The sequence below is a fragment of the Ensifer sp. YR511 genome (assembly GCF_900103045.1).
In the GTDB taxonomy this organism is placed as follows: Bacteria; Pseudomonadota; Alphaproteobacteria; order Rhizobiales; family Rhizobiaceae; genus Ensifer; species Ensifer adhaerens.
Genome location: NZ_FNGR01000002.1, coordinates 443,720 through 544,378, shown reverse-complemented (window position 1 = coordinate 544,378; position 100,659 = coordinate 443,720). Strand labels below are relative to the sequence as shown.

The window sequence follows — 100,659 nt, the reverse complement described above, 5'->3', positions numbered from 1 at the left end:
TCGGTCGCCAAGCTGCACGACACGCTCTGCGCCGTCGGTGCCAATGCCCGCGGCATTGATGCCGGCGCGACGGAAATCCGCTCGGCCGCCGACGATCTCGCCCGCCGCACAGAACAGCAGGCAGCCTCGGTCGAAGAGACCGCCGCGGCACTCGAGGAGATCACCACGACGGTCAAGGACTCGGCTCGCCGCGCCGAAGAGGTTGGTGCGCTGGTCGCCCGTACTCGTGCCGGCGCTGAGAAGTCCGGCGAAGTCGTTGCCAACGCCGTAGATGCGATGCATGCGATCGAGAAGTCCTCGGGCGAGATCTCCAACATCATCGGCGTCATCGACGACATCGCCTTCCAGACCAACTTGCTCGCGCTGAATGCCGGCGTCGAGGCGGCCCGTGCCGGTGAAGCCGGCAAGGGTTTTGCGGTCGTCGCCCAGGAAGTGCGTGAACTCGCCCAGCGCTCGGCACAGGCCGCCAAGGAGATCAAGGCGCTGATCACGACCTCGGGAAACCAGGTTCGAAACGGTGTCACGCTGGTCGGCGATACCGGCAAGGCACTGGAGACGATCGTTGCCGAAGTTCATGAGATCAACAAGCATGTGAGCGCGATCGTGACCGCGACGCGCGAGCAGTCGACCGGTCTTCAGGAGATCAACACGGCCGTAAACACCATGGACCAGGGCACGCAACAGAACGCGGCCATGGTCGAGGAACAGACGGCGGCAAGCCATGGCCTGGCGTCGGAAGCAGCCTCGCTCAATGCGCTGCTCGCCCAGTTCAACCTCGGAGAAGGGCAGGGCTCTTACGCAGGTGGGGGTGGATACCGCCGCCGCGCGGCGTGACGACGGATCGGCGTCCGCGAGTCATGCTAAGACGAGTGCAAAAACAAGAGGATAGCACGCAAGCGTGAATCAGTCTGGCAGACGCTTCAAGTCGAACGATAACGAAGGCCCGGGAAACCGGGCTTCTCATTTCTCCAGCGTGACCACCGCCTCGACATGGGCCGACCAGAGGAACTGGTCGATCGGCGTCACCGAGGTGATGCGGTACCCGGCGGCAACGAGGATCGAGAGGTCGCGCGCAAGCGTCACTGGATTGCAGGAGACGGCGACGACCTTCTTGACGCCGGAGCGGGCGATCTCGTGACACTGCACGTCCGCGCCGGCGCGTGGCGGATCGAAGACGACCGCGTCGAAGACCTTCAGTTCCTGCGCCATGAGCGGGCGGCGGAAGAGATCACGCTTCTCGATGGTGACGGGCTTGAGCCCCTGCGTGTTGCGAGCCGCCAGATCAAGCGCCTTCAGCGCCTTGTCTTCGCCTTCGACCGCATGCACCCGCGCCTTGCGGGCGATGCGCAGCGCAAACGTGCCGCAGCCGGCAAAGAGGTCGGCGACGCGCTTGGACTTGCCGAGATGGTCGAGCACCAGCTTCGCCATTGCCTCTTCGGCCTGCGCCGTCGCCTGGGTGAAGCTGCCGGGCGGTGGCGAGACGGAAACACCGCCGAAATCGATGACAGGCTTCACCGGCTCGACAATGATCTCGCCATTGAGGCTGACGCGGGCGATGCCGCGCTCACCGAGCACGGCTTCGACCGTGCGGCGGCGCTCGCGGTCGTCGAGCTTCTTGATGCCATCGACCGAGAGGTCGAGGCCGGAGAGCGTTTCGAGCACGGTGATGCGGAACGGCTCGGCATTGACGGCCATGGCCGCGCCGACTTTGGCAATGGTGGCGAGCTTCGAGACGATACCCGGGCTCGCGATCGGACATTCCGAGATCGCGACGATATGGTGGCTTTCCGCCTGGTTGAAGCCGAGAAGCAGATCCTTCTCGGTCTTGCGGGCGGTGAAGACCGCGCGGCGGCGTTGGCCGGGCTCGGCGGTGATGAGCGGCGCCACCTCGGGTGTGAGCCCTTTCGACTTCAGGGCGGCGATCACCAGATCGCGCTTGAAGCCGTGGTAGAGCGTGTCGGAGGCATGTTGCATCGTGCAGCCGCCGCAGGTGCCGTTGATGCCGTCCGGCCCGAAGTGCCGACAGTGCGGTTCGACGCGCTCGGGTGAGGCTTCTCTCACCGACATCAGCGTGCCGTGCGATTTGTTGACGGCGAGCGCGACGCTTTCGCCGGGCAGGGTGAAGGGTGCATAGATCGGCCCGTCAGGACCTTCGGCAATGCCGTCGCCCTGAGCGCCCAGCCGCTTGATGGTGACGGCTTCAGTGGTCATGGCTTCTTGCCTGCCAGCAGGTATTCGACATTGCCGTCGCCGCCGGCAATAGGCGAGGGGATGAGCCCAAGGCTCTGCCAGCCCATGTCCTCGACGAGCCAGCGCTCGAGTTCGGCGGCGACATCAGGCGCACTGTCGGGATCCTTGAGCAGGCCCGCCTTGCTGATCGCGTCGCGACCCGCCTCGAACTGAGGCTTCACCAGCAGGATGCAGTGCGAACCGGGAAGCGCCATGTCGAGTGCCGGCGGCAGCGCGAGCTTGAGCGAGATGAACGAGACGTCCGAGACGACGAAGGTGACTTCGCGGTCGTCGATGTCCTCCTCGGTCATCGCGCGTGCATTGAGGCCCTCAATGCTGGTGACGCGTTCGTCACCTTCGATGCGCGGATGGATCTGGCCATGGCCGACATCGATCGCAACCACGTGCTCGGCGCCGCGCTTCAACAGCACTTCGGTAAAGCCACCGGTCGAGGCGCCGATATCGAGACAGCTTTGGCCTGCGGGGTCGAGCCCGAAATGATCGAGTGCCGCGACCAGCTTCAGCGCGGCGCGCGAGACATAGTCCTGCGCCGGGTCATCGATGGTGATCGTCACGCTCTCGGCAAACATCGACGCTGCCTTGGTGACCGTGCGGCCGTCGACCTTGACGGTCCCGCGCTGGATTGCGTCACGGGCACGCGCGCGGCTTGCGACCAGCCCCGAGTTCAGCAGCAGCTGATCGAGGCGGACCCGGTTCTTGTGTTCTTCGTTCTGGCGATCTTCTGACATGTGTTTCTCATGGCGACTTGCCGCCGCAATGGCAAGCCCCCTGTGCTCGCAGCCATCGAGCCCTTCCTGCAATTCCGTCCGGAAAAGCAAAAACCCCGGGGACGAGCCGGGGTTTTTGCTTGAAGTCGCACGGAAGCCTCAGCCGGCAGCGCCGATGCCGATATCCTGCTTTTGGCCGAGTGCCTTGAAGACGGTCGAGACGATGCCGGCGCGGTCGAGGCCCGCGGCGGCATACATCGCCTCGGGCTTGGCCTGTTCCATCCAGACGTCGGGCATGACCATCGGGCGAACCTTGAGGCCGCCGTCGAGCAGGCCGTCCTCGGCGAGGAACTGCAGCACGTGGCTGGCAAAGCCGCCGATGGCACCTTCCTCGATGGTGATCAGCACCTCGTGGTTGCGGGCAAGCTCGCGGATGAGGTCATGGTCCAGCGGCTTGGCAAAGCGCGCATCCGCGACCGTGGTCGAAAGGCCGGCGGCGTCGAGGTCTTCGGCGGCCAGCAGACAGTCGGCAAGGCGCGTGCCGAAGGAAAGCAGCGCCACCTTGGAGCCCTCCTTCACGATACGGCCCTTGCCGATCTCGAGGATCTGGCCCCGCTCCGGCATCTCGACGCCAACGCCTTCGCCGCGCGGATAACGGAACGAGATCGGGCCGGCGTCATAGGCAGCAGCCGTGCGCACCATGTGCTTCAGTTCCGCCTCGTCGGCAGCCGCCATCACCACGAAGCCGGGAAGGGTGGCGAGATAGGTCGTGTCGAACGAGCCCGCATGCGTCGGACCGTCGGCGCCGACGAAACCGGCACGGTCGATCGGGAAGCGCACCGGTAGACCCTGGATCGCCACGTCGTGGACCACCTGGTCGTAGCCGCGCTGCAGGAAGGTCGAATAGAGCGCTGCGAACGGCTTGTAGCCTTCGGCGGCAAGGCCGGCGGCAAAGGTTACGGCGTGCTGCTCGGCAATGCCGACATCGAAGCAGCGCGACGGATGGACCTTGGCGAACTTGTCGAGCCCGGTGCCGGACGGCATGGCAGCGGTGACGGCGACGATCTTGTCGTCGAAGCCGGCTTCCTGCGTCAGCGCATCGGCGAAAACAGAGGTATAGGCGGGCGCGTTCGGCTTCGCCTTCGCCTGGGCGCCGGTGATGACGTCGAACTTGTTGACGCCGTGGTACTTGTCGGCGGCAGCTTCCGCCGGCGGATAGCCCTTGCCCTTCTGCGTCACCACATGGATCAGCACCGGACCCTTGGCGTTGTCGCGCACGTTGCGCAGCACCGGCAGCAGATGGTCGAAGGAATGCCCGTCGATCGGGCCGATATGGTAGAAGCCCATCTCTTCGAAGAGCGTACCGCCGGTGACGTAGCCGCGGGCATGCTCGACCGCGCGGGTGATCGCGCGATCGACGGTCTTGCCGAGATACGCGGTCAGTTTCTTGCCGACTTCGCGGATGCCCATATAGGTGCGGCCGGAGGCAAGGCGCGCGAGATAGGCGCTCATCGCGCCGGTCGGCGGCGCGATCGACATGTCGTTGTCGTTGAGGATGACGATCAATCGCGCGTCGAGCGCGCCGGCATTGTTCAGCGCCTCATAGGCCATGCCGGCCGAAAGCGCACCGTCGCCGATGACGGCGATGACATTGCGGTTCTTGCCGTCGAGATCGGCTGCGACCGCCATGCCGAGGCCGGCGGAAATCGAGGTCGAGGAGTGCGCGGCGCCGAAGGGGTCGTATTCGCTCTCGGCGCGGCGGGTAAAGCCCGAGAGGCCGCCTTCCTGACGGAGCGTGCGGATACGATCGCGGCGGCCGGTGAGGATCTTGTGCGGATAGCACTGGTGGCCGACGTCGAAGATCAGCCGGTCATGCGGCGTGTTGAACACCTTGTGGATGGCGATCGTCAGCTCGACGACGCCGAGGCCCGCGCCAAGATGCCCGCCGGTGCGCGACACTGCGTCGATCATTTCTGCCCGGACTTCTCCGGCAAGCTGCGGCAGATCCTTGTCGTCGACCTTCTTCAGATCGTCGGGATAGGTCACCTTGTCGAGCAAGGGAGTAGCCGGCATCGGATTGGTTGGCAGTTGTGTCACGCTGCATGCCTCATGCGCGCCCCAAAGGTCGGGCGCGCGATAGTTGGTGGGTACCGTCGAAGCGGCTCTTTAGACGCAATCGTTGCTGAATGCAAAATTAGGCGTTCCTGCGTCGTCAACCAAGAGACTAGCGCATGATTCTGTGAATCGAAATCGATTCAAGCGCCATGAGGCAATGTTGCGCGGTTTTCCGCATCCATCCTGTGCCACTTTAGGTCGCGGTCAGCCCTCGGGCAGCGGAACGAATTCCTCTTCGTCTCCGGGCACGATGTCGAAGCGTCCGCTGCGCCACTCTTCCTTGGCTTTCTCGATGCGCTCCTTCGAAGACGAAACGAAATTCCACCAGATGTGGCGGGACGACCCGAGCGCAGCACCCCCGAAAAGCATCACGTGACAACCCTGCGGTCCGGCCGTGACCGTGATCTCGTCGCCGGCGCGGAAGACGAGCAGTTGGTTGTCTGCAAAATGATCACCGGCAATGATCGCCTCGCCGGAGAGGATATAGAGCGCGCGCTCTTCCCATTGCGCCGCGAAGGGGGCGCTCTTGCCGGGTGCAATGTTGAGATCGACATAGATCGTGTCGGTGAAGACCGAGACCGGCGACTTCGCGCCCTCGAAGTTGCCGATCACCACCCGCGCCTTGATGCCGTCGTCGCTCATATGCGGCAGCATGCGCTCTTCGGTATGGCTGAAGATCGGGTCGATTTCTTCCTTGTGATCGGGCAGCGCCAGCCAGGTCTGCAGGCCCGAGATCGAACGGTCGTGGCCGCGCTGGTTCTCCGGCGAGCGCTCTGAATGCACGATGCCGCGGCCGGCCGTCATCAGGTTCACGTCGCCGGGACGGATGACCATCTCGGTGCCGAGGCTGTCGCGGTGCTTGATCTCGCCGTCGAAGAGATAGGTGACGGTCGAAAGGCCGATATGCGGGTGCGGGCGCACGTCGATCGCCTCGCCGGCGCGAAGCAATGCCGGGCCCATGCGATCGAAGAAGATGAAGGGGCCGACCAGGCGGCGCTTGGCCGTCGGCAAAGCGCGACGAACCTGCAGCCCGCCGATATCGCTGGTGCGCGGAACGATCAGATGTTCGATGGCGTCGCAGGCGGGCTTGTCGCCGGCGAGCGGGTCGGGGCCTGGAAAGAAAGACATGGCGCGTGCTCCCGTTTTTGCTGTCGCTTCAAGTCCTAACGCCTATGACATCAGGCGGGTAGGGGCGAAGCAAGGACGCAGTGTTTCCGCGCGACGATCAATCCGATCTTGGCAATTCCGGGAAAAGCGTGAAGCGGTTTTCCGCCCGGAATTGCGATGAAACGATCAGTCGGCGTCGAGCGGCTCCACGCCCTGCGGTCTGCCGGCGCGGTCGAGGCGGATCTTTTCGATGCGGTCCTCGGCGGCCTTCAACAGCGCCTCGCAATGCTTCTTCAGCGCTTCGCCGCGCTCGTAGATCTCGATCGACTTGTCGAGGGCGACATCGCCGCGCTCCAGCGCCGAAACGATCCGCTCCAGTTCCTCGACGGCCTGCTCGAAGGAGAGGGCGGAAACGTCCGGTTGCGTAGTGGTGTTCATGCTTACCCTCTCATCAGTCTCAAGATGTGCAGGCCGGCCGATTCGGCCAAGCCCTGAAGGTCATAGCCGCCTTCGAGCAGGCTGACCATGCGGTTGCCGGCGCTGCGATCGGCGATCTCGTGCAGACGCCCGGTCGCCCAGTCGAAATCCTCGGCGACGAGATTGATCTGCGCCAGCGGATCGCGGTGATGCGCGTCGAAGCCGGCGGAGATCAGGATGAAGTCCGGCCGGAAATTGGTGAGTGCTGAAAGCACGCGGCTGCGGAACGCCTCGCGGAAATGTTCACTGCCCATGTTCGGCGACAGCGGCGCGTTGACGACATTGCCCTTGATACCCGTCTCGTCCTTGGCGCCGGTGCCGGGATAGAGCGGCATCTGGTGCGTCGAGCAGAAGAGCACCGAGGGGTCGTCCCAGAAGATGTCCTGCGTGCCGTTGCCGTGGTGCACGTCCCAGTCGACGATCGCGACCCGCTCTGCGCCGTGGACCTTCTGGGCATAGCGGGCGGCGATCGCCACCGTGTTGAAAAGACAGAACCCCATCGCCTTGTTCTTTTCGGCGTGGTGTCCTGGTGGCCGCGCCGCGACGAAGGCGTTGTCGGTCTCGCCGGTAAAGACGGCGTCCACCGCTGCGGTCGCTCCGCCGATCCCGGTTAGCGCCGCGTCGAGGCTCAAGGGGCTGGCATAGGTGTCGGCCTCGAAATGGTTGAGGCCTTCCTCCGGAATGGCGCGCCTGACGGCAGCGAGATGCTCTTCCGGATGTGCGAGCAGGACGAGATCCTCACTCGCCTTCTTCGCCTCGATCCGCTTGAGATCGGAGAAGTTCGGATGTTCGAGCGCAAGGTTCAGCGCCTTCAGCCGGTCCGGCCGCTCAGGATGCCCTTCCGGAACCTCGTGTTCCAGAAAGACCGGATTTTCATAGAGGAACGTGGTCATGCCCGGAACCTAGTGCGCCCACCCTGCAAGGTCCATGGCGAGCCGGTCGAAAGGCGCAATTTTCAACAGCGCGGATCGATGAGCAGCTTGCCGTCGCGGCTCGGATCCGCCTGATGCGCGAGCGCCGCGTCGAGCTTGCTCAGCGGATAGATTTCGGCGATGCGGCTGGAAAAGAGACCCGATCGCAAACCTTCGAAACTCTTGGCAAAGGCCGCTTCGATCACGGGTCGCCCGGCCGAATGCACCCAGGTCCGCAGCCACAGGAAGGAGAAGCGGATGTCCGGCCGCGCCTGGATCGCCGCCTGCGGCACCGGAACGCCGCTGAGCGCCCCATACTGGATGAAGGCGCCGCCCGGTTCGAGCGTGCGCAGAATAAGATCGCCGGCAAACGGACCGCCAACGGCGTCGATGATTGCGTCGAGGCGAAGCTGCGGCACGCGGCCCTCGTCGCCAAACACGATGTGGCCGGGGACCTCGGTTGCCAGCCGCTCGGCGCTGCGCGCGCTGCGGACGATCCCGGTGGCATCCGCGCCTTCGCCGGCCAGCAGCTTCATCAGCATGCCGCCGATCGCCGACCCTGCCGCGGTGACGCCGATACGGCGGCCACCGAGCGGGCCGAAATGTTGGCGCAGCGCCTCGACCAGTTGCAGCGCCGTCAGCGGATTGACGTAGCAGGTGGCCGCATCGGTCTCGCCGATGTCGTCGGGCAGGGCGAAACACCATTCGGCCGGCCGGATCAGATATTCCTGCCAGAGACCGCTGGCACCGATGGGCACCACGCGATCACCGGGTTTCAGCGACGTCACGCCAGGGCCGACGCGCGTCACCGTGCCGAAGCCTTCGAAGCCCGGCACGAAGGGCAGCGTGGTGCGGGCGCTATAGGCGCCAGTCACCGGGATGAGATCGGACGGGTTGATGGCGGCAAGCGACAGCGCCACCTCGACTTCGCCCGCCGCAGGCGCCACGCGCCCGGCATCGACCATCGCAATCACTTGCCGGGGATCACCGAACTGGCTAACGAGGGTGGAGCGCATCGTCAGGGAGCCTCGCATGGACGGCAGGGAGCTGGAGAACGTCACGGAAATCCGTATTCCGTTTCGCGATATAGACATGCACGGCCACATGCACAATGCCGCCTATTATGCCCACGCCGAGGCCGCGCTTTCCAGCCTCTGGCGTCACCGTCCGCATGTGGTGAACGAGCCGAGCTATCTCGTGCGCCGCTCGGCCTGCGTCTATCACCGTGGTCTGCGCTACGACGAACCGGCCCGTCTTACCGTCAACGTGGCGAAGGTCGGCGGCAGCTCGATCAGTTTTGTCGTCAAGGTCGAAGCACGCGGCCAACTTGCTGCCGAAGTCGAGGTCGTCTGGGTCGCGGTCGATCCGCAGCGGCACACGCCGCTGCCGCTGCCGACGGCGACGCGCGAATGGCTGGCGGCCTACTCGGTCTAGCCAAAGCAATTCCAGGAAAAGCGCGAAGCCGTCACAATAGACGACGCTCCAGCTTTCATGGTGTTTTTGGCCCGTCCAGGCAAAAGGCGCCACCCCCTCTGCCCGGCAGGGCAGAGGGGGTGTCTATCTTGTTACCAGACCAGTGTCGCGTACTATCCGAAGCGGTTTTCCGTCCGGAATTGCGCCGCCTAAACCGCGCGAAACAGGGTGACAATGCCCATGCCGCCGCCGACGCCCATCATCGCCAGTCCTTCCGTGCCTTTCGGCGATGCCAGCATCTGCGAGAAAAGCCGGACGGTGAGGATCGCCCCCGAGGCGCCATAGGGATGGCCGAGTGCGATGGCGCCGCCGTCGAGATTGACCCTTTCCGCGGCGATATCGAGTTGGTCGAGGCTGCCGAGCACCTGCGAGGCGAAGGCCTCGTTGAATTCGATGAAATCGACCTTTGCCGGATCGAGCGCGGATTGCCGTGCCTTCAGCTTCTGCATTGCCGGGACCGGGCCAAGCCCGAGCAGATTGGGATCGACGCCCGCGGTCGCCGCATCGACGAATTCGAGTGCGAAGGAGACGCCAAGTCGTTGGGCCTCGGCAAAGGTCGTCACCAGCACCACCGCCGCGCCGTCGTTGATCGGGCAGGCATTGCCGGCCGTTACCGTCCCGCCCTCGACGAAGACCGGCTTTAGCCGTTGCAGCGTCTCCAGCGAAGCATTGGCACGAGGGCACTCATCGCGCGACACAGAGCCTGCCGCCGTTTCGACCGGCACGATTTCGCGGGCGAAGCGGCCGGCAACGGCAGCCTCGACCGCGCGACGGTGGCTTTGAAGCGCAAAGGCGTCCTGACGCTCACGGGAGATCTTGCAGGCGGTCGCGACGTTTTCGGCGGCGACGCCCATATCCGGATCACCGGTCTCGTCTGGTGCCATGCGGGCGCGCTTGACCGGCGCGAGTTCGCCGCCGCGCTCCAGCGGCGGTCTCAGGCGGATATGCGCACGGCTGGCGCTCTCGGTGCCGCCGGCCAGATAGAAACGGCCGGCGCCCGCCTGGATCATCCGTGCGGCAAGGGTGATCGCCTCCAGCCCGGAACCGCATTGGCGGTCGACGGTGACACCCGGCGTCGAGACCGGCAGGCCGGCTTCGAGGGCGGCGAGCCGGGCGAGATTGCCGGCGCTGTTGGCGGCGTTGCCGAGAAGAACGTCGTCGATCTCGCTCGCCTTTACACCGGTATCGCGGAGAATACGGGCGATCAGCGGTGCCGCCAGCTGCGACGGTTCGATATCGCGAAGCGTGCCGTTGACGCGGCCGATCGGTGTGCGCAGAGCAGCGATAATGACAGGTATGCGTGCCGGGTCAGTCGATGAGTTCGAGAGCATCGTTTCCATCCGCGATCCATTGTCTGAGCGTGCCCGCCGCCACCTTGCCCGACTGCGTCATCGGCATATTCAGGCAGAGCCAGATGCGGCGCGGATGCTTATAGCGCGGCAGGTGGGCGGCGAGATGACGCTCAAGCGCTTCTCGATCAAACATACCGCCTTCCGGCTCGATGACGGCGACGAGTTCGCTGCCGAGATCCGGGTGGTCGAGCCCGAGGACGAGAGCGGCGTGCACGCCGGGATCTGCGGTCAGCGCGGCTTCCACTTCCTGCGGGTAGATGTTGTTGCCGCCCGAAAGCACCATGCCGCCGGACCGGCCGAGGAGGTGCAGGGTGCCGCACTCATCGAGGAAGCCGAGATCGCCGACCGTCGCCAGCGACCCGAGACGACGGAAGCCGGCACCATCGGTGGTGCCGACATACCCGTCGGATATGAGGGCGCTGTCGACGAAGATCGTGCCCGTCTCACCGGTTGGCATTTCGCCCCCCCTGTCGTCGCGAATGCTGAGCGCAACACCCGGGAAGGCACGGCCGACGGCGGTGGCCGAAGCGGTGTCGCCGTTGGTAGCAACACTGATGAAGCCCAGTTCCGAGGCGCCGTAATATTCGATGATATCGGCTTGAGGAAACGCGAGTGCCGCGCTGTCGCGATCGTTTTCGGTCAGCTTGGCGCCGGCGACGGTGATCTGGGCGACGGATGTTTGCGACCGGCCGGCGGCTGCAGCGCAGAGCCGCCGCAGCATCGTCGGCACCAGCGCCAGTCGCTTGACCTCTTTCGCCTCGACGATGGACATCGCCCGGGAGGCCTCGAAATGCGCGGCCCCGATGAATTCGGCGCCGGCGACAAGGGTTTCGGCAAGCGCATAAAGTGTCAGCCCGTGCGCGAGCGGACCGGGCGCAAAGGTGCGGGTGGCGCGGTCGATGCCGAAGAAGGCTTCGCCCGTGGCCAAGCTCCTGCGCCACGAACCGCGATCGCGGATGATCGCTTTCGGCGTTCCTGTTGTGCCCGAGGTGAAGACGATCAGGAATGGTTCCGTGTCGTCGCCGATTGCGAGCGGCTTTCGCTCGTTGCCGTCGGTCTCGCGAAAGGTTCGCGTTTTGCCGCTTGCGGGCGCATGGAGCGAGAGGTTGGCGCCATCGGCCCTGACAATGAGATCGGGCGACAAGCGATCGTGCATCGTCTGGCGCGTCGCCTCCGGCAGATGCGGATCGATCAGCGCGACGCAGTTGCCGCTGCTGGTGGCGGCAAGGCAGGCAGCGGCGAAGAGCGGATGATTGCCCGTCTCCAGTGCGATCAGGCGAGAGCGGTCGCCGAGCACGCTGCGGCGTTCGGCAACCAAATCTCCGAAACGTTCGGCAAGTGCGCCGGCGACGCGTGCGAGGTCACCAAAAGTGAAAACCCGGCCCTCGATTTGGAAGGCCGGGGCATGCGGATGGTCTTGCGCGTGGCGATGGATCGCGGCGGCAAACGGCATCGGCTCAGGCGCGGGCCGGCAACAGCGGATAGCCGGCGTAGACCGCGCGTGCGGCAAGCGTCGCGATCGCAGCCTTCAGCAGGTCGCCCGGAATGAAGGCGAGCGAGCCGGCTGCAACGGTCATGAGCGGGGTGCCGGTGACGGCGGAAACCCAGGGCATGCCGATCGCATAGAGCACGACGATGCCGCCGAGGACGGAGGCGAGGAAGAAGCCGATGAACTGGCGCGTTTCGGCCTGGCCTTCGCGCACGGTGCGCTCGGCGATCAGGCCGGTGACGAAGGTGGCAACGACCCAGCCGATGATGAAGCCGCCCGACGGGCCGGCAAAGACCGCAAGGCCGCCGCGGCCGCCCGAAAGCACCGGCAGGCCGATGGCGACCAGCAGCAGGAACAGCAGGAAGGCGAGCGCGCCGCGCCTGGCGCCGAGAATGCAGCCGGCGAGCATGACGCCCATGGATTGCGCAGTGATCGGGACCGGAATGAAGCCGAGCGTGATCGGCGGAATGAAGCCGAGCACGACGACGATCGCGGCGAAGAGGGCGATGAGCACGAGATCTCTGGTATTCATGTAGTTCCGCTTCCCTGTTTTTTAGAATTCGCGAATTTATTGACGGCGAAATCCGCGCGCGTCAATCGCGGCAGCAATCGTGTCGGCATCTTTCAGCGTCAGGATGATCAGCGGCCCTATGATCGTCAACGGCCGGACGGGCAGTCCGCGGGCGCGATGGGCTTTGCGGATTGCCTGATAGCGCGCAAAGATATCCGGGACGAAGCGCAGTACGAGCCCGAGCGCCAGGCTGACATCGGCCGCCTTCAGCCAGCCCAGCCGTTCCAGCGGGCTCAAGAGGATGGTGATCTCGTCCATGAAGGCGCTGATCGTCGTCGTCGCCGTGACGGCGGCTGCAAACAGAACCAGCGCCATCAGCCGCAAGGTTAACGTGGCGACCTCGGCAACGGACAGGTAAAAGAGATTGACGGCCGCCAGAAAGAAGATCGTCAGGAAGACGAAGCCGACGCGCTTCAGCGCCTCCTTGGGCGTGAGGCCGGCGGAGAGATAAAGTGCGGCGGCCACGATGAAGGCGATCGCCTGAACCGCGAGCGAAGCGCTCAAAAAAAGTCCGACGCTCGACGCCACGAGTGCCATCAGCTTCACCCTGACCGGAAGCCGATGGAGCAAGCTGTTACCCTCGATGTGCAGGCTCGTCAGCATCCGGCGATCTCGTGATAGCGGCGGATCGCGTCTTGCGGGTTGCCGTCGAAAGCAAGGCAGCCCTCGTGGAAGAGCAATAGCCGTTCGACATTCTCGACGAGCCCGAGATCATGGGTGATCACCACCGTATCCTCCGGCAGGTCGTCGATCGCCGCGGCGACACGGCGGCGGTTCTTGAGGTCAAGCTGGTTCGTCGGCTCGTCGAGGATCAGGATCTTCGGATCGGTAACGACGACGCTCGCCATGGCGACGAGCTGCGTTTCTCCGCCCGAAAGCTCATGCACGCGCCGCCTTGCCAGGTGTTCGATACCGAAGCGCGAAAGTGCTGCCTGCATGCGGCGGTCGACTTCTTCGCGCGAAAGCCCGCGGTTTTTCAGCCCGAAGGCGATGTCCTCGGCGACGATCGGCATGATCAGCTGGTTGTGCGGGTTCTGGAAGATGAAGCCGGCCTCGGAAAGCACGGCGCGGTCGTCTTTGATCGTATCGAGCCCGTTGACCGTAACGCCGCCGGAGGAAGGCTTCACCAGACCGTTGATCAGCCGGGCGAAGGTTGTCTTGCCGGAACCGTTGAGGCCGATGATGCCGATGCGTTTTTCGTTGAGCGTGAGCGTCAAGGGGTGCAAAGCCACCCGCTCGCCGAAGCGGACCGCGCAATCGGTAAAGCGGATGTCCATTCCGTTCCTCGCTGTCTCCGGCCCGCGCCGTTTTCGGGTTGCTCTATAGGCCAAGTGCGACAACAAGGGCAATGCAGTCCGCGGACCGATGCGGCATTTGAATTATGGGAATAAAAGCCTATTGTTATCGTCATGACGATTCGCCTTTCCAACAGCGACGCCCGTCGCATCTTCCTCGCCAAGCAGGGCCTTTCAGGCGCGCCCAACCGCGCGCTCGGCAAGGAAGGCCTCTTGAAGCTCATCCACGACATCGGCTTCGTGCAGGTAGACAGCATCGCCACGGTGGAGCGCGCCCATCACCAGATCCTGTTTTCCCGCAACCAGACCTATCGTCGAGAGCATCTGACGGCGCTGCTGGAGGACGATCGCGACCTCTTCGAGCATTGGACCCACGATGCCTCGATCATTCCAAGCAGCTTCTTCCGCTATTGGAAGCACCGCTTCAAATGGGAAGGTGAGACGATCGTCGAGCGGTGGAAGGCGTGGCGTGGCGAAGGCTTTGAAAAAGGCTGCGACGACACTTATCAGCGTATTGCCGAAGGCGGCCCGGTGCTCGCCCGAGACTTGAAGGAAGCCGAACACCAGTCTGGCGGCTGGTGGAACTGGCATCCGTCGAAGACGGCGCTGGAAGTGCTGTGGCGCACGGGCAAGCTGGCGATCGCGCGGCGCGAGAATTTCCAGAAGGTCTACGATCTCACGGAAAGAGTGATCCCGCCGCACCACAACGAGGATGACGTCAGCCATCCGGAGTTCATCGACTGGGCTTGCCGCAGTGCGCTGGAGCGTCTCGGCTTTGCCACCCATGGCGAGATTGCCGCCTTCTGGGATCTGGTGTCGCCCGAGGAGGCCAAGACCTGGGTGGCGGAACATCGCGACGAACTCGTGGAAGTGCAGATCGAAGCGATCGATGGTGGACGCCCGCGTGTCGCCTACGCCTTCGCTGGATTCCCGGACGCACTTGGCGATATCCCTGAGCCGCCGGGCCGGGTGCGGGTGCTGAGCCCCTTCGATCCGCTGCTGCGCGACCGCAATCGTACCGAGCGCCTGTTCGGGTTCTATTATCGCATCGAGATCTTCGTGCCCGAGGCCAAGCGCGAATATGGCTATTACGTCTTCCCGCTGATCGAGGGCGACCGGTTGATCGGCCGCATCGACATGAAGGCGGACCGCAAGCGCGGCAGCCTCGATGTCCGCAAGCTCTGGCTCGAAAAGGGCGTCCGCGCCTCGGCAGGGCGCCTGGAACGCATCGATGCCGAGCTCGATCGGGTTGCCCGCTTCGCCGGCGTCGAGCGGGTGGAACGGCTCGACGGCTGGAATACGTCGCTGTAGCGACTTGAGCTGCTGCATGCTTGTGTCGATCAGTGCGGATCGCGGAAACATGCGGCCTGTGATATTTTCCTTGGCTTGAACCCGCCGCCTTCCTAAATGGAGGCGATAGAAATTCCTGACGCGGGAGCGTGCCACTATGAACACCGATCTGATGAGCCTCTTCGATGCCGACGAGGCAACGGTCCGCAAGGTTCTCTCGGAAACGCTCGCCGGTGCCGACGACGGCGAACTGTTCCTCGAACATGCGCAGGCCGAGGTGCTTTCCTTCGACAACGGCCGGCTCAAGGGCGGCAGCTTCAATACCGACCAGGGTTTTGGCTTGCGCGCCGTTGCCGGCGAAGCGGTCGGCTACGCGCATTCCGGCGAACTTTCGCTTTCGGCGCTCCGCCGTGCTTCCGATGCGGTGGCGCAGGTGACGCGCGGTTATGCCGGTTCCTATGCCGCAGCCCCTCAGCGCACCAACAAGAAACTCTACGGCGACGAAAACCCGATCGGCGAACCGAGCTTCGAGGCGAAGGTCGCGCTGCTCCAGGAAATCGACGCCTATCTGCGCGCCAAGGATCCGAAGGTCCGTCAGGTGACGGCGACCATCGCCGCTAGCTGGCAGGTCGTCGACATCCTTCGCGCCGATGGCCACCGCGTCCATGACGTCCGGCCGATGACCCGCATCAACATCTCCGTCGTCACCGGCGAAGGCGATCGCCAGGAAAGCGGCTCCTTCGGCACCGGCGGGCGTCGCGGCTTCGGCGATTTCGTCACCGCGGAAAACTGGAAGCAGGGCGCCGACGAGGCGCTGCGCCAGGCACTCGTCAATCTCGAAGCGATCGATGCGCCCGCCGGCACCATGGACGTGGTGCTTGCCTCCGGCTGGCCGGGCGTCATGCTACACGAAGCCGTCGGCCATGGCCTGGAAGGGGACTTCAACCGCAAGAAGACCTCGGCTTTTGCCGGCCTGCTGGGCCAGCAGGTGGCCGCCAAGGGCGTGACGGTCGTCGACGACGGCACCATCGAGGCCCGCCGCGGCTCGATTTCGATCGACGACGAGGGCACGCCGTCCGGCTACAACGTGCTGATCGAGGACGGCAAGCTCGTCGGCTACATGCAGGACCGGCAGAACGCCCGGCTGATGGGAATGCAGCCGACCGGCAACGGCCGTCGCCAGGGCTATGCCCATGTGCCGATGCCGCGCATGACCAATACCTACATGCTCTCCGGCGACAAAACGCCGGAGGAAATCATCGCCTCGGTCAAGAAGGGCATCTATGCCGTCTCCTTCGGCGGCGGCCAGGTGGACATCACCTCCGGCAAGTTCGTCTTCGGCTGCACCGAGGCCTACCTGATCGAAAACGGCAAGATCGGCGCACCGGTGAAGGGTGCGATGTTGATCGGCAACGGTCCGGACGCGATGAAGCGTGTCACCATGGTCGGCAACGACACCAAGCTCGACACCGGCATCGGCAATTGCGGCAAGGCCGGCCAATGGGTACCGGTCGGCGTCGGCCAGCCGCATCTGCGCATGGATCAGATCACCGTCGGCGGCACGCAGGCGTAAGGTCCGATGGCGGTCTTCAAGCTGTCCTTTCTGTCGCCGAAGACCGCCACACCGACGCACGAACTGCGGTTTGATCGCGATGCCACCGAGATCGCGCGGGCGTTGGACCTGCAAAACGGCGTCTTCCCGGATCATGCCTGCTACCGTCTGGATCAAGACGACCTGACGCTGCTGGCGTCGGCCGTCGGGCTTGCCTTGCCAGAAACAGGCGAGGAAGCTGAGCTTCGGCGGCCGCATGCGCTCGATACCGTGCCCTATCTGGTGCACACCGGCTATGAGCTTCCGCTGATGCTGGAAGGGCGCAAGCCCTTCGCCTTCTTCAGCGACGATGCCGCGTCGCCCTGGCTTGCCGAAACCAAAGAGTTGTTCGCGCCACACGTTGCCGACGGAACTTTGCTTGCGGACATGTTCGAGTTCTCGCGGATGTGCCCGACAACGACCGGTGGCGAGAAGGAGCAGAGGGTTCTCTACCTCACCTATGCGTTGCCGGGGGAAGAGTGGCGTTTCGAGCGCTTCAGGCAACGCTGCCACCAGCTCTTTTGCAATTGGCGCCCATGGACGGCAGAAGACGAGCGCGAGGAGGGGCTGCTGCTTGGCTATAGCCAGGAGCAGTGCGACTGCTGGCTCGCCAACCGCTTCCGTAGAGCCGTCGTGCAAGAGTGACGAAGGCTCTGAGACCGGCGGCCAATCAGCCGCGCGACGGCAGCATCATGCAGTCATAGGAGCGCTCTTTGAGGGCATCGCAGGCTGCTGCTGCCGCGTCGCGGCTCGAAAAGCCGACGAAGCGGGCGCGGTAGATCGCTTTGGCACCCTTACCGACGGCTTCCGTGTAGGGCGTGGCGCCCGCGAGCGGCGCACCGGCTTCCGAGCGCGCCTGCGCCAGCAGCATGCGCGCAGCCTCTGCGGATGGCGCCGCCGAAATCTGGATCTGCCAGCCGCCTGACGCAGCCGGAACTGCAGCCGTCGTTTCGATCTCGGCAAGCTCCGTCGGCCGTTCCGCGGGGATGGCGGCCGTCGATGTCGCTGTAATCAGGGCAGCAACCGAATCCCGCTTGGCCCGCTGCGGTGCGGTGTAGGGCATCGGAACCTCGGATGTCGCGACCGCGGCTACTTCGACGGGGGCTTCAATCGTCTTGCCGCCGCGCTTGGATGCCACCAGCTGCCGTCCGCCCTTGGCTGCCTTGCCGACATGGCGATCGAGAAGGGCCGCCATCTTGGCGTCGCGGCTGCGCGCCGTCTTGCCGCCGAGAACGACGCCGACCACCCGGCGATTGCCGTCCTTGACGGCGCTGACGAGGTTGAAGCCGGAGGCATTGGTGTAGCCGGTCTTGATGCCGTCCATGCCGTCGTAGCGGTACATCAGGTTGTTGTGCCCCCGCACCTTGCGGCCGCGGAAATTGAAGCTTTCGGTCGCAAACAGCCGGTACTCCCTGGGGAAGTCGCGCATCAGCGCCACGGCGAGCGTCGACATTTCACGCGCCGTCGTCACCTGCTTGCTGGCAGGCAGGCCGGAGGCATTGATGAAGATGGTCTTGCTCATGCCGAGCTGACGCGCCTTGGCGGTCATCATGCGGGCGAAATTCGCCTCGGAGCCGCCGAGCTTCTCGGCCATCGCTGCCGCGGCATCGTTGCCCGAGCGCACGATCATGCCGAGGACCGCCTCGCGCACCGTGATCGTCATGCCGGATTTGAGGCCGAGCCGCATCGGCGGCTTGGCGGCCGCCGCCTTCGAAACCTTGATCTTGCTGTCCCAGGAAAGCTTGCCGCTCTTCAGCGCCTCGAAGGCCATGTAGACCGTCATCATCTTGGTCAGGGAGGCCGGATGGTTGAGGACGTCGGGGTTTTCCGATGAAAGGACCTTGCCGGTGCGCGCATCGAGCACCAGCGAGGCGCTTCCGGCGACGGCTGTCGCCGTCCCGAGCGCCAGTGCGAAGGTCGCCAGCAGGAGGCAGCGCAAAGTTTTCATATCGATCCCCGTCGAGTGGCGCCCTCGGCAAGGCGCAAAGCTGTTTCGTTTTGTGACAAGATCCGTGTCTTTGCTGCAACTTTAGGGCGGAATGTGGCGAGCCGACCTTGTTTTCGAGGTTGTGGTAAATGGCCGATGAACGCTCTCCCCGTTCAACAAGGTTTAACGCCCTCGCCGTTAACTTTCCAGGCTGTTAGTCCGCGCCGGAACCTCGCGGGCCAGATTTGGGGGCGACCATCAAGGGCATGATCAGGACAATTGTTCGCCGCGCCGCAATTGCCGGTGGGCTGGAAGTCGCGGGGGGGCTGAGCCGCGCCGGGCTGATTGCCGGCGCGCGTGGGCAGGGGGCGATCTTTACCCTGCATCATGTCCGGCCGAAATCTGCCCGTGCCTTCGATCCCAATGCGCACCTGGAAATCACGCCGGAATTCCTCGATGTCGCGTTGAGGACGCTGAAGCGCGACGGCTATCGCTTCACCCCGCTCGAACACTTGCCGGAGGCGCTGGCCGCCAAAGGTGGGCCGGTCGCCTGCTTTACCCTTGATGACGGCTACCGGAACAATCTCGAGCACGCGTTGCCGGTCTTCCAGCGCCATCAGGCGCCATTCACGGTGTTCGTGACCGGCGGGTTCGTCGATCGCACCCATACGCTTTGGTGGGAGACGCTTGCCGATATGCTCGCAACGAGCGAGAAGCTGCGCTTTGACTTCGGCCGTGGCGTAGAAACATTGCAGGCGTCGACCGCGGCCGAAAGGCATGCCGTCTTCAATCGCATTGCGGCGTTCATTCACGGCCATGATGAGGCAAAGGCGATCGCTTCCTTGAACGCTGCAGCCCTCGATGGCGGCATCGATCCGCAGGCGATTACCGAACGCCTCACACTGGACGAGGCCGGTTTGCGGCGCCTGATCGAAAGTCCTATCGCGAGCCTCGGCGCCCACACGATCAGCCACCGCGCGGTCGCGCGCCTGACGGATGCTGAGGCGCGGCGGGAGATTGAGGGATCGCTGCGGCGCGTCGAGGCGATCACCGGTCGGCCGCCCCAGACTTTCGCCTATCCCTATGGCGACGCACCGGCGCTATCCGCACGCGACCACCGCATCGTCGCCGATTTGGGTTTCACCCTGGCCGTCACCACCCAACCCGGCACGCTCATCGCTCGCGCGAAAGCCAGCCTTTATGCGCTACCGCGCATTTCTCTGAACGGCCATTTCCAGCGCGCCCGCTACGTTTCGGCTCTGGCCTCCGGCATACCGTTCCGCCTGGCGGCCGGCTAGAAAAGGCGACTTGGGCAGCCGAGTGCTTCGACGTCAATTGAAGGCAAAAGCCATGAGAATGCTGTCCTGGTAAACACCGTCGTGTTTCCAGTCGCGAACACGACGGCCTTCGATCTGGAAGCCAAATTGCGCGTAGAGTGCCCGGGCAGCGACATTTTCGTGGAGGACGGAGAGCTCGATGCGTTCCAATCCGCATTCACTAGCGCGTTGCATCGCCAGTTGCAGGAGCCGGCTGCCGATTCCCTTGCCGCGATAGGCGGCCAGGAGCCCCATGCCCAACGTCCCGACATGGGCGCGAACAGGTGAGGCATCCAGCCGGATATCGCACCAGCCGACCACTTGATTGTCGACCCCAACGATCTGGGGTGCCTGGGCGCGATGCAGGTCGGCCATGTATGTGGCAAAGCCGTCGAAGGGTGGGGCGCTCAGCCGTGAAAGCCACCGCCCTTCCTTGGAGACGTCATCGAGGCAGCGGTGACAGCCGGCTATATCGTCGAGCGTCGCGTCACGAACATCGATCGTCATCAAAGAGCGCTCAACAGAAACGAGCGGCTCAGGCCGGGCAAAGGGACGAGTGATGCCCGGCAACGTGCGTGGCCGGGCATCGATTTCGCGCCTCTCTTGCGGGAGGCAGGCATCGGTGCCTTAAGGGTACATGCGCACTTTTTCCCAGCCGCCTTCCGGCGCCTCACGACGGAATTCCATCCGGTCGTGCAGCCGGAACGGACGGTCGTGCCAGAATTCGATCGACGTCGGGCAGATGCGGAAGCCCGACCAATAGCTTGGGCGCGGGATTTCGCCGAGCGCGTGGCGGGCCGTGTATTCGGCAACGGCCTTTTCCAGCGCGAAGCGGCCTTCGAGTGGCCGCGACTGCTTCGAGGCCCAGGCGCCGATGCGGCTGCCGCGCGGCCGGCTCTTGAAATACTCGTCGGCCTCCTCGTCGGTGACGATCTCGACCGGGCCGCGCACGCGCACCTGCCGACGCAGCGATTTCCAGTGGAAGCACATCGCCGCCTTGCGGGCGCCGAGGATCTCCTCACCCTTCTGGCTTTCGAAATTCGTGTAGAAAACGAAGCCGCGCTCGTCGAAACCCTTAAGCAGCACCATGCGGACATTCGGCAGTCCGTCGGCATCGACGGTTGCGAGCGCCACCGCATTCGGGTCGTTGATCTCGCTACCTTCCGCGTCCTTCAGCCATGTGCCAAACAGGGAAAAGGGTTCATTTGATTCGGTGAAGTCACCGCTTGTTAACTCATTCGCCGCCATATTGCGTTCCAATGCCGTGATGTCTGGCGCGGAAATACTTCGGGATGAGCCCGACCGGTGTTTCCGCATCGAAAATGTCGGAGCCTGTATGTTGACCTTGTCGAGAAACGTGCGGCTCCAGCGAGTCTGACAGGATTGCCGTGCAAGACATAGCAAAGTGGATCGACGCCAAGAAGGGGTATTCCTTCGCCTTGCTGCGTAGCGCGGCAATTTGCCTGCCGGTCCTGGCGCTGTCCGGCTGCATGGGGGCTGGCCTCGACCTTTTCGGCAGCGGAGTCGACCGCACGGTTTCGACGGGCACAGTTCCCGTTGCCAAGACCTCCGATGGCCTTTCCGATGCGGTGATGGTTCGCAACGCCGTGACATCGGCCGAGCTCAACAGCGGCGCCATCAATCCTATTCCCTGGGCCAATGCGACCTCCGGCAGTGCCGGTGTCATCAGCAGCATCCAGGAAGACCGCGCCAGCGGCATGCTCTGCCGCCGATTCACCACGACGCGTCATTCCTACGAAGGCATCGCCAAGTTCGACGGCAGCACTTGCCAGGGCGGCGACGGCGCCTGGTATCTGACGAGCTTCGGCCCGCGCGCCTGAGCGAGCGTTCGACGCAAGCCGTTGAAATCGGTGATTAACCACGTTTTGGCAAATGCGCGCATGACGGCCGGCGTTGCCGTCTCAACGGCCACATGAGGCCGCGTGGCTAACCACTATTTAGCAACTTCTCCGGATCATCGGTGTTCAGTGGACGGGCGACAATGGCGCCTGCAATCGGGGCAAAGGCGGGCATCAGGGAGAGGCCGCCGATCAGAGAAGATGGTAGAAACCATGCGTGATCCCTATGTGATCCTCGGGGTGCGGCGCAATGCCGGGCAGGATGAAATCAAGGCCGCCTGGCGTTCGCTGGCAAAGGCTGTGCATCCGGACCATAACCAGGACGATCCCAACGCCGCGGAGCGTTTTGCCGAAGCCGGCAAGGCCTATGAGCTGCTGCGCGACCCGAAGCTCAGAAGCCGCTACGACTACGCGCGCCGCGAAGCCGAGCTTCGTCGCATGGAGGCGATGAAGGCAAAGATGCGGCCTCAGGAAGAGGCGCCGGTCGACGCCGAGACCGCCGAGGACGCCATTTCACAGATTTTCGGCGCGGAGACCCGCAGCAAGTCGGCCCGCCCATCGCCGAAGCCGACGCCGAAACCATCGCCCAAGCCGGCTGCGGCAGCAAAGGAGCCGGAGCGCCCGGCCCAGGCTTCCGAAAGCAAGCCGGAACCAGCCCCCGAACCGCAGCAGGAAAACGCTCTCAAGACAGAGACTCCGCTGATGCAGCGTGCAGCAGCACCGGCCGCCGAGCTTGTGGCGGCGATCGTCCGGCGCATCCGGGGTCGCGCGGCAAAGACGGCCGAGAAGGTCCCGGATCTTCCCGTCGATCTCGCCGTCAGTATTGACGATCTGATCAATCGCCAGCGCCTCAGCGTCGAGCTTCCCGACGGCGAAAGCCTGAAGGTGCAGATCCCTCCGGGCGCCGTCGACGGTCAGAGCATTCGTCTGGCGGAGCAGGGCTATCGGGTGACCGGCATGACCCGTGGCGACGTCGTCGTCACGCTCAGGGTCGACCAGGGCGGGACGTTCCGCGCCCGCGGCCTCGATCTCATGACCACCTTGCCGATCGATCTGCAGGGCGCCGTGCTCGGCTGCGAACAGGTGCTCGAAACCCCGGTCGGGCAGGTTACGGTGGTCGTGCCGGCCTGGTCCGGCTCCGACAAGGTCATCCGCCTTGCGGGCAGGGGGATGCCCGGTGCTTATGGTACGCATGGCGATCTGCTGGTCGAATTGCGGCTGGTCCTGCCCGAGGCGCCCGACGACAAGATCACCGATCTGATGAAGTCGCAGCGCGACGGCCTCTATCTGTGACAGGCCATTTGTGACAGTTCGCTGACACACTGAACCAATATTACGGGGACTAACAGTTCCTGATCTCAGCCGTGCTTGAACCACCCTTGCGGCTATGCCATAGGCAATTCTCGACATTTTGCCGCACCCGTTCTCGTGGGGCGTCTGTGACATTTTTGATCTTTGGCACCGGCGACGGCCGATGCTGGAATAGTATTGGGGACTTACCATGGCTCAGGCATCCGGTCTGATGAAGGGCAAGCGCGGCGTCATCATGGGCGTTGCAAACAACCGTTCCATCGCATGGGGCATTGCCAAGGCCATCCACGCGCAGGGTGGTGAAGTTGCGTTGACCTATCAGGGCGACGCTCTGAAAAAGCGCGTCGAGCCGCTGCTCGCGGAAATCGACGGCTTCATGGCCGGCCATTGCGACGTCAGCGACGAAGCCACCATCGACGCGGTCTTCGACGCGCTTGAGAAGAAGTGGGGCAAGATCGATTTCGTGGTGCATGCGATCGGCTTCTCCGACAAGGACGAACTGACCGGCCGCTACGTCGATACCTCGGCCGACAACTTCGCCAAGACGATGCAGATCTCGGTCTACTCCTTCACTTCGGTTGCCCGTCGCGCTGAAAAGCTGATGACGGACGGCGGATCGATGCTGACGCTGACCTATTACGGCGCCGAAAAGGTCATGCCGAACTATAACGTCATGGGTGTCGCCAAGGCTGCCCTGGAAGCAAGCGTCAAGTACCTCGCCGTCGACCTCGGCCCCAAGAACATCCGCGTCAACGCGATTTCTGCAGGCCCGATCAAGACGCTGGCCGCCTCCGGCATCGGTGACTTCCGCTATATCCTCAAGTGGAACGAGTACAACGCGCCGCTGCGCCGCACCGTCACCATCGAGGAAGTCGGCGACGTCGGCCTCTACATGCTTTCGGACCTGTCGCGCTCGGTTACCGGTGAAGTGCACCACGCCGACAGCGGCTACCATGTCGTCGGCATGAAGGCTGTGGATGCGCCCGATATCTCCGTGATCAAGGACTGACCGAACCGCCAAGTCGGATTCGGCAGCCTGCAGCCCGGAGACATGTTGTGCTGATCTATGTGATCCGTCACGGACAGACCGACTGGAACGCCGAAAGCCGGCTCCAGGGGCAAAAGGATATCCCTCTCAATGATTTCGGTCGCCAGCAGGCGACCGGCAACGGCGTGGCGCTTGGAGGCATCCTCGGCGCCGATGCCCGGCATTTCGACTTCGTCGCCAGTCCGCTCGGCCGCACGCGCGAGACCATGGAGCGTGTCCGGCGGGCCATGGGGCTCGATCCGGACGCCTACCGCACCGACGAGCGGCTCAAGGAAGTTTCCTTCGGCGATTGGGAAGGGCACACGCTGCCCGAACTCAAGCGCTCGGCGCCACAGAGGATCGCCGAGCGGCGCGCGGTGAAATGGGACTTCATTCCGCCCGGTGAGGATGCCGAGAGTTACGAAATTCTGTCCTGGCGCATAGCCGCCTGGCTCAGGGACGTGACGAAGCCGACGGTCTGCGTCAGTCACGGCGGCGTCATTCGCGTGCTCTTCAAGCTTTTCGGGGAAATGGAAGCCGAGGAGGCCGCGACCGCGGCGATCCCGCAGGACCGCCTTCTGCGCATCTCCGGCAATGCCATCGGCTGGGTCTGATAGCCTGAAGCGTCGGGCTTAGATTGGCGCAACGACGCGCCAAAGCGCTTCACATGGATGCCCGCGCGAGGGGCATCCGATAAAGGTCATTTTTCAGAAATGTGGAAATCCGGTTCGGGCGAACCGCGCAGCGGCCTGTAAGGCCGCGCTTTCTATTGAACGATTTCGAGATCGTTGATGACCCGCTTGCCGTCCACTTCCGTGTAGAAGACGAGAACCTTCACGCCGGCCTTCAGGCCTTCGAAATTGAATTCCTCAGGCGCCTGATAGTTCTTGCCGTCGTCAAGCGACAGGCTCAGCCTTTCGGTATCAACACCCGTAATGGTAGCTTCAACGTCGGCGCTTTCGGCAAGGGCGGACAAGGGCGAGAGCAGCCCTGCGGTGGCCATGAGTGCGGCAATAACAAAACGCATTCTTCTTGCCCTCTTCAACGTTTCTGCGAACATCCTTGTCACTCCCCTTTGATCCCCGATTGTGGCAAAAATTGCCTTGCGGCGTGGCTTTTGGCCGGACGCCCCCGCTTTTTTGATGGTCTATCCGAACTCTGGAGACTGGACGGCGGTACCGTATTTTTCAAGCGGGCAGGGGCCGAACTCCGGGTATCGGCGGTGTGGTTTCCCCATGAATTATAGGGTTTGCCAGGGAATTGTGACGAAAGCCAATCTTAAGACTCGCTCGCTACCTTTGGTTGGGGATCGAGGGGAAGAGATTGAAGATCATTGACGTTCTGCGCCAGCGCATTCGGGCCGCCGCCAGATTTGCGAAACCGTCGCTCATTCCTGCGGCGATCGCGGGCCTCGTCGTGTTTACGGGCGGGCATGTCTATGAGCGGCAAAACCGTGAAAACTTCCAGAACGACCTCAGGATCGACGTCGAGAACGAACTGAACCTCATTGCCAACCGCCTGCAATCGGAGGTTAACACCAGCATTGCCGCGCTGAACGGTTTTGCCAACAGCATCGGCGTGCATCCGGCCATGACAACAGACGATTTCACCGTCATGGCGACGAAGCTCCTCCTGCAGAATCCGCAGATGGTGCGCGCCTCGGCAGCGCCCGGCGGCGTCGTGCGGATCGCCTTTCCGCGCGAGAGCCAGCAATGGTTCGTCGGCAGCGACTTCAACCGATTCGGCGCGACAAGACATGCCATCGAGCGTGCGTCCTCGACGGTCAGGCCGGTGATGATCGGCCCGATCCGGCTGCCAAGCGGCCGCAATGGTTTCGAGCTGTTCCTGCCAGTCTTTTCCAAGGTCCAGGGACGCATGGAGCGTTGGGGTTACGTCGAGGCCATACTCGACGAGAAGGCGCTGTACCGCGCCGCGCGCCTGCTCGAGTCGGGCGGCGGGGCGCCGGAACTGGCGCGGGACCACCGCCATGTCGACGTTCACCTGGCGATCCGCGATATTTCCGAGCCGGACCGCATACAGGATGCGTTCTATGGCGACGACGCTCTTTTTCGCGCCGCGCCGGTCAACCGCCGGTTGGAGCTCGCAGGCGGCGTGTGGGAGCTAGCGGCCATGCCCGTCGGTGGATGGCAGCAGCTTCCCGAAAACAGCAGCTTCATCCAATTGGCGATCGCCGTCGCCGTCACGGTGGTGGTTATCCCGATCCTCCTGGCTGGCGGCCTGGTCAACGAGCGACAGCGCAACATCGCCAAGCTGAAGGCGCGGGAAGGGGAGGTGATGACGCTGTCTCACCGCCTGAACCTCGCGCTCGACGCGTCGAAGATCGGCATCTGGGAAATCGACGTCGAGAGCCAGCAGCGTTCCTGGGACGACCGGATGTTCCACCTGCATGGACTGGAGGTGCATCTGGACGAGCCCACGTACGACGAGTGGCGCGCGACCGTGCATCCCGACGACATAGGTATTGCCGCCAATGCGCTGTTCCGTAGCCTCGATGACGGCCTCGAGTACCGATCGCAGTATCGTGTCATTCTGCACGACGGTACGGTGCGCCACATCCGCAATGTCGGGTCCAGCCACCGCGGCGCCGATGGCCGCGCCAAGGTCACCGGCATCAGCTGGGATGTCAGCGACGATGTGCTGAAGAACGAGCGGCTGAGTGCGGCCAAGGCACAGGTCGACCAGCAGAACCTTGAGCTCGAGCAGGCGCTGAAGGGTCTCTACGAGCGTGAACAGGATCTAGAGCTCCTGTCACGACGTCTCGACCTCGCTCTTGATTCCTATCGCTGCGGCATGTGGGAGGCCGATCTCGACAACAACGTCGCCTATTGGGACGAGCGCATGCATCAGCTCTACGGGCTGGTCTATACCGACGGCGCCACCAACGAGCAGACATGGCTTCAAGCGCTGCACCCCGATGACCGGCAGCCGGCGCTCAACGCGGTCAATCGCGCCATCGAAGCGGACGAAACCTATGTGCATCAGGTGCGGGTGATATTGTCGGCCGGAACGGTTCGCCACATCCGCTCGGTCGGCAAGCTGCACGTCGCCCCGGACGGTGCACGGAAATTCGTCGGCATGGCGCTCGATGTTACCGACGACGTGCTGATGACGGAACAGTTGCGCGCGGCCAAGGCCATGGCGGACGCAAAGAACGCCGAGCTGGAGCAGGCCCGGGTTCGCATCGAGCACAACGCACTGCATGACCCGCTGACAGGGCTCGGCAACCGCCGCATGCTCGACAAGGCGCTGGAGCGACTGACCCTGGACGCCGGCAGCGACCGTGAGGACATCGCCATCCTTCATATCGATCTCGACCGGTTCAAGCAGATCAACGACACCCTGGGTCACGCAGCCGGCGACGCCATGCTGATCCATGCCTCGGAGATCCTGCGGGCGAACACATCGGCGGGCGACATCATTGCCCGCATCGGTGGCGACGAGTTCGTTGTCGCCGTTACCGGTGAACAGGGCGAGGCGACGCTTGCTGCCCGTTGCGACCGGATCATTGCCGCGATGCGGCAGCCGGTCGACTACAACGGATTTCCCTGCCGCTTTGGTGTCAGCATCGGCGTGGCAGTCGGGCATGGCGCCGACATCGACGCGCGCAAACTGCTCGTCAACGCCGATATCGCGCTCTATCGCGCCAAGGAGGCGGGCCGGAACCGCTACCAGTTCTTCACCGAGGTGCTGCAGGCGGAAGTGGTGACCGCCAAGCGCATTGCCGACGAGATTTTGGAAGGCATCGAGCGCGACGAATTCGAACCCTGGTATCAACCGCAGTTCGATGCGACGACGCTCGCGCTTTGCGGCGTCGAGGCACTGGTGCGCTGGAGGCATCCGCGCGAGGGCATATTGACGCCGGATCGTTTTCTCGGCATCGCCGACGAACTCAACGTGACGGCGATGCTCGACCGTCTCGTTCTGGAGAAATCTCTCACCGATCAGATGCGATGGGCAGCGGCCGGCATTCGGGTTCCCAAGATCTCGGTCAATGTTTCGGCCAAGCGGCTGCAGGACGACGACCTGCTGTCCTCGCTTGAAGGCTTGAGCATCACGCCCGGACAGATCTGTTTCGAACTGGTGGAGTCGATCTTCCTCGACGAAAGCGACGATATCGTCGCCGCCAACATCGAGGGCATCAAGAAGCTCGGGATCGATATCGAACTCGACGATTTCGGCACCGGCCATACCTCGATCGTCAGCCTTTTGAAGATCAAGCCGAAGCGGTTGAAGATCGACCGCCAGCTCGTCGTTCCGGTTTTGAGCGCCCGCAGGGAGCAGGCGTTGGTGCGCTCGATTATCGAGATTGCCCGCTCGCTCAATATCGAGACCGTGGCCGAGGGCGTGGAAACCATGGCGCATGCCGAAATGCTCGGCATTCTGGGCTGTGATGTGCTGCAGGGCTACGCATTTGCCCGGCCGTTGAGCGCGGAGAAGTTTCTCGCCTTTGCAACCGAACGCGGCTTGCGCCTGGCGTCGTGATGAAGGAGGTCGCGTCGGGTCGCAAAAGCCTTTCCCCATCTCCGGCTTTCCACTAAGAGAAGGCATCCGCGTACAAAACGTACGGCCGTTGCTTGCTTAGGGTCGGTTGCCTTCATGTCGCATAACACTTTCGGTCATCTCTTCCGCGTTACCACCTGGGGCGAAAGCCACGGGCCGGCGCTCGGCTGCGTCATCGACGGCTGCCCGCCCGGCATCCGTTTCACGCTCGCCGAACTCCAGGTCTGGCTCGACAAGCGCAAACCCGGCCAGTCGCGCTTCGTGACACAGCGCCGCGAGGACGATCTGGTCAAGGTTCTCTCCGGCGTCATGTTCGACGAGGACGGCGAGACGATGATCTCGACCGGAACGCCGATCTCGATGCTGATCGAAAACACCGACCAGCGCTCGAAGGACTATTCCGAGATCGCCAAGCGCTATCGCCCGGGCCACGCCGATTACACCTACGATCTGAAATACGGCATCCGCGATTATCGCGGTGGCGGCCGTTCCTCGGCGCGCGAGACCGCGGCGCGCGTCGCTGCCGGTGGTGTCGCCCGCAAGGTCGTGCCGGGTCTCGTCGTGCGCGGCGCGCTCGTGCAGATCGGCAAACACAAGATCAACCGCGCCAACTGGGATTGGACCGAGGTCGACAACAACCCCTTCTTCGCACCGGATCCGGAGATCGTGCCGGTCTGGGAAGAATATCTCGATAGCATCCGCAAGTCCGGATCCTCGATCGGCGCCGTCGTCGAAGTGGTTGCCGAGGGCGTGCCCGCCGGCATCGGTGCGCCGATCTATGCCAAGCTTGACCAGGACATCGCCTCGAACCTGATGTCGATCAACGCCGTCAAGGGTGTCGAGATCGGCAACGGTTTCGGTGCGGCCGAAATCACCGGCGAGGAAAACGCCGACGAGATGCGCATTGGCGCCGATGGCAAGCCTGTCTTCCTGTCGAACCATGCTGGCGGTATTCTTGGTGGCATCGCCACCGGCGAGCCGGTGATCGCGCGTTTCGCCATCAAGCCGACCTCGTCGATCCTCACCGAGCGACGCTCGGTCGACAGCGACGGCAACGAGGTCGATGTGCGTACCAAGGGTCGCCACGATCCGTGCGTCGGCATCCGCGCCGTGCCGATCGGCGAGGCGATGCTTGCCTGCACGATCGCCGATCACTACCTGCGTGACCGCGGCCAGACCGGCCGCCTCAAGTAATTCGGCTTCAACCGGCCCAGACAATTCGGGAAGAACACCATGTCCTATGATCAGAAGCGTGTCGTCGATGCCATTCGCGCCTTTGAGGCCGGCGAAATCGTCGTCGTCACCGATGACGACGGCCGCGAGAACGAGGGCGACCTGATCGTCGCGGCGGTGCATTGCACGCCGGAAAAGATGGCCTTCATCGTGCGCCACACCTCGGGCATCGTCTGCACGCCGATGCCGCGCGAGGAGGCCAAGCGCCTGAACCTCAACGCCATGGTGGCGGAAAACGATTCCGCGCACACCACCGCCTTCACAGTCTCGGTCGACTTCAAGCACGGCACGACGACGGGCATTTCCGCCGACGACCGCACGCTGACGGTACGCAACCTCGCCAATCCCAATGTCGGGCCGACGGACTTCGTTCGCCCCGGCCACATTTTCCCGCTGGTCGCGCGCGAAGGCGGCGTTCTCATGCGCTCCGGCCATACGGAAGCTGCCGTCGACCTCTGCAGGCTCGCCAGCCTGCCGCCGATCGGCGTCATCTGCGAACTCGTCAATGACGACGGAACGGTCATGCGTGGGCCGCAGGTGGCGAGCTTCGCCGACACCCATGGCCTGAAGCAGGTTTCGGTCGCCGATCTCATCGCCTATCGCCAGCGCAAGGAAACGCTGATCGAGCATGGCGGCTCCTTCGATATCGAGACGCCCTATGGTGCGGCCAAGGGACATTCCTATTCTCTGCCCTGGGATCCGATGCAGCATCTCGCCGTCGTCTTTGGCGACATCCGTGATGGCATCGATATCCCGGTTCGCCTGCATCTCGAAAATGTCGGCGCCGACGTCTTCGGCAGGGACTGCCAGATCGACCGCACCATGAAGCGCATTGCCGACGAGGGCAGGGGGGTCATCGTCTATCTGCGCGAAGGCTCGGTCGGCGTCGGCGTGTCGCAGACGGCGCGCAAGGGCAAGCACGAGCGCGAAGCGCACGACGAGGCGCAGGCGCGCGAAAACGAGTGGCTGGAAATCGGCCTCGGCGCGCAGATCCTGAAGGATCTCGGCATCAGCTCCATCAGGCTGCTCGCCTCGCGCGAACGCCACTATGTCGGCCTCGAAGGCTTCGGCATCAAGATCGTCGGGACCGACATCATCTAAAGACGCGTCGCTCTCGCATGCTTCAGGCCCGGATCATCGATCCGGGCCTTGTTTTTTATGCTCGGCGGCAGCCAACAAAAAAGCCGCGCTCGAAGCGCGGCTTTTTGTTTGTCTTTGAATTTGTCGCCGTTCAGGGCAGCGCGTCGTAGCCTTCGCCGAAGCCCTTGAGGTCGACAGGGATGCCGATGCCTTCTTCGGGTGACTGGAAGACGATGAAGGTCGCCGTCGCACCGGAACGGAAGGTCTTCAAGAGTTCGTCCTCGAGCACCACTTCTGCGTAGCAGCCGTCGGAGAAGCAACGCACGAAATAGGCGCGGCCGATATCCTTGCCGTCGACATTCAGGCCGAGGCCGTTCGGTAGAAGCACGCCGAGCGGAGCGAGTACGCGCAGGATCTTGGCCTTGCGATCCGCAGTCTTCAAAACGACCACCGACAGGCCAACTTCGGGCCGGTCTTCGGCGATGACGTTTTGCATCAGCGCGCACTGGTCAGCGGAGGCGCCCGGCGGCTGATCGCAGACGATCGACCATGCGCCATGGTTGGACTTGACCGTGCCGGGTGTTCCGGCGGGCTGCTGGGCCAGGCTTTGAGCCGGGAGAGCGAGAACGGCAAGGCCGAAGGCGGCGAAGGCCGACAGTCGGGAAAAGAGGGGCAGGCCCATGTAAACCTCAAAACGTCGAATCATCAGGGCTATTCTTGAAGCGCGCAGGAATAAATGAAAAGCCCTGCGGGGCACATTCCAGCGCCATATGGCGGAAATTGGGCGGGTTGGGCGCCCTATCCGGCGCGCCGCCGTCAAAGCGCTGTGCAATCGGATCGCCAAGCGCGCAGAAGAGCCCCTATAGGTGGTTTCGCCACGGGTTTCGAGGGGTGCCTGTGTGAAAAGCTGCGTTTGTGCAAAAATGCCGCATGGGGTTGATTGGTCAGATGTTGCGGCATCGGACAAACTGTGGTTTGAAGCGCAGCAGTATCGCAGGGATTCTGCGTTCCGGTTTGATCCTGATCAAGCGCATTGGGGAGACACATTGTGAAAAACAAGGCTTATGCAGTTCTGGCAGCGCTTGCCTGTCTGCTTTTTGCTTCGAGCGCCTTTGCTGACAAGCCTGTCGAATGGCAGACGAATTTTCAGACGGCCGCTACGGGCATCATGGAAGAAATCACGTGGTTTGAACATTATACCCTGTGGTTCATCATTCCGATTACTCTCTTCGTTCTCCTCCTTTTGATCATCGTTGTGATCAAGTTCCGCGAAAGCGCGAACCCGGTTCCGTCCAAGACCAGCCACAACACCGCGATCGAAGTCGTCTGGACCGTCGGTCCGGTCGTCATCCTTCTCTTCCTCGCCATTCCGTCCTTCCAGCTCCTGACCGCGCAGCTGACGCCGCCGGCCAATCCGGACCTGACGCTCAAGGCGACCGGCAACCAGTGGTACTGGTCCTACGAGTATGAAGTCGGCGAAAGCCCGCTCACCTTCGACAGCATCATGATGAAGGAAGAAGATCGCGCGACGCTCGGCAAGGAAGACAAGAAAGAATATCCGCGCCTGCTCGCCGTCGACAACGAAGTCGTCGTGCCGGTCGGCAAGACGGTTCGTGTTCTCGTCACCGCTGCTGACGTGATCCACGCTTTTGCAATGCCTGCCTTTGGCGTGAAGATCGACGCCGTTCCCGGTCGCCTGAACGAAACCTGGTTCAAGGCCGAGCGCGAAGGTCTCTACTACGGCCAGTGTTCCGAGCTCTGCGGTAAGGACCACGCTTACATGCCGATCGCCATCCGCGTGGTTTCGCAGGAAAAATACGACACCTGGCTCGCAGCCGCCGCAACGAATGTTGGCGATGCGAACAAGGCGCTCATGGCGTCCATCGACTCGGCCAAGACCGTCGACGTCGCCGCTAACGCCGCACAGTAATCGGAAGGGGAGCTCGACCCATGGCTGGAACAGCCGTTCATCACGACCAACGCCATGATCACTCCGATCATGGCCACGCAGACCATGCGCATAAGCCTTTGAGCTTCTTCCAGCGCTGGTTCCTGTCGACCAACCACAAGGACATCGGCACGCTCTACCTGATCTTCGCGATTTTCGCGGGCATCATCGGCGGCACGCTGTCCATCTTCATGCGCGCCGAGCTCCAGGAGCCAGGCATCCAGATCTTCCACGGCCTGGCGCAGATGGTTTACGGCTTCGAGGGCGATGCTGCCATCGACGGCGGCAAGCACATGTTCAACGTGTTCACGACCGCGCACGCGCTCATCATGATCTTCTTCATGGTCATGCCGGCGCTGATCGGTGGCTTCGCCAACTGGATGGTTCCGATCATGATCGGTGCGCCGGACATGGCGTTCCCGCGCATGAACAACATCTCCTTCTGGCTGATCATTCCTGCCTTCCTGCTCGTGCTGCTTTCGATGTTCGTAGAAGGCCCGGCCGGTGCCTACGGCGCAGGGGGAGGGTGGACGATCTATCCGCCATTCTCGACATCGGGCATGCCAGGACCGGCGATGGACTTCGTCATCCTCGGCCTGCACATTGCCGGCGCGTCCTCGATCCTCGGTGCGATCAACTTCATCACCACGATCCTGAACATGCGCGCTCCGGGCATGACGCTGCACAAGATGCCGCTCTTTGCCTGGTCGGTTCTGATCACCGCCTTCCTGCTTCTGCTCTCGCTGCCGGTTCTGGCAGGCGGCATCACCATGCTGCTCACCGACCGCAACTTCGGCACGGCCTTCTTCGCGCCTGAAGGCGGCGGCGACCCGATCCTGTTCCAGCACCTGTTCTGGTTCTTCGGTCACCCGGAAGTTTACATCCTGATCCTGCCGGGCTTCGGCATCGTCAGCCACATCGTTTCCACTTTCTCGCGCAAGCCGATCTTCGGCTACCTCGGCATGGCCTACGCCATGGTCGCGATCGGCGCCGTCGGCTTCATCGTGTGGGCACACCACATGTACACCGTCGGCATGTCGCTCGACACGCAGCGCTACTTCGTCTTCGCGACGATGGTCATCGCTGTTCCGACGGGCGTTAAGATCTTCTCGTGGATCGCGACGATGTGGGGTGGTTCGATCCGCTTCACGACCCCGATGGTCTGGGCGATCGGCTTCATCTTCCTGTTCACCGTCGGTGGCGTCACGGGCGTTCAGCTCGCCAACGCCGGCCTCGACCGCTCGCTGCACGACACCTACTACGTGGTCGCTCACTTCCACTACGTTCTGTCGCTCGGCGCTGTCTTCGCAATCTTCGCTGCCTGGTACTACTGGTTCCCGAAGATGACCGGCTACATGTACTCCGAGTTCGTCGGCAAGCTGCACTTCTGGGTCATGTTCATCGGCGTGAACCTGATCTTCTTCCCGCAGCACTTCCTCGGCCTCGCAGGCATGCCGCGCCGTTACATCGACTATCCGGATGCCTATGCCGGCTGGAACATGGTTTCGTCCTACGGCTCCTACATCGCAGCCGTCGGCGTCCTGATCTTCCTCTTCGGCGTCTTCGAAGCCTTCGCCAAGAAGCGCGTCGCTGGCGACAACCCGTGGGGCGAGGGCGCGAACACTCTGGAATGGCAGCTGTCTTCGCCGCCGCCGTTCCACCAGTGGGAACAGCTCCCGCGCATCAAGTGACGGGCAACGAACAGAAGCCGCCGGTTCCGGCGGCTTCACCCCGCCGGGCAACCGGCGACACACGGCCCTTGCGGCCGGGACTTTTGCAGGGACAGGACATGACGGTCATCGACAATCACGAAGCAGTCGGCATGGAAGGCGTACCGCGCCTGTCCGAAGCCTCTGCGCGCGATTACTTCGAGCTTTTGAAGCCGCGTGTCATGTCCCTGGTCGTCTTCACGGCATTCGCCGGGCTGGTGCTGGCACCAGGACACATCAATCCTTTCATCGGTTTCATCGCCATCCTCTGCATCGCCGTCGGCGCTGGCGCTTCGGGCGCGCTGAACATGTGGTATGACGCCGACATCGACGCGGTCATGACCCGTACCGCCAAGCGCCCGATCCCGGCAGGCAAGATCCTGCCGCAGGAAGCGCTGGCATTCGGCCTGACGCTGTCTGCTTTTTCCGTGATCATCCTCGGGCTCGCCGTCAATTGGCTCGCAGCCGGGTTGCTCGCCTTCACCATCTTCTTCTACGTGGTCATCTACACGATGTGGCTGAAGCGCTCGACGCCGCAGAACATCGTCATCGGCGGTGCTGCCGGCGCTTTCCCACCGATGATCGGCTGGGCCTGCGTGACCGGCGCCGTGTCGGTGGAGAGCATCGTGCTTTTCCTGATCACCTTCCTGTGGACCCCGGCGCACTTCTGGGCGCTCGCCCTCTTCAAGATGGGCGACTACGGCGCCGTCGGCGTACCGATGATGCCGAATGTCTGCGGCCAGGCGACCACCAAGAAGCAAATCGTCATCTACGCCGTTCTGACAGCACTTATCGGCATCTGTCCCACCTTGCTCGGTTTTGCGAGCATTGGTTACGGCGCAGTCGCAGCGGCCCTCGGCCTTGGCTTCGTGTGGTACTCTATCGGCGTGTTGCGCATGCCGGAATCAGATGAGCGCATGCTGCCGGCCAAGAAGCTCTTTGCCTTCTCGATCATGTATCTGTTCGTGATCTTCTCCGCCCTGATGGCGGATCACCTGATCGTCAATATCTGGCTGAATGCCGGGAGTATTGCCTGATGGAAACCGTCAAGCTCACTGATGCCCAGAAGAAATCGCGCCGCGGCCGCAACATCGCGCTCGGCTTCGTGCTCTTCGGCCTCGTCGTCCTCTTCTACATCGTCACGCTGATCAAGTTCGGCAACGGCATGGTCAACTGAGGCGAAATGGCATGACGAAATCACCGCAGACCACAAGCTCGCAGCGCTCCAACCGCGTCGTCGTCGGCACTTGCCTCGCTTTCGTTGGCGGCATGGTGGGCATGGCCTATGCGGCTGTACCGCTTTACGACATGTTCTGCCGCGTCACCGGCTATAACGGAACGACGCAGCGCGTCGAGCAGGCGTCCGACGTCATCCTCGACGAGAAGGTCAAGGTCACCTTTGACGCGAACACTTCGGGGGGCCTGCCCTGGGAGTTCAAGCCGGTCCAGCGCGACATCGACATCCGCATCGGTGAAACGGTGCAGGTGATGTACAAGGCAAAGAACTTGTCGTCGAAGCCGACGACGGGCCAGGCGACCTTCAACGTCACGCCGATGCAGGCGGGCGCCTATTTCAACAAGGTCCAGTGCTTCTGCTTTACCGAGACGACCCTGCAGCCGGGAGAGGAGATGGAGATGCCGGTGGTATTCTTCGTCGATCCGGACATGGTCAAGGCGGTGGAGACCAAGGACATCAAGACGCTGACCCTTTCCTATACCTTCTATCCGCGCGAACCGTCGAAGCCGGTCGCACAGGTGAAGACGGAACAGAACAAACTTTGACTGGAGGTCCTTTTCGGCTATGCCGGAAGGGCGACAAGAGAGAGACATATCGGGGATTACTGACATGGCCGGTGCGCATCAGAAGAATCACGACTACCACATCATCGACCCGAGCCCCTGGCCGCTGCTTGCTTCCATCGGCGCCTTTGTCATGGCGTTCGGCGGCATCTGCTACATGCGTTACCTGTCGGGTAGCTCGCTGAAGATCTTCGGCCTCGAGCTTGCCAACGTCTGGATCCTGCTCGCAGGCCTCATCATCGTGCTCTACACCATGTACGGCTGGTGGTCGGACACGGTGAAGGAAGCGCACGAGGGCCACCACACCCGCGTCGTTTCGCTGCATCTGCGCTACGGCATGCTCATGTTCATCGCTTCTGAAGTGATGTTCTTCGCGGCCTGGTTCTGGGCCTTCTTCGATGCGAGCCTGTTCCCGGGTGAAGCCATCCAGGCAACCCGCGCTACCTTCACCGGTGGCGTATGGCCGCCGAAGGGCATCGAAGTGCTCGATCCGTGGCACCTGCCGCTCTACAATACCGTCATCCTGCTTTTGTCGGGCACGACGGTGACCTGGGCGCATCACGCGCTGCTGCACAATGACCGCAAGGGCCTGATCAACGGCCTGACGCTGACGGTCGTGCTCGGCGTGCTGTTCTCCTTCGTCCAGGCGTACGAATACGCCCACGCTCCCTTCGCCTTCAAGGACTCGATCTACGGCGCGACCTTCTTCATGGCGACCGGTTTCCACGGCTTCCACGTTCTGGTCGGCACGATCTTCCTGCTCGTCTGCCTGTTCCGCGCACTGCGTGGCGACTTCACACCGAAGCAGCACTTCGGCTTCGAAGCGGCCGCCTGGTACTGGCACTTCGTTGACGTCGTCTGGCTGTTTCTGTTCTTCTCCATCTACATCTGGGGAAGCTGGGGCGCGCCGATCGCGCACGGCTGATAGCGCGAGCATCTAGGTCAAGGAACAAGGCGGTTGCAGTCATGCAGCCGCCTTGTTCTTTTGGTAGTGTGCCCGCAGATCGGCTTGATGGGAGACGGAAATGAGGTTGGCCTTGGTGGCTGCGACGCTAGTGGTATCCGGCGGTTTTCCCGCTGCGGCGGCCGATAGCGCGGACAGGGTTGTCGTGCACAAGGAGCGGCGGCTGTTGCAGCTCTTCCAAGGTGACCAGGTGATCCGTGAATACACGGTTGCGCTCGGCGGCAACCCCATCGGTCACAAGCGTCAGGAGGGAGACCAGAGGACGCCGGAAGGGCTCTATTCTCTCGACTGGCGCAATCCCGGCAGCGGTTACTACAAGTCCATCCACGTCTCTTATCCGGCGCCGGCCGATGTCTCTGCCGCTGCCGCGAACGGTGTCGATCCGGGCGGCATGATCATGATCCATGGCCAGCCCAATTATTTCGGCTGGCTGGCCTTTTTGACGCAGCGCTTCGATTGGACGAATGGCTGCATTGCCGTTACCAATGCCGAAATGGAAGAAATCTGGGCCATGGTTCCCAACAACACGCCAATCGAGATCAAGCCGTGAGTGAAGACAAGGCACATTTCCCGCCGGTTGACCCGGTGATGACCGGGATCAAGGGGCTTTGCCCGCGCTGCGGCCAGGGCAAGCTTTTCGACGGGTTTCTGAAGGTCAAGCCCGCCTGCGCAAGCTGTGATCTCGACTACAAGTTCGCCGATGCCGGCGACGGTCCGGTGGTCTTCGTGATCCTGATCGTCGGCTTCATTGTCGTCGGCGCGGCGCTCTGGGCGGAGGTCAACTTCAACCCGCCGCTCTGGCTGCATTTCATCTTGTGGATCCCGCTTGCGGTGATCTTCAGCCTCGGCCTGACGCGGATGCTGAAGGGTATCCTGATCAACCTGCAATATCGCAACAATGCGCGTCCCGGCGAGATCGACCGTGGCTGAGATCGCGACCAGCAAAAAGCGTGGCCTGATCGGCCGCATCGGCACGTTGCTGCTGCTCGTCGCGACATTTGCCATTCTTGTCTCTCTCGGTACCTGGCAGATGCAGCGGCTACACTGGAAGGAAAGCTTGCTTTCGGCCATGGCCGAGCGCAGGTCTGCGCCGCCGGCGACGCTTGCCGAGATCGAGAAGATCCTCGCTGATGGTGGCGACATCGACTACCGCACGGTTTCGGTGACCGGCGGGTTCGACCACACCAAGGAGCGGCATTTCTTCGCGACGTTCAATGGCCGCACCGGCTATTACGTCTTCACGCCGCTACGGCTGGACGACGACCGTTTTCTTTTCGTCAATCGCGGTTTCGTGCCTTTCGAGCAGAAGGATGCGTCGACCCGGCTTGCCGGCGAGCTTCCCGCCTTCGTCGGCGTTCATGGTCTTGCAAGGCCGAAGCTTGACGGAAAGCCGTCGTCGCTCGTTCCCGACAACGACCTCGCCAAGAACATCTTCTACTGGAAGGATCTCGACACGATGGCGTCTTCCGTCGGCCTTCCCGCCGACAAGGTCGTGCCCCTGTTCGTCGATGCCGATGCGACGCCCAATCCGGGCGGTCTGCCGATTGGCGGTGTCACCCAGTTCGACCTGCCCAACAACCACCTGCAATATGCGCTGACCTGGTATGGGCTGGCAGCGGCTCTGGTGTTGGTCAGCGGCATCTATGCAACGCGCCGCGGGCGATAGTCTCGCGTTTGCCGTCATGCTAACCGTGTGGGACGAACGGCGGTGGGAGCAATTATGACGATCATTGCAAACACATTGATTGCTTTGACCGGCTTGCTGCATATCGGTTTTCTGGTGCTGGAAATGTTCCTGTGGACCGGGCCGAAGGGAAGGGCCGTGTTCCGCATGACGGCCGAGCAGGCCGAGACAACACGGGTGCTCGCGGCCAACCAGGGGCTCTACAACGGCTTTCTTGCCGCCGGTCTGTTCTGGTCGTTGATCCAGGCGGAAGCCGCCTTTGCCTTTCAGCTGAAGGTGTTCTTCCTTGTGTGCGTGGTCGTTGCCGCTATATATGGCGCGTGGTCGGTCAAGCCGCGCATCCTCCTCATCCAGGGCGGCCCGGCGATCGCAGCGCTCGTTTTCCTACTAATGGCATCCTGATCCATGGCATCATCAGCGGCAGAAAAATCCCCGATCACCATCCGCCTTTGCGGCCCGCGCGGCTTTTGCGCCGGCGTCGACCGCGCGATCCAGATCGTCGTCCTGGCGCTGAAGGAATTCGGCGCACCGGTCTATGTCCGCCATGAGATCGTCCACAATCGCTACGTCGTCGAAGGCCTCGAAGCCAAGGGCGCAATCTTCGTTGAAGAGCTCGACGAGATCCCGCCGGAGCACCGCAAGCAACCGGTCGTCTTTTCGGCGCATGGCGTGCCGAAATCGGTGCCCGCCGACGCGGATGCCCGCAACCTTTTCTATCTCGACGCCACCTGTCCGCTGGTCTCGAAAGTCCACAAGCAGGCGATGCGCCACAACCGCCTCGGCCGCCATGTCGTCCTGATCGGCCATGCCGGCCATCCGGAAGTGATCGGCACTATGGGCCAATTGCCTGAAGGCACGGTATCGCTGGTCGAGACCGTCGAGGACGCCGACGTCTATCAGCCGCCGGACCCGGACAATCTTGGTTTCGTCACCCAGACGACACTGTCGGTCGACGACACCGCCGGCGTCATCAAGCGGCTGCACGAGCGCTTCCCGAACCTGACGGCGCCCGCCGCCGATTCGATTTGCTACGCCACCACCAATCGCCAGGAGGCGGTGAAGCAGGCAGCACCCGGCTGCGACCTGTTCCTGGTCGTCGGCGCGCCCAACTCGTCCAATTCCAAGCGGCTTGTCGAGGTGGCCCTTCGGGCCGGCGCGAAAAAATCCGTGCTGGTCCAGCGGGCGTCGGAAATCGACTGGGACGCAATCGGCGATATCTCTACGGTCGGCCTGTCGGCCGGCGCGTCTGCGCCGGAAGTAATCGTCAACGAGATCATCGAGGCGTTTCGCGAACGCTACGACGCTTCGGTGGAACTTGCCGATACGGTCGAGGAAAACGAGAACTTCCTCGTCAACCGCGAGATCCGCCACGTGCCGCTGACGGCTGCCGACATGGCCTTCGTCAACGGCGAATAAGCCGCATTCCCTGCCCGCATTTTCTTGAGAGTGGACACCCTTGGCCGTTTACACCGATATTACGGAAGACGATCTCGCCCGTTTTCTCACCGCTTACGACGTCGGCCAGCTGACCTCCTACAAGGGGATCGCCGAGGGTGTCGAGAACTCCAATTTCCTGCTGCACACGACCAAAGGCTCCTACATCCTCACGCTCTACGAAAAGCGCGTGAATGCCGGCGACCTGCCGTTCTTCCTGGGCCTCATGCATCATCTGGCCGAGCGTGGGCTGTCCTGCCCGCTGCCGCTGCCGCGCGCCGATGGCGAGCTACTCGGTGAGCTCTCCGGCCGCCCTGCCGCCGTCATCTCCTTCCTTGAGGGCATGTGGCTGAGAAAGCCCGAAGCCAAGCACTGCCACGAAGTGGGCAAGGCGCTGGCGGCCATGCACGTCGCCGGCGAAGGCTTTGCGCTGAAGCGCACCAATGCGCTCTCCGTCGGCGGCTGGCGGCCGCTCTGGGTCAATTCCGAAGCGCGCGCCGATGAGGTTCAGGCAGGTCTCAAGGACGAGATATCGGCGGAGCTCGAACATCTGGAGCGCCATTGGCCGAAATCGCTGCCGGAAGGCGTCATCCACGCCGATCTCTTTCCGGACAACGTCTTCTTCCTCGGCGACCAGCTCTCCGGGCTGATCGACTTCTACTTCGCCTGCAACGACTATCTCGCCTATGACGTCGCCGTCTGCCTCAATTCCTGGTGCTTCGAGAAGAACGGCTCCTACAACATCACCAAGGGCATGGCGATGCTTTCGGGCTACGAGAGCGTGCGCAAGCTGACGCCCGCCGAGGTCGACGCCCTGCCGCTGCTTTGCCGCGGCTCGGCGCTGCGCTTCTTCCTGACGCGCCTCTACGACTGGCTGATGACGCCCGCGGGCGCGTTGGTGGTCAAGAAGGATCCGCTCGAATATCTGACGAAGATCCGCTTCCACCGGGCGATTACGTCCAGCGCCGAATATGGCCTGCGCCGGGACGGGGGTCAGGCATGAAACATGTCGATATCTTCACCGACGGTGCTTGCTCGGGCAATCCGGGGCCGGGCGGCTGGGGCGCTGTGCTGCGCTATGGCGAGGTGGAAAAGGAGCTGTCCGGCGGCGAGGCCGAGACCACCAACAACCGCATGGAGCTGCTGGCGGCAATCTCGGCGCTCGACGCCCTGAAAAGCGCCTGCGAGGTCGATCTCTACACCGACAGCAAATATGTGATGGACGGTATCTCCAAGTGGATCCACGGCTGGAAGAAGAACGGCTGGAAGACTGCGGACAAGAAGCCGGTGAAAAACGGCGAGCTCTGGCAGCGGCTGGACGAAGCCAATCGCCGCCACAAGGTGACATGGCACTGGGTCAAGGGCCATGCCGGTCATCCGGAAAACGAACGCGCCGACGAGCTCGCCCGCAAGGGCATGGAACCCTACAAGAAGGGGCGTCGTTCGGACTCACTTCTCGTGAAATGAAAAAAACGGGCCGCTGAGGCCCGTTTTTCATTTGCACTCGCTTCTGCGCTCAGAGCTGCTCGAGCATGGCGGCGGCGCCCGAAACGGTCGCCTGGCCAGGGCTTTCTTCGAGATTGAGCGACTTCACCACGCCGTCCTCGACGAGCATCGAATAGCGCTTGGAGCGCACACCGAGCGTGCCGGCCGACAGGTCGATGTCCATACCGAGCGCCTTGGTGAAGGCGGCGTTCCAGTCCGAGAGGAAGTGAATCTTGCCCATGCCGCCCGACGTGGTCGCCCAGGCACCCATCACATGCAGGTCGTTGACCGAGACCACGGCGATGTCGTTGACACCGCGGGCAAGGATCGCGTCGCGGTTTTCGAGATAGCCGGGCAGGTGGTTGAGCGAGCAGGTGGGCGTGAACGCGCCGGGAACGGCAAAGAGCACGACGCGCTTGCCGGCAAAGAGCTGATCGGTGGTGACCTCGACGGGACCGTCGGCGGTCTTTTCCTTGAAGGTTGCGGCTGGCAGCTTGTCTCCGACGGCAATGGTCACGGCACTCTCCTTGCGTTGCTTGCGTCTCGCTTCTCCGCACTCGTCGGAGAACTCGGCGGACTATAGATGCGCCCTAATCAAAGGCAAGGGTCGTCTCCATGCTGCGGCCCTGGGCGCGCACAGTCAAAACGATCGGCTTGCCTTTGAGTTCCCTGTCCTTGCCCGTGAGCCTCACCGGAACGGCTGCGTTTAACGCCCTGTCGCCTGCAGGCTGGATCTCGGGCTTGCCGAACGAAATGCCTGAAGGTCCGGCGAGAAAGAGTTCCGGATCCTTGTCGTCGGCGGGCAGGCGAACCGACAGATGCATCAGCGCCTTGTCGGCATCGTAGCGGCTCGCCGTCACCGAGAAATCAGCCGACGGCGCCTCCGGCAACGCGGCAACGGCATCGTCGATCCGCGCGCCGTCGAGCGGATTGTCGAAGCCGCCTTGCTTGATGGCGAGCGTTAGCTCGCCCTGAACCGGTATGCAGATGTCCTCGCAGATGCCGAGGAACACGGAGGCGCGAATGGTAACGTCGCCGCTGCCGTGGACGCGCTTCAAGGTCAGCGGAAAGGCGACCGGCCTGTCATAGCCGATGTAGCGCACGACACCGTCGTCGAACGTCTTGGGCACCGGGAAGCCGATCTTTTCCAGCTCCACGTCGCCTGCCGGGTCGAGCGTCACCTGCGGGGGAATGCCGCTTGCACCCGGCTCGCGCCAATAGGTCTTCCAGCCAGGGTTGAGCTTGACCTCCAGCGTCGCCGGGATCGTGCCATCCTCTTTGGGCTGGGCGGCGACCAGACGGATCATGCCGCCGGGGGAGGTGACCCACTCGCTGGTGGCCGCGTTGGCGCCGAAGGGGAGAAAAAAACAGCCGGCAAGGCTTGCCGCGCCGATGAACTGGGCCATTTTCTGGTGGGTGAAGCACTGGATCATATGGCAAGCAATATCGCTTTTGCCAAAACCGCTCCAGACGCTGCGACGGACGCAACGATCATAATTGCTTGATCGGACACGGCGAAGTGAACGCCGTGCGTGCAATAATTATGGGCCGCGACGCTGAGGCGCTTTTCATTTCGCGGCGAATTGATAGGCTGTTCGCATGATGGCTACTCCGATGGCGCAAAAGAGACGCGAGCGAGGCTTTCTTGACGGTCAGTTCCTGATCGCCATGCCCGGGATGTTTGACGCCAATTTCGCTCGCACGGTCATCTTCATCTGCGCCCATTCGGACGATGGCGCCATGGGCTTCATTCTCAACCGGCCGCAGCAACTGACCTTCCCCGACGTGCTGCTTCACCTCGATCTTCTCGATGAGGACGAGGCGATCCGACTCCCGCAGGTAACACGGGATTTCCAGATTCAGGCGGGCGGTCCGGTCGAGACCGGGCGCGGCTTCGTGCTGCATTCCGACGATTATCTGAGCGATTCCAGCATTCCCGTCAGCGACGATATCTGCCTGACGGCGACGCTCGACATCGTCCGCGCCATTTCGCGCGGGGAGGGGCCTGTGCGCGCGACAATGATGCTCGGCTACGCCGGGTGGGGACCGGGCCAGCTCGAATCGGAAATCACCCAGAATGGCTGGCTCACATGCCCGGCGCGCGATGAACTGATCTTCGACAAGGCGCTTGACGACAAATACGATCGGGCGCTGGCGCTGATGGGTGTCTCGGCCGCGATGCTCTCCATGGATGCCGGCCACGCCTGATTGGCGGCTGACCGACCTTTCCCAGATCCTTGATGCAGAAATGAAAAGCCCGTCGGATTGTAACCGACGGGCCTGGAGACGTTGGTCTGCGCGCTGAGCGGCGTCGCCTTGGCGATTACGCCCGCTTCATCAGTGGAAAGCGTTCCTTCAGCAGGCGCTGGATCGATTCCGAACCGATCGGCGGACCGAAGAGGAAGCTCTGCCCATAGTCGCAGCCCATCTGCGACAGCTGGATTGCGTCGTCCTCGGATTCGATGCCCTCGGCCACCACCTGCATGTCGAGCTCGCGCGCCATCGTGATGACGGAGCGCAAGAGGATGCCGCGCTTGTCGCTTGGGTCGCGCACCAGCGCCTTGTCGATCTTGATCGTGTCGAAGGGGAAGCGGGTGAGGTAGGAGAGCGATGAGTGGCCTGTGCCGAAGTCGTCGAGTGCCAGCTTGAGACCGGCTTCCTTCAGCTTTTCGAGAACGAGACGGGCCTGCTCCGGATTTTCCATTACCAGCGATTCCGTCAGCTCCATCTTCACCTTGCCCGGGTCGCAGCGGTTCTTGGTGAGAATGGCACGAACGTCGTCATAGAGCTCGTTGTTGAGAAGCTGCGCGCTCGAAAGGTTGATCGAGACGAAGATCGGCAGGTCGCCGGTCTGCAGCTGCCATTCCGTCAGGTCACTGGTCGCCCGGTCGAAGGCGAACATGCCGAGCTGGTTGATGAGGTCGGAATTCTCGGCGATCGGGATGAACTCGGTCGGCGAGATGTTGCCACGCTTGGGGTGATCCCAGCGCATCAGGGCCTCGAAGCCGGCGATCTCGGCATCGTTCAATCGCACGATCGGCTGGTAGACGAGAGAAAGTTCCTTGCGCTCGATTGCCTTCTTGAGATCGGCTTCAAGCTGCATGCGGTCCGAGCCGGAGGTGCGGAAGGCCGGGCGGAAAGGCTCGACGCGGTTGCCGCCTTCCTTCTTGGCCCGGAACATCGCGAGCTCTGCGTCGTCGAGAAGCCCGGTCGCACTCTGTTCCTGGTCGAGCCAGGAGACGAGCCCGATCGATGCCGTCAGGTTGATTTCGCGGTTGCCGTAGTTGAGGGGCACCATGATCGCCTTGCTCACCGCATCGGCGAAATCGGCGACTTTGGCCGGATCGCGCTCGGACATCAGGATCAGGCCGAACTGGTCGCCACCGAGGCGGGCCAGCGTATCCTGCGGGCGCAGCAACCGGCGCAGGCGCCGCGTCAGCGCGATGAGGATGTTATCGCCGGCGGCAATGCCCAAGAGATCGTTGACCTGCTTGTAGCGGTCGATGTCGATCGCAAGCACCGTCGGGCGGACCGAGTTGCTGCCGTCGGCCATCAAGAGCATGGCCTGCAGCCGGTCGAGGAAGACCTGACGGTTCGGAAGCCCGGTCAGATTGTCGAGCAGGGCGTTGTGCAGCAGCCGTTCGACCGAGTTGCGCTGTTCGGTAATGTCGATGATCGTGCCGACGCAGCGGATGATTTCGCCGTTGGCACCAAGCACCGGCCGGGCACGGATCGAGAGCCAGTGATAGTGGCCGTCCTCGGCGCGTACGCGGAATTCATGGTTCAGCTTGCCGCGGCGGCGTTCCAGCAACACGTCGAGCGTGGCGCGGAAGCGGTCGCGATCGTCAGGGTGAAGCCGCGGAAGCCAGTTGCGCAAGGGGCCGTGCATGCTGCCGAGCGACAGGCCGAGCTGCGTCGAGATATCGGGCATCGTCACCACCCGGTCGCGGGCGACGTCCCAGTCCCAGACGGTGTCGCCGGAGCCGGTGAGCGCCAGCGACTGGCGCTCGAGATCGGAGAACAGGCCCTGCTGGTAGCCGCTGCCGGCGACCGCGTGCTGCATGACGGTAAAGCCGATCAACAGTACGATCAGCACGAGACCACCGCCGAGCGCCGGCTGCACGATGTCGTTGGCGAGCTGGCCGGTGACCGTCAGCCAGGCGCCGAAGAGCCAGACGAGGATCAGCAGCCAGGCGGGAACGAGAAGGATCGCGCGGTCGTAGCGGTTGAAGCCGAGATAGGCGATCAGGACGATGCCGACCGTGCCGGTCAGCGCGAAGGAGAGGCGGGCGATGCCGGATGCGATCGCCGGGTCGTAGACGGCGACGCCGAACAGCAGGCCGAGGCCGAGGATCCAGGCGAGTGTCGCATAGCCGAGATGCTGGTGCCAGCGGTTGAGATTGAGGTAGGTGAACAGGAAGATCACGAGGCCGGCCGCAAGGAAGACCTCTGTGCCCGCGCGCCATATTCGCTCGTCCCCCGCCGTCACGCTGATGAGCTTCGACAGGAAGCCGAAGTCGACGCAGATATAGGCGAGAACGGCCCAGGCAAGGGCGGCCGTTGCCGGCAGCATCGAGGTTCCCTTGACGACGAAGAGGATGGTCAGGAACACCGCAAGCAGGCCGGCAATGCCGAGCACGATGCCGCGATAGAGCGTGAAGGCGTTGACCGTGTCCTTGTAGGAGTCCGGCTCCCAGAGATAGATCTGCGGCAGTTCCGGTGTTGCCAGCTCGGCGACGAAGGTGATGATGACGCCCGGCGCCAGCGTGATGCGGAAAACGTCCGCCTCGTCGCTCGGTTCGCGGCTGAGCGCGGAGCCTTCGCTCGGCGTGATCGAAAGAATGCGCTTGGAGCCGAGGTCCGGCCAGAAGAGCTTGGAATTCACCAGTCGGAAATGCGGTGCGACGATCACGCGGTCGAGCGGTTCGGCCGAAACGTTGGCGAGCGCGAACACAGCCCAGTCGCCCTGATGGTCCGCACTGTTGGAGCGCACTTCGATGCGGCGCACGATGCCGTCGGTTCCGGGTGCTGTCGAAACCTGAAAGGCTTCGTTGCGGCCGCTGTAGATTTCGGTCGTTGCCGTCAGGTCGAGCGCCGTGTCTTCGCGCGAAATCTTGACCGGCTCCAAAGCCTGGGCCGCGCCGCCGAGCGCACAGAAAATCGTCGTGAGCGTTATCAGAAACGCTGCCAGCTTGGAGGCTGACCAGGCGAAGGGCGAGCGGGCTAGAGGCATCAAAGGGGCATATTCCTGTTCGGTAGGGCATCGTCGGACAGGAGAGAAAAGAGCAGATGGTCTCGCCACTGGCCGTTGATTCTCAAGTACTGTCTTAAATAGCCTTCACGCTCAAAACCGGCCTTTTCAAGGAGCCGGATGCTTCTTGAGTTGTCCGGAATACAGGCTGCTTCAATACGGTGCAACTCAAGGGTCGAAAAGATGTAGGGGATCGCGAGCCTGAGGGCCGCAAACATGTGGCCTTTGCCCGCGTGGCGCGCGCCCATCCAGTAGCCGATCATGCAGTTTTGCCCGGCGCCGCGGCGAATGTGGCCGATCGTCAGTCCGCCGAGCAGGACCTCGCCTGGCTTGTGGAAAAGGAAGAGCGGCACCGCCTGGCCGGAGGCATATTCCTGCTCGTTGCGGACGACCCGGCCGCGGAAGGCGCCCTCGGTCATTTCGTCGGTGCGCCAGGTCGGCTCCCACGGCTCCAGGAAGGCGCGGCTGTCGCTTCTGAGCTGATACCACTGGCGATAATCGGAATAGCGGGGGAGGCGGAGCAGGTAATTCTGGTCGGCGATTTCGACCGTCTCCGGCTGCCGCGACAGGAACCGAAAAACCGATCGTGTCATAGCTGCCTCCGAGGCCGTTCCGTTTACGCGCGAGGACCTTGTACCATCCGCCCGACGGCACGTCTTTGCGCCGTCACAAATCGAAACGTTGCACAACTTTGCGCGCAAATCGAATCCGATTTTGCGAAAAGTCGCAAAGACTTCACCATTCGGACATGCGGTCATCATCCGTTGCGCGCCGGCTGGCCGAACGCAGTTTCCAGGCGACGCTTGAAAGCGCCTTCCGTGCGAAATTGCGCAATGTTTGGGAGGCCGGGATCGCTTCATCGTTTTGATGAAATGGAGCCCGGCCGTTCAGCCTTCGTCTTAGCTTGCGACGGCGTGCGGGACGGCGGCCTTGCCGGTCAGCGACGACAGGATGTCGCCCATCGGGGCAAGCTGTTCCAGCGGGCCGATCGCCGAAAGCGTCGGCGTGGTGTCGAAGAACAGCCGACCGGCAAGGTCGGTCAGGCGCTCGATGGTGATGCCGGAGAGGCGCTCCATCAGTTCTTCATTCGGGATCGGGCGACCGTAGAGCATCATCTGACGGGCGATCTGGCCGGCACGGGCCGCCGGGCTTTCCTGACCCATCAAAAGCTGTGCGCGGATCTGGGCACGGGCGCGCTCGATTTCCTGCTGCTCGATGTTCATCGAGGATTTGCGCAGTTCATCGACGATGACGGGCATCAGCTCCGGCAGGTTCTCGCCGCCGGTCGCAGCATGCACGCCGAAGATGCCGGTGTCGGAGAAACCCCAGTGGAAGGCATAGACCGAATAACAGAGGCCACGGTGCTCGCGCACTTCCTGGAAGAGGCGCGAGGACATGCCGCCGCCGAGAATGTTGGCGAGGATCTGCGAGCAATAGAAGTCGCGCGCGTGGTAGGCCTTGCCTTCAAAGCCGAGCAGCACCTGCGCGTCCATCAGGTCGCGGGTTTCGCGGCTCTCGCCGCCGGTGTAGAGGGCAGTTTCGAGCACGGGCGTTGCGATCGGTGTGCGCGGCAATGACGAGAAGCGTTCTTCGACCTGGCGAACAAAGGATTCGTGTTCGACGGCGCCGGCGGCGACCACAAACATGCGGTCGGTCGTGTAGTTGCGGCCGAGATAGTGCCGGATCTGGTCGGCGGAGAACGACATGACCGTGTCCGGCGTGCCGAGGATCGGCCGGCCGACGGTCTGATTGCGATAGGCGGTCTCGGCGAAGCGGTCGAAGACGACATCGTCGGGTGTGTCGTCGGCAGCGCCGATCTCCTGCAGGATCACGTGCTTCTCGCGGCGCAGTTCTTCCTCGTCGAAGCTGGACTCGGTCAGAATGTCGGCGAGAATATCGACAGCAAGCGGCACGTGGTCCTTGAGAACCCTGGCATAATAGGAGGTCGTTTCGGTGGAGGTCGCAGCATTGACCTCGCCACCGACGTTTTCGATCTCTTCGGCAATCTGGCGGGCGGTGCGCCGCGCGGTGCCCTTGAAAGCCATGTGCTCCAGCAGATGGGCAATGCCATGTTCGCCGAGAGTTTCATTGCGCGAACCGGACTTGATCCACACGCCGAGCGCCACACTTTCGAGATGCGGCATGTGCTCGGTTACCACCGTCAACCCGGAAGGGAGCCGGGTGCACTCAACTTTCATCATACGTTTCTTCTCGTTCTTACCCCCGGAGACGGGTACGCTCGCCGATAAAGGTTTCGACGGTTTTCAGGTCCGGATCCAGGATATCGAAACGCTCCTCCCTGTTCATCAGGTCAGCAAGCCACGTCGGAAGCGCCGGGTCAATACCACTTGCCGATTTTACCGCGTCCGGGAATTTCGCCGGATGGGCGGTGGCAAGCGTCACCATGGGAGCGGATGCCTTCTCGTGTTTGGCGGCGACGAAGACACCGACGGCGCTATGCGGATCGAGCAGATAGCCCGTGTCTGCAAGCGTCTTTGCGATCGTCTTGGCGACTTCTTTCTCCGAGGCGCGACCGGCGCGGAACTCCTTGCGGATCGCCTTCAGCGCCTTTTCGCGGATGGTGAAGGAACCGGACTGCTTCAGCCCGTCCATCGCCGAGCGGATTTCGCCCGGGTCGCGATCGTTCGCCTCGAACAGAAGCCGTTCGAAGTTCGACGAGATCTGGATGTCCATCGACGGTGCGGTGGTCGCCTTGACGTCGCGCATCTCGTAGCGGCCGGTCTTCAGCGTGCGGGCGAGAATGTCGTTTTCGTTGGTGGCGATGATCAGCTTGTCGATCGGCAGGCCCATGCGCTTGGCGACGTAGCCGGCGAAGATATCGCCGAAGTTACCGGTGGGGACCGTGAAAGAGATCTTGCGGTCTGGGCCGCCGAGCGCGACCGCCGTCGTGAAGTAATAGACGATCTGGGCCATGATGCGCGCCCAGTTGATCGAGTTGACACCCGAAAGCTTGACACGGTCGCGGAAGGCGGCGTCGTTGAACATCGCTTTGACGAGGTTCTGGCAGTCGTCGAAGTTGCCGTTGACTGCAATCGCATGGACGTTCGATGCGCTCGAGGTCGTCATCTGCCGCTGCTGCACCGGCGAGACTTTGCCGTGCGGGAAAAGAATGAAGATGTCGGTGCGCTCACGACCGGCAAAGGCGTCGATGGCGGCGCCCCCGGTGTCGCCCGAAGTCGCGCCGACGATGGTGGCGCGCTCGCCGCGTTCGGAAAGCACATAGTCCATCAGCCGGGCGAGCAGTTGCATCGCCACGTCCTTGAAGGCGAGCGTCGAGCCATGGAAGAGCTCCATGACGAAGGCGTTCGGTCCGGTCTGCACCAGCGGCGCCACCGCCGGGTGGCGGAAGGTGGCATAGGCCTCGTCGATCATTTCGCGGAACTTGGCCGCCGGGATCTCGCCATTGATGAAGGGTTCGAGCACGGTAAAGGCAATGTCCTGGTAGGATTTGCCGCGCAGGCCGCGAATTTCCTTCTTGGAAAACTTCGGCCATTCCTTGGGGAGATAGAGACCGCCATCGCGCGCAAGACCGGCAAGCAGCGCGTCGCAGAAGCCGAGAGGAGCGGCTTCGCCGCGCGTCGAGATATACTTCACCATCGTTGTCCTTCGTCCCACCTCAAGGATTGCGGCGACCTTGGGAAACGTCGTCGCGACACGCTCGTCTTATTGCGTCAGTCCTTGACAGAGTCTGCATCTATTCTTGTCACCGACCCAATTTCCGGTCGCAAAACTAGCTTCGGAAAATTCGGAAGGGACGGACTGACCCAATCGATTTTTCAGTTTGTCGCTGCTATAGACGATGCCCGAAGGCCATGAAAGGTCTTCCGGCCGAGATTTCGGTCAAGGAGTTTCAACCGGTCCAGCAGAGGTTGTTCAACGTGTTTGGCAAAGTTTCCCGGCCTGTTCTCGCAATATCTTTTCTCGCAGTCCTAGCCGGCTGCAATAAGACGCAATCCGGTGGGGCGATCGACGCAGGCGGCAGTGCCGCTGCTCCGACGCCGGCCGTCGTTCAGGCCGCATGCCCGCAGGTCGTCATTCGTGACGGCACAAATGTGCATGCCAGCTACGTAAAGGGGGCCAAGAACGACCCGACGAAGCTCGTCTATCAGGCCTCCCTGGCAGACACCACGCGGCAATGCGTGCAGAGCGAGAGCGCGTTGACGATAACCGTCGTGGTCCAGGGCCGCGTCGTCAGCGGTCCTGCCGGTGGTCCCGGCAAGGTCACCATGCCGATCCGCGTGGCTGCAACCGACGAAGACAAGACGCTCTATTCGGAACTGACGCAGCATGCGGTGGAAATCCCCGCAACCGGTTCGGCCCAGTTCGTCTTCACCAAGGCCGACGTGACGCTGCCGGCCGGCGCCGGATCCAATGTCACCGTCTATGTGGGCTTCGACGAAGGCCCGCCGGCCAAGGGCAAGAAGAAGTAAGCAGCGGCCTATGCCGCAAAAAAAACGCCGGGGCTTGCCCCGGCGTTTTCATTTCCGTCGTGTGCGGCTTATTCAGCCGGAACGCTCTTGCCGCCTTCCCACTTGTAGAGCGAGAAAGCCTGCGAGGTCAGGTCGCCGGCTTCGCTGTAGGTCAGCTTGCCGAGAACCGTGTCGATGGCTTCGCCAGACTTGATCGCAGTTGCAACCGCGGTCGCGTCTTCGGCGGAGCCTGCCTTCTCGATGCCGGCCTTCAGCACCTGGACGGCAGCATAGGCGTTGAGCGTGAAGGCTTCGGCCGGGATGTTCTTCGCCTTCAGCGCTTCGACAGCCGGAGCCGAGGCGGGGTTGCTGGTCGCGTCGCTGGCATTGGTGTAGACCGTGCCGGTCGCAGCTTCGCCGCCGATTGCCCAGAACTCGGTGTTGGACAGGCCGTCGCCGCCGAAGATCTGCGCCTTCACGCCCTGGTCGTGCATCTGGCGTGCCAGCAGGCCACCTTCCGGATGGTAGCCGCCGAAGTAGACGACATCGACGTTTTCCGACTTCAGGCGGGTAACGATCGCGCTGAAGTCCTTGTCGCCCGGGTTCAGGCCTTCATAAACGACTTCGGTGATGCCGCCGGCATTGATCGCCTTCTTGAAGCCGTCAGCAAGGCCCTTGCCGTAAGGCGCCTTGTCGTGGAGGACGGCAATCTTCTTGTCCTTGAGGTTCTTGACCACATAGGCAGCGGCGACTTCGGCCTGCTGGTCGTCGCGGCCGCAGGTGCGCAGCACGTTCCAGAGACCGCGGGTGGTGAGGTCAGGCGTGGTTGCCGTCGGTGTCACCATCAGGATGCCGTTTTCGGCAAGGATGTCCGAAGCCGCCATCGAGGTGCCCGACAGAACCGGGCCGACGACGTAGCGGATGCCTTCACCAGCAGCCTGGTTGGCAACCGAAACGGCCTGCTTCGGATCGCCGGCGTCGTCGAGCATCTTCAGCACGATCTTCTCGCCATTGATGCCGCCAGCCTTGTTGATCTCGTCTGCAGCCGTTTCCGCGCCGTTCTTAACCTGCTCGCCATAGGCCGCGACCGGGCCGGTGAGCGGCGTGATCACGCCAATGGTGATGTCGGCGAAGGCGAGCGGGCCAAAGGCGACGCTGGCCGCCAGGGTCAGGCCGGTCAACATTGAAAGACGCATTGTGTTTCCTCCTAAAAATACCCCGATGGGGCTTGCTTGGTACGGCCCTCGTGCGCGGCTCCTCGAAAACCGGGAAGATTTTCTAGGGGACGTGACGCCACTGCAATGTGTCATCATGTCCCTCGGCGTCTAATTGGACGTCTGCCGTGTTGGCCGAAGGCTTCTTTCCCGCTCCGGCCGAAAGCCGGAGCGAAAGGGGCATGGCGGTGTGCGACCGCCTGCGGCCAATCAGGCCGTCATCGACTCCGACCATGCGGAAAGGGCCGCGATCACGCCCGGCAACGCCGTCATGCGCGAAATCACCGTTTCCGCACCCGCTTCGGTCAGCTGGTCGGCATGCGAGGGGTGGGTGTGCGAACCGCCGGTGAAGCCGACGACGCGCATGCCAGCGGCACGTGCACCGTGGATGCCGTGCACGGAGTCCTCGATCACCAGCACCCGCGACGGGTCGACGCCCATCTGCTTGGCGCCGTGCAGGAAGATATCCGGCTTCGGCTTGACGCGGTCGGCGCCGAGGTCGCGCGCGGAATAGATGTGTCGGCCGAAATGGTCCTTGATGCCGACCTTGCCGAGCATCATGGCAAGTCGCGCCGAGGTCGAGTTGGAGCAGATGCAGTGCGGCAGCGTCAATTGCGCCAGCATCGGCTTGACGCCGTCGATGATGTTGAGGTCGCGGGCAAGGCGCTCGTCGAGGATGACGTCGACCTTGCTGATGAGCTGGGCCGAAAGCGGGATGCTTGCTTCCTTCTCGATTTGCAGCAGCGTGTTGTGCCAGGTCATGCCGGCAAAACGCTCCGCCATTTCCTCGACGCTGATCGGGTAACCCGCTTCTGTCAGCAGTGCTGCTTCGACTTCCGATGCGATGATTTCGGAATCGACGAGAACGCCGTCGCAATCAAAAATGATGAGATCGATACCGGTCATATGGAACAGTTCCCTGGGAGGAGAGGCGCCGCAGGCGGGGGGAGGAATGTTCGCGCGGCGCGGGGCTTTCGTACGGCAGAGCTTTTATACGATGGTAGGCCAAAGCTCAACCATTGGAAATTATCGAAACCGCCCGTGCGCTTGCTCGACAGTATTGTTTCGCGGCTCTATCAGTAGGCGATGGAAAAGCAGCAGGACGACACGCTCGCAAGTCGCATCAGCAAGGCCCTGGCCGAGCGGATCATCTCCGGTATGCTGATGCCCGGGGAGCGCTTGCGGCAGGATCATATCGCCGAGGAATTCGGCGCGAGCCACGTTCCCGTTCGCGAAGCCTTTCGACGGCTGGAGGCCCAGGGCCTTGCCGTCAGCGAGCCGCGCCGCGGCGTTCGCGTCGCCTCCTTCGACCTGAAGGAGGTGAGGGAGGTCGCCGAAATGCGCGCGGTGCTGGAGGTTCTGGCGCTTCGCCATGCCATCCCGCATCTGACGCCGGCGATCCTCGATCGGGCCGAGATGGCCACGGCCGCCGCCGATACTTCGCGCGACGTGCGCTCCTGGGAGGCGGCAAACCGCGCCTTCCATCGGCTGATCCTCGAACCCTGCAGCATGCCGCGGCTGCTGGCGGCGATCGATGATCTGCATGCAGCGAGCGCCCGCTTCCTGTTTTCCGCCTGGCGCACGAGCTGGGAGGCGCGCACCGATCACGATCACCGCGCGATCCTCGCCGCCTTGCGCGAAGGCCGAGGCGACGAGGCGGCAAAGATCCTCGAACGCCATGTGGGCTGGATCGGCAAGACGCCGGTCAGGACCGCCGCGGGCGAAACCCGCGAGGCCTTTTCCATCGTCGGCTAGAATGGTTTTGCTGGCAGCAGCTACTGCGGAAACAGCTCGGAAAAAGCCTTCTCACCGTTGGCGGTGAAGCGGATGGCGCGGCTGTTCGCCTCGCGCTTGGCCCAGCCCTTGTCGATGAATAGCGTCAGCAACGCTTCGCCAAGCGAACCGGCCAGATGCGAGCGGCGCTCGCTCCAGTCGAGGCAGGTGCGGCAGATCGGGCGGCGGGATTTCTTGAGTGCTGAATAGTCGATGCCGAGCGCCTCGATCCGGTTCTGCCCGTCGGGCGTCAGCGCCAGGTCGTCGCCGGTGACTTCGATCTGCTTTTCGGCAATCAGGCTGTCATACATGCGCACGCCATAGTCGCCGGCCAGGTGATTGTAGCAGACGCGCGCTTTTCTCAGCGCCGGATCCTTCGGCCCGGGGCGGTGCCGGTTCATGCCGCGGCTGGCGGCAAAGCCCATCAGGTTCTCGAGCATCAGCCCGACTTCGTCTTCTGCCAGCTGAAAATATCGGTGACGGCCTTGCTTGCGCTGGCTGAGCAGACCGCCGGCCTCGAGCTTGGCCAGGTGGGAACTGGCGGTCTGCAGCGTGATGCCGGCATGGGTGGCAAGCTCGGTTGCGGTCAGCGCACTACCCCCCATCAGCGCCGTCAGCATGTTGGCGCGGGCGGGATCGCCGATCAGCGATCCGATGAGAGCGATGTCTGGACCTTCCTTCATACTTCGATCGTAGTCGAAGCATCCGCGTCGAACAAGGAGGCATAGTCACTCCATCGAAGGCTTGACGCCTTGCCCGACCACAGGAAGACGACGATGATCACCTGCTTCATCCGCTATGAAATCGATCCCTTCAAAAAGGACGAGTTCGCCACCTATTCGCGCAACTGGGGCGAGGCGATCCCGCGCTAAGGCGCCGATCTCATCGGCTATTTCGGTCCGCATGAGGGATCTGCGACGACGGCTTACGGCGTTTACAACATCGAGAGCCTCGCGGCCTACGAGGCCTATCGCGCCCGGCTCGCCGCCGATCCGCTCGGCCGGGAAAATTATGCCTTCTCCCGCCGCGAGCGGTTTATCCTGAAGGAGGATCGTATTTTCCTGAAGAACGTCTCGATGCCCATCGGAGGAAAGTGAAACATGATTGCCGTCATCTTCGAAGTCCTACCGGCCGAGGGCCGGCGTGACGCCTATCTCGGCATTGCCGCCGACCTGCGTCCGCTGCTCGACGACATCGATGGCTTCATCTCGATCGAGCGGTTCCAGAGTCTGGCCAATCCCGACAAGGTGTTGTCCCTGTCTTTCTGGCGCGACGAGGAGGCGGTGAAGGCCTGGCGGAACGGCGCCGAACATCGTGCCGCCCAGGATGCGGGGCGCCACGGCGTCTTTGCCGATTACCGCCTGCGCATCGCCTCCGTGATCCGCGACTACGGGCTGAACGAGCGCCGTGAGGCCCCCTCAGACAGCCGCGCCTTTCACGACGCCCGGTGAAACGGCGTCCGCGACGCTTGAACGGGGCGGCGGGAGGCGGGTGAAAAGCCCGTTCCCGCCTTTCCTGTCCACTCCAGAAGACCTCTCTAACATAGCGCGACTACGCACTTTTTCGAAACGGCCTTCAGGCTTTGGTAACCATCTTCGGTAACCATACGCTCCATGATCCGTTCCGAGTAAGCGTATTTGCGAGTTGTCCATGTCTTCAGTTGTTTCGCTTGCCGAAGTCTCCCGTTCCACCCGTCCGTTGGGCTGGCTCGACAGCATCATCAAGGGTGACTGCGTTGCCGCGCTCAATGCGCTTCCCGACAATTCGGTCGACGTCGTTTTCGCCGACCCGCCCTACAACCTCCAGCTCGGCGGCATGCTGACCCGTCCTGATCAGTCGGTGGTCGACGCCGTCGACGACGAATGGGACCAGTTCGCATCGTTCGAAGCCTACGACGCCTTCACCCGCGCCTGGTTGCTCGCCTGCCGCCGCGTGCTGAAGCCGACCGGCACCCTCTGGGTGATCGGCTCGTACCACAACATCTTCCGCGTCGGCGCCATCCTGCAGGACCTGCACTTCTGGATCCTCAACGACATCATCTGGCGCAAGACCAACCCGATGCCGAATTTCAAGGGTCGGAGGTTCCAGAACGCTCATGAGACGCTGATCTGGGCGACGCCGAACGCCAATGCCAAGGGCTACACCTTCAACTACGATGCGATGAAGGCGGCCAATGACGACGTGCAGATGCGCTCCGATTGGCTGTTCCCGATCTGCTCCGGTCACGAGCGCCTGAAAGGTGACGACGGCAAGAAGGTGCATCCGACCCAGAAGCCGGAAGCGCTGCTCGCCCGTATCATGATGGCTTCGACCAAGCCGGGCGACGTCATTCTCGATCCCTTCTTCGGTTCCGGCACGACCGGTGCCGTCGCCAAACGCCTCGGCCGCCACTTCGTCGGCATTGAGCGCGAGCAGGATTACATCGACGCGGCATCGGCACGCATCGACGCGGTCGAACCGCTCGGCAAGGCGATGCTCTCGGTCATGACCGGCAAGAAGGCCGAGCCGCGCGTCGCCTTCAACACGCTGATCGAAAGCGGGCTGATCAAGCCCGGCACGGTTCTGACGGACGCCAAGCGCCGCTACAGCGCGATCGTTCGTGCCGACGGCACGGTCGCCTCCGGCGGCGAGGCCGGTTCAATTCATCGCCTGGGCGCCAAGGTCCAGGGGCTTGATGCCTGCAACGGATGGACCTTCTGGCACTTCGAAGAGGGGAACACCCTGAAGCCCATCGACGAACTCAGAAGCGTCATTCGAAATGATCTGGCAAAACTGAACTGATCAACCAGTTCCGCCGGATCCTTCGAAAAGCGCTCTAACCGGTTTTTGTACCTTCAGTCCCGGAAAGAGAGCTTTAAATGCCCGGAATCCTCAATGTGAGGATTCCGGGCATTTGTATGTTTGGGCCATCCGACGGAGCGTTTGAAGCGCCCGGCAGGGCCCTGAGGTCGATTGCCAATCTTCGCATCCGCTCATAGGGTTCGGACAGAGCAACTTCATCCGAACAAGAGTGTTAACCGCATGGCCGTGCCCGATCGTCTCCAGCGCGTGAAGCAATGGGCGCGGCAAATCAAACGCGACGTCGTTGCGCTCTGGTTCGCCGCGCGAGATCGTCGAACGCCGTTTTCGGCGAAATTCGTTGCCGGCACTGTGGCGGCCTACGCACTTTCGCCGGTCGACCTGATCCCCGATTTCATTCCGATACTCGGCTACCTCGATGATCTTATTCTCGTTCCGCTCGGCATCCTCTTGGCCGTACGTCTGGTGCCGCCAGCGCTGATGGAAGAATTCCGAGAGCGGGCGGCGGCATTGGAAGGACGCCCGTCCAGCCGCAGCGGCCTCCTCGCGATCCTGAGCATCTGGTTCGCGGCCGCAGTCGTTGCGGCCTGGCTGGCATGGGGCTTCATCGCGGCCAGGCCCTGACAATGGGCGGCGGCGACCCGTGCCGCCGCCGCGCGCCGAATGGAGGATACGCCGCCTTTAGAGAGCCGGCGTTCCCTGTGGGCGCAAGTGGTAGAGGGTTCGGGCGCCCTTATCCTCGAAGCCGCAACTGGCGAGCACAGGCTCGAGGCGTGCTCTTTCGTCTTCCTGTAACTCGACGGTGGCGACCCTGATATCGGGATAGGCCGCGGGTATGCGCTGAAGCAGGGCGGCAACCAGGGCAATCAGCCCGCAAGACGGGGCATGGTGTTCGGTGATGTGGATCATCATTTCATCGCTCCAGACAAAGGCGTAGGCCTCGGCGACCACGAGGTCGTGATGTTCCAGCCACTGCATCAGCAGCCCGCCCTCATCCCAGTCAGCGATACGTTGGGCGACGGAGTCCGCGTCCCAGGTCGTGGTGCAGGTTTCTCCACTGCAGTCCGATATCCCCGCGCGTGTGAGGAAGTCCACGAACTTTGCGAGGAGATCTTCTGGGAGAGGCGCCTGGACGGCGTAAACGACGGCACCGTCCTTGGGTTTTGCGATTGCGGCCGGCCAGCGCTTGGGTGACGCCTGCCAGGTCCTGAACAGATCCCGAAGCGCGGTCGCGCCGGTCATTTCGACGACCTGCTGGTTGAGGGCGGTTTTTCGGGAGTGCCAGATGATGCCTTCTGAACCGGCCTCTACGGCTGCAAGCCGAAAGAGCCGCGCGAGAATTTCGGCGTCGTGCAGGTCGTGCGACGGCATGGCGTGCCAGCCTCGATCGGCCGCTCTCTTGTCGTCGCCTTCAGTCGGCGGCCGAAGGCTGAGCCAGCCCGCCAGTTTGGCATCGCGTCTGGCGACGACGAAACGGGTATCTGAAAACCGTTCTCCAAACTCTTCCGGAGGCACTTCGTCGCGAAAGCTGGCCTCGGTCGTCGCGTAGAGCTCGTCGATGAAGGCGTCCTTGGCGGCGCCGTCTCGAACTACTGAAAATTCTAAACTATTCATATATTGCCTCTGCGATTACGCAATCGCAGGTAGTAAATATGATTCGTGGCGGAATCGTGCCGCCACGAGCAGGAGCCATCGTCGATCGGCAGTTCAGCCTACGGATGAATGCCGTAGCCGGCGAGATCGGCCTTCAGCTTTTCCGGATCGACGAAATGCACCGCATGCCAGCCGGCAAGCCGCGCGGCTTCGACGTTGGGAATGCTGTCGTCGATGAAGAGGGTGGCCGATGGGTCGAGATCGAAGGTCCGCGTGTGCGTCTCATAGATGGCGATATCGGGCTTGATCAGCTTGACGTCGCCCGAAACGGTGACGCCGCGTGGCAGCGTCAGGAAGGGATAAAGGACCTGCGCCTCGCGGAACGTGTCGGAGGCGAAGTTGGTCAGCATCGTCACGTCGCGTCCTTCGGCGATCAGTCGCTCCAGGAGTGACACCGTCTCCACATAGGCGTGCGGCACCATCTCCTGCCAATATTTGCGGAAGGCGCGGATCTGTTCTTCACGCTCGGGAAAGTCCTTGATCAGCAGCGCTTCCGCCTCTTCCCAGGAACGGCCGCGGTCCTGCTCGATGTTCCAGTCGTGGGTGCAGACATTGGCAAAGAACCACTCGCGCTCGGCCTCGTCGGGGATGATGCGGCTGTAGGGCAGGTTGGGGTCGTAGTGGATAAGCACCTTGCCGATGTCGAAGACGATGTGGCGGATATCGATGCTGCTCATGAACGTATTCCCTGCTTGAACTTTCGGAGTTGGAGCGGGACGGGTGGGCCCGTACCGTGCTAGCGTTCCGCCTTGAAGGCATGCGGGATCGCCTGGGCGATCGCCTTCTTCATCACCGTCGGCAGCGCCTGGGCACTCAGCGAGTGAACCGGCTCCCACCAGCCGTTGCCCTGCGTCCCGGCGCGCGCGACATTGGCGCGGTAGACCGAGAGACGCAACTCGAAATGCGTGAACACGTGGCTGATGGTGCCGCAATCTTCCCAGGCCGCTGCAAAGGGTTGGGAGGCAAGCGAGGTGTCGCCGTCCTGCCGCGATGTCCAGTCGGTGCCGGGCACTTCGGTCATGCCGCCAAGCAGGCCCGTCTCGGCCCGCTTGCGCAGATAGACCGCGTTGTCGGCGTCGATCGCGACGAAGGCGGCGCCGCGCCGAAGCGGCTTGTCCTTCTTCTGCGCCTTGCGCGGAAAGGTTTCCGGATCGGCGACGACAAGCGCGCGACAGTGGGCGCGGAAGGGACAGAGCGAGCAGGCGGGCCGTTTCGGCGTGCAGAGCGTCGCGCCGAGATCCATCATCGCCTGGGCGAAATCACCCGGCCTGCTCTCAGGGGTGAGCGCGGCGACGCGGGCCCGCATCTCGGGCTTTGCCGCCGGCAGCGGCGTTTCGATTGCATAGAGGCGGGAAATCACCCGCTCGACATTGCCGTCGAGCACGGCGCTTCTGCGATTGAAGGCGATCGCCGCGACCGCGGCGGCGGTATAGTCGCCGATGCCGGGAAGGGACTTCAGCCCGTCCTCCGTGTCGGGAAAGCGGCCGCCATGATCGTTCGCGACGGCCTCGGCGCATTTCTTCAGGTTGCGGGCGCGCGCATAATAGCCGAGCCCGGCCCATGCCTTCATCACGTCCTCATTCTCGGCGCGCGCAAGGTCCTCGACGGTCGGCCACAGTGACAGGAACTTTTCGAAATAGGCTTTTACCGCCTGCACCGTCGTCTGCTGCAGCATCACTTCGGAAAGCCAGACATGGTAGGGATCGGCGACGATGCCTCGGCGTGCCATCGGCGGCGAAACCCGCCAGGGCAGGTCGCGATGGTGCCTGTCGTACCATTCCAAAAGCAGGGGTGCGGCGTCCGCCGCCGGTATCGTATCGTGCATGATTTGCCGGGAGTTCCGTTTCCGGCCTATACTTGGCGAAGCGGAGCCGCGGCATCAAGGCTCAATCGACATTGCCTACAGAAAGTCCATACGTGAGCGAGCAGAAGACCCGGAAGGGCGTCGTCCAGATCAGCGAAGTCGCGAACGGCCTGATCGACCCGGTGCTCGCCAAGCGGGCAGGCATCAACACCATGCTGCTCGGCTCCTGGGACGAAATCGCCGGCGAGGACTTTGCCGATTGCACGCGGCCCGAAAAGATCGCCTGGCCGCGACGGGCCTCCGAGATCATGGGCGAGGGCGGCCATCAGCCGGGCGTCCTGACGGTTGCCTGCGAGGGCGCGCGCGCGCTGTTTTTGACCCACGCCCAGGGCGAATTGATCCAGCGCATCAACGGCTTCTTCGGCTTCTATGCGATCGGGCAGCTGCGCATCGTTCAAAAGCCCGTCTCCCAGCAGCCGAAACACCGTGGCAAGCCCAAGCCGCTGACCGGTGAACCTGCACGGCGGCTCGAGACCATGGTCGAAGGCATCGAAAGCGAGGAGCTGAAGGCCGCCTTGCGTCGGCTGGGGACCGCCGTGCTCAATCCCCGGCGCCGCTAAGGCACGGCGCGCAAAACTATGCAGCGGTTTTCGCGACTACGAGACGCGAAAACCAGAGGCTTAAAGCGCAAGCAGCGAATCGGAAAGATCGCGACGCGCTTTTGGGCGGCCATCGCTCGGTCACAATTCTTTGAATTCTGTTGACGCCGCGCCACTTGCCGCCCTGCGCGGGGCAAGATATCGAATCCGCACTGCAATTCCCTCCGAACACGGGTCAAATCATGTCCGCTTCCGCAATGAACCTTACCAAGCGCCTGCTCAGCGGTGCCGCCATCGCAACTGTCGCCCTGGTGCTTGCTGCCTGCAGCGACGAAAAGAAGGAAACGGCCTCCACCACACCGGCCGCGACCACCGAAGCCGCCAAGGCTGAAACCAAGCCGGCAACGGACGCGACCACGACTGCATCGACGACCGCGACCCCGGCCACCGCCGAAGCCAAGCCCTCTGCCGGCACCGAAGTCGCCCAGACGACGGCTGCTCCCGTCAAGGTCGAGCTCCCCTCGTCGGAAGGGTCCGTCGACGTCGCCAAGCTGATGGAACCGGGCGCCCTGCCGGAAATGGCGATCGGCGACGCCAACGCGCCGGTGACGATCGTCGAATACATGTCGATGACCTGCCCGCACTGCGCCGCCTTCCACAACAACACCTTCGAGGCGATCAAGACCAAGTATGTCGACAGCGGCAAGGTCCGCTTCGTGCTGCGCGAATTCCCGTTCGATCCGCGCGCGGCGGCTGCCTTCATGCTGGCGCGCTGCGCTCCGGAAGGCCAGTACTTCCCGATGATCTCGATGCTGTTCAAGCAGCAGCAGCAGTGGGCCGCAGCCCAGAATGGTCGCGACGCTCTGCTGCAGATGTCCAAACTCGCTGGTTTTACACAGGAGAGCTTCGAGGCCTGCTTGACGAACCAAAAACTTCTGGATGATGTGAATACTGTTATGCAACGGGGCGCCAAGGAATTCGGGGTTCAGTCGACGCCGACCTTCTTTGTCAATGGCGAGCACTATTCGGGGGACATGTCGGTTGACGTTATGTCGGCCCTCATCGACAGCAAGCTCTGATCCTTCGCTTTTCCTGAAAACGGGCGACGGCAGCAGCTGTGCGCCCGTTTTTCTTGTCTGGGCTGATGGTAGAGGGGGGGACCTCGTAGCCCCAGCGTCCGCTCCATGAAGTTCAACAAGCTTCGCCTGCTCGGCTTCAAGTCCTTCGTCGAACCGACCGAATTCATCATCGAGCGCGGATTGACCGGTGTCGTCGGACCGAACGGTTGCGGCAAGTCGAACCTCGTCGAAGCCTTGCGCTGGGTGATGGGGGAGAACTCCTACAAGAACATGCGCGCTTCCGGCATGGACGACGTGATCTTTTCCGGATCCGGCAATCGTCCCGCGCGTAACACGGCCGAGGTCGGCCTTTATCTCGACAACAGCGACCGCACGGCACCCGCTGCCTTCAATGACAGCGACGAGATCCAGGTCAGCCGCCGCATCGAGCGCGAGCAGGGCTCGGTCTACCGCATCAACGGCAAGGAAGCGCGCGCCAAGGATGTACAGCTTCTCTTCGCCGACGCGTCGACTGGTGCACGCTCGCCGTCGATGGTCGGGCAGGGGCGCATCGGCGAACTGATCGCCGCCAAGCCGCAGGCCCGTCGCCAGCTCCTGGAAGAGGCGGCCGGCATCTCTGGCCTGCACTCTCGCCGCCACGAAGCGGAGCTGCGTCTGCGTGCCGCCGAGACCAATCTCGAGCGTCTCGACGACGTCACCTCGCAGCTCGAAAGCCAGATCGAGAGCCTCAAGCGCCAAGCGCGCCAGGCCAACCGCTTCAAAATGCTTTCGGCCGATATCCGCAAGCACGAGGCGATCCTGTTCCATATTCGCTGGGTGCAGGCCAAGGAGGCGGAGGGCGAGGCGACGAGCCAGCTCAACCAGGTGACTGCGCTGGTCGCGGAAAAGGCGCAGCAGCAGATGCAGGCGGCCAAGGACCAGGCGATCGCCAGCCTGAAGCTGCCGGAGCTGCGCGAAAACGAAGCGAAGTTCGCCGCCGCCCTCCAGCGTCTGCAGATTGCCCGCTCACAGCTCGAAGAGGATGCCGGCCGCATCCTCAGGCGCCGCGACGAGTTGCAGCGCCGGCTGGCGCAGCTTGCCGAGGATATCGCCCGCGAGGAGCGCCTTGTCGTCGACAATGCCGGCATTCTTTCGCGTCTCGACGAAGAGGAAGCCGAACTCAGCGACATGCTCGCGGAGGCCGACGACCGTGCGACGGAAGCGCGCGAGCGCCTCGAAGACGCAAACGAAAAGCTCGCCGGCAGCGAGGCGCTATTGGCGCGTCTAACGGCGGAACGCGCCGAGGCACAGGCCGGCCGCAACCAGCTGGAGCGCACGCTGCGCGACCTGTCGGAGCGCCAGGCACGTCTTGCCCGCCAACTTGGCGACCAGTCGCGCGATCTCGATGAACTCGACCGCCAGATGGCGGCCCTTCCCGATCCGCACGAAAAGCAGGGTCAGGTCGAGGTCGCAGAAGCTGCGCTGGAAGAAGCCGAAAGCAATGTGCTCGCGATCGAGGAAAGCCTCGCTGAAGCGCGGCGCATGGAGGTCGAGGCGCGTCAGCCCGTCGATCGGACGCGCGCGACGCTGAACGGCATCGAGACCGAGGCACGCACCATCCGGCGCATGCTGGAGGCGGTGGCCGGTGGCGCCTATCCCGCCGTCGTCGAGGAGATGAAGGTCGACCGGGGCTTCGAGACCGCATTGGGCGCGGCCCTTGGCGACGATCTCGACTCGCCGCTCGAAACCGACGCGCCGGCCCATTGGCGCGCGCCGGGGGATCATGTCGGGGACGGCGATTTGCCGGAAGGCGTGAGCCCGCTGATTGCCCATGTGAAGGCGCCCGACGCGCTGACCCGCGCCCTGAAGCAGATCGGCATCGTCGCAAGCGAGGCGGAAGCCGAGCGGCTGCTGCCCCTGCTGAAACCCGGCCAGAGCCTTGTCACCAAGCAGGGCTCCGTCTGGCGCTGGGACGGCCACGTGACTGGCTCCGAGGCGCCAAGTGCTGCCGCATTGCGGCTGGCGCAGAAGAACCGGTTGGCCGAACTCGATACCGAGGCCGACGGCGCCGCTGAGGCGCTGCGCCTCGCGGAGGCCGAACTTGCCTCTGCGGGCAGTCGCATCCGCGCCGAGGACGAGCGGTTGCGGCTTGCCCGCGACGCGCAGCGCATGATCACCCGACAGCTCGGCGAAGCCCGCGACGCGCTCGCTGCCGCTGAACGCGCCTCGGGCGACCTTGCCCGCCGCCGCGCGGTGCTTGCCGAATCGCGCAGCCAGATCGAGGCGCAGGTCGAAGAGGTGGCCGAGCAGATCGAGACGGCCAACGACGCGCTCGCCGATGCGCCCGATCTCTCCGAACTGGAACTGACGCTGCGCACACAGACGGCCGATGTCGCAGCCGATCGTGCCGCCGTCGCCGAGGCCCGTGCCGCCCATGATGGCCTGGCGCGCGAGAACGAGGCGCGTCAGCGGCGCATCGCGGCGATTGCCAGTGAACGACAGACCTGGAAGGCGCGCGCGGCGAGCGCCGATGAGCACATCGCGACCCTGCGCGACCGCGAGGCAGAAGCCCGCGACGAGGTCGAAGAGCTGATCGATGCGCCCGACGAGTTCGAGGACAAGCGCCGGGCGCTGATGAACGAGTTGCAGAAGGCGGAAGCGGCCCGACGCGAAGCGGCCGATCTGCTTGCCGAGGCTGAAAACCGTCAGCGCGAGGCGGACCGGTTGGCGGCAACCGCGCTCTCCGAACTGGCGGAATCGCGCGAAAAGCGCGGCCGCGCCGAAGAGCGGCTGGTCTCCGCCCGCGAACGTCGCGTCGAGATCGAGGCCCGCATTCAGGAAGCGCTCTCCTGCGCGCCGCACGAGGTCATGCGATTGACGGGGCTTGCCGTCGACGAGGCACTGCCGGACATGCGCAACATCGAGCGCGAACTCGAACGGCTGAAGATCGAGCGCGAGCGGCTTGGTGCCGTCAACCTGCGTGCCGAAGAAGAACAGAAGGAGCTTTCGGAAAAGCTCGCCCTGCTGCTCAGAGAGCGCGACGACGTCATCGAGGCGATCCGCAAGCTCAGGAGCGCCATCCAGAACCTGAACCGCGAGGGCCGCGAGCGCCTGATCGCCGCATTTGACGTCGTCAACGTACAGTTCCAGCGGCTGTTCACCCACCTCTTCGGGGGGGGCACGGCCGAGCTGCAACTGATCGAGAGCGACGATCCGCTGGAGGCCGGCCTTGAAATTCTCGCCCGCCCGCCGGGCAAGAAGCCACAGACCATGACGTTGCTTTCCGGCGGCGAGCAGGCGCTGACGGCGATGGCATTGATCTTCGCCGTGTTCCTGACCAATCCCGCGCCAATCTGCGTGCTGGACGAAGTCGATGCACCGCTCGACGACCACAATGTCGAGCGCTACTGCAACCTGATGGACGAAATGGCGGCGTCGACCGAGACACGCTTCATCATCATCACCCACAACCCGATCACCATGGCCCGCATGAACCGCCTGTTCGGCGTGACCATGGCCGAGCAGGGCGTCTCCCAACTCGTTTCCGTCGACCTGCAGACGGCGGAACGCCTGCGCGAAGTCGTCTGATTCACTCAAATTCGGCGATGAAACCGGATACCGGCCGCGATGGGTCGCGCGCTTCCCAGGTGTCGACGTAGGCGGCGAGGGGGACCTTGTTTGCTCGATAGGCTGCGTAAAGCGTTGCCGCCCCAGCCTTTTCCGGCGGCCGCCTGAACCACCTGCCGAAGGTGACGGCAGCGCCCGTCGTCCATCTCCACCCTTCGGCACTGCCGTTCTCGTTGGAGAGCCCGAGCCATGGCCCGACCCGCCGGTGCTCGCCGCCTTCGAACGAACTGCTGAAGAACCGGTCATCCGTATTCGCGAGTGAGGCGACGAACGTATTTTCATCGCTGGAATCGATCGTGGCAAGGTGACCGCCGCAGCGCTCGACGATCGCCTTCGCTTCCTGCCAGCCGACTTGCTGCCCGTCATAGACCGCTGCATAGAGGTGTCTGGCAAAGGTGCCATAGGTCAGTGGTAGAGGCGAAAGACACCGCACCATGGCGATCACCGGTTCGTCCTCCAGTCCCTCGAGATCGGTGGCGTCATAGCGGCGTGCGCTGGTAGCCGAGAGAATGTCCTGATCGATGCGGGCAAAGGTGAGACCCAGGCTCGCTCCGGTCTCCTGATCGAGAAATCCGGATTGCTTTAGCCCGCGGGCCGCCTGAAATGCCGTGACCGCCCTGCGTGTCTGGCCACCGAAGGCGCCGTCCGTCGCGCCCGTGTCAAAACCCTTGCTCTGCAGGGCCTGTTGCGCGGCTGCGCGCTTGTCCTTGCTATCGAGCATCTTCTGTTCCTGTGCCATCGCAGCCAGGGATGATCTGAAGTCGTCGCTTTTGCCGAGCCGCTGAATGGATTGACGCGCCGCGTCGGCGTAGCTGCTCTCGCCATGTTTGGCGATGAAGCGCTTCCAGGTCCTGGCCGTGTCCACGCGCATCGCCTTGTTGAAGTCGAGCGCGGCGATATCGACGTTGTCAACTTTCAAGGGTCGGGGCGCTTCAAGCGTGGCGCTGCCGTCGAGGTAGAATTCCAGATCGAGAGAGGAGAGGATCTGCGGCGACTGTTTGCCGCCCGTTGCCGAGCGCACCTCACGGATCACGCGCTTGAAGGCGGTGCCGATTTCGATCCCTGGGCCGGAGAGGTTGGTTATCAGCGCCCGGGTGAAGGGCGAATGCCCGTCGGTTCCGTCAGCCGCTACCTGTCCGGGCGCCGCAGCAAAGGCAACGAGCGTGCCGGCGCCCTGTGTCTCGATCGGTGCCAGACCTCTGGTGGCGCCGCCGCGGCTTGTGCCCGCCACGTCACGATCGAGTCTGTCTGCGAGCGGATTGTTGCGGCAGGCGTCGAGGAAGATCAGGGAGATTTTCGCGCGTTGTTCCAGCGCGTTCATGATCTCCGACAGCGGCATGGTTTCTGCCGGAACGTCAAACTCGCTTTCGAGCCGCGCATCGGTGCCAACAAGGAAATTCTCGCCCCGCAACTGCATGCCGTGGCCGGCGTAGTAAAACAGGGCGACATCGTCAGGCCCGATCTTGCGCGAGAAGTTTGAAAGTGCGCCGGCAAGACCACGGCGATCGGCGTTGAGGATCAAGTCGGTTTCAAAACCCTGGCCTTTGAGAAAGACATTGAACGCTTCAGCGTCGCGCGAGGCGTTGGGCAGGGTTCCCGCAAGCACATAGTTGCTCATGCCGATGACGAGCGCCAGCCGCTTGCCGTTTCCTTCGGCGGGGGCATTCCCTGTGGTGAAGGGCACGATCAGAGCGCAAAGAACCAGCCATAGCAGCTTCACACGCCAGTTCATGACCTTGCCTCCTGCTTATGATTGACTCAGCCGTGCAGGTGTTGAATTGCCCCAAGCGGTCACTCGAATTCGAGGATCAGACCGCCCGTTCCATCGGTTGGCCCCATATCGTCCCAGCTATCGACGTAGACGGATTTCGTGTCGGCTCTGCCGTTGCGATGGGCGTAGTACATGCCGATATCGTCGCCCTTCTTGCCTTCGTTCGGCATGTCCTGGAACCATTTCGTGTAGGTCAGGGGCGCGCCGGTGTCCCAGCGCCAGCCGCCTCTGGGCTCCTTGCCCTGTGGGTCCTGCGTCAGGCCGATCCAGGGGCCCATCTTGTAGCTGACATTGCCTGAGGGGTCGTAGCCGGTGTTGAAAAAGGTCTGATCGGCGTTGAAAAGCGATGCGACGAAGGCGTTCTCCTCTTGAGACGAAATCGACGCGAGGTGCGCTCCGCAACCGCCGGCGATCCCCCGCGCATAAACGGCCAAAATTATTCCCGTCCGCACTGCGACATAGAGGTGCCCTTCGAACACGCCATATACGGTTTCGAAGTGGCGCAGGCAGGTCAGCGCCCGCAGGACGGTTTGATCGGTCTCTAGCCCCTCGAGGTTGGCAACATCATAGCGTCGGGCCTTGGGCGTGCTGTACAAGCCCTCGGCTCTGTCGTTGACTTTGATGCCGAGGGCCTCTGCCGTGCGCTCGGTGATGAAGCCGCTTGCGGGCTGTTGGTTGGTGCTCTGGAACTTCTTGATCGCTTCCCTGGTCTGTCCACCAAAAACACCATCGGCCGTGCCCGCTGCAAATCCGCGTGAGGCGAGTGCCACCTGGACGTTTCGTCGCTTGTCTTTGTCCGGCAATAGCCGCGCTTCGACGGACTGCGGCAGATGCGACTGGTTACGCACGGCGGCGGGCTCGATCTGGGCCAGTGCCTGTCGTCCGAGGTCGGCATATTCGCCGGTGCGGTGTTTTTCGACGAAGAAGTGCCAGATGCGCGCCGTTCCGATCTTCAGCGCCTTTTTGAAGTCCTTCTCTGCCTCAAGCGCTTCGGGATCCATGGCCGGCACAGTGAGTGCCGGCTGCACCGGCTGAACCGCCGCAGTCTGCGGCATGGCCGTCTGTACCGCCGGGGTTTGCACCGCCGGGGTCGTCTGGGGCGCTGCGGTTTCCGGCCCGAAGTAGAACTCTAGCGACAGGGATGACAGGATCTGCGGCTGCTGCTTGCCCTGCGTCTCCTTGCGCACGTCACGCACGACCCGCTTGAAGGCGGTGCCGACCTCGAGGCCGGCGCCCGAGAGATTGGCGATCAGCGCCCGCGTAAAGGGCGAATGCCCGTCGGTGCCGTCGGCCGCTACCTGCCCGGGCGCGGCGGCAAAGGCCACGAGCGTTCCGCCACCCTGCGTTTCGATCGGCGCCAGCCCGCGGGTCGCCGCACCGCGGGTCGCACCTTCGACTTCGCGTGTCAGCCGCTCGGCGAGCGGATTGTTGCGGCAGGCATCGAGGAAGACCATCGAGATGCGGGCACGTTTTTCCATCGCGCCGATGATCTCGGACAGTGCCACGGTCTCGGCCGGCACGTCGAACTCGCTTTCGAGCTTGGCATCGGTGCCAACAAGGAAATTCTCGCCGTGCAACTGCATGCCGTGGCCGGCGTAGTAAAACAGGGCGGTATCGTCGGGCCCGATCTTGCGCGAGAAGTTTGAAAGTGCGCCGGCAAGACCACGGCGATCGGCGTTGAGCACGAGGTTCGTTTCGAAGCCCTGGTCCTTGAGAAAGGTGTTGAAGGCTTCTGCATCGCGTGAAGCATTGGGCAGCGTTCCAGCGAGCACGTAGTTGCTCATGCCGACGACGAGCGCCAGCCGCTTGCCGTTTCCTTCGGCAAAGGCGTTTCCCATGGTGAAAAGGACCATGAGCGCCGCCGAAAGGAGCCAGGTTGTCAGATTTGCACGCCACCTCATGACCGACCCTCCGAGCCATCGAGACGGAAACGGATTGCCATGACGGGATATTCCTGGATGCACCCCCATCGCACATCTGTATATTAGATAATTGTTATGTTTCGGGCAATGTCGGATCGGGCCGCCTGGCGCAGCCTTTTCAGGAATTTCGGCTGCAATTTAAAGCCACCGACACGATTTGTGGGAGGTCAAGCGCGATGTGTAGCAATGTTACAGAAAATGATGCGCTGCAGCATAAATCTTCGCCGGGTGCATTTTCAGCCTGAAGCATATACTGTAAATCGTCACTAAAGACTGTTTCTGGGTGGAGAGCAGGCATGACGAAATGGGTTTACACCTTCGGTGGGGGCAAGGCCGAGGGACGTGCGGGTGATCGTGAGCGCTTGGGTGGCAAGGGCGCCAACCTTGCCGAGATGTGCAACCTTGGCCTGCCGGTTCCGCCGGGCCTGACGATCATCACCGATGCCTGCAACAGCTTCTTCGACAATGACAGGCAGATGCCGGATGGCCTGCGCGACCAGGTGCGCGAGGGGATCAGCCGGATGGAAGAGGTGACCGGCCGCGTCTTCGGCGACACCTCCCGTCCGCTGCTGCTTTCGGTTCGCTCAGGCGCGCGCGCGTCCATGCCCGGCATGATGGACACGGTTCTCAACCTCGGTCTCAACGATCAGTCGGTACATGCGCTTGGCCATGACGCCGGTGATGCCCGTTTTGCCTGGGACAGCTATCGTCGCTTCATCCAGATGTATGGCGACGTCGTCATGGGCGTCGACCACGACGTCTTCGAGGAAATCCTCGAGGACGAGAAGGCGCGCCTCGGCCATGAGCAGGATACCGAGCTTTCGGCGGTGGAGTGGCAGAGCGTCATTGCCCGTTACAAGGAAGCGATCGAGGAAGCGCTGGGCGAACCCTTTCCGCAGGATCCGGAAGTGCAGCTCTGGGGCGCGATCGGCGCCGTGTTTTCGAGCTGGATGAACCCGCGGGCGATCACCTATCGCCACCTGCACGCCATCCCCGCCGCCTGGGGCACCGCCGTCAACGTCCAGGCAATGGTCTTCGGCAATCTCGGCAATTCGTCGGCGACTGGCGTTGCCTTCACCCGCAACCCCTCGACCGGCGAGAACGAGCTTTACGGCGAGTTTCTGGTCAATGCACAGGGCGAGGACGTCGTTGCCGGCATCCGCACGCCGCAGAACATTACCGAAGCGGCGCGCCTTGGCTCCGGCTCCGACAAGCCCTCGCTCGAAAAGCTGATGCCGGAAGCCTTCGCCGAGTTTCGCTCGATCTGCGATACGCTCGAACGCCACTATCGCGATATGCAGGATCTGGAATTCACCATCGAGCGCGGCACGCTCTGGATGCTGCAGACGCGCTCCGGCAAGCGCACCGCCAAGGCGGCGCTGAAGGTCGCGGTCGATATGGCGGAGGAGGGGCTGATCTCCGAACAGGAGGCCGTTGCCCGCATCGATCCCGCCTCGCTCGACCAGCTGCTGCACCCGACGATCGATCCGCATGCGCGCCGCGACATCATCGGCTCGGGCCTTCCGGCCTCGCCGGGGGCTGCGACGGGCGAGATCGTCTTTACCTCGGAGGAAGCGGTGCAGGCCGACAAGGAAGGCCGCAAGGTCATCCTCGTCCGCGTCGAGACCAGCCCTGAAGATATCCACGGCATGCATGCCGCCGAAGGCATTCTGACGACCCGCGGCGGCATGACCAGCCACGCCGCCGTGGTTGCCCGCGGCATGGGTACCCCTTGCGTTTCCGGCGCCGGCAGCATTCGTGTCGACCTTCGCAACGAAACGCTGACCGCCGGAGGCGTGACGCTCAGGAAGGGTGACGTCATCACCATCGACGGCTCGTCCGGCCAGGTGCTGAAGGGCGCGATCGCCATGCTGCAACCGGAACTTTCCGGGGACTTCGGCAAGATCATGGCCTGGGCGGACGCCACCCGCCGGATGACCGTCAGGACCAATGCCGAAACGCCGGCGGACGCGCGCGCCGCTCGCTCCTTCGGCGCCGAAGGCATCGGACTCTGCCGCACGGAACATATGTTCTTCGAGGACGACCGCATCAATGTCATGCGCGAAATGATCCTCGCCGACGACGAAGAAGGTCGCCGTTCAGCGCTCGCCAAGCTTCTGCCGATGCAGCGCTCGGATTTCGCCGAGCTGTTCTCGATCATGCACGGCCTTCCGGTAACGATCCGCCTGCTCGACCCGCCTCTGCACGAGTTCCTGCCGAAGACCGACGAGGAGATCGCCGACGTTGCCGGCGCGCTCTCGCTCGATCCGTCGGAACTGCGCCAGCGCGTCGATGAACTGCACGAATTCAATCCGATGCTCGGCCACCGTGGTTGCCGGCTGGCCATCTCCTATCCGGAGATCGCCGAGATGCAGGCGCGTGCCATCTTCGAAGCCGCCGTTGAAGCGGCGCACGAGACCGGAGCGGCCGTCGTTCCCGAAATCATGGTGCCGCTTGTCGGCCTCAAGGCAGAGCTCGATTACGTCAAGGCGCGCATCGATGCGGTCGCCAAGGAGGTGATCGGTGAGGCGGGTATCGACATCGACTATCTCGTCGGTACCATGATCGAATTGCCGCGTGCAGCCCTGCGCGCCGGCGTCATCGCCGAAGCGGCCGACTTCTTCTCCTTCGGCACTAACGACCTGACGCAGACGACCTTCGGCATCTCGCGCGACGACGCCTCGCAGTTCCTGGCGACCTACCAGCAGAAGGGCATCATCGAGCAGGACCCCTTTGTCTCGCTCGATTTCGACGGCGTCGGCGAACTGATCCAGATCGCAGCCGAGCGTGGTCGTCGCACCAAGAACGGTCTGAAACTCGGTATCTGCGGCGAACACGGCGGGGATCCGGCCTCGATCCGCTTCTGCGAGGACGCCGGCCTCGACTACGTCTCCTGTTCACCCTTCCGCGTGCCGATCGCCCGGCTCGCCGCGGCCCAGGCCGCGATCAACGGCAAGGGGTAACGTCTATCGCCAGCGCCGCCCAAGCGGCGTTGGCTCGGCATGATCCGCTTTACCTGGCCTGGACGATCACCGGTCGTGAGACGATGACCGGCCGGTCCCAGCCCCACATCATCATGTCGTTCTGGTAGCGGAATGCGCGCGATTCGGCGCGGCGGTCGAGCTCGATCCGCTGCAGGCAGGTGGCAAACGCATCGGTGCCGCGGCGGAAGCCGTAGGACGCGCAGGTGTTGCCGTCGGCGATGCGCCGTTCCTCCGGCGTCATCGTCTGGCATGCCGTCAAGAGAAGCGCGGCTGCGATAAGGATGGACAGTCGTTTCATCATGGTTCTCGCGCCTCCTGGGCGCAACCGGATCGTGTGAGGCCGTACCGGTCTGCGTCTCGCCGTGAGCAATCGAGCGGCACACCACTCAACGCCTCGAATCACAATCAATATAGGGACTTGTATCGAGAATCGAAACGAACGTTGCCAATTCGGTGTCGTGTCGCGGTTGTAGGCGAGGGCACCTCACACCCGTCGTTGACGGGTGTGTGTGTGAGCCTGTTCCGGAGGGGGGCGGGGTGTGATCCCTGCGCGATTGTCCGATTGCGCGTAATCCGCTGCCAAAACGCATTCACCGTCGCTGGCGGCCTCGCCCAGGGGTATGGTTAGAGTTGTCCCTGTGAGAGGCCCGCTACATGCGTTCCAGCACGCCGACAAAGGATTCGGCGAAGCGCTCGAGGTCGCGCGTGGTGTCGCTGGGATGTTCGATACGGACGGCTCGGCCTTGTTCGTCGAGGCAGGCAAACAGGATCGAAGCGTCGCCTCCGGCATCAGGCAGACGGAGCACGGCAATGCTGCGGCAGTCTTCGATCAGATCAGAAGCGGGCAGGGCAAACAGAAACTCACCGCCGACGTTGTCAGCAACCGCGCGGACGAAGCTGGTGAAATCGGCATTGTTGCCGGAGAAACCATCGAGGGAGAGTTCGAGCTCAAGGAGCCCCATGGGGATGCCGCCGTCTCCGGCCGGAAGGGCAGAGGGGGTGGCGATGGCCACGGCTGCTTGCGATGCGCCCATGTCGGTTCTCCGTCGATTGCCGAGCGCCCTCGTTTGATGTTGCGCGCTGGCCGTTGCCTCCGATTGAAACTCCGCGTGCCCTTTAAATCCCGGGCGCGCGGGCACATTCCCATGTGTTGATAGGTGGTTAACGAGAATGGCGATTTTGCGGCGAACTGTAAGGTAGGCCCGGAGCGCGGTGGCGGACTGCCGCATTGCCTGTTCCCTCGGCTCGGGGCATGATCTAAGAATGCGGTCTGTTTCGCGGCAGGGAATTGATTCAACTATATGATGGTCCGGTACGAGCGCCCCTATTCCTTTGCAGCCCACTGGGCGCGCCGCTTCGCCCGTGTCTCGTTCCTGCTCTTTGCGCTCTCGCTGCTGGCGCACCGCTTCGGTCCGCTGACGACACCGCATTTCCTCGCCCTTGTCGGCCTCGCCGGCGTCTTTGCGCTGATGGGCGTGCTGTTTGCCGTCGTCGGGTTGGCGCGCTTGTGGCAGGTTGCGGCGATTGGTGGCCTGGCGTCTGCTGCGGCGCTTGTCTACGCCGCGCCGACGCTCGGCTTTATCGGCTATGGCGTCGTCCAATATCTGACCCGCCCGGAAATCTACGACGTCAGCACGGATACGGTGACGCCGCCGCCGTGGCTCAAGGTGCCGCAGGCGGAAGAGAGCTGGCTGAAGCGCAAGGCGGCGGTAACGCCTCAGGACCGTGAAGCGCAGATCCTCGCCTATCCGGCTCTGACCGGCCGGCGCTACGATGGCGCACTCGACCGCGTCTATCAGGGGGTGCGCAACGTCATCGAACAGAGCCGCGTCGGCATCACCGAAGAACTTGGTGTCGAGAACGCCCGCGCCGATCTGGAGGATCTGGCAGTACGGCCGAATGCGGGCGCGGATACGAACGCCGAACCGGAAAATGTACCCGTTCCGGCGGCGCGCCCGGAGATGGCTCTCGAAGGCGCGATTGCAGGGCGCCGCGCCAGCGATGTCGTGCTGCAGGGCGAGTGGCGCACGCTGATCGCGGGTTTTCGTTTCGATGTATTGATCCGGCTGCGCGAAGAGGCGGAGACCACCTTCGTCGACCTGCGCGTCGCCTCGCGTTACGGGCCTCATGATCTCGGCATGGGCGCCGCCTTCGCCGATCAATTCCTGCGGGCGCTCGATGCCGAGCTGTTGGGCATTGCCGGCGACTGATCGGCGGAGTGCCCGCCAGAAAACGTCATTCGTCTACGAGGGCTTTGCGACCACCCAAGTCGGCTGTCGGCTCGCCCGCTGGCCGTAGCCAGCCGCGATAACGCACGATCAGGCCGGTCAACGGGCTTGCGACCTCCACGTGGAAATGAAACAGGCCGTCACGATCCTCCTCGAACGTCCGGCCACCCGGCGCAAGCAGTAAAGGAAGCGGAAGGCCGAGAAAGGACCAGGCGCGAACCGAGAGATGCAGGCGGTTTTCGGCGGGCTCAAGCGCGCACAGGACACGGAACGGTCCGAAATCTTCCGCGAGCAGTGGTTCGTTCCGCCTCTCGGCCTTCCGTTGCGAGCTGCGCAGGACTTTCCCACCGAAGCGTCGGGTCCAGACTTCCCGACCACTGCTGCATGCGAAGTGGATTTCAACAGGGACGTCAGCGCCTGCACCGGGAAAGCCGAGCATGGAGGCGACGAGCCGAGCCCCTATCGAGCTGCCGCGCTCGATGACCGCACGTCCGCGAAAGGTGGCATGCCCCTCTGACAGGTGGTGCAGGGCGCGGATCGACGCGGGCAGGTGGTTCCATTGCCGGCCGAGGATCTGGCGGTAAAGGCTCTGTTTTTGGACCATGTCTTCCATCGTCATGCGATGAAGCGCCCACGCTCCTCAGGCGTCGGCACCATGCAGCTCTGGCGGCGGCCGGCGATGCGGTAGCGGTTTCTCGCCACGAGATCATAGAGCGGATCGCGAAGGACAGCGGGCAGGATCCGGCAGATGTTGGCGAGCGACCACGGCAGACCCAGCCGCGCAAGCGTGCGGATCGATCCGTCGGATTTGACGCGGGCGATGCCGTCCTCGATCAGCATGTTGCTCTCGAAATGGACGGTATCGAGCCCGTAGTGCCGGTAGAGCGCTTGGCCTAGCGGCGACTGTGCTGTCAAATAGCGATATTGCGCCCGTCGGTCGTGGCGAAGCAGAAAGCGCACCCAGCCGGAACAAAAGATGCATTCGCCGTCGAAGACGATCACCGGCTTGTCGTCGGCAAAGGTGGGCACGGAAGCATCATTGCGATAGCTGTAGGCCTCGCGCCGCATGATCAGCCCGCTCCGCCGGGCGCCAGCCGGTAGGCGCCGAGAAGCGAGGGCGGGCCATCGGTTTCGATCCGTCCCTGTTCGATCAGGTCTTCGAGATGGGCGAGCACCGAAAGTGCCGCCGCCCCATGCAGCCGCACGTCGGTGGACGCATAGATGACCTTGACCATGTCAGGGATATGGCTGTCGCCGGCGCGGATGCGTTCGAGCACGGCACGCTCGCGCATCTTGCGGTGGGCGCGCAGGCCGCGAAGGAAGGAGGCAGGCGCGATCACAGGTCCGCCATGGCCGGGCAGGTAGAGATGCTCGTCGCGGGAAAGCAGCTTTTCGAGCGAGGCCATGTAATCGGCCATGGCGCCATCGGGCGGCGCGACGATCGTCGTCGCCCAGGCCATGACGTGGTCGGCGGAAAAGAGAATGCCGGTGCCATCGAGCGCGAAGGCCATATGGTTGGCCGTATGGCCGGGCGTGGCAAGCCCCGTCAGGCTCCAGCCGTCGCCCTCGATGCGCCCGCCGTCGGCAAGCCCGAGATCGGGGACGAACTCCATGTCGGAACTCTCGGCGAAAGGATTGCTCTCGCCCGCATGCAAGGGACGGGCGGAGCGATGCGGGCCTTCGCCGACGACCACCGCACCTGTGGCAGCCTTCAGCCGGCGCGCCAGCGGCGAGTGGTCGCGATGCGTGTGGCTGACGGCGATATGGGTGACCTCGCGGCCGGCGAGCGCCGCCATCAGCGCCTGGAAATGCGCCTCGTCATCGGGACCGGGATCGATGACGGCAACGGAACGTCTTCCGACGATATAGCAGTTGGTTCCGTGAAAGGTGAAAGGGCCGGGATTGTTGACCGTGATGCGCTGCACATCGTCCGCAACCGTCACGGCCTCGCCATGGGCCGGCTTGAAATCGAGATCGAAGTCCGGGCCCTGCATGCGTCTCTTCCTGGATTTCACTTGTATTCGATCTCGATGAACGACATCGGCTCGTTGCCGGCATTGACGACGTTGTGAGCCATGCCCGCCTCACGGCGGTAGGCGGCACCCTTGGCGATATCGACCCGCCGGCTGCCCGCCTCTTCCTCGAGCAGGAACTGGCAGTCGGTCATCGGCACCACCACATAGCCGAGCCCGTGCACATGGTGACCGGTGTCGGCGCCGGGCTCGAAATCCCAACGGGTGATCCTGACGACCGTGTCGTCGACGAGTACGGTTGGAACGGCAGGGGGGCGGGCGCGAAACTGGCTCATGAAATTCTCCATCTGCCGGGACAATAGGAGGTGCGGTCAGCGAAGGGAAGGGTACATCCGGTACCCACGGCGCGCGCCCTTCGGCGTCGTCGCCAACAAATCCGCCGAAAATTCAACTTAGTGCCAACTTAGTGATTGTGACGGGCGGCGAGCTTTGATAATCAGGCGCTCGATTTGGCGGACGTATTGTCCCGTCAATCCGTTGGGGCGTCGCCAAGCGGTAAGGCACCGGTTTTTGGTACCGGCATTCCCAGGTTCGAATCCTGGCGCCCCAGCCACATTTTTCCAGGCAGTTGATCCATTGGGCGGGCGATCGCGCGCCGGATTTGCATGCACTCTTGTCAAGTCATCTTGCAACTGACACGCTAGTTTCGTTGATTCCAACATGTGTGAGGGAGAAGATGGCTCACAAATTCGAAATCTACAAAGACAAGGCTGGCGAGTTCCGTGTTCGCTTCAAGTACAACAGCGAAGTGATGTTCTCGACCGAGGGCTACAAGACCAAGGCCAGCGCGCAGAACGCCATCGACTCGATCAAGAAGAACGGTCCCGACGCGCCCGTCGAGGACAACAGCGCCGGCTGAGTTCGACGCAATCCCCTAGAAAAAACCCGCCGATTTTCACCGGCGGGTTTTTTGTTTGTTGGTTTAGCCTGCGGTTGCCGCCGGCTTGGTCTGGGCCGGGGCGCCGAGGAACTCTTCGCACCAGCTCGGGCCTTCGGCACGCTTGCGGTCGCCGGCAATGTGGATCGAGCGGATGACGTAGTCGGACGAGACGGTCAGTTGCACCGCGCAACTCAGATACTCGGTGCGCGCCGAGGAAATGCGCTTGCCGCGCTTGCCGTCCTTGGCGGTTTCGTACTGCGCCGGGATCTTGCGGGTCTTGTAGCCGCCCTTCCAGCTATAGACCGTGGAGCTGCCGCTTTCGACGTCGGAGATCGGCGGACCGTACTGGGCGAAGAAGCCGCCGGCCGGCTGGCCGAGCCAACGGGCTTCGACTGCGTTCCTGGAAATCCCCGTCCCGGTCGTCGTGCAGCCGGCGAGCACGAGCGCGAGGCCCGCCACCGTCATCATGCGGAAGTTCATGTTTCTGCCCCTTTGGCTCTCGTTCTGAAATCGGCATGGCACGGAAGCCCGTATCCCCTGGCTTTCCGCGCTTTCCGTTGAGCCTCTAGCGCCAAAAGAGACGAAAGGAAATGCACGCAGCGGTTCCTGTTCCAGGAAATTATGAAGCGTTGCAGAAAGTCCCTATCACGCGCATCTCCGGGGCGCCGTTGGCGCCGACCAGGGCCATTTCGCGCCTACGTTTTCCACCGTCACGATTTTTTTGGAAAAGGCGCAATGTTTTTCGAGATAGGCGCTTGTGAAATCAAAATGCCTGTTCTATAGAGGCGCCGCTGGTCACGGAGTGTAGCGCAGTCTGGTAGCGCACCACGTTCGGGACGTGGGGGTCGCAAGTTCGAATCTTGCCACTCCGACCAGCCAAATCAACCGCTTAGCCGATCTTTCCCGAAATATGCGCCAAAGCGCGGATCGACTGCGGACTGCTTCAATCATCACTTCTATATGCATTTGTATCTTGCGCCGCGTGACGCTGTGGTCTTTTCGGATGAGCGGGCGGATTACGTCTTTTCTCACCGGCAAACGCCGCCTGGCTCAATCGAAACGGCTTTGCACTGTTCGCGTGGTTCAGTCGAAAAGGCTTGAAACGCTTTGCTCTCGCGCGGTTCGGGCAAGGGCTTCTCCGAGCAGCGGCGCGACGGTGACGCGGCGGATGTTGGCGGTCTGGCGTTGCGATTCGGTGTCTTGAATGGAATCGGTCAGCACCAGTTCCCTGAGGTTGCTGGCGCCAATACGCTCGCAAGCCCCCTCGGAAAGCACGCCGTGGGTGATGTATGCCGAGACCTCTCTGGCGCCCGCTTCCAGCAAGGCGTCAGCCGCATTGATCAAGGTCCCGCCGCTATCGATGATGTCGTCGATCAAGAGGCAGGTCTTCCCGAAGACGTCACCAATGATGTTCATGACCTCCGACACGCCGGCGCGGGGGCGCCTCTTGTCGACGATCGCAAGATCGGTGCCAATGCGCTTGGCGATGCCGCGAGCCCGCGCCACGCCGCCGACGTCAGGCGAAACGATCATGAGATTCCCGACGTCGTAGCGCTCTTTGATGTCGCGGGTCGTCACCGGCGCCGAATAAAGGTTGTCGGTCGGGATATCGAAAAAGCCCTGAATCTGGTCCGTATGCAGATCGAGCGTCATAACGCGATTAACACCCGCGCCGGCGATCATGTTGGCGACCAGCTTCGCCGAAATCGGTGTGCGGCCGGTGGCGCGGCGGTCCTGACGGGCATAGCCGAAATAGGGGATGACGGCGGTGATCCGGCGCGCAGACGAACGGCGCAGCGCATCGGTCAGGATCAACAGTTCCATGAGGTTGCCGTCGGCAGGAGCACTGGTCGACTGGAGGATATAGACATCCTCGCCGCGCACGTTCTCGTGAAGTTGAACGTTGACTTCCTGGTCGGCGAAGCGCCCGACCGTACAGTCCGTGAGGGGAAGATTGAGATATCTGGCAATGGCTTCGGCAAGGGCGCGGTTGGAGTTACCGGTCACCAGCTTCATGAGCGCAATCCTGTTACAGGGAGCCTTTGAGGCAGCTTTAGAGCCTCGCCGGTGGATTCACAACCAGTGCTGCACATTTTTGTGACGCAACCGGTTTGGGTTGTTTGAGATGGCTATTCGCGACGCTGCACTCCGGTGCCTTAATGTCTGCGCAAATGTCGTTCGTCGCCGCTTAAAAGCCGTTGGTCGAATAGAGGTGTATTCGCAACGGGGTTGCTCTGTCGGCATGCGGGCGAAGCCTCTAGGTTCCCGCCATTCAATCACGGACGACGGGGAACGCGAATGTCGATCAAGCATCTTTCCATTGCGACGGTTCTGCTGGTGGCCGGCCATTCGGTGGCGGCGGCGCAGAGCTGCGAGAAGAATTTCAAGGCGAGCGGCGTTCCGCTGGTGACGCCTGTTTTCTATAAGACCTGGCAGGAGTTCCCGAAGCTGAAGCCCGAGACCGCTCTGCAGCGGATGGCGCGGGGCGTCGCGGCGGAAGGCTTTTCCGGGATCGAGATCAACAAGGCACTCGGAACCATCGAAGCTTATCAGGATACGGCAGGCTCCGGGCGGCTGCAGACATTGCGAGTCGTCGCCCGCAAGCGCGGTTCAGGCACGCGGGTTGATGCGATGTTTGATATTCAGGTGGGGCAGGTGGCCACCAAGCAGGTGGTGCAGGAAGGCCTTTGCAACATCATCCGGTCCGCGACCGAATAGGTGCCGCGCGCAGGTCTTTTACACGATCTGCGCGAGATTCTGCGGACAAACAACTATTATCTGCTCTGCCCACTTGACGCGGAAGCATGGTGTGCGAAGTCATTCGCCATGAAGAGAAGCACACCAGTGCATCCGCGTGTTTTCGGGTAAGAGATGACCTATTAATTTCATTGATACTTCCGTCGCATATTGCGCGACACCATGAGCGTGGCCCTCGCTTGGCGAGGGTCACGCCATTTCAAATGAAAGCAATCAAAGCGTCTACCGGTATGTCCGGTCGAGCGAGATCTTGCTTTTGGCCTGGACACTGCATGCGGCCCTGTGGCTGCGCGTTGCATTGCTGAAATTGACTTTAAATGATTGTTGCATGCTCGATCGACAGGCGCTTCGCGGAACTCGCGGGTGTCATGCTTTACTCGTTCGAAAAGAACGGTGGCATTCCAGATGCGCAGGTCTTTATCCTAGGTGACGGGCTGCGGGCGTCCGACAAGGAGATGCTGCAAGCCTGTGCCAAACGGAAGCTGTGCTTCATCGATGTCGAAGGCGACATTCTCTCAAAAATCTCAGGCCTGAAGACGACGAGCTACTGGAGCCGCGCTACCTACGCTCGACTGTATCTGCCGGAATTGCTAGCCGACCGGCACGACCGTCTGCTCTACCTGGACGCTGACACGCTGATCAAAAAGAGCCTGGCACCACTGGCCGATCTGTCGTTTGAGGGCAGGGCCGTTGCAGCCGTTCCCTATGATGACCCGACGCGTTTCAATCCGTCGCTCGGCCGAGAGGCGAACACACCCTACTTCAACGCGGGAGTCCTGCTGGTCGATATCGATGCCTGGAACGCGCAGGACTACACGGCTCGCATTGCCAGGCTGCTTCAGGCGCGTTCGTTCGATTTCTTGGATCAGGACGTACTGAACCTTACGACCGAAGGGAATTTCGTTCATCTCCCCGGCCACTGGAATGCGCAGAAGGGGTGGGAAGACTATTCTCAAGCTTCCATCGTGCACTTCACTCACGCCAAGCCGAACACGAAAGAATGCGAGCACCCGGAGAAGGCGACGTTTCTGGAGTACCGGAAACAAACGCCCTGGCGTTCGGCGCGACTAATCACAAATCGCGACCGGCGCATTCGCACGCTGCTGCTATCGATCAGAAAGAAGTGGCAGTGGCTCTCGGCGTTTGCTCGGTAGCTGCGCTTGACTTGTGTAGGGGCGGTGCGGTGCGGGCCGCATAGCACCGCCGCCCGCCATGCGCTCGGTCAGCCCCGCTTTTCCAGGCCGTTCAGCACGGATTGCGCGGCGGCCTGTGCCTCCAGCATCGACGTGAAGTTGCCTTGGGCGGGGTAGGTGACGCCGCGGAACTTGATGACGAAGCACCATTTGCCGTTGATGCGTTTCTCGACCTTTACGGTGGTTTCCGGTTGCTTGTCGGTGCTCACCCTGTCGTCTCCCTGATTCGGCATTCTTGCGCCAAGGCCGCCCAGATACGCCGAGGAGAGCGGTTCTGTCCACCGCAGGGTGCGCGACCGTCGATGCAAATGTTCCGGGCGAGGGGGTGAAGGCGAACGTCGCGTCCGGTTTCATTAGTCCATAGTCAGGCGGACTGTCCCACGGCGTTCGGAAACGGTGAAACAGCCCTATCGATCCTCATGATCGACGCGCCAAGTTACGAATGCGGCGTTGGATTGATAGTCGTGATCGCGCGAGGCTTGCGTCATGGTGAAGCGATTACCAGCGTTGTTTCATTTTGAAACAGCGCCTCTCCGGCTTGATAACGCCGCAACGGAACCTTGACCTCGGCGATCGCGGCGCCGACGCAGGCCGTTTATTGTTCACATGGAAACGACGTGTTCGCAGATTGGTGTCTTATCAGCGTGAACAATCGGGGCGATATTTCCATCAACACTTGTTTTTGCCCGAGAGGCTCAGATGTTGAAGGAACCAATTTTTAACTTTCGCGAGATCGCCATTTGGTCCGCTATTCTTGGCAGCGTCGTCGGCTACCAGCTTTGGCAGCACGCCGATCCTGCGCCGCTGACGATCACTCTTCCTGCGATCGAGCAGCAGCTTTGATGGATGCCTGCGGAGTTGCGCCTCCGGCAAGCTGTCGAAATGCGTCCACGGCGATCACCACTGGTTCTCAGCCGTCCATGCAAAATAAAAAGGGGCCGCTCCGGCCCCTTTTTGCTGCGTGCGATGTCGCTCACCCGTCGATGTCGTCGATGATCTCCACGGCCCTGCCGGCGGAGACGCGGCGGACTTCGGCTTCCTCGCGGCGACCGGCGAAAAGTTCGGTCGCCATCAGCTGGTCGGCAAGGTCGGCCGGCAGCGAGAGGATGACGCGGGCGTCTTCCGTGTGGATGCCGCCGAGCGCCGAGCGCTTGGCGGTGATCATGCCGCCCGCCACCGTGTTGTTGGTGTCCGGATCGATCAGGATGAACGCGCCGGTGGTGCGGTTCTGCTCGTAGGTGTCGAAGATCGCCTGCTCGTCGAAGGCAAGATGCACCTTGCCGATGGCGTTCATCGGCAGCTGATCGGCCTGGTTCCACTTACCGGTCTGGAGGTCAAGCTGGCTTGCCGGCTGCACCTGGACGCGCTGGCGTCGGCTGCCACTCTTCAGCCAGTAGCGCTTGCCGGGCTGGATGCCTTCGGCTTGCAGCGCGACGAGCTGGGCGTCGAAGGAAAGACCGGTCAGCGGCTGGCTGTCGATCGCGACGATCATGTCGCCGCGCGAGACGTCCACCTGGCGGTCGAGCACGAGCGTGATCGCGTCGCCGGCGACCGCTGCGTTGCGCACGAGATCGAAGGTGACGATCTTGGTGACGTTGGCAACCATGCCCGAGGGCAGGATGACAACACTGTCGCCGGGTTTCACCGAGCCGCCGGCAACCGTGCCCTGATAGCCGCGGAAGCTTTCGCCGGGCCGCGAGACGCGCTGCACCGGCAGGCGGAAACCAACGGTCTGGGCCGAACGGGTGGTTGCCAGCTCCAGTACCTCGATCAGCGTCGGGCCGTCATACCAGGGCATCGAGGCGCGGCCGTCGTAGACGACGTTCTCGCCCTTTAGCGCCGAGACCGGGATGGCGATGACCTGGCGCACGCCAAGCGACAGCGCCAGCTCGCGGAACTCGTGGCTGATCTCTTCGAAACGGGCGCGGTTGTAGTCGGTGAGGTCGATCTTGTTGACCGCCAGCACGAACTGCTTGATGCCCATCAGCGTCGCGATCGTCGCATGCCGGCGGGTCTGTTCGAGCAGTCCGACGCGGGCGTCGACGAGCAGCACGGCGAGATCGGCGGTCGAGGCGCCGGTCGCCATGTTGCGGGTATATTGCTCATGACCGGGCGTGTCGGCGACGATGAACGAGCGCTTGTCGGTCGAGAAGTAGCGATAAGCGACATCAATGGTGATGCCCTGTTCGCGCTCGGCCTGCAGCCCGTCGAGCAGCAGCGCGAAATCGGGAAGGCCAAGATCGTTCTGCTTGCCTTTGGAATCGCGCTGAAGCGTCGCTGCCTGGTCTTCCTTGACCGCCTTGGTGTCCCAGAGCAGGCGGCCGATCAGTGTCGACTTGCCGTCGTCGACCGAGCCGCAGGTGATGAGCCGAAGGGGACGGCTGTCACGGGTGGCGCGCGCCGGCTCCTGCGCCGGGAAAGCGAGAACTTCGCCAGCTGCAACGTGCTCGACGGCATTCGCGGTTGCGGGTGCGGTCATCAGAAATATCCTTCGCGCTTCTTCTTTTCCATCGAGCCGGATTGGTCACGGTCGATGGCGCGGCCCTGGCGTTCGGAAACGGTCGCGGTTTCGAGTTCGGAGATGATGTCGTCGAGCGTCGTCGCGGTCGAACGGATGGCGCCGGTCAGCGGGAAGCAGCCGAGCGTGCGGAAGCGGATGACTTCTTCGCGCTTGGTCTCGCCAGGCAAAAGTTCGAGGCGCGGGTCTTCGGCGAGGATCATCATGCCGTCGCGTTCGACGATCGGGCGCTTTTCAGCAAAGTAGAGCGGTACGATCGGAATGTCTTCGGCCTGGATGTAGCGCCAGATATCGACCTCGGTCCAGTTGGACAGCGGGAAGGCGCGCACGCTCTCGCCCTTGCGGATCATGCCGTTGTAGACGTTCCAGAGTTCCGGACGCTGGTTGCGCGGGTCCCAGCGGTGGTCGGGCGTGCGGAAGGAGTAGATGCGCTCCTTGGCGCGGCTCGCCTCTTCGTCGCGACGCGCGCCGCCGAAGGCAGCATCGAACTGGCCGGCGTCGAGCGCCTGGCGCAGTGCCTCGGTCTTCATGATGTCCGTATAGAGCGCCGAACCGTGGGTGAACGGCGTGACGTTCTCGGCGGCACCGCGCGGATTGACGTGCTCGATCAGGTCAAGGTCGTAGCGCTCGACGATCTCGTTGCGGAACGCGATCATCTCGGCGAATTTCCAGCCGGTGTTGACGTGCAGCAGCGGGAAGGGAACGCGGCCGGGATAGAAGGCCTTGCGTGCCAGATGCAAGAGAACCGAGGAATCCTTGCCGATCGAATAAAGCATGACCGGGCGCTCGAACTCGGCGGCCACTTCGCGGAAGATGTGGATCGCTTCGTTTTCCAGCGCCTTCAGATGCGGATCGAGCGGCGGCTTGGCACTCTGCGGATTATGCAGTTCCGTTTCCGGATGGATGTGGGGCATTTCAGTCTCCGGGAGGATTTGTCTTCGGATGAGCGCGCCAGCCTCAGGCGGCGCTGCTCGAATTGGGGATGATGGAGCTTGCGGCGGCCTCGGGAACATGCAGACCACATTCGCGCTTCTCGTCGTTCTCCCACCACCAGCGGCCGGCGCGTTCGGGCTCGCCGGGCTTGATGGCGCGGGTGCAGGGCTCGCAGCCGATCGAGGGATAGCCGCGGGCGTGCAGCGGGTTGACCGGAACGGCGTGCGTGGCGACGTAGCTGTTGATGGTCTCGATGTCCCAGTCGGCCAGCGGATTGATCTTGATCAGGCCGCGTTCGGCATCTGCCTCGGCAAAGGGCGTGGAGGCACGGTTGCCCGACTGGCCGCGGCGCAGCCCGGTAACCCAGAAGCTTGCTCCTTCGAGTGCGCGCGCAAGCGGCTTCAGCTTGCGCACGTCGCAACAGGCATGTCGCGCTTCGACGCTTTCATAGAAACCGTTGAGACCGTAGCGCGCCGCATAGGCGTCGATGTCGGCCTTTTCCGGATGGTAGCGCTTGATCAGGATGTCGTAGGCTTCTTCCGTCTTGTCGATCAGCGCCGCGGTCTCATCGAAGAGACGACCGGTCTGAAGCGTGACGACATCGACGGCAAGCTTGTTCTTGCCGATCGCGGCGGTAATCACCTGATCCTCGATGCCGAGCGAGGTCGTGAAGACTGCCCGCCCTTCAAGGCTTGCAACGAGCGCCAGCCGCCCGGCGAGATCCAGGCTTTCGAGCCTCTCGTTCAGTGCCTTGGCGGTGGTTTCGAGGGATGACGTGGTCATGGCTGCGTCCTGTTCCAACTTGGGCGGAATATCGCAGCCGAACAGGACAATGGACAGAAATAGCGGTTTCTAATGCTGTTTGTTTGGAGCAAATCTGCCTCTCAGATCGAAAAGCAGCGAAAAACCGAATATAGGCTAGTAATTTACTAGATTAATACTGTATGTGGCAAAAGCTAGAGACGCGAACCCTGCGGCTCGCGTCTCCTTGTTTTGCGGCCGAAGCCTGATCGTCAGAACTCCGCCCAGCCGTCCTCCTGTGGTCGCGCGCCGCCGCGATAGGCGCCGGCGAGCTTGCGGGTCAACGCACGTGCGGGCGAGGGGGCTGCACTTTCCGTGGCACCACTTGCCACGAGGCGTGGTCCTGCCGAAGAGCCGATGCCGGTCCTGAAGCGCATCAGGAGGTCGTTGAGCGCGCCGGCCTCGCGGGCAAGGCTGTGGCTGGCGGCGGTCGATTGCTCCACCATCGCCGCATTCTGCTGCGTGCCCTGGTCGATGGCATTCACCGCCGTATTGATCTGCTGGATGCCGGCTGCCTGTTCGCGGGCGCTTTCGACGATCGCCGTCACGTGGTTGCTGATCTCCTTGACCTCGACGATGATGCTTTCGAGTGCCGCGCCGGTCTCTCGCACCAGGGTGACGCCGGATTTGACCTGCTGGCCGGATGTGGCGATCAGCACCTTGATCTCCTTGGCAGCCTGAGCCGAGCGCTGGGCAAGCTCGCGCACTTCCTGGGCGACGACGGCAAAACCCTTGCCCGCCTCACCGGCGCGAGCCGCCTCGACGCCGGCGTTGAGCGCCAGGAGGTTCGTCTGGAAGGCGATGTCGTCGATCACGCCGATGATGCTGGAGATCTCCCGCGACGAGGCTTCGATGCCGCTCATGGCGGTGACGGCATTGCCGACGATTTCGCCGGATTTCTCCGCAGCACCACGGGTGCGGATGACAAGCGTGCCCGCCTCTTCCGCGCGCCGGCTGGCATCGGCGACGGTGGTGGCGATCTGGTCGAGCGCGGCTGCGGTTTCCTCGACCGAGGCGGCCTGTTGTTCCGTGCGCTTGGAGAGGTCGCCGGCGGCGGAGCGGATTTCGCTGGCGCCGGCATTGATGCTGCGGGCATTCTCCCCGACCGAGCGCAGTGCCTCTTCGAGGTTGGTGACCGAGCTATTGAAGTTGGTTCGCAGCGCGTCGAGCCGTTCTGCAAGCGGCGTGTCGATGCGGAAGGTCAGATCACCTTCGGCAAGGCGATCGAGACCAAAGCCGAGCGCGCTGACTGCCGCCCGGACCTCGGCCGCCTCTTTCGCCTTCTGTGCCTCGCGCTGTTCACGCTCGCGTTCCGACAGCGAACGACCGGCTTCGGCCTCTTGCTCCAGCCGCTCGCGTTCCAGCGCATTGTCTCGGAAGACGGCGACAGCGCCGGCCATCTGGCCGATTTCGTCGCGGCGACCTTCGCCGAAGATCAGTGCCTTGAGATTGCCGGCGGCAAGCTGGCGCATGGCTTCGCGCAGGCTCGTCAGCGGGCGCAGCAGGCCGGCAATGACGAACCAGACGGTCGCGCCAAGCATGAGCAGGGCGAAGCCTGCAATCACGCTTTGCCAGAGTGTCAGGTTGTCCTTCTCGGCATTCGCCGCTTCGAGCTCGCCGTTAGCCTCGGAAAGCTGCAGCTTGATCAAGTCGCTGATTGGCGCGGCGAGGGGATCGACTGATGAGTAGAGCTTGGTATCGACAAAGCGTTCGAGTTCGGCCTTGTCCTGACGTTGCATGATCTGCACGAGATCGCGGATCGACGCATCACTTGCGATGCGCGCCCTGTCGAAAATCTCGGTCAGCGTCTTTTCCTCCGGCGTGAGCCGTGTGGCTTCGTAGGTGCGCCAGCGCGTATCGATGGTCGCAAGCGCCGTGTCGATCGCTTTTGCGCCGGCCGCCCAGTCCAGGGCGCCGCTGCGGACCTTATGGGTCGTGTCGACGATTTCGACCGCATACATGTCGGACACCGTCTTCAAGTGGTCGACCGGCAGCAACCGGTCGGCGATAATCGATTCGGTGCGTTTGGAGATGGAAGTCAGCGCACTGAAGGCCGTAACGATCATGACCAGCATGGCGACGGCGAGCAGGGACAGACAGACGAGCAGGCGTGCTTTGATTGTCATGAATAACGCTCCGCGGTTGCCCGCAAGGCAAATCATCCTCGGCCGATGGCCGCGGGCACGGCCGCAAAGGCATCGGTAAGTGAGCTCGCCTTGGCAGGGGAGTGATGTCGATGATGGGATGGAGCACGCGATATTACGCGGCGAAACTGCCGTCATGGCATGTTCGCCCAGCGTTCACTCCGTCTCATATAGACATAACAACCGGAGATTAAGAATGGCTAAATTTTAAGCTGTTGATTAAAGTTCGCGCAACCCAAGATTATCGCAACCATAGGCGGTGGCTGTCTGCGATGCTCAAGAAGTGTTGAAGACCGCGTCCTTTCGCAAACCGCTCTTCGGGTTCAAGCTGCCACCTCTCCGAAACAGGCGAAGGAGCAGGGACATGTTGAATGCCATTTCACGCCGTGGCGTTGTCGCAATCATCCTGACGGGGCTTCTGGTTACCGGCGCCTATGCCCATCACGGATGGTCCTGGGCCGAGGCCGACCAGATCGAGCTCAAGGGCACCATCCGCGAGATCTCGATGGCGCCGCCGCATCCGACCTTACAGGTGGAGTCGTCCACGGATGGCATGTGGCACGTCGAACTCGGCAATCCCCGCCAGACGGAGCGCTCAGGCTTTGTCGAGGGATCGGCCAAGGCCGGTGACGAGATCATCGTTCTCGGCAACCGTTCGCTCGACCCGAACGAAAAGCGCATGAAGGCGGTGCGCATCACGGTCGCCGGCAAGACCTATGACATCTATCCGGAACGCATCCGGGCCGGTGGATGAGCGGCGCGGAACTCGTCGAGTGGATCGCCGGCTGGCCGGTGGGCGCGGCGCTCAGACGCTCGGCGATCCTCTATCTTGTGGTCAACGCGGCTCATATTCTCGCGATCGGCCTGCTCATCGGCGCGATCGTACCGCTTGATCTGAGGCTGCTCGGGCTTGTCGGTGATGCGCCCGTCGCGGTGCTTGGACCCTTTCTGGCGCAAGCGGCTGCGATCGGCCTGGCGATCGCGATCGTCACCGGCTTTTGCCTCTTCAGCGTCAGGCCTTCGGCCTATCTCGCCAATCCGGCGTTTCTGACCAAGCTCGCGCTGCTGGCAATCGGAACGCTCAATGCACTGTCGGTCCGCGCGGGTACGGCCTGGTCGGTCGCGCGCGCAGGGGGAGCGGTTGCGTTGCGCCTGCGTGCGCAGGCGCTTGCCTCCTTGGTCACATGGCTGGGTGCTCTGCTCGCCGGCCGCTGGATCGGCTTTCTCTGACGCTGATCCTATCGCTCGCCTGCCGTTCTCCACGCAGGAAGGGCAGGCTCCTGTTCGACCGTTCTTCCTCGCACGAACTGCAGCGTTGTCTCGGCCACGCGTTGGCCGAGATGACTTGCCGTCTCAAGATCGGATGGTGGCGGCGCCAGATCGGCGCCCTGGTCGACATAGGACTGGGCGCCGGCGCCCAGCCAGAAGCCAAGCCGGTTGAGATCGTCAGGTGATCCTTTGGTCGAGTGGTTGGCCGGTGGTAGGTCGAGGTTGATCCAGTGCATGCCATGCTGGGCAGCAAAGAGAGCAAGTTGCATCAGCGTCGCGAGTTTATCGCCCGAGGCGGTTCCCGAGTTGGTGAAACCGGCAGCAAACTTGTTTTTCCAAAGGTAGCCCTTGGCCATCACGGCACTGGAACTCGCTTCCTGAAATGACTTGAACGCGGCTGACTGGCCTCCGACATAGGTCGGCGTGCCGAAAATGATCGCCTCGGCCGAGCGGAGATCGTTCCAGCGTGCCGGTGCATCCTCAACCGCTAGGAGCAGACCTTGTGCGCCGTCGACGCGCTCGATACCGGCTTTAACAGCCCTGGCCTGGCGTGCCGTGTGCCCGTATCCGCTGTGGTAGATGACGGCAATGCATATGTTGCTCATGGTTTGGTCTCCTATGGTTGGGTGTTGGGCCTGCCGGGCGAGTAGAGGCACGCGCCTTCGGCGCGTGGCAGGTTAAGTTTGGTTGGAGCAGGGGCGATCAACAGAGCTGTCGGCTCTGGTGCCTGTGCGCGGGAGCGCGATCGTTAGGGCGCGGTCACCCGTCGCTCAATGAACGGCCGGAGCATCGAGATATGTCAGCGCTTCTGGGAGGTGTTTTAGCTTGTCCGGATTGCGCGTGACATAGATGACGGTGATTCTATCCCGCTCGATCTCGATCGCGGTGGTCTGCAGGACCCCGCCTTCGATGGTGATAAAACCGGGCAGCCCATTGATGAATTCGTAACGCACGAGCCGCGACATCGCCCGGGCAAAGATCAGCCTCAGCGAGGCGTGCAGCATTATCACCTCGTCTATTCCGACGATCGGCCGTCTTGGCGCCACTGTCTTGCCGCCGCCGTCGGCATAGACGATCGCGCCGGTCGCAAGCAGCGAACGGAGCTTGTGCAAATCGCCGCCACGGGAAGCGGCAAAGAAGGCGGCGGCGATTTCCATGCCCTGTTCCCGTGGCATCGCAAATCGGCGGCGGGTCTCGCGGACATTGACACGGGCACGACTGGCCAGTTGACGGCAGGTTGCTGCCTTGCGGCCGAGCGTCTCGCCGATTTCATCGAAGCTGACACCGAAGACGTCGTGCAGCAGGAAGGCCGCTCGTTCCAGCGGCGACAGGCGTTCCAGTGCCATCATCAGAGGCAGGGTAATGTCGTCGAGTTCGTCGCACTGCTCGACGACCGGTTCCGGCAGCCATGGCCCGAGGTAGGTTTCGCGTCGCCGCCGCGCCGACTTCAACTGGTTGAGGCAAAGGCGTGTCACGATCCGGCCCAGAAACGCCGATGGTTCTTTGACGGCCGCACGGTCGGCGTTCAGCCAGCGCAGGAATGCTTCCTGTACGACATCTTCGGCTTCGCTGACGGAGCCCAGCATGCGATAGGCGATGCGGATCAGTCGCGGGCGTACCGCGCCGAAGGTCGTTCTGACGTCTTCGTCGGTCATCCCGGCCATCACGCGCCCCGCTGCGATATGGCGCGGCCGGCCACGAAATGGCTAGCGCGCACAAGGGGCCATGATGGCATCACCGCTGCGGCAGTCCCATGCGGATCGGGCTTCGCTGTCATCTTCGTCTCCTTCATCTCAAGCACTCGAGAAGACAAGACAAGATAACACCGGCGAATGTGACATGCGGCTGTCGGTCGCCGGCAAAAAAGTTCGCCTTGCGGCAAACTATCTGTCGCTGACCTGCCAGCGCGGATTGATCCACGGTTCCTGGTTCGATCTGGCGAGGGGCTGCTTGCCGAGAATGTGGTCGGCCGCCTTCTCGCCGGTCATGATCGACGGGCTGTTCAAGTTGCCGTAGGTCACGTGTGGGAAGATCGAGCTGTCGGCGACACGAAGGCCTTCGACACCAATGACGCGGGTCTCCGGATCGACCACCGCCATCGGGTCGTCCTTGGCACCCATCCGGCAGGTGCCGCAGGGGTGGTAGGCGCTTTCCAGATGCTCGCGCAGGAACGCGTCGATCTGTTCGTCCGACTGGACTTTCTCGCCCGGCTGGATCTCCGGACCGCGATAGTGGTCGAAGGCTTTCTGGCCGAAGATCTCGCGGGTGAGGCGCACGCAGTGGCGGAACTTCTCCCAGTCCTCCGGGTGGCTCATATAGTTGAAGCGGATGACGGGGTCAGCCATCGGATCGGAGGAGCGCAGCGTGACGTTGCCGCGCGACTTCGAGAGGTTGTAGCCGACATGCACCTGGAAGCCGTGGGTGTTGGCGGCCGCCTTGCCGTCGTAGCTGATCGCCACCGGCAGGAAGTGGTACTGGATATCTGGCTGCTTGACGCCGGGGGCCGAGCGCAGGAAGGCGCAGGCCTCGAACTGGTTGGAGATGCCGAGGCCCTTCTTGAAGAACAGCCACTGCGCGCCGGCAACGCCCTGCCAGAACCAGGGCAGCCAGGAATAGAGCGACACGGGCTTGGTCGAAATCTGCTGGAAATAGAACTCCATATGGTCCTGCAGGTTTGCGCCGACGCCTGGTCGGTCAACCTTCACCTCGATGCCCATGTCCTTCAGGTGCTCGGCTGGGCCGATGCCCGAGAGCATCAAGAGCTTCGGCGAATTGAACGAGGAGGCCGAGACGACGACCTCACGGTTGGCCTTGACGACCTCGATCTTGCCGCCGCGCTCGATCTCGACCCCGGTCGCTCGGCCGTTCTCGATGATGATCCGACGGGCGAAGCAACGCACGAGCGACACGTTCTGCCGCTTCATCGCCGGCTTCAGATAGGCGTTTGCCGCCGACCAGCGCCGGCCCTGCCAGACGGTCTGCTCCATCAGCCCGAAGCCTTCCTGCTTCGAGCCGTTATAGTCATCGGTGAGTTCGAAGCCGGCTTGCTGGCCGGCCTCGATAAAGGCATGGAACAGCGGATTGTGGACCGGGCCGCGTTTAACGTGCAGCGGTCCGTCGGTTCCGCGCCAGCCGGCTTCGCCGCCGTGGCTGTTTTCCATGCGCTTGAAATAGGGCAGCACATCCGCATAGGCCCAGCCGCGCGCGCCGAGTTCTTCCCAACGGTTGAAGTCTTCCGCATGGCCGCGCACATAGACGAGGCCGTTGATCGAGGAGGAGCCGCCGATCACCTTGCCGCGTGGCGCGGTGATGCGGCGGTTGTTGAGGTTCGGCTCAGGCTCAGACAGATAGCCCCAGTTGTAGCGCTTCATGCTCATCGGCCAGGCAAGCGCTGCCGGCATCTGGATGAACGGCCCCGCATCCGTTCCGCCATATTCCAGTACCAGGACGGTATTCTTGCCGTCTTCTGAGAGGCGATAGGCGAGCGCCGAGCCGGCGGAGCCGGAGCCGATGATGATGTAATCTGCCTGCATAAGCGTGGTCTTTCTCTAGCGTCTCTAGAACCGGCTGGTCTTGCGCTGCTCTCTCGGCCCCTCATTCCCGTGCCTGTCACAGGAAGCCAGCCAAGCGACGTCTGTCGCTTGAAGACTCTTGTGCGTCACCGATGTGGCGCTGCTGGATCCCCGGAGCTCGCTACGCTCGCCCGAGGATGAGGGAGGTAAAACAGCCGCCTCTCAAGGGGGGGTGGCCGCAGCCCCAATACTCAATACGGCGCCTGCACCGGCCCCATGCCGACATAGACGGTCTTCAGCTCGCTATAATGGTTGAGCGCCGCGACCGAATTCTCGCGGCCGAAGCCGGATTGCTTGGAGCCGCCGAAGGGGATTTCCACCGGGCAGAGATTGTAGGTGTTGATCCACAGCGTACCGGCCTCCAGCTGGTCGACGACGCGGTGGGCGCGCGTAATGTCGGCGGTGAAGACGCCGGCCGAAAGGCCGAATTCGGTGGCATTGGCGCGGGCGATCACCTCGGCCTCGTCGTCGAAGTCGAGCACGCACATGACAGGCCCGAAGATCTCCTCGCGGGCGATCGTCATCCCGTCGGTGACGTCGGCAAAGACCGTCGGCTGGATATAGGTGCCTTCACTGTTCACGGCGTTCGGGATGCCGCCACCGGTCACCAGTCGCGCACCTTCGGCCTTGCCCTTCTCGATATAGGAAAAGACCTTGTCGCGCTGTGGCGCCGAGACCATCGGCCCGAGCTGCGTTGCCTCGTCCATCGGGTCGCCGATGACGATCGCCTCGGTGCGGGCTTTGAGCCGCGTCAGGAACTGTTCCTTGATGCCCTTGTGCACGAAGACGCGGGTGCCGTTCGAGCAGACCTGCCCGGTCGAATAGAAATTGCCGAGCATGGCGCCGCCGATGGCGCTTTCGAGGTCGGCATCGTCAAAGACGATCAGCGGCGACTTCCCGCCGAGTTCCATCGTGACGTGCTTGAGTTCGGCGGCGGCCGCCCCTGCCACCTTCTTGCCCGTCGGAACGGAGCCTGTCAGCGATACCTTGGCGACGTCGGGATGGTTGACGAGCAGGGGCCCGGTGGTGCGATCGCCCTGGATGACATTGTAGAGGCCCTTCGGCAGGCCGGCTTCGACGAGAATTTCGGCGATCTTCAGGGCGCCGAGCGGCGTGTTTTCCGAGGGCTTGAAGACCATGGCGTTGCCGGCGGCGAGCGCCGGCGCGCCCTTCCAGCAGGCGATTTGCTGCGGATAGTTCCAGGCGCCGATCCCGACGCATACGCCAAGCGGCACGCGCTTGGTATAGGCAAAGTCGCCGCCAAGCGGGATGTAGTCGCCATTGAGCGCCGTGGCGATGACACCGCCGAAGAACTCGAAACTGTCGGCGCCGGAGGTCGGATCGGCGACGATCGTCTCCTGGATCGGCTTGCCGGTGTCGAGCGTTTCGAGCTCGGAGAGCTCGCGGTTGCGCTCGCGCATGATCTCGGCGGCGCGCTTAAGGACCCGGCCGCGCGCCGTCGGGCTCATAGCCGCCCATTCCGGCTGGGCGCGCTTGGCAGCGGCAATCGCCCTTTCGACGATCGCCGGCGTTGCCGCATGCAGCCGGGCGATCACTTCGCCGGTCGCCGGGTAGATGCTCTCGATGACAGTGCCTTCGATGTCCTCGACATATTCGCCGTCGATGAAGTGCGAGGCTTGCGGTTGGGCTTTCATGTCATTCTCCCCGCGGATAGCGTTTGGATTCCTCGAGATTGTCGAGGTTCATATGGTTGCGCATGTAGCGCTCGGATGCCTTCTGCAGCGGCTGGTGATCCCAGGGGTAATAGGCGCCGTTCCTGAGCGCCTCGTAGACCACCCAGCGCCGGGCCTGGCTTTCGCGCACGGCCGCATCGAAACCTTCCATGTCCCAATGGGCGGCGCACATGTCCTGGAACGCCTGCAGGGTTGCCGCCTGTACCGGCGTTTCGGGATTGGCAGCGAGGTTTGTCAGTTCCAGCGGATCCGCTTCGAGATCGTAGAGCTGGTCGGGATCGAGCGCACAGTGGATGTATTTCCATTTGCCTTCGCGGATGGCGACCAGCGGCGCGTAGGAGGCTTCCGCCGCATATTCCATCAGCACCGGCTCTGAGCGCTCCTCGCCGTTGATCATGGGCACCAGGCTGATGCCATCGGTCCAGGGCTTGACCTCGTCCATGGTAATGCCGGCGAGGTCGGCAAGCGTCGGCGTCACGTCGAGATTGGAGGTCGGCGCCAGATGCAGGCCGGCTGCGACGCCGGGGCCGGCGACCATCAGCGGCACGCGGGCAGAACCCTCAAAGAAGTTCATCTTGAACCACAGTCCGCGCTCGCCGAGCATGTCGCCATGATCCGAGCAGAAGAGGATCAGCGTGTCGTCGAGCATGCGGGTGCGCGTCAACGTATCCAGAAGTTCGCCGACTTTTTCGTCAAGATAGGAAATGTTGGCGAAATAGGCGCGGCGCGAGCGGCGGATGTTGTCTTCCGTCAGGTCAAAATTGACGTAGTCGCAGGAGTGCATGATGCGCTTGGAATGCGGATCCTGCCGGTCGTCCGGCAGCATGCCGACCTCGGGCAACAGATGCTCGCAATCCTCGTAGAGGTCCCAGAACATCTTTCGCGCCACGTAAGGGTCGTGCGGGTGGGTGAACGAGACCGTCAGGCACCAGGGGCGGCGCTCCGCGTCATCGTTTTCGCGCGACAGCTGGTAGAGCTTCTGGTTGGCAAGGAAGGCGACCTCGTCGTCATATTCCATCTGGTTGGTGATCTCGGCGACGCCGGCGCCGGTGACCGAGCCCAGATTGTGGTACCACCAGTCGATGCGCTCGCCGGGTTTGCGATAGTCCGGCGTCCAGCCGAAATCGGCCGGGTAGATGTCGGTCGTCAGCCGTTCCTCGAAGCCGTGCAGTTGGTCCGGGCCGACGAAATGCATCTTGCCCGACAGCGCCGTGTAGTAGCCGGCGCGGCGCAGGTGGTGTGCATAGGTCGGGATCGACGACTGGTACTCGGCGGCGTTGTCGTAGACGCGGGTGCGGCTCGGCAGTTGCCCGGCCATGAACGAGGCGCGGGCAGGGGCGCAGAGCGGCGACGAGGTGTAATTGTTGCGGAACCGGGCCGAGCGGGCGGCGAGTGCCTTCAGGTGCGGCGCATGCAGGAACGCGGCCGGTCCGTCGGGAAAGAACTTTCCGTTCAGCTGGTCGACCATGATGATCAGGATGTTCGGTCTTGCGGTCATGCGGCCGTTCCCTGGTATGTGAGCCGATCGATGTGCGAGGTGACATAGTCTTCGGTGAGCGCGATCGAAGCCTCGATGCTGATCGGCGCGGAGCGCAGACTCTGGCGGATATAGAGCCCGTCGATCATCGCAGCTGCGCCTTCGGCGATGCGTTCCGCGTCATCATCGGCACAAAGCGTCTTGAGGCTCGCCAGCAGATTGGATCGCAGGCGCCGGGCATAGACCACGAGCAGCCGCCGCACCTCTTCCGAGCGCTGCGCTTCCGAGTAAAAGGCAAGCCAGGCGGCGATCGTATCAGGGGCGAACTGGCTTGCCTGGAAGGAGACGCGGATGAGCGCGCTCAGCCTTTCGCGCGGGCCTGCCACGGTGCGGAGCGCCGTCACCGTGTCGTCGCGCAATTGCCTTAGAAGGCTGCGGATGGTCTCGATCAGCAATTGTTCCTTGCTGCCGAAATAGTGGTGGGCAAGGGCAGGGGAAACGCCGGCGTGGCGGGCGATCTCGGACATGGTGACGGCAAGCGTGCCCTGATCGCCGATCACGCGCAGCGCTGCGTCGACCAGCGCCTTGCGGCGCACCGGTTCCATCCCGACCTTTGGCATCCGTCTCTCCCTTGACGATGATCAGTCTATTTTTGATTGACTCATCAATCAATAAAAATCGACTGTGTTTTCACTTTCCTTTTGTGCAGAAATCCGGCTCAATCCCCGCGTTAGCGATCTCGCGTTGCAAAGGACTGGAGGTTGAGATGACCCACGCATTCGATCGAGCCGACAAGTCAGCGGTTGCCGGTAAATGGGGGTGGTTCGTCGCCCTCGGCGTGCTGTTGATCATGTGCGGCGGCCTTGCCTTCGGCAATCTGCTGATGGCGACGGTCGCGTCCGTCTATTATGTCGGGATCATCATGCTGGTCGGCGGGCTGTTCAATCTCGCCCACGCCTTTCAGGTAAAGGGCTGGGACAGCGTGCTCTACTGGGGCCTGAGCGGCGCCTGCTATACGATCGCCGGCCTTTTTGCCTTCATCAATCCCGTGCTCGCCTCGTCCTTCCTCACCTTTATCATGGCGATCGCCTTGATCGTCGCGGGTTGCTTCCGCATCTGGGTTGGCCTGAAGCTCAGGCCGCTGCAGGGCTGGGGCTGGGTTGCACTCGGCGGTCTGGTCACGCTTGTGGCCGGCCTGATCATCGCTGCCGGCTGGCCCGTCAACAGCCTCTGGATCCTCGGCCTGTTTCTCGCCGTCGACCTCGTCATGCAGGGCTTGTCGCTGATCGCCTTCGGCGTTCTGGCCAAGGGCTGAGTTTAGCGCGAGGTGCTGCCGAGCAGCGCCTCGAGCAGCCGGAGCAGATCGCCGCGAAGATCGGCAAGACCGTTTGCAGCGAGCGCCTCAAGTCCGATCAGCGCGCCGTAGAGCGCGCTGGCGCCGCTGTGGCTCTCACTTGACGAAAATCCGCAATGACCGAGCAGGTCGGCAATGTAGCCAAGGCGGCGTTCGTCGACGGACTTAAGGGTCATGGCGGCCATGGTGTCGAAGCGCGCCCATTCGCGGACCGCGCCGTCCGTCAGCAAGCCGCCATAGGGAAGGCTGCGTTCGTCGGTCGCGGCATGCACCAGCAACCGCAATCGCTCCTGCGCCGTTACTTCCGCGGCTTCGATTTCTGCGATGATCGCGTCTGTCGCTTCGCGCGCCCAATGGGCAAGCATCTTTGCCTTCAGATCCGGCACATCCTTGAAATGCCAGTAGAAGGAGCCCTTGCTCACCTTCAGGTCGCGGGCGATCGCCTCGGCCCGGATCGCCTGCACGCCGCCGGTCGTCAGTGCGCGGAAGGCGGCCTTGATCCAATCATCGCTCGTGAGGGTACTTTTTGTCGTCATGGCCTTCCATACGTCACCGTATTGACTGATGCAACCAGGTCGCGTACATACGCTGCCGTATGGTGAAGATTGGAGGCGAAGGCATGAGCAAATGGCTTCTGGCAGCGGGCATCCTGTCCCTGGCGACAACGGGCATTCATCTCTTTGCCGGCGGGCCGGAGGTGCATGTGCCTTTGCTTGCAAGCAGCCCCTCGGCGCTGCTTAAAACCTATGTCTCGCTTCTCTGGCACGCGACGAGCGCCATCCTCCTGATCAACAGTATCGCCCTGCTGTTTGCCGCCGTGAACGGGCGTTACCGTGCGCCGCTGGCCGCTGCGGTGATCGTGCAATATCTCGCCTATGCGGTGCTCTTCATCGGCTACGGGCTTGCCTATCTCGGTTCTCTCTCGACCACGCCGCAATGGGCGGCCTTTCTCCTCATGGCCGCGCTCGCGGCGATCGGCGTGCGGTCGGGCAAAGGGTCTCCCTCAACCGTGACCGCTTGAGGCGGTCCGCCCACAGGCAAGCAAGGAACCCATCATGTTAACGGCAATCGCGATCCTGCTTTTTCTCGTTCTTTCCGGTATCGCCGGGCTGCATGCCTACTGGGCGTTCGGCGGGCTTTGGCCCTGTGACGACGAAGAAACGCTTGTCCGCACGGTGGTCGGCACGAAGCACCGGTCGGTGATGCCGCCGGTCTGGCTGACGCTGGTCGTCGTCGTACTCCTCTTTGCGGCGGCGCTCCTGCCATTGTCCGTGACGCCCGTCTTTGCAGGGCTTTTGCCGCCGATCCTCGGCCATGGCGGCCTTGCGGGGCTTGCCGTCATCTTCGTCGCCCGTGGCCTCCTGGCCTTCACCACCGCGTTCCACCAACGCCACGGCACGGAGCCCTTCGTGACGCTCGACCGTCGCATCTACAGTCCGCTCTGCCTGGTCATCGGTGCCGGATACCTGGCATTGCTTGTTCTCGCCTGAACCATCCTGGCGCGACGGTCAGGATGGGGCAGACGCCGACCGATCGCAGAAGTTGCTCATGAAACTACTGATTTCACTAGAGTGTTTGCATCTGATTGGCGCAGTTGCGGCTGTCACATAGCTTTCATCAAAGCTTCATAATGGGGAAAGACTTCGTTGACTCTTGCTGGCCATGCTGCCGGCGTTCGACCGTCCGTCCCATATTTCTGGAGCCCGGCATGTCCGCCGCCCCCGCCGAAATTCTCTCGTTGCGCCGGTTCGGCGACGACCAGATCGTAACGCTCGCCAAGCTGGTGATCGAAACCGCCTTCCAGCCGATCGCAGAAGCGGCGACCGGCACCGTCTTCGGCTACGAATCCCTGATGCGCGGCTTTCAGAAACTCGGCTTTGCCTCGCCGCTGGAGCTGCTCGACAAGGCGGAAGAAGAAGGGCAGCTGCTGGCGCTCGAACACATGATCAACAGTCGCGCCGTCGCCGGCTTTGCGACGCTGCCCGATCATTCCGCACGCACGCTGTTCCTCAACTTCGACTCACGCCTCGTTGGCGGTGAAGGCGACATCGTCGAACGCCTCGTCAACCACTTGAAGCGCGCCAATATCGCCCCGTCGTCACTCTGCTTCGAGCTTTCCGAGCGCTTCGATGGCGGCAAGATGCCGGATTTCTCGGCCCTCGTGCGTGATCTCCGGCTTGCCGGTTTCAAGCTGGCGATTGACGATTTCGGCGCCGGCTTCAACGGGCTGAAGCTGCTCTGCGACCAGCCGGTCGACTATGTGAAGATCGACAGACACTTCGTCTCGGGCATCGAGGCCGATGCCCGCAAGCGCCATCTCGTCCGCCACACGGTCAACACCGCCCATGTGCTCGGCACGCGGGTGATTGCCGAAGGTGTGGAGACGGAGGTGGAGTTTCTGACCTGTCGCGACCTCGGTTGCGATCTGGTGCAGGGTTATTACGTCGCCCGGCCGACGACGCATCTGAGCGAACTTCTGCCTGCCTATCCGCATCTCGACCAGAGCGTCGCCAGCCGGCGGTCCTCGTCGACGCTGGACGGCATCCTGATCCGCAAGCAGATCGAGCAACTGCCGACCGTTCGCGAAAGTGACGAACTCGATTCCGTCTTCGATCTCTTCCGGCGCAATCCGCGCCAGGGATTCTTCCCGGTCCTGAACGCCAATGGCGAGCCGCGCGGCATCCTGCACGAGTATCACGTCAAGGAGTTGATCTATCACCCTTTCGGCCGCGATCTCCTGAAGAACAGGATCTACCAGCGGCGGATTTCGCACTTTGCCAGCCCGGCGCCGATCGCCGATCTCGACACGCCAGCGGATGAAATGCTGAAGATCTTCGCCGGAATGGACGGCAGCGATTGCCTGATCCTGACGGAGAACATGCGCTACGCCGGCACGCTCTCGGCCTCGTCGCTTTTGAAGATTATCAACGAAAAACAATTGAAGATGGCGCAGGAGCAGAATCCGCTGACGGGTCTGCCCGGCAACCGCGCCATC

At 62.9% G+C, this 100,659-nt stretch carries 97 protein-coding genes, 2 tRNA genes and 2 pseudogenes (1 of these 101 running past the window's edge); 50 read left to right on the top strand and 51 right to left on the bottom strand.

The window, feature by feature from the left end; translation table 11 throughout:
- Positions 1-834 (top strand): annotated as a pseudogene (gene mcpU, locus BLU15_RS07195) (methyl-accepting chemotaxis protein McpU); the annotation flags it as partial.
- A gap of 126 nt (positions 835-960) precedes the next feature.
- Here mcpU and BLU15_RS07190 read toward each other — a convergent pair.
- From BLU15_RS07190 to BLU15_RS07160, 7 genes are all read right to left on the bottom strand, one after another.
- Entirely contained in the window at positions 961-2,211 is a 1,251-nt protein-coding gene (locus BLU15_RS07190) for a class I SAM-dependent RNA methyltransferase (RefSeq protein ID WP_034801145.1), read from the bottom strand.
- Complete coding sequence (locus BLU15_RS07185) at positions 2,208-2,978, bottom strand: TlyA family RNA methyltransferase (RefSeq protein ID WP_060584131.1); 771 nt, start codon at positions 2,976-2,978, stop codon at positions 2,208-2,210. The genes BLU15_RS07190 and BLU15_RS07185 overlap by 4 nt, the downstream gene beginning before the upstream one ends.
- Positions 2,979-3,116: 138 nt before the next feature.
- Positions 3,117-5,030 carry a 1-deoxy-D-xylulose-5-phosphate synthase gene (gene dxs, locus BLU15_RS07180; RefSeq protein WP_176960274.1) on the bottom strand — a complete coding sequence of 638 codons (1,914 nt, stop codon included), beginning with the start codon at positions 5,028-5,030 and terminating at the stop codon, positions 3,117-3,119.
- 246 nt (positions 5,031-5,276) lie between these two features.
- On the bottom strand, positions 5,277-6,200 hold the full coding sequence (locus BLU15_RS07175; protein WP_060516327.1) for a pirin family protein: 924 nt from the start codon (positions 6,198-6,200) through the stop codon (positions 5,277-5,279).
- A 165-nt stretch (positions 6,201-6,365) separates the two neighbouring features.
- Positions 6,366-6,617 carry an exodeoxyribonuclease VII small subunit gene (locus BLU15_RS07170; protein WP_034801154.1) on the bottom strand — a complete coding sequence of 84 codons (252 nt, stop codon included), beginning with the start codon at positions 6,615-6,617 and terminating at the stop codon, positions 6,366-6,368.
- 2 nt (positions 6,618-6,619) lie between these two features.
- Complete coding sequence (locus BLU15_RS07165) at positions 6,620-7,549, bottom strand: histone deacetylase family protein (protein WP_060516323.1); 930 nt, start codon at positions 7,547-7,549, stop codon at positions 6,620-6,622.
- Positions 7,550-7,611: 62 nt separating this feature from the next.
- Positions 7,612-8,583, bottom strand: a complete 972-nt coding sequence (locus BLU15_RS07160) for a zinc-dependent alcohol dehydrogenase family protein (RefSeq protein WP_090294788.1) — start codon at positions 8,581-8,583, stop codon at positions 7,612-7,614.
- 16 nt (positions 8,584-8,599) lie between these two features.
- Between BLU15_RS07160 and BLU15_RS07155 the strand changes: the two genes are divergently transcribed.
- Positions 8,600-9,001, top strand: a complete 402-nt coding sequence (locus BLU15_RS07155; RefSeq protein WP_034801160.1) for an acyl-CoA thioesterase — start codon at positions 8,600-8,602, stop codon at positions 8,999-9,001.
- Positions 9,002-9,189: 188 nt separating this feature from the next.
- Here the strand turns inward: BLU15_RS07155 and BLU15_RS07150 are convergent, their stop codons facing one another.
- Genes BLU15_RS07150 through BLU15_RS07130 form a run of 5 tightly spaced genes read right to left on the bottom strand, consistent with a single transcriptional unit; the run spans position 9,190 to position 13,729 of the window.
- Positions 9,190-10,371: a thiolase family protein gene (locus BLU15_RS07150; protein WP_090294786.1), complete on the bottom strand. Its 1,182-nt coding sequence runs from the start codon at positions 10,369-10,371 to the stop codon at positions 9,190-9,192.
- Positions 10,349-11,845, bottom strand: a complete 1,497-nt coding sequence (locus BLU15_RS07145) for a class I adenylate-forming enzyme family protein (RefSeq protein WP_090294784.1) — start codon at positions 11,843-11,845, stop codon at positions 10,349-10,351. Before BLU15_RS07145 ends, BLU15_RS07150 begins: the two co-directional genes overlap by 23 nt.
- Before the next feature lie 4 nt (positions 11,846-11,849).
- Complete coding sequence (locus tag BLU15_RS07140) at positions 11,850-12,413, bottom strand: biotin transporter BioY (RefSeq protein ID WP_060584143.1); 564 nt, start codon at positions 12,411-12,413, stop codon at positions 11,850-11,852.
- A gap of 36 nt (positions 12,414-12,449) precedes the next feature.
- Positions 12,450-13,055, bottom strand: coding sequence for an energy-coupling factor transporter transmembrane component T family protein (locus tag BLU15_RS07135; RefSeq protein WP_090294783.1), 606 nt, complete (start codon positions 13,053-13,055; stop codon positions 12,450-12,452).
- Positions 13,049-13,729, bottom strand: coding sequence for an energy-coupling factor ABC transporter ATP-binding protein (locus BLU15_RS07130; protein ID WP_090294781.1), 681 nt, complete (start codon positions 13,727-13,729; stop codon positions 13,049-13,051). Before BLU15_RS07130 ends, BLU15_RS07135 begins: the two co-directional genes overlap by 7 nt.
- A gap of 132 nt (positions 13,730-13,861) precedes the next feature.
- On the opposite strand from BLU15_RS07130, the gene BLU15_RS07125 reads away from it, so the two are divergent.
- The 3 genes from BLU15_RS07125 (at position 13,862) to BLU15_RS07115 (ending at position 17,273) form a co-directional block, all read left to right on the top strand.
- The gene (locus BLU15_RS07125) at positions 13,862-15,058 is read left to right on the top strand and encodes a winged helix-turn-helix domain-containing protein (protein ID WP_034801172.1); all 1,197 of its coding nucleotides are present in this window, start codon (positions 13,862-13,864) and stop codon (positions 15,056-15,058) included.
- A gap of 136 nt (positions 15,059-15,194) precedes the next feature.
- Positions 15,195-16,610, top strand: a complete 1,416-nt coding sequence (gene tldD, locus BLU15_RS07120; protein ID WP_034801178.1) for a metalloprotease TldD — start codon at positions 15,195-15,197, stop codon at positions 16,608-16,610.
- A gap of 6 nt (positions 16,611-16,616) precedes the next feature.
- Complete coding sequence (locus BLU15_RS07115) at positions 16,617-17,273, top strand: hypothetical protein (RefSeq protein ID WP_090294779.1); 657 nt, start codon at positions 16,617-16,619, stop codon at positions 17,271-17,273.
- A gap of 25 nt (positions 17,274-17,298) precedes the next feature.
- On the opposite strand, the gene BLU15_RS07110 is transcribed toward BLU15_RS07115, so the two are convergent.
- Positions 17,299-18,576 carry a D-alanyl-D-alanine carboxypeptidase family protein gene (locus BLU15_RS07110; protein ID WP_090294778.1) on the bottom strand — a complete coding sequence of 426 codons (1,278 nt, stop codon included), beginning with the start codon at positions 18,574-18,576 and terminating at the stop codon, positions 17,299-17,301.
- A 245-nt stretch (positions 18,577-18,821) separates the two neighbouring features.
- On the opposite strand from BLU15_RS07110, the gene BLU15_RS07105 reads away from it, so the two are divergent.
- On the top strand, positions 18,822-19,853 hold the full coding sequence (locus BLU15_RS07105) for a polysaccharide deacetylase family protein (RefSeq protein WP_090294823.1): 1,032 nt from the start codon (positions 18,822-18,824) through the stop codon (positions 19,851-19,853).
- A 33-nt stretch (positions 19,854-19,886) separates the two neighbouring features.
- Here the strand turns inward: BLU15_RS07105 and BLU15_RS07100 are convergent, their stop codons facing one another.
- Positions 19,887-20,378 carry a GNAT family N-acetyltransferase gene (locus BLU15_RS07100; RefSeq protein ID WP_090294776.1) on the bottom strand — a complete coding sequence of 164 codons (492 nt, stop codon included), beginning with the start codon at positions 20,376-20,378 and terminating at the stop codon, positions 19,887-19,889.
- Between the two features lie 120 nt (positions 20,379-20,498).
- Positions 20,499-21,188 (bottom strand): pyridoxamine 5'-phosphate oxidase, encoded by a 690-nt coding sequence (gene pdxH / locus BLU15_RS07095; RefSeq protein ID WP_082566261.1) that lies wholly within the window; start codon positions 21,186-21,188, stop codon positions 20,499-20,501.
- 71 nt (positions 21,189-21,259) lie between these two features.
- Between pdxH and BLU15_RS07090 the strand changes: the two genes are divergently transcribed.
- The 4 genes from BLU15_RS07090 to BLU15_RS07075 all read left to right on the top strand — a co-directional run bounded on the left by BLU15_RS07090 (position 21,260) and on the right by BLU15_RS07075 (position 24,682).
- Positions 21,260-21,712, top strand: a complete 453-nt coding sequence (locus BLU15_RS07090; protein WP_034801195.1) for an RT0821/Lpp0805 family surface protein — start codon at positions 21,260-21,262, stop codon at positions 21,710-21,712.
- 219 nt (positions 21,713-21,931) lie between these two features.
- Positions 21,932-23,023, top strand: coding sequence for a DnaJ C-terminal domain-containing protein (locus BLU15_RS07085; protein WP_090294775.1), 1,092 nt, complete (start codon positions 21,932-21,934; stop codon positions 23,021-23,023).
- A 208-nt stretch (positions 23,024-23,231) separates the two neighbouring features.
- Positions 23,232-24,050: an enoyl-ACP reductase FabI gene (gene fabI / locus BLU15_RS07080; RefSeq protein ID WP_034801205.1), complete on the top strand. Its 819-nt coding sequence runs from the start codon at positions 23,232-23,234 to the stop codon at positions 24,048-24,050.
- 47 nt (positions 24,051-24,097) lie between these two features.
- Positions 24,098-24,682: a histidine phosphatase family protein gene (locus tag BLU15_RS07075; RefSeq protein WP_034801207.1), complete on the top strand. Its 585-nt coding sequence runs from the start codon at positions 24,098-24,100 to the stop codon at positions 24,680-24,682.
- Between the two features lie 152 nt (positions 24,683-24,834).
- Here BLU15_RS07075 and BLU15_RS07070 read toward each other — a convergent pair whose 3' ends face one another.
- Positions 24,835-25,095, bottom strand: coding sequence for a DUF1344 domain-containing protein (locus tag BLU15_RS07070; protein ID WP_034801209.1), 261 nt, complete (start codon positions 25,093-25,095; stop codon positions 24,835-24,837).
- A 296-nt stretch (positions 25,096-25,391) separates the two neighbouring features.
- On the opposite strand from BLU15_RS07070, the gene BLU15_RS07065 reads away from it, so the two are divergent.
- From BLU15_RS07065 to ribB, 3 genes are all read left to right on the top strand, one after another.
- Positions 25,392-28,571, top strand: coding sequence for a bifunctional diguanylate cyclase/phosphodiesterase (locus BLU15_RS07065; protein ID WP_090294773.1), 3,180 nt, complete (start codon positions 25,392-25,394; stop codon positions 28,569-28,571).
- Positions 28,572-28,685: 114 nt separating this feature from the next.
- Positions 28,686-29,783 (top strand): chorismate synthase, encoded by a 1,098-nt coding sequence (gene aroC, locus BLU15_RS07060; RefSeq protein WP_034801213.1) that lies wholly within the window; start codon positions 28,686-28,688, stop codon positions 29,781-29,783.
- A gap of 39 nt (positions 29,784-29,822) precedes the next feature.
- Positions 29,823-30,923 carry a 3,4-dihydroxy-2-butanone-4-phosphate synthase gene (ribB, locus tag BLU15_RS07055; RefSeq protein ID WP_090294772.1) on the top strand — a complete coding sequence of 367 codons (1,101 nt, stop codon included), beginning with the start codon at positions 29,823-29,825 and terminating at the stop codon, positions 30,921-30,923.
- Positions 30,924-31,053: 130 nt separating this feature from the next.
- On the opposite strand, the gene BLU15_RS07050 is transcribed toward ribB, so the two are convergent.
- Positions 31,054-31,584 (bottom strand): invasion associated locus B family protein, encoded by a 531-nt coding sequence (locus BLU15_RS07050; RefSeq protein WP_034801218.1) that lies wholly within the window; start codon positions 31,582-31,584, stop codon positions 31,054-31,056.
- A 366-nt stretch (positions 31,585-31,950) separates the two neighbouring features.
- Here BLU15_RS07050 and coxB point away from each other — a divergent pair, with 366 nt between their 5' ends.
- The 13 genes from coxB to rnhA all read left to right on the top strand — a co-directional run bounded on the left by coxB (position 31,951) and on the right by rnhA (position 41,908).
- A complete protein-coding gene (gene coxB, locus BLU15_RS07045; protein ID WP_034801222.1) occupies positions 31,951-32,832 on the top strand; it encodes a cytochrome c oxidase subunit II in 882 nt (293 codons plus the stop codon).
- Between the two features lie 20 nt (positions 32,833-32,852).
- On the top strand, positions 32,853-34,541 hold the full coding sequence (ctaD, locus tag BLU15_RS07040; RefSeq protein WP_034801224.1) for a cytochrome c oxidase subunit I: 1,689 nt from the start codon (positions 32,853-32,855) through the stop codon (positions 34,539-34,541).
- 98 nt (positions 34,542-34,639) lie between these two features.
- The gene (locus tag BLU15_RS07035; RefSeq protein WP_034801469.1) at positions 34,640-35,596 is read left to right on the top strand and encodes a heme o synthase; all 957 of its coding nucleotides are present in this window, start codon (positions 34,640-34,642) and stop codon (positions 35,594-35,596) included.
- Positions 35,596-35,736 carry a hypothetical protein gene (locus tag BLU15_RS07030; protein WP_043619862.1) on the top strand — a complete coding sequence of 47 codons (141 nt, stop codon included), beginning with the start codon at positions 35,596-35,598 and terminating at the stop codon, positions 35,734-35,736. The genes BLU15_RS07035 and BLU15_RS07030 overlap by 1 nt, the downstream gene beginning before the upstream one ends.
- Positions 35,737-35,747: 11 nt before the next feature.
- A complete protein-coding gene (locus BLU15_RS07025) occupies positions 35,748-36,341 on the top strand; it encodes a cytochrome c oxidase assembly protein (RefSeq protein ID WP_034801235.1) in 594 nt (197 codons plus the stop codon).
- 64 nt (positions 36,342-36,405) lie between these two features.
- Complete coding sequence (locus BLU15_RS07020) at positions 36,406-37,284, top strand: cytochrome c oxidase subunit 3 (RefSeq protein ID WP_034801236.1); 879 nt, start codon at positions 36,406-36,408, stop codon at positions 37,282-37,284.
- Positions 37,285-37,384: 100 nt separating this feature from the next.
- Positions 37,385-37,873, top strand: coding sequence for a L,D-transpeptidase family protein (locus tag BLU15_RS07015; RefSeq protein WP_060603869.1), 489 nt, complete (start codon positions 37,385-37,387; stop codon positions 37,871-37,873).
- Positions 37,870-38,253, top strand: coding sequence for a DUF983 domain-containing protein (locus BLU15_RS07010; protein ID WP_034801241.1), 384 nt, complete (start codon positions 37,870-37,872; stop codon positions 38,251-38,253). Before BLU15_RS07015 ends, BLU15_RS07010 begins: the two co-directional genes overlap by 4 nt.
- On the top strand, positions 38,222-38,989 hold the full coding sequence (locus tag BLU15_RS07005) for an SURF1 family protein (RefSeq protein ID WP_060516303.1): 768 nt from the start codon (positions 38,222-38,224) through the stop codon (positions 38,987-38,989). The genes BLU15_RS07010 and BLU15_RS07005 overlap by 32 nt, the downstream gene beginning before the upstream one ends.
- 54 nt (positions 38,990-39,043) lie before the next feature.
- Positions 39,044-39,409, top strand: coding sequence for a DUF1304 domain-containing protein (locus tag BLU15_RS07000; protein WP_090294771.1), 366 nt, complete (start codon positions 39,044-39,046; stop codon positions 39,407-39,409).
- Positions 39,410-39,412: 3 nt separating this feature from the next.
- The gene (gene ispH, locus BLU15_RS06995; RefSeq protein WP_090294769.1) at positions 39,413-40,423 is read left to right on the top strand and encodes a 4-hydroxy-3-methylbut-2-enyl diphosphate reductase; all 1,011 of its coding nucleotides are present in this window, start codon (positions 39,413-39,415) and stop codon (positions 40,421-40,423) included.
- Positions 40,424-40,463: 40 nt separating this feature from the next.
- On the top strand, positions 40,464-41,444 hold the full coding sequence (locus BLU15_RS06990; protein WP_034801252.1) for a homoserine kinase: 981 nt from the start codon (positions 40,464-40,466) through the stop codon (positions 41,442-41,444).
- Positions 41,441-41,908: a ribonuclease HI gene (rnhA, locus tag BLU15_RS06985; protein ID WP_034801253.1), complete on the top strand. Its 468-nt coding sequence runs from the start codon at positions 41,441-41,443 to the stop codon at positions 41,906-41,908. Before BLU15_RS06990 ends, rnhA begins: the two co-directional genes overlap by 4 nt.
- Positions 41,909-41,957: 49 nt before the next feature.
- On the opposite strand, the gene BLU15_RS06980 is transcribed toward rnhA, so the two are convergent.
- Both BLU15_RS06980 and BLU15_RS06975 read right to left on the bottom strand, forming a co-directional pair.
- Positions 41,958-42,443 (bottom strand): peroxiredoxin, encoded by a 486-nt coding sequence (locus tag BLU15_RS06980; protein WP_090294767.1) that lies wholly within the window; start codon positions 42,441-42,443, stop codon positions 41,958-41,960.
- A gap of 73 nt (positions 42,444-42,516) precedes the next feature.
- Positions 42,517-43,359, bottom strand: coding sequence for a protein-disulfide reductase DsbD domain-containing protein (locus BLU15_RS06975; protein WP_090294765.1), 843 nt, complete (start codon positions 43,357-43,359; stop codon positions 42,517-42,519).
- A 169-nt stretch (positions 43,360-43,528) separates the two neighbouring features.
- Between BLU15_RS06975 and BLU15_RS06970 the strand changes: the two genes are divergently transcribed.
- Complete coding sequence (locus BLU15_RS06970; protein ID WP_034801471.1) at positions 43,529-44,134, top strand: YqgE/AlgH family protein; 606 nt, start codon at positions 43,529-43,531, stop codon at positions 44,132-44,134.
- A 115-nt stretch (positions 44,135-44,249) separates the two neighbouring features.
- Here BLU15_RS06970 and BLU15_RS06965 read toward each other — a convergent pair whose 3' ends face one another.
- The 4 genes from BLU15_RS06965 to thrC all read right to left on the bottom strand — a co-directional run bounded on the left by BLU15_RS06965 (position 44,250) and on the right by thrC (position 50,795).
- Positions 44,250-47,159, bottom strand: coding sequence for an EAL domain-containing protein (locus BLU15_RS06965; RefSeq protein WP_034801269.1), 2,910 nt, complete (start codon positions 47,157-47,159; stop codon positions 44,250-44,252).
- Positions 47,159-47,770: a GNAT family N-acetyltransferase gene (locus tag BLU15_RS06960; protein ID WP_090294764.1), complete on the bottom strand. Its 612-nt coding sequence runs from the start codon at positions 47,768-47,770 to the stop codon at positions 47,159-47,161. Before BLU15_RS06960 ends, BLU15_RS06965 begins: the two co-directional genes overlap by 1 nt.
- Before the next feature lie 306 nt (positions 47,771-48,076).
- Positions 48,077-49,378, bottom strand: coding sequence for a M16 family metallopeptidase (locus BLU15_RS06955; RefSeq protein WP_034801274.1), 1,302 nt, complete (start codon positions 49,376-49,378; stop codon positions 48,077-48,079).
- Between the two features lie 16 nt (positions 49,379-49,394).
- Entirely contained in the window at positions 49,395-50,795 is a 1,401-nt protein-coding gene (gene thrC, locus BLU15_RS06950; protein ID WP_060584171.1) for a threonine synthase, read from the bottom strand.
- A 281-nt stretch (positions 50,796-51,076) separates the two neighbouring features.
- Here thrC and BLU15_RS06945 point away from each other — a divergent pair, with 281 nt between their 5' ends.
- The gene (locus BLU15_RS06945) at positions 51,077-51,628 is read left to right on the top strand and encodes a hypothetical protein (protein ID WP_090294822.1); all 552 of its coding nucleotides are present in this window, start codon (positions 51,077-51,079) and stop codon (positions 51,626-51,628) included.
- A gap of 68 nt (positions 51,629-51,696) precedes the next feature.
- Here BLU15_RS06945 and BLU15_RS06940 read toward each other — a convergent pair whose 3' ends face one another.
- Together BLU15_RS06940 and BLU15_RS06935 are read right to left on the bottom strand one after the other, a co-directional pair.
- Positions 51,697-52,803: an ABC transporter substrate-binding protein gene (locus BLU15_RS06940; protein ID WP_034801278.1), complete on the bottom strand. Its 1,107-nt coding sequence runs from the start codon at positions 52,801-52,803 to the stop codon at positions 51,697-51,699.
- Positions 52,804-53,031: 228 nt separating this feature from the next.
- Entirely contained in the window at positions 53,032-53,727 is a 696-nt protein-coding gene (locus BLU15_RS06935; RefSeq protein ID WP_034801280.1) for an HAD family hydrolase, read from the bottom strand.
- Between the two features lie 180 nt (positions 53,728-53,907).
- On the opposite strand from BLU15_RS06935, the gene BLU15_RS06930 reads away from it, so the two are divergent.
- On the top strand, positions 53,908-54,576 hold the full coding sequence (locus BLU15_RS06930) for a GntR family transcriptional regulator (RefSeq protein WP_060603882.1): 669 nt from the start codon (positions 53,908-53,910) through the stop codon (positions 54,574-54,576).
- A gap of 20 nt (positions 54,577-54,596) precedes the next feature.
- Here BLU15_RS06930 and BLU15_RS06925 read toward each other — a convergent pair whose 3' ends face one another.
- The gene (locus BLU15_RS06925; protein ID WP_090294762.1) at positions 54,597-55,277 is read right to left on the bottom strand and encodes an ArsR/SmtB family transcription factor; all 681 of its coding nucleotides are present in this window, start codon (positions 55,275-55,277) and stop codon (positions 54,597-54,599) included.
- Between the two features lie 93 nt (positions 55,278-55,370).
- Here BLU15_RS06925 and BLU15_RS06920 point away from each other — a divergent pair.
- From BLU15_RS06920 to BLU15_RS06905, 4 genes and pseudogenes are all read left to right on the top strand, one after another.
- Positions 55,371-55,691 (top strand): annotated as a pseudogene (locus BLU15_RS06920) (NIPSNAP family protein).
- A 3-nt stretch (positions 55,692-55,694) separates the two neighbouring features.
- Positions 55,695-56,045 carry an antibiotic biosynthesis monooxygenase family protein gene (locus BLU15_RS06915; protein WP_090294761.1) on the top strand — a complete coding sequence of 117 codons (351 nt, stop codon included), beginning with the start codon at positions 55,695-55,697 and terminating at the stop codon, positions 56,043-56,045.
- A 199-nt stretch (positions 56,046-56,244) separates the two neighbouring features.
- Positions 56,245-57,375: a site-specific DNA-methyltransferase gene (locus BLU15_RS06910; protein ID WP_034801293.1), complete on the top strand. Its 1,131-nt coding sequence runs from the start codon at positions 56,245-56,247 to the stop codon at positions 57,373-57,375.
- Between the two features lie 240 nt (positions 57,376-57,615).
- Entirely contained in the window at positions 57,616-58,017 is a 402-nt protein-coding gene (locus BLU15_RS06905) for a YkvA family protein (RefSeq protein WP_090294759.1), read from the top strand.
- Positions 58,018-58,074: 57 nt separating this feature from the next.
- Here BLU15_RS06905 and BLU15_RS06900 read toward each other — a convergent pair whose 3' ends face one another.
- The 3 genes from BLU15_RS06900 to mutY form a co-directional block, all read right to left on the bottom strand.
- A complete protein-coding gene (locus BLU15_RS06900; protein ID WP_090294758.1) occupies positions 58,075-59,007 on the bottom strand; it encodes a hypothetical protein in 933 nt (310 codons plus the stop codon).
- Between the two features lie 98 nt (positions 59,008-59,105).
- Positions 59,106-59,723, bottom strand: a complete 618-nt coding sequence (locus BLU15_RS06895; RefSeq protein ID WP_034801299.1) for an HAD family hydrolase — start codon at positions 59,721-59,723, stop codon at positions 59,106-59,108.
- Positions 59,724-59,782: 59 nt separating this feature from the next.
- Entirely contained in the window at positions 59,783-60,871 is a 1,089-nt protein-coding gene (gene mutY, locus BLU15_RS06890; protein WP_210336564.1) for an A/G-specific adenine glycosylase, read from the bottom strand.
- A gap of 92 nt (positions 60,872-60,963) precedes the next feature.
- Between mutY and BLU15_RS06885 the strand changes: the two genes are divergently transcribed.
- From BLU15_RS06885 to BLU15_RS06875, 3 genes are all read left to right on the top strand, one after another.
- Positions 60,964-61,470 (top strand): DUF721 domain-containing protein, encoded by a 507-nt coding sequence (locus BLU15_RS06885; RefSeq protein WP_060516289.1) that lies wholly within the window; start codon positions 60,964-60,966, stop codon positions 61,468-61,470.
- Positions 61,471-61,691: 221 nt separating this feature from the next.
- A complete protein-coding gene (locus BLU15_RS06880) occupies positions 61,692-62,528 on the top strand; it encodes a DsbA family protein (RefSeq protein ID WP_090294755.1) in 837 nt (278 codons plus the stop codon).
- A gap of 105 nt (positions 62,529-62,633) precedes the next feature.
- Entirely contained in the window at positions 62,634-66,095 is a 3,462-nt protein-coding gene (locus BLU15_RS06875; RefSeq protein ID WP_090294753.1) for a chromosome segregation SMC family protein, read from the top strand.
- 1 nt (position 66,096) lies between these two features.
- On the opposite strand, the gene BLU15_RS06870 is transcribed toward BLU15_RS06875, so the two are convergent.
- On the bottom strand, positions 66,097-67,866 hold the full coding sequence (locus BLU15_RS06870) for a caspase family protein (RefSeq protein WP_090294752.1): 1,770 nt from the start codon (positions 67,864-67,866) through the stop codon (positions 66,097-66,099).
- Between the two features lie 59 nt (positions 67,867-67,925).
- On the bottom strand, positions 67,926-69,806 hold the full coding sequence (locus BLU15_RS06865) for a caspase family protein (protein WP_162731934.1): 1,881 nt from the start codon (positions 69,804-69,806) through the stop codon (positions 67,926-67,928).
- 317 nt (positions 69,807-70,123) lie between these two features.
- Between BLU15_RS06865 and ppdK the strand changes: the two genes are divergently transcribed.
- Positions 70,124-72,790 (top strand): pyruvate, phosphate dikinase, encoded by a 2,667-nt coding sequence (gene ppdK / locus BLU15_RS06860; RefSeq protein ID WP_034801313.1) that lies wholly within the window; start codon positions 70,124-70,126, stop codon positions 72,788-72,790.
- Positions 72,791-72,839: 49 nt separating this feature from the next.
- Here the strand turns inward: ppdK and BLU15_RS06855 are convergent, their stop codons facing one another.
- Positions 72,840-73,112, bottom strand: a complete 273-nt coding sequence (locus tag BLU15_RS06855; protein ID WP_034801317.1) for a hypothetical protein — start codon at positions 73,110-73,112, stop codon at positions 72,840-72,842.
- Between the two features lie 349 nt (positions 73,113-73,461).
- Positions 73,462-73,845, bottom strand: coding sequence for a hypothetical protein (locus BLU15_RS06850; RefSeq protein WP_060516284.1), 384 nt, complete (start codon positions 73,843-73,845; stop codon positions 73,462-73,464).
- Positions 73,846-74,112: 267 nt separating this feature from the next.
- On the opposite strand from BLU15_RS06850, the gene BLU15_RS06845 reads away from it, so the two are divergent.
- Entirely contained in the window at positions 74,113-75,021 is a 909-nt protein-coding gene (locus tag BLU15_RS06845; protein WP_090294749.1) for a DUF1499 domain-containing protein, read from the top strand.
- Between the two features lie 25 nt (positions 75,022-75,046).
- Here the strand turns inward: BLU15_RS06845 and BLU15_RS06840 are convergent, their stop codons facing one another.
- Genes BLU15_RS06840 through BLU15_RS06825 form a run of 4 tightly spaced genes read right to left on the bottom strand, consistent with a single transcriptional unit; the run spans position 75,047 to position 77,347 of the window.
- On the bottom strand, positions 75,047-75,643 hold the full coding sequence (locus BLU15_RS06840; protein ID WP_162731933.1) for a DUF4166 domain-containing protein: 597 nt from the start codon (positions 75,641-75,643) through the stop codon (positions 75,047-75,049).
- 11 nt (positions 75,644-75,654) lie between these two features.
- Complete coding sequence (locus BLU15_RS06835; RefSeq protein WP_089045184.1) at positions 75,655-76,107, bottom strand: thiol-disulfide oxidoreductase DCC family protein; 453 nt, start codon at positions 76,105-76,107, stop codon at positions 75,655-75,657.
- 2 nt (positions 76,108-76,109) lie between these two features.
- A complete protein-coding gene (locus BLU15_RS06830; protein WP_090294746.1) occupies positions 76,110-77,033 on the bottom strand; it encodes an MBL fold metallo-hydrolase in 924 nt (307 codons plus the stop codon).
- A 17-nt stretch (positions 77,034-77,050) separates the two neighbouring features.
- A complete protein-coding gene (locus BLU15_RS06825) occupies positions 77,051-77,347 on the bottom strand; it encodes a cupin domain-containing protein (protein WP_089045186.1) in 297 nt (98 codons plus the stop codon).
- A gap of 203 nt (positions 77,348-77,550) precedes the next feature.
- On the opposite strand from BLU15_RS06825, the gene BLU15_RS06820 reads away from it, so the two are divergent.
- Both BLU15_RS06820 and BLU15_RS06815 read left to right on the top strand, forming a co-directional pair.
- Positions 77,551-77,625, top strand: a tRNA-Gln gene (locus BLU15_RS06820).
- A gap of 123 nt (positions 77,626-77,748) precedes the next feature.
- Positions 77,749-77,931, top strand: a complete 183-nt coding sequence (locus BLU15_RS06815; protein ID WP_034801332.1) for a YegP family protein — start codon at positions 77,749-77,751, stop codon at positions 77,929-77,931.
- 63 nt (positions 77,932-77,994) lie between these two features.
- On the opposite strand, the gene BLU15_RS06810 is transcribed toward BLU15_RS06815, so the two are convergent.
- Complete coding sequence (locus BLU15_RS06810) at positions 77,995-78,432, bottom strand: hypothetical protein (RefSeq protein WP_090294744.1); 438 nt, start codon at positions 78,430-78,432, stop codon at positions 77,995-77,997.
- A 318-nt stretch (positions 78,433-78,750) separates the two neighbouring features.
- On the opposite strand from BLU15_RS06810, the gene BLU15_RS06805 reads away from it, so the two are divergent.
- Positions 78,751-78,827, top strand: a tRNA-Pro gene (locus BLU15_RS06805).
- A 208-nt stretch (positions 78,828-79,035) separates the two neighbouring features.
- On the opposite strand, the gene BLU15_RS06800 is transcribed toward BLU15_RS06805, so the two are convergent.
- Positions 79,036-79,968, bottom strand: coding sequence for a ribose-phosphate pyrophosphokinase (locus tag BLU15_RS06800; RefSeq protein ID WP_090294743.1), 933 nt, complete (start codon positions 79,966-79,968; stop codon positions 79,036-79,038).
- A 288-nt stretch (positions 79,969-80,256) separates the two neighbouring features.
- On the opposite strand from BLU15_RS06800, the gene BLU15_RS06795 reads away from it, so the two are divergent.
- Positions 80,257-80,670, top strand: a complete 414-nt coding sequence (locus BLU15_RS06795) for a hypothetical protein (RefSeq protein WP_034789415.1) — start codon at positions 80,257-80,259, stop codon at positions 80,668-80,670.
- 356 nt (positions 80,671-81,026) lie between these two features.
- Positions 81,027-81,863, top strand: a complete 837-nt coding sequence (locus tag BLU15_RS06790) for a glycosyltransferase family 8 protein (protein ID WP_090294741.1) — start codon at positions 81,027-81,029, stop codon at positions 81,861-81,863.
- 68 nt (positions 81,864-81,931) lie between these two features.
- Here the strand turns inward: BLU15_RS06790 and BLU15_RS06785 are convergent, their stop codons facing one another.
- Positions 81,932-82,111, bottom strand: coding sequence for a hypothetical protein (locus BLU15_RS06785; RefSeq protein ID WP_034789185.1), 180 nt, complete (start codon positions 82,109-82,111; stop codon positions 81,932-81,934).
- Positions 82,112-82,601: 490 nt separating this feature from the next.
- On the opposite strand from BLU15_RS06785, the gene BLU15_RS39470 reads away from it, so the two are divergent.
- Positions 82,602-82,745, top strand: coding sequence for a hypothetical protein (locus BLU15_RS39470; RefSeq protein WP_090294740.1), 144 nt, complete (start codon positions 82,602-82,604; stop codon positions 82,743-82,745).
- A gap of 130 nt (positions 82,746-82,875) precedes the next feature.
- Here BLU15_RS39470 and cysN read toward each other — a convergent pair whose 3' ends face one another.
- From cysN to BLU15_RS06760, 4 genes are all read right to left on the bottom strand, one after another.
- A complete protein-coding gene (gene cysN, locus BLU15_RS06775) occupies positions 82,876-84,381 on the bottom strand; it encodes a sulfate adenylyltransferase subunit CysN (RefSeq protein WP_060584201.1) in 1,506 nt (501 codons plus the stop codon).
- Positions 84,381-85,334 carry a sulfate adenylyltransferase subunit CysD gene (gene cysD / locus BLU15_RS06770; RefSeq protein WP_060516276.1) on the bottom strand — a complete coding sequence of 318 codons (954 nt, stop codon included), beginning with the start codon at positions 85,332-85,334 and terminating at the stop codon, positions 84,381-84,383. The genes cysN and cysD overlap by 1 nt, the downstream gene beginning before the upstream one ends.
- Before the next feature lie 43 nt (positions 85,335-85,377).
- On the bottom strand, positions 85,378-86,136 hold the full coding sequence (locus BLU15_RS06765) for a phosphoadenylyl-sulfate reductase (RefSeq protein WP_034789190.1): 759 nt from the start codon (positions 86,134-86,136) through the stop codon (positions 85,378-85,380).
- Positions 86,137-86,366: 230 nt separating this feature from the next.
- Positions 86,367-88,280, bottom strand: a complete 1,914-nt coding sequence (locus BLU15_RS06760; RefSeq protein ID WP_090294738.1) for a HAMP domain-containing methyl-accepting chemotaxis protein — start codon at positions 88,278-88,280, stop codon at positions 86,367-86,369.
- A gap of 382 nt (positions 88,281-88,662) precedes the next feature.
- Between BLU15_RS06760 and BLU15_RS06755 the strand changes: the two genes are divergently transcribed.
- Together BLU15_RS06755 and BLU15_RS06750 are read left to right on the top strand one after the other, a co-directional pair.
- Positions 88,663-89,052: a DUF6152 family protein gene (locus tag BLU15_RS06755; protein ID WP_034789195.1), complete on the top strand. Its 390-nt coding sequence runs from the start codon at positions 88,663-88,665 to the stop codon at positions 89,050-89,052.
- Positions 89,049-89,528 (top strand): DUF6644 family protein, encoded by a 480-nt coding sequence (locus BLU15_RS06750; RefSeq protein ID WP_090294736.1) that lies wholly within the window; start codon positions 89,049-89,051, stop codon positions 89,526-89,528. Before BLU15_RS06755 ends, BLU15_RS06750 begins: the two co-directional genes overlap by 4 nt.
- Before the next feature lie 8 nt (positions 89,529-89,536).
- Here BLU15_RS06750 and BLU15_RS06745 read toward each other — a convergent pair whose 3' ends face one another.
- The 6 genes from BLU15_RS06745 to betI form a co-directional block, all read right to left on the bottom strand.
- Positions 89,537-90,172 carry a flavodoxin family protein gene (locus BLU15_RS06745; RefSeq protein ID WP_060516274.1) on the bottom strand — a complete coding sequence of 212 codons (636 nt, stop codon included), beginning with the start codon at positions 90,170-90,172 and terminating at the stop codon, positions 89,537-89,539.
- Between the two features lie 165 nt (positions 90,173-90,337).
- On the bottom strand, positions 90,338-91,222 hold the full coding sequence (locus BLU15_RS06740) for a sigma-70 family RNA polymerase sigma factor (RefSeq protein ID WP_309139230.1): 885 nt from the start codon (positions 91,220-91,222) through the stop codon (positions 90,338-90,340).
- Between the two features lie 228 nt (positions 91,223-91,450).
- Positions 91,451-93,100, bottom strand: a complete 1,650-nt coding sequence (gene betA, locus BLU15_RS06735) for a choline dehydrogenase (RefSeq protein ID WP_060603925.1) — start codon at positions 93,098-93,100, stop codon at positions 91,451-91,453.
- A 230-nt stretch (positions 93,101-93,330) separates the two neighbouring features.
- Positions 93,331-94,794: a betaine-aldehyde dehydrogenase gene (gene betB / locus BLU15_RS06730; RefSeq protein ID WP_090294733.1), complete on the bottom strand. Its 1,464-nt coding sequence runs from the start codon at positions 94,792-94,794 to the stop codon at positions 93,331-93,333.
- Position 94,795: 1 nt separating this feature from the next.
- Entirely contained in the window at positions 94,796-96,331 is a 1,536-nt protein-coding gene (gene betC / locus BLU15_RS06725) for a choline-sulfatase (protein WP_090294732.1), read from the bottom strand.
- Positions 96,328-96,930 (bottom strand): transcriptional regulator BetI, encoded by a 603-nt coding sequence (gene betI, locus BLU15_RS06720; protein WP_034789209.1) that lies wholly within the window; start codon positions 96,928-96,930, stop codon positions 96,328-96,330. Before betI ends, betC begins: the two co-directional genes overlap by 4 nt.
- 146 nt (positions 96,931-97,076) lie before the next feature.
- Between betI and BLU15_RS06715 the strand changes: the two genes are divergently transcribed.
- Entirely contained in the window at positions 97,077-97,625 is a 549-nt protein-coding gene (locus BLU15_RS06715; RefSeq protein ID WP_034789210.1) for an HdeD family acid-resistance protein, read from the top strand.
- A 2-nt stretch (positions 97,626-97,627) separates the two neighbouring features.
- On the opposite strand, the gene BLU15_RS06710 is transcribed toward BLU15_RS06715, so the two are convergent.
- Complete coding sequence (locus BLU15_RS06710; protein WP_089043838.1) at positions 97,628-98,200, bottom strand: TetR/AcrR family transcriptional regulator; 573 nt, start codon at positions 98,198-98,200, stop codon at positions 97,628-97,630.
- An 83-nt stretch (positions 98,201-98,283) separates the two neighbouring features.
- Here BLU15_RS06710 and BLU15_RS06705 point away from each other — a divergent pair, with 83 nt between their 5' ends.
- The 3 genes from BLU15_RS06705 to BLU15_RS06695 all read left to right on the top strand — a co-directional run.
- On the top strand, positions 98,284-98,685 hold the full coding sequence (locus BLU15_RS06705) for a hypothetical protein (RefSeq protein WP_113135466.1): 402 nt from the start codon (positions 98,284-98,286) through the stop codon (positions 98,683-98,685).
- Positions 98,686-98,719: 34 nt separating this feature from the next.
- On the top strand, positions 98,720-99,154 hold the full coding sequence (locus BLU15_RS06700; protein ID WP_090294730.1) for a DUF3995 domain-containing protein: 435 nt from the start codon (positions 98,720-98,722) through the stop codon (positions 99,152-99,154).
- A 218-nt stretch (positions 99,155-99,372) separates the two neighbouring features.
- On the top strand, positions 99,373-100,659 hold the 5' portion of the coding sequence (locus BLU15_RS06695; protein WP_090294729.1) for a GGDEF domain-containing protein. 510 nt of this gene lie beyond the right edge of the window; 1,287 of the gene's 1,797 nt are visible here — the first part of the coding sequence; it begins with the start codon at positions 99,373-99,375; the stop codon falls past the right edge of the window.

Coding starts and splice junctions, on each gene's coding strand:
- BLU15_RS06750 (WP_090294736.1), top strand. CDS start 89,049: ATGAGCGGCGCGGAACTCGTCGAGTGGATCGCCGGCTGGCCGGTGGGC.
- BLU15_RS06975 (WP_090294765.1), bottom strand. CDS start 43,359: ATGATCCAGTGCTTCACCCACCAGAAAATGGCCCAGTTCATCGGCGCG.
- BLU15_RS06905 (WP_090294759.1), top strand. CDS start 57,616: ATGGCCGTGCCCGATCGTCTCCAGCGCGTGAAGCAATGGGCGCGGCAA.
- BLU15_RS06850 (WP_060516284.1), bottom strand. CDS start 73,845: ATGGGCGCATCGCAAGCAGCCGTGGCCATCGCCACCCCCTCTGCCCTT.
- BLU15_RS07000 (WP_090294771.1), top strand. CDS start 39,044: ATGACGATCATTGCAAACACATTGATTGCTTTGACCGGCTTGCTGCAT.
- betB (WP_090294733.1), bottom strand. CDS start 94,794: ATGAAAGCCCAACCGCAAGCCTCGCACTTCATCGACGGCGAATATGTC.
- BLU15_RS06700 (WP_090294730.1), top strand. CDS start 98,720: ATGTTAACGGCAATCGCGATCCTGCTTTTTCTCGTTCTTTCCGGTATC.
- BLU15_RS06705 (WP_113135466.1), top strand. CDS start 98,284: ATGAGCAAATGGCTTCTGGCAGCGGGCATCCTGTCCCTGGCGACAACG.
- BLU15_RS06870 (WP_090294752.1), bottom strand. CDS start 67,866: ATGAACTGGCGTGTGAAGCTGCTATGGCTGGTTCTTTGCGCTCTGATC.
- BLU15_RS06970 (WP_034801471.1), top strand. CDS start 43,529: ATGGCTACTCCGATGGCGCAAAAGAGACGCGAGCGAGGCTTTCTTGAC.
- ispH (WP_090294769.1), top strand. CDS start 39,413: ATGGCATCATCAGCGGCAGAAAAATCCCCGATCACCATCCGCCTTTGC.
- rnhA (WP_034801253.1), top strand. CDS start 41,441: ATGAAACATGTCGATATCTTCACCGACGGTGCTTGCTCGGGCAATCCG.
- BLU15_RS07165 (WP_060516323.1), bottom strand. CDS start 7,549: ATGACCACGTTCCTCTATGAAAATCCGGTCTTTCTGGAACACGAGGTT.
- BLU15_RS06900 (WP_090294758.1), bottom strand. CDS start 59,007: ATGAATAGTTTAGAATTTTCAGTAGTTCGAGACGGCGCCGCCAAGGAC.
- dxs (WP_176960274.1), bottom strand. CDS start 5,030: ATGCCGGCTACTCCCTTGCTCGACAAGGTGACCTATCCCGACGATCTG.
- BLU15_RS07025 (WP_034801235.1), top strand. CDS start 35,748: ATGACGAAATCACCGCAGACCACAAGCTCGCAGCGCTCCAACCGCGTC.
- BLU15_RS07190 (WP_034801145.1), bottom strand. CDS start 2,211: ATGACCACTGAAGCCGTCACCATCAAGCGGCTGGGCGCTCAGGGCGAC.
- BLU15_RS07135 (WP_090294783.1), bottom strand. CDS start 13,055: ATGCTGACGAGCCTGCACATCGAGGGTAACAGCTTGCTCCATCGGCTT.
- thrC (WP_060584171.1), bottom strand. CDS start 50,795: ATGGTGAAGTATATCTCGACGCGCGGCGAAGCCGCTCCTCTCGGCTTC.
- BLU15_RS06940 (WP_034801278.1), bottom strand. CDS start 52,803: ATGCGTCTTTCAATGTTGACCGGCCTGACCCTGGCGGCCAGCGTCGCC.
- BLU15_RS07130 (WP_090294781.1), bottom strand. CDS start 13,729: ATGGACATCCGCTTTACCGATTGCGCGGTCCGCTTCGGCGAGCGGGTG.
- BLU15_RS06855 (WP_034801317.1), bottom strand. CDS start 73,112: ATGATGAAACGACTGTCCATCCTTATCGCAGCCGCGCTTCTCTTGACG.
- aroC (WP_034801213.1), top strand. CDS start 28,686: ATGTCGCATAACACTTTCGGTCATCTCTTCCGCGTTACCACCTGGGGC.
- BLU15_RS07115 (WP_090294779.1), top strand. CDS start 16,617: ATGGCGGTCTTCAAGCTGTCCTTTCTGTCGCCGAAGACCGCCACACCG.
- BLU15_RS07105 (WP_090294823.1), top strand. CDS start 18,822: ATGATCAGGACAATTGTTCGCCGCGCCGCAATTGCCGGTGGGCTGGAA.
- BLU15_RS07050 (WP_034801218.1), bottom strand. CDS start 31,584: ATGGGCCTGCCCCTCTTTTCCCGACTGTCGGCCTTCGCCGCCTTCGGC.
- BLU15_RS07015 (WP_060603869.1), top strand. CDS start 37,385: ATGAGGTTGGCCTTGGTGGCTGCGACGCTAGTGGTATCCGGCGGTTTT.
- cysD (WP_060516276.1), bottom strand. CDS start 85,334: ATGCCCCACATCCATCCGGAAACGGAACTGCATAATCCGCAGAGTGCC.
- BLU15_RS06835 (WP_089045184.1), bottom strand. CDS start 76,107: ATGCGGCGCGAGGCCTACAGCTATCGCAATGATGCTTCCGTGCCCACC.
- BLU15_RS06880 (WP_090294755.1), top strand. CDS start 61,692: ATGTCCGCTTCCGCAATGAACCTTACCAAGCGCCTGCTCAGCGGTGCC.
- BLU15_RS07170 (WP_034801154.1), bottom strand. CDS start 6,617: ATGAACACCACTACGCAACCGGACGTTTCCGCCCTCTCCTTCGAGCAG.
- fabI (WP_034801205.1), top strand. CDS start 23,232: ATGGCTCAGGCATCCGGTCTGATGAAGGGCAAGCGCGGCGTCATCATG.
- BLU15_RS06915 (WP_090294761.1), top strand. CDS start 55,695: ATGATTGCCGTCATCTTCGAAGTCCTACCGGCCGAGGGCCGGCGTGAC.
- ctaD (WP_034801224.1), top strand. CDS start 32,853: ATGGCTGGAACAGCCGTTCATCACGACCAACGCCATGATCACTCCGAT.
- BLU15_RS07100 (WP_090294776.1), bottom strand. CDS start 20,378: ATGACGATCGATGTTCGTGACGCGACGCTCGACGATATAGCCGGCTGT.
- BLU15_RS06740 (WP_309139230.1), bottom strand. CDS start 91,222: ATGACCGACGAAGACGTCAGAACGACCTTCGGCGCGGTACGCCCGCGA.
- BLU15_RS07030 (WP_043619862.1), top strand. CDS start 35,596: ATGGAAACCGTCAAGCTCACTGATGCCCAGAAGAAATCGCGCCGCGGC.
- BLU15_RS06840 (WP_162731933.1), bottom strand. CDS start 75,643: ATGGTCCAAAAACAGAGCCTTTACCGCCAGATCCTCGGCCGGCAATGG.
- BLU15_RS06825 (WP_089045186.1), bottom strand. CDS start 77,347: ATGAGCCAGTTTCGCGCCCGCCCCCCTGCCGTTCCAACCGTACTCGTC.
- BLU15_RS07155 (WP_034801160.1), top strand. CDS start 8,600: ATGGACGGCAGGGAGCTGGAGAACGTCACGGAAATCCGTATTCCGTTT.
- BLU15_RS06790 (WP_090294741.1), top strand. CDS start 81,027: ATGATTGTTGCATGCTCGATCGACAGGCGCTTCGCGGAACTCGCGGGT.
- pdxH (WP_082566261.1), bottom strand. CDS start 21,188: ATGCGGAAACACCGGTCGGGCTCATCCCGAAGTATTTCCGCGCCAGAC.
- BLU15_RS06745 (WP_060516274.1), bottom strand. CDS start 90,172: ATGAGCAACATATGCATTGCCGTCATCTACCACAGCGGATACGGGCAC.
- BLU15_RS07005 (WP_060516303.1), top strand. CDS start 38,222: ATGCGCGTCCCGGCGAGATCGACCGTGGCTGAGATCGCGACCAGCAAA.
- BLU15_RS06755 (WP_034789195.1), top strand. CDS start 88,663: ATGTTGAATGCCATTTCACGCCGTGGCGTTGTCGCAATCATCCTGACG.
- BLU15_RS06830 (WP_090294746.1), bottom strand. CDS start 77,033: ATGCAGGGCCCGGACTTCGATCTCGATTTCAAGCCGGCCCATGGCGAG.
- BLU15_RS06895 (WP_034801299.1), bottom strand. CDS start 59,723: ATGAGCAGCATCGATATCCGCCACATCGTCTTCGACATCGGCAAGGTG.
- BLU15_RS06760 (WP_090294738.1), bottom strand. CDS start 88,280: ATGACAATCAAAGCACGCCTGCTCGTCTGTCTGTCCCTGCTCGCCGTC.
- BLU15_RS06800 (WP_090294743.1), bottom strand. CDS start 79,968: ATGAAGCTGGTGACCGGTAACTCCAACCGCGCCCTTGCCGAAGCCATT.
- BLU15_RS39470 (WP_090294740.1), top strand. CDS start 82,602: ATGTTGAAGGAACCAATTTTTAACTTTCGCGAGATCGCCATTTGGTCC.
- mutY (WP_210336564.1), bottom strand. CDS start 60,871: ATGCACGATACGATACCGGCGGCGGACGCCGCACCCCTGCTTTTGGAA.
- BLU15_RS06965 (WP_034801269.1), bottom strand. CDS start 47,159: ATGCCTCTAGCCCGCTCGCCCTTCGCCTGGTCAGCCTCCAAGCTGGCA.
- BLU15_RS07160 (WP_090294788.1), bottom strand. CDS start 8,583: ATGCGCTCCACCCTCGTTAGCCAGTTCGGTGATCCCCGGCAAGTGATT.
- BLU15_RS06960 (WP_090294764.1), bottom strand. CDS start 47,770: ATGACACGATCGGTTTTTCGGTTCCTGTCGCGGCAGCCGGAGACGGTC.
- BLU15_RS06810 (WP_090294744.1), bottom strand. CDS start 78,432: ATGAACTTCCGCATGATGACGGTGGCGGGCCTCGCGCTCGTGCTCGCC.
- tldD (WP_034801178.1), top strand. CDS start 15,195: ATGAACACCGATCTGATGAGCCTCTTCGATGCCGACGAGGCAACGGTC.
- BLU15_RS06935 (WP_034801280.1), bottom strand. CDS start 53,727: ATGACCGGTATCGATCTCATCATTTTTGATTGCGACGGCGTTCTCGTC.
- betC (WP_090294732.1), bottom strand. CDS start 96,331: ATGACCGCAAGACCGAACATCCTGATCATCATGGTCGACCAGCTGAAC.
- BLU15_RS06930 (WP_060603882.1), top strand. CDS start 53,908: ATGGAAAAGCAGCAGGACGACACGCTCGCAAGTCGCATCAGCAAGGCC.
- BLU15_RS06955 (WP_034801274.1), bottom strand. CDS start 49,378: ATGATGAAAGTTGAGTGCACCCGGCTCCCTTCCGGGTTGACGGTGGTA.
- ppdK (WP_034801313.1), top strand. CDS start 70,124: ATGACGAAATGGGTTTACACCTTCGGTGGGGGCAAGGCCGAGGGACGT.
- BLU15_RS06710 (WP_089043838.1), bottom strand. CDS start 98,200: ATGACGACAAAAAGTACCCTCACGAGCGATGATTGGATCAAGGCCGCC.
- BLU15_RS07110 (WP_090294778.1), bottom strand. CDS start 18,576: ATGAAAACTTTGCGCTGCCTCCTGCTGGCGACCTTCGCACTGGCGCTC.
- BLU15_RS07035 (WP_034801469.1), top strand. CDS start 34,640: ATGACGGTCATCGACAATCACGAAGCAGTCGGCATGGAAGGCGTACCG.
- ribB (WP_090294772.1), top strand. CDS start 29,823: ATGTCCTATGATCAGAAGCGTGTCGTCGATGCCATTCGCGCCTTTGAG.
- BLU15_RS07070 (WP_034801209.1), bottom strand. CDS start 25,095: ATGCGTTTTGTTATTGCCGCACTCATGGCCACCGCAGGGCTGCTCTCG.
- BLU15_RS07020 (WP_034801236.1), top strand. CDS start 36,406: ATGGCCGGTGCGCATCAGAAGAATCACGACTACCACATCATCGACCCG.
- BLU15_RS06910 (WP_034801293.1), top strand. CDS start 56,245: ATGTCTTCAGTTGTTTCGCTTGCCGAAGTCTCCCGTTCCACCCGTCCG.
- BLU15_RS06765 (WP_034789190.1), bottom strand. CDS start 86,136: ATGACCACGTCATCCCTCGAAACCACCGCCAAGGCACTGAACGAGAGG.
- cysN (WP_060584201.1), bottom strand. CDS start 84,381: ATGACCGCACCCGCAACCGCGAATGCCGTCGAGCACGTTGCAGCTGGC.
- BLU15_RS07185 (WP_060584131.1), bottom strand. CDS start 2,978: ATGTCAGAAGATCGCCAGAACGAAGAACACAAGAACCGGGTCCGCCTC.
- BLU15_RS06925 (WP_090294762.1), bottom strand. CDS start 55,277: ATGAAGGAAGGTCCAGACATCGCTCTCATCGGATCGCTGATCGGCGAT.
- BLU15_RS07125 (WP_034801172.1), top strand. CDS start 13,862: ATGACGATTCGCCTTTCCAACAGCGACGCCCGTCGCATCTTCCTCGCC.
- BLU15_RS07145 (WP_090294784.1), bottom strand. CDS start 11,845: ATGCCGTTTGCCGCCGCGATCCATCGCCACGCGCAAGACCATCCGCAT.
- BLU15_RS07140 (WP_060584143.1), bottom strand. CDS start 12,413: ATGAATACCAGAGATCTCGTGCTCATCGCCCTCTTCGCCGCGATCGTC.
- betA (WP_060603925.1), bottom strand. CDS start 93,100: ATGCAGGCAGATTACATCATCATCGGCTCCGGCTCCGCCGGCTCGGCG.
- BLU15_RS06845 (WP_090294749.1), top strand. CDS start 74,113: ATGATGGTCCGGTACGAGCGCCCCTATTCCTTTGCAGCCCACTGGGCG.
- BLU15_RS06815 (WP_034801332.1), top strand. CDS start 77,749: ATGGCTCACAAATTCGAAATCTACAAAGACAAGGCTGGCGAGTTCCGT.
- betI (WP_034789209.1), bottom strand. CDS start 96,930: ATGCCAAAGGTCGGGATGGAACCGGTGCGCCGCAAGGCGCTGGTCGAC.
- BLU15_RS07150 (WP_090294786.1), bottom strand. CDS start 10,371: ATGCTCTCGAACTCATCGACTGACCCGGCACGCATACCTGTCATTATC.
- BLU15_RS06875 (WP_090294753.1), top strand. CDS start 62,634: ATGAAGTTCAACAAGCTTCGCCTGCTCGGCTTCAAGTCCTTCGTCGAA.
- BLU15_RS06865 (WP_162731934.1), bottom strand. CDS start 69,806: ATGAGGTGGCGTGCAAATCTGACAACCTGGCTCCTTTCGGCGGCGCTC.
- BLU15_RS07085 (WP_090294775.1), top strand. CDS start 21,932: ATGGTAGAAACCATGCGTGATCCCTATGTGATCCTCGGGGTGCGGCGC.
- BLU15_RS07175 (WP_060516327.1), bottom strand. CDS start 6,200: ATGTCTTTCTTTCCAGGCCCCGACCCGCTCGCCGGCGACAAGCCCGCC.
- BLU15_RS06715 (WP_034789210.1), top strand. CDS start 97,077: ATGACCCACGCATTCGATCGAGCCGACAAGTCAGCGGTTGCCGGTAAA.